103 protein-coding genes and 14 pseudogenes are annotated in these 114,755 nt (G+C 49.8%); 54 read left to right on the top strand and 63 right to left on the bottom strand.

The features are described from left to right. Nucleotides 1-413: 413 nt before the first annotated feature. The 9 genes from DFO57_RS21470 to umuC (DFO57_RS21415) form a co-directional block, all read right to left on the bottom strand. The gene (locus tag DFO57_RS21470; RefSeq protein ID WP_233255884.1) at nt 414-752 is read right to left on the bottom strand and encodes a YgiW/YdeI family stress tolerance OB fold protein; all 339 of its coding nucleotides are present in this window, start codon (nt 750-752) and stop codon (nt 414-416) included. Nucleotides 753-1,396: 644 nt separating this feature from the next. After that, nucleotides 1,397-1,852, bottom strand: coding sequence for a hypothetical protein (locus tag DFO57_RS22630; protein ID WP_146206694.1), 456 nt, complete (start codon nt 1,850-1,852; stop codon nt 1,397-1,399). Nucleotides 1,853-2,258: 406 nt separating this feature from the next. After that, nucleotides 2,259-2,819: a fimbrial protein gene (locus DFO57_RS21460; RefSeq protein ID WP_110015891.1), complete on the bottom strand. Its 561-nt coding sequence runs from the start codon at nt 2,817-2,819 to the stop codon at nt 2,259-2,261. A 48-nt stretch (nt 2,820-2,867) separates the two neighbouring features. Then, complete coding sequence (locus tag DFO57_RS21455; protein WP_233255883.1) at nt 2,868-5,387, bottom strand: fimbria/pilus outer membrane usher protein; 2,520 nt, start codon at nt 5,385-5,387, stop codon at nt 2,868-2,870. 52 nt (nt 5,388-5,439) lie between these two features. Continuing rightward, on the bottom strand, nt 5,440-6,153 hold the full coding sequence (locus DFO57_RS21450) for a fimbria/pilus periplasmic chaperone (RefSeq protein ID WP_233255882.1): 714 nt from the start codon (nt 6,151-6,153) through the stop codon (nt 5,440-5,442). A gap of 10 nt (nt 6,154-6,163) precedes the next feature. Beyond that, nucleotides 6,164-6,481 carry a hypothetical protein gene (locus DFO57_RS21445; RefSeq protein ID WP_110015885.1) on the bottom strand — a complete coding sequence of 106 codons (318 nt, stop codon included), beginning with the start codon at nt 6,479-6,481 and terminating at the stop codon, nt 6,164-6,166. A 256-nt stretch (nt 6,482-6,737) separates the two neighbouring features. Next, complete coding sequence (locus DFO57_RS21440; protein ID WP_110015883.1) at nt 6,738-7,700, bottom strand: LysR family transcriptional regulator; 963 nt, start codon at nt 7,698-7,700, stop codon at nt 6,738-6,740. A 940-nt stretch (nt 7,701-8,640) separates the two neighbouring features. After that, nucleotides 8,641-9,660 carry a plasmid replication initiator RepA gene (gene repA / locus DFO57_RS21430; protein ID WP_109718116.1) on the bottom strand — a complete coding sequence of 340 codons (1,020 nt, stop codon included), beginning with the start codon at nt 9,658-9,660 and terminating at the stop codon, nt 8,641-8,643. Nucleotides 9,661-10,704: 1,044 nt separating this feature from the next. Continuing rightward, the gene (gene umuC / locus DFO57_RS21415) at nt 10,705-11,742 is read right to left on the bottom strand and encodes a translesion error-prone DNA polymerase V subunit UmuC (protein ID WP_255421268.1); all 1,038 of its coding nucleotides are present in this window, start codon (nt 11,740-11,742) and stop codon (nt 10,705-10,707) included. A gap of 281 nt (nt 11,743-12,023) precedes the next feature. Between umuC (DFO57_RS21415) and DFO57_RS22795 the strand changes: the two are divergent. From DFO57_RS22795 to DFO57_RS21405, 3 genes and pseudogenes are all read left to right on the top strand, one after another. Further along, nucleotides 12,024-12,377: pseudogene (locus DFO57_RS22795) on the top strand (transposase); the annotation flags it as partial. Next, nucleotides 12,366-12,665, top strand: a complete 300-nt coding sequence (locus tag DFO57_RS22790) for a cupin domain-containing protein (protein WP_199226583.1) — start codon at nt 12,366-12,368, stop codon at nt 12,663-12,665. The pseudogene DFO57_RS22795 and the gene DFO57_RS22790, both read left to right, overlap by 12 nt. A gap of 11 nt (nt 12,666-12,676) precedes the next feature. After that, a pseudogene (locus tag DFO57_RS21405) lies at nt 12,677-12,862 on the top strand (TraU family protein); the annotation flags it as partial. 171 nt (nt 12,863-13,033) lie between these two features. On the opposite strand, the gene DFO57_RS21400 reads toward DFO57_RS21405, so the two are convergent. From DFO57_RS21400 to DFO57_RS21370, 7 genes are all read right to left on the bottom strand, one after another. Continuing rightward, complete coding sequence (locus tag DFO57_RS21400; protein ID WP_031374866.1) at nt 13,034-13,384, bottom strand: DUF305 domain-containing protein; 351 nt, start codon at nt 13,382-13,384, stop codon at nt 13,034-13,036. 126 nt (nt 13,385-13,510) lie between these two features. Further along, nucleotides 13,511-14,917 (bottom strand): heavy metal sensor histidine kinase, encoded by a 1,407-nt coding sequence (locus tag DFO57_RS21395; RefSeq protein WP_110015875.1) that lies wholly within the window; start codon nt 14,915-14,917, stop codon nt 13,511-13,513. After that, a complete protein-coding gene (locus tag DFO57_RS21390; RefSeq protein ID WP_031374864.1) occupies nt 14,914-15,594 on the bottom strand; it encodes a heavy metal response regulator transcription factor in 681 nt (226 codons plus the stop codon). Before DFO57_RS21390 ends, DFO57_RS21395 begins: the two co-directional genes overlap by 4 nt. A 26-nt stretch (nt 15,595-15,620) precedes the next feature. Continuing rightward, on the bottom strand, nt 15,621-16,553 hold the full coding sequence (copD, locus tag DFO57_RS21385) for a copper homeostasis membrane protein CopD (RefSeq protein ID WP_110015873.1): 933 nt from the start codon (nt 16,551-16,553) through the stop codon (nt 15,621-15,623). Between the two features lie 4 nt (nt 16,554-16,557). Then, a complete protein-coding gene (copC, locus tag DFO57_RS21380) occupies nt 16,558-16,938 on the bottom strand; it encodes a copper homeostasis periplasmic binding protein CopC (RefSeq protein ID WP_110015871.1) in 381 nt (126 codons plus the stop codon). Nucleotides 16,939-16,969: 31 nt separating this feature from the next. Continuing rightward, nucleotides 16,970-17,779, bottom strand: a complete 810-nt coding sequence (locus DFO57_RS21375; protein ID WP_143790218.1) for a copper resistance protein B — start codon at nt 17,777-17,779, stop codon at nt 16,970-16,972. Nucleotides 17,780-17,912: 133 nt separating this feature from the next. Continuing rightward, nucleotides 17,913-19,733, bottom strand: a complete 1,821-nt coding sequence (locus tag DFO57_RS21370; protein ID WP_110015867.1) for a copper resistance system multicopper oxidase — start codon at nt 19,731-19,733, stop codon at nt 17,913-17,915. A gap of 286 nt (nt 19,734-20,019) precedes the next feature. Here DFO57_RS21370 and DFO57_RS21365 point away from each other — a divergent pair, with 286 nt between their 5' ends. Both DFO57_RS21365 and DFO57_RS22700 read left to right on the top strand, forming a co-directional pair. Further along, the gene (locus DFO57_RS21365) at nt 20,020-20,250 is read left to right on the top strand and encodes a hypothetical protein (protein WP_094121210.1); all 231 of its coding nucleotides are present in this window, start codon (nt 20,020-20,022) and stop codon (nt 20,248-20,250) included. 540 nt (nt 20,251-20,790) lie between these two features. Then, entirely contained in the window at nt 20,791-20,952 is a 162-nt protein-coding gene (locus DFO57_RS22700) for a hypothetical protein (protein ID WP_158279701.1), read from the top strand. A gap of 154 nt (nt 20,953-21,106) precedes the next feature. On the opposite strand, the pseudogene DFO57_RS21355 reads toward DFO57_RS22700, so the two are convergent. After that, nucleotides 21,107-21,552, bottom strand: a pseudogene (locus DFO57_RS21355) (heavy metal translocating P-type ATPase); the annotation flags it as partial. 81 nt (nt 21,553-21,633) lie between these two features. On the opposite strand from DFO57_RS21355, the gene DFO57_RS21350 reads away from it, so the two are divergent. The 3 genes from DFO57_RS21350 (at nt 21,634) to arsC (ending at nt 23,847) form a co-directional block, all read left to right on the top strand. Next, the gene (locus DFO57_RS21350; protein ID WP_064691153.1) at nt 21,634-21,987 is read left to right on the top strand and encodes a metalloregulator ArsR/SmtB family transcription factor; all 354 of its coding nucleotides are present in this window, start codon (nt 21,634-21,636) and stop codon (nt 21,985-21,987) included. 98 nt (nt 21,988-22,085) lie between these two features. Then, nucleotides 22,086-23,369 carry an arsenic transporter gene (locus DFO57_RS21345; protein ID WP_110015863.1) on the top strand — a complete coding sequence of 428 codons (1,284 nt, stop codon included), beginning with the start codon at nt 22,086-22,088 and terminating at the stop codon, nt 23,367-23,369. 49 nt (nt 23,370-23,418) lie between these two features. After that, the gene (gene arsC / locus DFO57_RS21340; protein WP_110015861.1) at nt 23,419-23,847 is read left to right on the top strand and encodes a glutaredoxin-dependent arsenate reductase; all 429 of its coding nucleotides are present in this window, start codon (nt 23,419-23,421) and stop codon (nt 23,845-23,847) included. Between the two features lie 58 nt (nt 23,848-23,905). Here arsC and arsH read toward each other — a convergent pair whose 3' ends face one another. The 7 genes and pseudogenes from arsH to DFO57_RS21305 form a co-directional block, all read right to left on the bottom strand. Next, on the bottom strand, nt 23,906-24,628 hold the full coding sequence (gene arsH / locus DFO57_RS21335; RefSeq protein WP_064691156.1) for an arsenical resistance protein ArsH: 723 nt from the start codon (nt 24,626-24,628) through the stop codon (nt 23,906-23,908). Continuing rightward, nucleotides 24,625-24,960 (bottom strand): helix-turn-helix transcriptional regulator, encoded by a 336-nt coding sequence (locus DFO57_RS21330; protein WP_110015859.1) that lies wholly within the window; start codon nt 24,958-24,960, stop codon nt 24,625-24,627. The genes arsH and DFO57_RS21330 overlap by 4 nt, the downstream gene beginning before the upstream one ends. Nucleotides 24,961-25,117: 157 nt before the next feature. Next, a complete protein-coding gene (locus DFO57_RS21325) occupies nt 25,118-27,241 on the bottom strand; it encodes a tyrosine-type recombinase/integrase (protein WP_110015857.1) in 2,124 nt (707 codons plus the stop codon). Next, nucleotides 27,241-28,224, bottom strand: a complete 984-nt coding sequence (locus tag DFO57_RS21320) for a tyrosine-type recombinase/integrase (protein WP_110015855.1) — start codon at nt 28,222-28,224, stop codon at nt 27,241-27,243. Before DFO57_RS21320 ends, DFO57_RS21325 begins: the two co-directional genes overlap by 1 nt. A 73-nt stretch (nt 28,225-28,297) precedes the next feature. Next, nucleotides 28,298-28,525, bottom strand: a pseudogene (locus DFO57_RS21315) (DNA polymerase V subunit UmuC); the annotation flags it as partial. 2 nt (nt 28,526-28,527) lie between these two features. Next, nucleotides 28,528-28,905: a S24 family peptidase gene (locus DFO57_RS21310; protein ID WP_088900824.1), complete on the bottom strand. Its 378-nt coding sequence runs from the start codon at nt 28,903-28,905 to the stop codon at nt 28,528-28,530. 217 nt (nt 28,906-29,122) lie between these two features. Beyond that, entirely contained in the window at nt 29,123-29,632 is a 510-nt protein-coding gene (locus tag DFO57_RS21305) for a GNAT family N-acetyltransferase (RefSeq protein WP_022623069.1), read from the bottom strand. 460 nt (nt 29,633-30,092) lie between these two features. Here DFO57_RS21305 and DFO57_RS21295 point away from each other — a divergent pair, with 460 nt between their 5' ends. Further along, nucleotides 30,093-31,730, top strand: a complete 1,638-nt coding sequence (locus DFO57_RS21295; protein WP_110015851.1) for a methyl-accepting chemotaxis protein — start codon at nt 30,093-30,095, stop codon at nt 31,728-31,730. Nucleotides 31,731-32,070: 340 nt separating this feature from the next. Here DFO57_RS21295 and DFO57_RS21290 read toward each other — a convergent pair whose 3' ends face one another. Together DFO57_RS21290 and DFO57_RS21285 are read right to left on the bottom strand one after the other, a co-directional pair. Next, nucleotides 32,071-32,706: a DUF2268 domain-containing putative Zn-dependent protease gene (locus DFO57_RS21290; RefSeq protein ID WP_110015906.1), complete on the bottom strand. Its 636-nt coding sequence runs from the start codon at nt 32,704-32,706 to the stop codon at nt 32,071-32,073. 175 nt (nt 32,707-32,881) lie between these two features. Then, complete coding sequence (locus DFO57_RS21285; protein ID WP_110015849.1) at nt 32,882-33,157, bottom strand: hypothetical protein; 276 nt, start codon at nt 33,155-33,157, stop codon at nt 32,882-32,884. A gap of 600 nt (nt 33,158-33,757) precedes the next feature. Here DFO57_RS21285 and DFO57_RS21275 point away from each other — a divergent pair. Then, nucleotides 33,758-35,695 (top strand): methyl-accepting chemotaxis protein, encoded by a 1,938-nt coding sequence (locus DFO57_RS21275; protein WP_015700497.1) that lies wholly within the window; start codon nt 33,758-33,760, stop codon nt 35,693-35,695. 561 nt (nt 35,696-36,256) lie between these two features. On the opposite strand, the gene DFO57_RS21265 is transcribed toward DFO57_RS21275, so the two are convergent. The 6 genes from DFO57_RS21265 to DFO57_RS22785 form a co-directional block, all read right to left on the bottom strand. Continuing rightward, nucleotides 36,257-37,837, bottom strand: coding sequence for an IS66 family transposase (locus DFO57_RS21265; protein WP_110015847.1), 1,581 nt, complete (start codon nt 37,835-37,837; stop codon nt 36,257-36,259). 19 nt (nt 37,838-37,856) lie between these two features. Beyond that, complete coding sequence (gene tnpB / locus DFO57_RS21260; protein ID WP_063881273.1) at nt 37,857-38,204, bottom strand: IS66 family insertion sequence element accessory protein TnpB; 348 nt, start codon at nt 38,202-38,204, stop codon at nt 37,857-37,859. After that, complete coding sequence (gene tnpA / locus DFO57_RS21255; RefSeq protein ID WP_110015845.1) at nt 38,201-38,833, bottom strand: IS66-like element accessory protein TnpA; 633 nt, start codon at nt 38,831-38,833, stop codon at nt 38,201-38,203. Before tnpA ends, tnpB begins: the two co-directional genes overlap by 4 nt. A gap of 416 nt (nt 38,834-39,249) precedes the next feature. Further along, a complete protein-coding gene (locus DFO57_RS21250) occupies nt 39,250-39,588 on the bottom strand; it encodes a hypothetical protein (protein WP_110015843.1) in 339 nt (112 codons plus the stop codon). Continuing rightward, the gene (locus DFO57_RS21245; protein ID WP_233255880.1) at nt 39,585-39,824 is read right to left on the bottom strand and encodes a hypothetical protein; all 240 of its coding nucleotides are present in this window, start codon (nt 39,822-39,824) and stop codon (nt 39,585-39,587) included. Before DFO57_RS21245 ends, DFO57_RS21250 begins: the two co-directional genes overlap by 4 nt. A gap of 36 nt (nt 39,825-39,860) precedes the next feature. Next, a complete protein-coding gene (locus DFO57_RS22785; RefSeq protein ID WP_199226582.1) occupies nt 39,861-40,007 on the bottom strand; it encodes a hypothetical protein in 147 nt (48 codons plus the stop codon). Between the two features lie 344 nt (nt 40,008-40,351). Between DFO57_RS22785 and DFO57_RS21235 the strand changes: the two genes are divergently transcribed. The 3 genes from DFO57_RS21235 to DFO57_RS21225 all read left to right on the top strand — a co-directional run bounded on the left by DFO57_RS21235 (nt 40,352) and on the right by DFO57_RS21225 (nt 42,952). Then, the gene (locus DFO57_RS21235; protein WP_110015712.1) at nt 40,352-41,896 is read left to right on the top strand and encodes a methyl-accepting chemotaxis protein; all 1,545 of its coding nucleotides are present in this window, start codon (nt 40,352-40,354) and stop codon (nt 41,894-41,896) included. Next, nucleotides 41,889-42,218 carry a hypothetical protein gene (locus DFO57_RS21230; protein ID WP_110015711.1) on the top strand — a complete coding sequence of 110 codons (330 nt, stop codon included), beginning with the start codon at nt 41,889-41,891 and terminating at the stop codon, nt 42,216-42,218. The genes DFO57_RS21235 and DFO57_RS21230 overlap by 8 nt, the downstream gene beginning before the upstream one ends. A 419-nt stretch (nt 42,219-42,637) precedes the next feature. Beyond that, the gene (locus tag DFO57_RS21225) at nt 42,638-42,952 is read left to right on the top strand and encodes a hypothetical protein (protein ID WP_019105465.1); all 315 of its coding nucleotides are present in this window, start codon (nt 42,638-42,640) and stop codon (nt 42,950-42,952) included. A 269-nt stretch (nt 42,953-43,221) separates the two neighbouring features. Here the strand turns inward: DFO57_RS21225 and DFO57_RS21220 are convergent, their stop codons facing one another. Continuing rightward, a complete protein-coding gene (locus tag DFO57_RS21220; RefSeq protein WP_110015710.1) occupies nt 43,222-43,464 on the bottom strand; it encodes an XRE family transcriptional regulator in 243 nt (80 codons plus the stop codon). Between the two features lie 423 nt (nt 43,465-43,887). Between DFO57_RS21220 and umuD the strand changes: the two genes are divergently transcribed. Together umuD and umuC (DFO57_RS21210) are read left to right on the top strand one after the other, a co-directional pair. Further along, complete coding sequence (umuD, locus tag DFO57_RS21215) at nt 43,888-44,337, top strand: translesion error-prone DNA polymerase V autoproteolytic subunit (protein WP_110015709.1); 450 nt, start codon at nt 43,888-43,890, stop codon at nt 44,335-44,337. Nucleotides 44,338-44,345: 8 nt separating this feature from the next. Then, nucleotides 44,346-45,620, top strand: a complete 1,275-nt coding sequence (umuC, locus tag DFO57_RS21210; RefSeq protein WP_110015900.1) for a translesion error-prone DNA polymerase V subunit UmuC — start codon at nt 44,346-44,348, stop codon at nt 45,618-45,620. Here the strand turns inward: umuC (DFO57_RS21210) and DFO57_RS21205 are convergent. From DFO57_RS21205 to DFO57_RS21190, 4 genes are all read right to left on the bottom strand, one after another. Then, nucleotides 45,613-45,855: a hypothetical protein gene (locus DFO57_RS21205; RefSeq protein ID WP_110015708.1), complete on the bottom strand. Its 243-nt coding sequence runs from the start codon at nt 45,853-45,855 to the stop codon at nt 45,613-45,615. The genes umuC (DFO57_RS21210) and DFO57_RS21205 overlap by 8 nt on opposite strands. A gap of 135 nt (nt 45,856-45,990) precedes the next feature. Next, nucleotides 45,991-46,236: a hypothetical protein gene (locus DFO57_RS21200; RefSeq protein ID WP_217267974.1), complete on the bottom strand. Its 246-nt coding sequence runs from the start codon at nt 46,234-46,236 to the stop codon at nt 45,991-45,993. An 80-nt stretch (nt 46,237-46,316) separates the two neighbouring features. Next, entirely contained in the window at nt 46,317-46,547 is a 231-nt protein-coding gene (locus DFO57_RS21195; protein WP_110015707.1) for a plasmid partition protein ParG, read from the bottom strand. A 116-nt stretch (nt 46,548-46,663) separates the two neighbouring features. After that, nucleotides 46,664-47,284 carry a ParA family protein gene (locus DFO57_RS21190; protein ID WP_110015706.1) on the bottom strand — a complete coding sequence of 207 codons (621 nt, stop codon included), beginning with the start codon at nt 47,282-47,284 and terminating at the stop codon, nt 46,664-46,666. A gap of 445 nt (nt 47,285-47,729) precedes the next feature. Here DFO57_RS21190 and DFO57_RS21185 point away from each other — a divergent pair, with 445 nt between their 5' ends. Next, nucleotides 47,730-48,662: a hypothetical protein gene (locus tag DFO57_RS21185; RefSeq protein WP_110015705.1), complete on the top strand. Its 933-nt coding sequence runs from the start codon at nt 47,730-47,732 to the stop codon at nt 48,660-48,662. Nucleotides 48,663-49,048: 386 nt separating this feature from the next. On the opposite strand, the gene DFO57_RS21180 is transcribed toward DFO57_RS21185, so the two are convergent. The 3 genes from DFO57_RS21180 to DFO57_RS21170 are packed head-to-tail and all read right to left on the bottom strand — an operon-like array spanning nt 49,049 to nt 50,823. Next, complete coding sequence (locus DFO57_RS21180) at nt 49,049-49,822, bottom strand: site-specific integrase (RefSeq protein ID WP_233255879.1); 774 nt, start codon at nt 49,820-49,822, stop codon at nt 49,049-49,051. A gap of 45 nt (nt 49,823-49,867) precedes the next feature. Continuing rightward, a complete protein-coding gene (locus DFO57_RS21175; RefSeq protein WP_233255878.1) occupies nt 49,868-50,473 on the bottom strand; it encodes a hypothetical protein in 606 nt (201 codons plus the stop codon). Beyond that, the gene (locus DFO57_RS21170; protein WP_110015704.1) at nt 50,473-50,823 is read right to left on the bottom strand and encodes a hypothetical protein; all 351 of its coding nucleotides are present in this window, start codon (nt 50,821-50,823) and stop codon (nt 50,473-50,475) included. The genes DFO57_RS21175 and DFO57_RS21170 overlap by 1 nt, the downstream gene beginning before the upstream one ends. A 500-nt stretch (nt 50,824-51,323) precedes the next feature. On the opposite strand from DFO57_RS21170, the gene DFO57_RS21165 reads away from it, so the two are divergent. Both DFO57_RS21165 and DFO57_RS21160 read left to right on the top strand, forming a co-directional pair. Then, on the top strand, nt 51,324-52,409 hold the full coding sequence (locus DFO57_RS21165; protein WP_110015703.1) for a hypothetical protein: 1,086 nt from the start codon (nt 51,324-51,326) through the stop codon (nt 52,407-52,409). Between the two features lies 1 nt (nt 52,410). Further along, nucleotides 52,411-54,648, top strand: coding sequence for a P-loop NTPase fold protein (locus DFO57_RS21160; protein WP_110015702.1), 2,238 nt, complete (start codon nt 52,411-52,413; stop codon nt 54,646-54,648). A gap of 127 nt (nt 54,649-54,775) precedes the next feature. Here DFO57_RS21160 and DFO57_RS21155 read toward each other — a convergent pair whose 3' ends face one another. Further along, entirely contained in the window at nt 54,776-55,096 is a 321-nt protein-coding gene (locus DFO57_RS21155; protein WP_110015701.1) for an NIPSNAP family protein, read from the bottom strand. Between the two features lie 429 nt (nt 55,097-55,525). On the opposite strand from DFO57_RS21155, the gene DFO57_RS21150 reads away from it, so the two are divergent. The 9 genes from DFO57_RS21150 to DFO57_RS21110 all read left to right on the top strand — a co-directional run bounded on the left by DFO57_RS21150 (nt 55,526) and on the right by DFO57_RS21110 (nt 64,039). After that, nucleotides 55,526-56,770, top strand: coding sequence for a SidA/IucD/PvdA family monooxygenase (locus tag DFO57_RS21150; RefSeq protein WP_110015700.1), 1,245 nt, complete (start codon nt 55,526-55,528; stop codon nt 56,768-56,770). Between the two features lie 15 nt (nt 56,771-56,785). After that, nucleotides 56,786-57,172 carry a cupin domain-containing protein gene (locus DFO57_RS21145; RefSeq protein WP_110015699.1) on the top strand — a complete coding sequence of 129 codons (387 nt, stop codon included), beginning with the start codon at nt 56,786-56,788 and terminating at the stop codon, nt 57,170-57,172. After that, nucleotides 57,165-58,706 (top strand): class I tRNA ligase family protein, encoded by a 1,542-nt coding sequence (locus DFO57_RS21140; protein ID WP_110015698.1) that lies wholly within the window; start codon nt 57,165-57,167, stop codon nt 58,704-58,706. Before DFO57_RS21145 ends, DFO57_RS21140 begins: the two co-directional genes overlap by 8 nt. Further along, a complete protein-coding gene (locus DFO57_RS21135; RefSeq protein ID WP_158279700.1) occupies nt 58,696-59,748 on the top strand; it encodes an FAD-dependent oxidoreductase in 1,053 nt (350 codons plus the stop codon). Before DFO57_RS21140 ends, DFO57_RS21135 begins: the two co-directional genes overlap by 11 nt. After that, nucleotides 59,745-60,965 (top strand): MFS transporter, encoded by a 1,221-nt coding sequence (locus DFO57_RS21130; RefSeq protein WP_110015696.1) that lies wholly within the window; start codon nt 59,745-59,747, stop codon nt 60,963-60,965. The genes DFO57_RS21135 and DFO57_RS21130 overlap by 4 nt, the downstream gene beginning before the upstream one ends. Next, nucleotides 60,962-62,203: an ATP-grasp domain-containing protein gene (locus DFO57_RS21125; RefSeq protein WP_110015695.1), complete on the top strand. Its 1,242-nt coding sequence runs from the start codon at nt 60,962-60,964 to the stop codon at nt 62,201-62,203. Before DFO57_RS21130 ends, DFO57_RS21125 begins: the two co-directional genes overlap by 4 nt. Next, nucleotides 62,200-63,081: an ABC transporter substrate-binding protein gene (locus DFO57_RS21120; protein ID WP_110015694.1), complete on the top strand. Its 882-nt coding sequence runs from the start codon at nt 62,200-62,202 to the stop codon at nt 63,079-63,081. The genes DFO57_RS21125 and DFO57_RS21120 overlap by 4 nt, the downstream gene beginning before the upstream one ends. A gap of 49 nt (nt 63,082-63,130) precedes the next feature. Continuing rightward, complete coding sequence (locus tag DFO57_RS21115) at nt 63,131-63,571, top strand: GNAT family N-acetyltransferase (protein ID WP_110015693.1); 441 nt, start codon at nt 63,131-63,133, stop codon at nt 63,569-63,571. Nucleotides 63,572-63,811: 240 nt separating this feature from the next. Next, on the top strand, nt 63,812-64,039 hold the full coding sequence (locus tag DFO57_RS21110) for a DUF1737 domain-containing protein (protein ID WP_110015692.1): 228 nt from the start codon (nt 63,812-63,814) through the stop codon (nt 64,037-64,039). 532 nt (nt 64,040-64,571) lie between these two features. Here DFO57_RS21110 and DFO57_RS21105 read toward each other — a convergent pair. From DFO57_RS21105 to DFO57_RS21080, 6 genes are all read right to left on the bottom strand, one after another. Further along, the gene (locus DFO57_RS21105; protein ID WP_110015691.1) at nt 64,572-68,399 is read right to left on the bottom strand and encodes a pcar; all 3,828 of its coding nucleotides are present in this window, start codon (nt 68,397-68,399) and stop codon (nt 64,572-64,574) included. A 431-nt stretch (nt 68,400-68,830) separates the two neighbouring features. Then, on the bottom strand, nt 68,831-70,075 hold the full coding sequence (locus DFO57_RS21100; protein WP_158279699.1) for an MFS transporter: 1,245 nt from the start codon (nt 70,073-70,075) through the stop codon (nt 68,831-68,833). Next, complete coding sequence (locus tag DFO57_RS21095) at nt 70,068-70,970, bottom strand: GNAT family N-acetyltransferase (protein ID WP_110015689.1); 903 nt, start codon at nt 70,968-70,970, stop codon at nt 70,068-70,070. Before DFO57_RS21095 ends, DFO57_RS21100 begins: the two co-directional genes overlap by 8 nt. Beyond that, complete coding sequence (locus DFO57_RS21090; protein ID WP_110015688.1) at nt 70,970-71,899, bottom strand: JmjC domain-containing protein; 930 nt, start codon at nt 71,897-71,899, stop codon at nt 70,970-70,972. The genes DFO57_RS21095 and DFO57_RS21090 overlap by 1 nt, the downstream gene beginning before the upstream one ends. Next, nucleotides 71,896-73,053, bottom strand: coding sequence for a JmjC domain-containing protein (locus DFO57_RS21085; RefSeq protein ID WP_158279698.1), 1,158 nt, complete (start codon nt 73,051-73,053; stop codon nt 71,896-71,898). Before DFO57_RS21085 ends, DFO57_RS21090 begins: the two co-directional genes overlap by 4 nt. Before the next feature lie 26 nt (nt 73,054-73,079). Then, a complete protein-coding gene (locus tag DFO57_RS21080; RefSeq protein WP_110015686.1) occupies nt 73,080-74,192 on the bottom strand; it encodes an arginase family protein in 1,113 nt (370 codons plus the stop codon). Nucleotides 74,193-74,602: 410 nt separating this feature from the next. On the opposite strand from DFO57_RS21080, the gene DFO57_RS22695 reads away from it, so the two are divergent. Beyond that, nucleotides 74,603-74,776, top strand: coding sequence for a hypothetical protein (locus DFO57_RS22695; RefSeq protein WP_155683843.1), 174 nt, complete (start codon nt 74,603-74,605; stop codon nt 74,774-74,776). Between the two features lie 132 nt (nt 74,777-74,908). Here the strand turns inward: DFO57_RS22695 and DFO57_RS21075 are convergent, their stop codons facing one another. Continuing rightward, nucleotides 74,909-75,475, bottom strand: a complete 567-nt coding sequence (locus DFO57_RS21075; RefSeq protein ID WP_233255877.1) for a hypothetical protein — start codon at nt 75,473-75,475, stop codon at nt 74,909-74,911. 162 nt (nt 75,476-75,637) lie between these two features. Here DFO57_RS21075 and DFO57_RS21070 point away from each other — a divergent pair, with 162 nt between their 5' ends. The 6 genes from DFO57_RS21070 to DFO57_RS21045 all read left to right on the top strand — a co-directional run bounded on the left by DFO57_RS21070 (nt 75,638) and on the right by DFO57_RS21045 (nt 78,414). Then, complete coding sequence (locus tag DFO57_RS21070; protein ID WP_110015685.1) at nt 75,638-75,931, top strand: hypothetical protein; 294 nt, start codon at nt 75,638-75,640, stop codon at nt 75,929-75,931. Nucleotides 75,932-75,970: 39 nt separating this feature from the next. Beyond that, nucleotides 75,971-76,318: a hypothetical protein gene (locus DFO57_RS21065; RefSeq protein ID WP_110015684.1), complete on the top strand. Its 348-nt coding sequence runs from the start codon at nt 75,971-75,973 to the stop codon at nt 76,316-76,318. Between the two features lie 21 nt (nt 76,319-76,339). Beyond that, nucleotides 76,340-76,966, top strand: coding sequence for a recombinase family protein (locus DFO57_RS21060; protein WP_110015683.1), 627 nt, complete (start codon nt 76,340-76,342; stop codon nt 76,964-76,966). A gap of 40 nt (nt 76,967-77,006) precedes the next feature. Further along, nucleotides 77,007-77,534: a hypothetical protein gene (locus tag DFO57_RS21055; RefSeq protein ID WP_110015682.1), complete on the top strand. Its 528-nt coding sequence runs from the start codon at nt 77,007-77,009 to the stop codon at nt 77,532-77,534. Nucleotides 77,535-77,692: 158 nt separating this feature from the next. Beyond that, complete coding sequence (locus DFO57_RS21050; protein ID WP_039343512.1) at nt 77,693-78,181, top strand: DUF2778 domain-containing protein; 489 nt, start codon at nt 77,693-77,695, stop codon at nt 78,179-78,181. Further along, entirely contained in the window at nt 78,181-78,414 is a 234-nt protein-coding gene (locus DFO57_RS21045) for a hypothetical protein (protein WP_110015681.1), read from the top strand. The genes DFO57_RS21050 and DFO57_RS21045 overlap by 1 nt, the downstream gene beginning before the upstream one ends. 27 nt (nt 78,415-78,441) lie before the next feature. Here DFO57_RS21045 and DFO57_RS21040 read toward each other — a convergent pair whose 3' ends face one another. Together DFO57_RS21040 and DFO57_RS21035 are read right to left on the bottom strand one after the other, a co-directional pair. After that, the gene (locus DFO57_RS21040; RefSeq protein ID WP_110015680.1) at nt 78,442-79,746 is read right to left on the bottom strand and encodes a DUF1173 family protein; all 1,305 of its coding nucleotides are present in this window, start codon (nt 79,744-79,746) and stop codon (nt 78,442-78,444) included. A gap of 57 nt (nt 79,747-79,803) precedes the next feature. Further along, the gene (locus tag DFO57_RS21035; protein WP_110015679.1) at nt 79,804-80,325 is read right to left on the bottom strand and encodes a phospholipase D family protein; all 522 of its coding nucleotides are present in this window, start codon (nt 80,323-80,325) and stop codon (nt 79,804-79,806) included. Between the two features lie 160 nt (nt 80,326-80,485). Between DFO57_RS21035 and DFO57_RS21030 the strand changes: the two genes are divergently transcribed. The 3 genes from DFO57_RS21030 to DFO57_RS21020 all read left to right on the top strand — a co-directional run bounded on the left by DFO57_RS21030 (nt 80,486) and on the right by DFO57_RS21020 (nt 81,960). Next, nucleotides 80,486-81,106, top strand: coding sequence for a hypothetical protein (locus tag DFO57_RS21030; RefSeq protein ID WP_110015678.1), 621 nt, complete (start codon nt 80,486-80,488; stop codon nt 81,104-81,106). A 96-nt stretch (nt 81,107-81,202) separates the two neighbouring features. Then, the gene (locus DFO57_RS21025; protein WP_110015677.1) at nt 81,203-81,517 is read left to right on the top strand and encodes a hypothetical protein; all 315 of its coding nucleotides are present in this window, start codon (nt 81,203-81,205) and stop codon (nt 81,515-81,517) included. 239 nt (nt 81,518-81,756) lie between these two features. After that, nucleotides 81,757-81,960: an Hha/YmoA family nucleoid-associated regulatory protein gene (locus DFO57_RS21020; RefSeq protein WP_110015676.1), complete on the top strand. Its 204-nt coding sequence runs from the start codon at nt 81,757-81,759 to the stop codon at nt 81,958-81,960. 438 nt (nt 81,961-82,398) lie between these two features. On the opposite strand, the pseudogene DFO57_RS23120 reads toward DFO57_RS21020, so the two are convergent. Continuing rightward, nucleotides 82,399-82,476, bottom strand: a pseudogene (locus tag DFO57_RS23120) (hypothetical protein); the annotation flags it as partial. On the opposite strand from DFO57_RS23120, the gene DFO57_RS21015 reads away from it, so the two are divergent. The 3 genes from DFO57_RS21015 to DFO57_RS21000 all read left to right on the top strand — a co-directional run bounded on the left by DFO57_RS21015 (nt 82,451) and on the right by DFO57_RS21000 (nt 86,720). Continuing rightward, nucleotides 82,451-83,212: a RepB family plasmid replication initiator protein gene (locus DFO57_RS21015; protein ID WP_369974477.1), complete on the top strand. Its 762-nt coding sequence runs from the start codon at nt 82,451-82,453 to the stop codon at nt 83,210-83,212. The pseudogene DFO57_RS23120 and the gene DFO57_RS21015 overlap by 26 nt on opposite strands. A gap of 1,313 nt (nt 83,213-84,525) precedes the next feature. Next, nucleotides 84,526-85,734, top strand: a complete 1,209-nt coding sequence (locus DFO57_RS21005; protein ID WP_110015674.1) for an AAA family ATPase — start codon at nt 84,526-84,528, stop codon at nt 85,732-85,734. Further along, the gene (locus tag DFO57_RS21000) at nt 85,731-86,720 is read left to right on the top strand and encodes a ParB family protein (RefSeq protein WP_110015673.1); all 990 of its coding nucleotides are present in this window, start codon (nt 85,731-85,733) and stop codon (nt 86,718-86,720) included. Before DFO57_RS21005 ends, DFO57_RS21000 begins: the two co-directional genes overlap by 4 nt. A gap of 2,057 nt (nt 86,721-88,777) precedes the next feature. Here the strand turns inward: DFO57_RS21000 and DFO57_RS22960 are convergent. Together DFO57_RS22960 and DFO57_RS20985 are read right to left on the bottom strand one after the other, a co-directional pair. Beyond that, nucleotides 88,778-89,143, bottom strand: a complete 366-nt coding sequence (locus tag DFO57_RS22960) for a site-specific integrase (protein ID WP_233255876.1) — start codon at nt 89,141-89,143, stop codon at nt 88,778-88,780. Nucleotides 89,144-89,722: 579 nt separating this feature from the next. Further along, nucleotides 89,723-90,217, bottom strand: coding sequence for a hypothetical protein (locus tag DFO57_RS20985; RefSeq protein ID WP_146206693.1), 495 nt, complete (start codon nt 90,215-90,217; stop codon nt 89,723-89,725). Between the two features lie 99 nt (nt 90,218-90,316). Here DFO57_RS20985 and DFO57_RS20980 point away from each other — a divergent pair, with 99 nt between their 5' ends. Next, nucleotides 90,317-90,586 (top strand): hypothetical protein, encoded by a 270-nt coding sequence (locus tag DFO57_RS20980; RefSeq protein ID WP_110015671.1) that lies wholly within the window; start codon nt 90,317-90,319, stop codon nt 90,584-90,586. Between the two features lie 14 nt (nt 90,587-90,600). Continuing rightward, nucleotides 90,601-90,939, top strand: coding sequence for a type II toxin-antitoxin system RelE/ParE family toxin (locus DFO57_RS20975; protein WP_110015670.1), 339 nt, complete (start codon nt 90,601-90,603; stop codon nt 90,937-90,939). Between the two features lie 173 nt (nt 90,940-91,112). Here DFO57_RS20975 and DFO57_RS22690 read toward each other — a convergent pair whose 3' ends face one another. The 5 genes and pseudogenes from DFO57_RS22690 to DFO57_RS20950 form a co-directional block, all read right to left on the bottom strand. Further along, nucleotides 91,113-91,271 (bottom strand): hypothetical protein, encoded by a 159-nt coding sequence (locus DFO57_RS22690; RefSeq protein ID WP_158279697.1) that lies wholly within the window; start codon nt 91,269-91,271, stop codon nt 91,113-91,115. 126 nt (nt 91,272-91,397) lie between these two features. Then, nucleotides 91,398-92,735: pseudogene (locus tag DFO57_RS20970) on the bottom strand (ISNCY family transposase). Nucleotides 92,736-93,253: 518 nt separating this feature from the next. Continuing rightward, nucleotides 93,254-93,776 (bottom strand): annotated as a pseudogene (locus DFO57_RS22955) (integrase core domain-containing protein); the annotation flags it as partial. Nucleotides 93,777-93,984: 208 nt separating this feature from the next. Beyond that, nucleotides 93,985-94,845 (bottom strand): fimbrial protein, encoded by an 861-nt coding sequence (locus DFO57_RS20955; RefSeq protein WP_158279695.1) that lies wholly within the window; start codon nt 94,843-94,845, stop codon nt 93,985-93,987. A 125-nt stretch (nt 94,846-94,970) separates the two neighbouring features. Beyond that, on the bottom strand, nt 94,971-95,735 hold the full coding sequence (locus tag DFO57_RS20950) for a fimbria/pilus periplasmic chaperone (protein ID WP_110015666.1): 765 nt from the start codon (nt 95,733-95,735) through the stop codon (nt 94,971-94,973). A gap of 505 nt (nt 95,736-96,240) precedes the next feature. Between DFO57_RS20950 and DFO57_RS20945 the strand changes: the two genes are divergently transcribed. After that, entirely contained in the window at nt 96,241-96,780 is a 540-nt protein-coding gene (locus DFO57_RS20945) for a fimbrial protein (RefSeq protein WP_110015665.1), read from the top strand. Nucleotides 96,781-97,080: 300 nt separating this feature from the next. Then, entirely contained in the window at nt 97,081-99,579 is a 2,499-nt protein-coding gene (locus tag DFO57_RS20940) for a fimbria/pilus outer membrane usher protein (RefSeq protein ID WP_110015664.1), read from the top strand. Between the two features lie 275 nt (nt 99,580-99,854). Here the strand turns inward: DFO57_RS20940 and DFO57_RS20935 are convergent. Next, nucleotides 99,855-100,616: pseudogene (locus DFO57_RS20935) on the bottom strand (IS3 family transposase); the annotation flags it as partial. Nucleotides 100,617-100,771: 155 nt separating this feature from the next. Here DFO57_RS20935 and DFO57_RS22950 point away from each other — a divergent pair. The 5 genes and pseudogenes from DFO57_RS22950 to DFO57_RS20915 form a co-directional block, all read left to right on the top strand. Beyond that, nucleotides 100,772-101,193, top strand: a pseudogene (locus tag DFO57_RS22950) (IS110 family transposase); the annotation flags it as partial. Nucleotides 101,194-101,748: 555 nt separating this feature from the next. Beyond that, nucleotides 101,749-102,372, top strand: a complete 624-nt coding sequence (locus DFO57_RS20930; RefSeq protein WP_110015663.1) for a winged helix-turn-helix domain-containing protein — start codon at nt 101,749-101,751, stop codon at nt 102,370-102,372. A 645-nt stretch (nt 102,373-103,017) separates the two neighbouring features. Beyond that, the gene (locus DFO57_RS20925) at nt 103,018-103,497 is read left to right on the top strand and encodes a hypothetical protein (RefSeq protein WP_110015662.1); all 480 of its coding nucleotides are present in this window, start codon (nt 103,018-103,020) and stop codon (nt 103,495-103,497) included. Between the two features lie 409 nt (nt 103,498-103,906). After that, nucleotides 103,907-104,950 carry a tyrosine-type recombinase/integrase gene (locus DFO57_RS20920; protein WP_110015661.1) on the top strand — a complete coding sequence of 348 codons (1,044 nt, stop codon included), beginning with the start codon at nt 103,907-103,909 and terminating at the stop codon, nt 104,948-104,950. Nucleotides 104,951-105,302: 352 nt separating this feature from the next. Beyond that, nucleotides 105,303-105,551: pseudogene (locus DFO57_RS20915) on the top strand (transposase); the annotation flags it as partial. Between the two features lie 9 nt (nt 105,552-105,560). On the opposite strand, the pseudogene DFO57_RS20910 reads toward DFO57_RS20915, so the two are convergent. Next, a pseudogene (locus DFO57_RS20910) lies at nt 105,561-106,712 on the bottom strand (IS30 family transposase). A gap of 60 nt (nt 106,713-106,772) precedes the next feature. Here DFO57_RS20910 and DFO57_RS20905 point away from each other — a divergent pair. The 4 genes and pseudogenes from DFO57_RS20905 to DFO57_RS20880 all read left to right on the top strand — a co-directional run. Beyond that, nucleotides 106,773-107,526, top strand: a pseudogene (locus DFO57_RS20905) (IS3 family transposase); the annotation flags it as partial. Nucleotides 107,527-108,432: 906 nt separating this feature from the next. Beyond that, nucleotides 108,433-108,969, top strand: a pseudogene (locus DFO57_RS20890) (transposase); the annotation flags it as partial. 435 nt (nt 108,970-109,404) lie between these two features. Beyond that, complete coding sequence (locus DFO57_RS20885; protein ID WP_110015660.1) at nt 109,405-110,670, top strand: MASE1 domain-containing protein; 1,266 nt, start codon at nt 109,405-109,407, stop codon at nt 110,668-110,670. Between the two features lie 29 nt (nt 110,671-110,699). Further along, nucleotides 110,700-111,992, top strand: a complete 1,293-nt coding sequence (locus DFO57_RS20880) for an MFS transporter (protein WP_110015659.1) — start codon at nt 110,700-110,702, stop codon at nt 111,990-111,992. Nucleotides 111,993-112,042: 50 nt separating this feature from the next. Here the strand turns inward: DFO57_RS20880 and DFO57_RS20875 are convergent, their stop codons facing one another. Beyond that, on the bottom strand, nt 112,043-113,179 hold the full coding sequence (locus DFO57_RS20875; RefSeq protein ID WP_110015658.1) for an MFS transporter: 1,137 nt from the start codon (nt 113,177-113,179) through the stop codon (nt 112,043-112,045). Nucleotides 113,180-113,516: 337 nt separating this feature from the next. On the opposite strand from DFO57_RS20875, the pseudogene DFO57_RS20870 reads away from it, so the two are divergent. Next, nucleotides 113,517-113,835 (top strand): annotated as a pseudogene (locus DFO57_RS20870) (transposase); the annotation flags it as partial. Nucleotides 113,836-113,950: 115 nt separating this feature from the next. Here DFO57_RS20870 and DFO57_RS20865 read toward each other — a convergent pair. Together DFO57_RS20865 and DFO57_RS22945 are read right to left on the bottom strand one after the other, a co-directional pair. Then, a complete protein-coding gene (locus DFO57_RS20865) occupies nt 113,951-114,463 on the bottom strand; it encodes a disulfide bond formation protein B (RefSeq protein WP_110015657.1) in 513 nt (170 codons plus the stop codon). Between the two features lie 69 nt (nt 114,464-114,532). Then, nucleotides 114,533-114,598: a DUF5993 family protein gene (locus tag DFO57_RS22945; protein WP_233255885.1), complete on the bottom strand. Its 66-nt coding sequence runs from the start codon at nt 114,596-114,598 to the stop codon at nt 114,533-114,535. Nucleotides 114,599-114,755: the final 157 nt, after the last annotated feature.

The following is a 114,755-nucleotide window of genomic DNA, read 5'->3' as shown; positions in this document are numbered from 1 at the left end:
AAGCAATAAGAAAGGGGAGGAACATATACATGATAAATCTCCATCATTTTAATTAAACGAAGCCGTATATTTAAAAAATCCTACTTATTGAATTTGAAAATAAACTTTATTACAAGGCATAAACATTTGAAATTTGTTGTTGAATTATAATTATTCCGCATAGTAAACAGAAAGAAAGCTTCAGTTGTTAAGCGCATGGAAAATATTAATATTCGTGGATTTTATCTTGTTGGTTTTTTGGTGGGAACATCCTTTACTCTCAGTGGTGATATTAATGATTGCTTTTGTCATTATTCTGGACGTTTCATCTTAGCGGCGTCACTAAATTAATTCATTAAAATAAAATCACCCCTGTAAATTTAATTTTAAAAACTGTTATTGTACAATTTCTATTTTTTACATCAATCTAAAAGTTATTCCATTTTTTTCAGCTTCGCCCTCAATACGTACTTTTTTTCAGGAGAAACAGTCTGGCCCATCCAGTATTTATCATCAATTTCGACATAAGTACTACCACTGCTATCTCTGAACCCGTATAGTTTATGACCAACTTGTTTAATGACATGACCTACTAAGACCACCCATGCATCGTCATGTAAGGATTTAGCTTGTTCAATACTCGTCAAGGCCGGGGTCGGTCCCCTGAACCCACCATTAAAATATGTTTCTTGACCTGAATTAACGAAACCAGGTTTAGCTAAAACACCAAATGAAATGGCAGAAATTAATATTACAAAACTTGTTTTTTTCATGTTTTCTACTCTTTTTTTTTATCTTTAAGAGTGAAAAATCATATCTTAAATTATTAACATAATTAATTATTTTATTGTTTTTTTTAATAAAAATCCTAAAAAATGTAAGAATAACCAAGTTTTTGCTCTTCATCTTTCTTGACTTACCCTAAGCATATTTTGAACATTGCTAATTTAAGCACATGAACATTTGATGGCAACCATCTGTTTGAATTGATTTTTTTAAATTCTTACTTCCCTTATCTTAACATTTTGATTCACATATTCTCTTTTTTTTGCTCTTAGAGATTTTAGGAGTGTTTCTTTAACGCAATAGCTGGAATTTTGTGCGCATTTTTAATTTTTCATACCATTTATATTTAGCCTTCTATAAATTAAATAATTACTGCTCGCGCCTTGGTAGACGATCCTGCCCTTTAGTTTTAGCATAACAACTGTCTTTGAGCCCGATGACGAAGCATGTTGGTGATACAACGGATCCCATGCTTCATTATTTATTCAGCATTGCATTCAGGATGGTTAGTAGGTTAAGATTTATAGTAACCTGGAATTCATCGCGTTTGACTGCTGATTTCAGGATGTTAAAAAAAAACTTCTGCGTCGAACTGATTCTTCATTTCTGCTTTATTTCGCTTTTCCGGAACCTAAGGAATGTCAAGTTTAACATTTAATGTACCGGAATAAGTGCCCGGCTTTAGCTTCTGCTGGCCAGGATTCAATATTAGCATCATCGGTGCTGTATTTTTGGCAACCCACCTGCTATCTTTCCACTCCGCACCGTCAATACGGTAAGGAACTACATTATTGCCTTGGCCAGCTATTTCTCCCTGCGTGCCATCTGTTTTATCAGGTATGAAAGTGAGCACACCGCCAGGCTCTTCAGGCCGTGCTAACTCCATAATCTGACGTTCCTGTCCATGAAGTGTTGTCTGTACCTGAGTCTCCACCAACGCAGAGAATGAGCTACCAGCTGGCACTTTCAATGTCGAATCACCGTATGACTGCCATGTACCCGCTCGTCCTGATTCATAAAACTTAAGCTCTACTGTTCGCTCACTTTCAGTTGGGTTTGTCAATACAAAGGGTGTGCCGGTAGGCATTCTTTTGGGTACCTCAAACCCTCGATTATCTGATCCATCACTGCAGTAACAAGGTTGAGTTACACCCTGGACTGTAACTTGAACATTGGAGTCGTACATACAACACACTAAATTCGGCCCGTCCCACGGCCACCATGGTTTATCCCAATTAATTGGGCCATTTTTTATTCCCGGCGCGGTAGCCGAAATCTTCACAGGAGTGGTTGCCTGAGCGCTGGCATTGTATCCCAACGTTAGTAAATAGCAGATTACTATCATTCTGTTCATTTTCACCCCGTCATTTCTGTGGCTGACAGTTTGCACTACCATCAAGCATTTAAATTATTGACTTATTCTTCCCTTTTTAACCTGCCGGGCCGTCAATGGACCATCCTCCTTAAGGCCCGGAAGGTTAACCTGTATTCTGTTACTCGTAGGCCAGCTTCAGAGCTACGTTAGCCATGAAATTCCCTGCGGTAGGCTTTGCACCACCTGCAGGCAGAAGTTTTACGTTGAATTTAAGTGGGGAACCGTCTTTTTCTTTAAATTTAATCGGAGTTGTGGGTGTCAGCACTGCCCCGGCTGAGGTTGCGTTATCCCCGGCCAGAATCTCCGCTTTCACGTTGCTTGCAGATGACCTGTCTGTTGATTTGGCCTGATTTGCTATCAGACCCTGTCCATCGACAGCCGCGTCATCCGTCGAAACGTCAATACCGCTTACACCCGTCCCGCAGTTTTTCAGTACAATCGTCACTGGCTTAACCGCCCTCGCTGTATCATTCATGATGTCGCTGACCTTGATATTATCCAGCGTCCACGGATTGGCGGCGTCCACTTCACAGGTGTTATCCACCACGGTTGCGGTGATGTTGACCGTGGTAGAGTTCGTTGTCGTTGGTGTTGGGCCGGCTGCCCGGGCGGTAACGGACAGGCCAAGCAGCGGAAGAATGGCCAGCGGCGCGAGTGAGTAGCGGATAAAATGTTTCATTATTTATTTCCTTTAGTGGTCTGAGGGGCCTGATGCCCTGAGTTAAGCTTATCTGCAGTTAACATGCTGCTGCAGCAGCGGCAAGTTTTTCGCATCCGGCGGCAGGCTAAGGCGGACCCTGCACTGCTGGTCAGGTCCGGAGCCCCACTCTGCCTTCAGAGTGTCGTGTGATGAAAGGCCCGTGAGGTAGACCTGTCCGCCGTCGCCCACCAGTCCGCCGCCACTGCTGCTGCTCACGGTTGCTCCGAAGGGTAACGGTTTGCCGTTGTGCAGCAAGGTCAGCAGTGCGTGAGCACCGCGGTGCACACGGAAACGCGCCCGGACAATAGCGCCCTCGGTTGGCACAACGCTGGCCACCGGATTGTCGATATCGGTATGGTTATCCAGCGTGCTGACGTCAAGCGCCACGTCATTTTTTATGTACTGGCTGGCATAAGGGACGATGGCATAGCCCCGGCTGTCGGTGTGAATGCCCTGTGTGTCAGCAATATTCGCGCCGGCTGCCCCCTGCGCATCAACGAGCACGCTGGTCTCTCCCGGCAGCTGTCCGAATGTGGCGCCGCCGCTGTGCAGTATTACCCCGCCACTGGCCCCGTAGCGGACCTGCCTGTAATGTCGACTGTAACCGTAGCCGGCTGACAGACTGCCGTCAGTGCCGCTGTAATCTACACTGGCGTCGCCGCTGTCGCCGTCACGGCGTCCGTACCCCTGACTGACGGCCCATGACACCTGCTCACTGTCTGCTGTCCCGCTGACTGCAGCCTGCGTTGTCGTGTTCCCGTCACTGTCGCGGTTTGCGCTGGTGCTGACATAAACCGGGGTCGGGCCTGAACTGCCTAGCGGCACTGACAGCGCAAGGTAAAGCGAGCGGTCGGCATCCGGCTGTCCGCTGACGTGGCTGTACCCCCATGAAAAACTCCAGTTAACGCTGTGAAAGGTGCTGCTCAGTCCCACCTGCAGGCTGTCGGTGCTGGCGCCGGACTGCCAGTATGTCTGATGGCTGCCGTTCACATAGGCTGAACCGAGCGTTCCAAGCGACTGGGAAACACTGACGGTGACCTGTTGCCGTCGGCTGTTATAGAGGTTGTAATACTGGCTCCAGTCCGGACGAACGAGACGGCCGGTCGCATCGACTTCCACGTCTTCACCGTTCCATCCCGACATGTTGCGCTCTGCGGTTTCGCTGAAGGTGTGATACCCCTGAGTCGAGTACCGGTAGCCGGCCAGCTGGAAGGTGGTTCCGGTAGTCAGCAGCGAACGGGAATAAAGAAAACGAACCGACTGCCCCTGGTGGCGGGACTGGTCAGCCAGAATACTGTTGGCCTGCGTCAGGTCCGCTGACAGGGCACCCCACTCCCCCAGATTAATACCTGCTCCCAGCGCGACTGAATGGTATCGCGATGCCTGAAGCATGCCGCCGTAAACGGTGACGTTGTGGGGCAGCCCCCACTGCAGTTCTGCCTGCATAAAAGCGGGGAGTTCCGTGTCGCGACCGGCACTCCGGTAACGACCGCCTGTCAGGGCGTAACGCACATGACCCTGCCGCTGCAGGACGGGAAGGGATGAATAAGGCACTGTAAAAACCCGCAGGCTGCCGTCAGCCTCGCGGACGTCAACAGTCAGGTCGCCGGCGCTGCTCACGGTATTCAGGTCGTCTATTACAAAAGCACCCGGTGCCACGAAGGTCCGGTAAATCACGTTGCCGTTCTGAATAACGCTGACGCGGGCGTTACTGGCCGCGACCCCTCTGATTACCGGCGCATACGACCGTACGCTCTCCGGATACATGCTGTCACTGGTTGCCAGCCTCACACCCTGAAAGGAAAAGGCGTCGAAAATCGTGTCACGGGTGGTGGCGTCTCCCAGCAGCAGTTCGCTGCGCCACGGAATAATGGTTCGCTCAGCCCAGGTGTTGATATGTCGCCACTGGTTATGGCTCTGGTAGGGGTTCTCGCTGCGACTCCAGGTGCTGTTGTCCCGCAGCCGCCATGCTCCGAGGTTCAGGCCACTGGTCAGGTAAAGGTAATCGCTGTTGCTGTTTCCGTACTCACCGTCGTTACGGCTGCCACTTACCTGCCAGCCCAGAAGCGCGGCATTTATGCCCTCGTCCCAGTACGCAGGAGAGACCCAGCCCCGTGGACGGTGCACCAGGGCCGCCTGAGGAATGCTGATATTGAGACGCATGGCATCTGTGTCAAAGGTCATGAACGACCCGGGAATAATTTTCTCGAGGGGAACACACCCGCCCGCGCTTGCCTGCTGGAGGGACGGAAACGCTGCCATCTTAACGCCGGTGAGAGCCAGAACGTCACCGGTCAGGCAGGCATGCAGCCCACTGTGGTCATGCGGGTCCGGGGTGTCGGCAAGGCTGAACGCCAGCGTTCGCCGCCCGACCCGGTTACCGTCAACGTAGATATCAACGGGATAGCGGCCCGGCGCCAATGCAGCCCCCTGCTCAAAAGCCGACAGGCTCGCCACGCTGTACTCACCGGAAATCATTGATGGCTCGAAGTGCAGCGCGGCGGATGCACCGAAGGGAAGCGCTGCCATCACACAGCACGCAAGCATGCTAAGGTCCGGCCTCATTCTTCTGAGTGTAACTTTCATGTTGCAGGCCATGTCACGGATTTATGCTGAATGCCAGTGGCTCACTGACACCACCGTAATCGTTAATGCTGTGCAGAGTCAGGACCGACCCGCTGCCGTCCGGAAGCGGCAGCGTTGTGCTGCTCAGAGGAGAAACCATGACATCCCTGAGATTCTTCACGCCTGCACTCAGATGTGTCAGCGTGAGGTAGTAGGGCGTCGGATTATGCACTGTCAACAGGCTTCCTGTGCGGCTGAACGTCAGACGTCCGGGAGCCTCTCCGGGCGCGGGCTTCAGCCCTGACGGTCGGAGAAATAATTTAAGTTGCGTCACCGTTGACACGTGAATAACGGCCTTGTCCGCGTTCCTGCTATCGTCTACTGAGGGAATGACTTTAACCATCAGGTAAAACAGCGTCTCCCGGTCAGCGGGAAAGCTCCCGCCTGTGCGGATGAGGCTGAGCATGTTTTCACTTTCGGGCTTACTGAGATACAGAGGTGGGGTCACCACGAAATTTCCGCTTTTATGTCCTGTAGCATCGTCAACCCAAGACTGAATGAGGTAGTTATCCACATCTGAGGTATTCGCAATCCGCACGCTGATGCGGGTTGCGCCAGCGGGAAAGATAAAACGCGTGCCGCTGACCGTGATACCGCCTTTTGCCATACAGCTGAGCGGGATGCATGCGGTAAGCGCCAGCAGCAGTGCTCTGGCCGTTCCAAAAAAAGACTTGCATGGCTGCTTCAATTTCATCCCCTTAACCAAAAGTAAACAGAGCGCGGTAAACACCCATTTCAGTGGAAAGTTTCACCTGCCAGTGCTCAAGCGCAGAGCGCGCTGTCAGCTTCATTACGCGCAGGTCAGCAAACCACGCGCTGCCGTTATCGTGATGCTCAAGGCACTCACAAAGCCTTGCCCATATATAGAGCGTTTCGCACGCTCCGGGATGTTCATCGCATACGAGCAGCAAAAAGCGTCGCAAGTCTGCACATTCTGTAAAGCCATAGCGGCCAAGCCTCATGGCGAAATCCTCTGCGCTTATCAGGCTGACATGCCGCCCCGCAGTAACTTTCATATGCTCTCCGTTAAGACATGCTGCACTGGGAACGAGACGGCACACCTGACTGGCAAAGTCCTGCCGGCATTGTGCCGGAACAAAAAGGAAGGCCACCGCCTGTGTCATCAGGCGGCGGGCATGTTATAGAAATCAGACTGGGGGGGGAACTGCTCTGGAGTTAAAGAGGGGTTAACTTTAAGGAAAGGCTCGGAGTACAGATACAGGAACCTCTTAGGTTTTCTGAAAGGAGAGTATTTGGCTTACTCGCCCCCCACTATCTCGTGTCATGATCACTTTTAAGGTGACTCTTATCAATCTGTGGCCGCATATTCCAGCATCGCTCAATATAGTCCCGAAAGTGGGTGAAGAGAATGTTCTGACGCGGGTGCTGGCGCCATATAAGCCAAGCGGGCAAATCAGGTATACGCCACTCGGGCAAAACAGATACGAGTTGCCCCCGCGAAAGATAAGGCGCAGCCAGCCAGCCGGGCGTTGCCAGACTGATACCCTTTCCCTTAAGGGCCAGATTGAACATGGCCAGCAGATTATTGGATGACAACCCGTTTTCTGCTGAACTCTCCAGAAGATATGACTCATCTCCACAGGAAAGCATCAGCGGGCCGGCGAGTCCGTTATTATGCATCCCAAAAAGAGTATGTCTTTCCAAATCACACGGGTGTGAAATAGCAGGATTCCGCCTGATATAATCGGGGCTTGCGCAAATCAGGAGTTTTATCGGGCTGAGTTTTCTGTGAACCAGATCTTCGCTCTCTATGCGTCCGCTGCGCAAGACCACATCGTCCAGTTCCGGAGAGTCAGAGCGGAGATCGGTGCGCTCGCGGGCATCAAGAAACACCCTGACGCGGGGGTGAGCCTGCGTATAATCATTGCACCATTCACCGGCAAGGAATTCACACACGATGGCGGGCGCCGCCAGCCGGACAGCGCCTTTAATTTCTCTTTCCGGATTACGGATTTCCTCAAGCAGCGCATGAAAGGACACTGTAATGTCCCTTGCCCGCGCGAGTGTGGTTAAGCCGGTCTCCGTAAGCCTCATGCCCTGCGATGTCCGGGTAAAGAGTACTGTTTCGAGATATCGTTCAAAACGGCTGATGGATTTACTGACTGCCGCCGTACTCATGTCTAGCTGACGGGCTGTCTCCGAAAGACTGCCCGTTTCGGCAGTGCGAATAAAAATGAGCCAGTCACGCATGCCGCGGTTATTATCTCTGTCCATGGTTATCCGAATAAAAATAAGTATTAGGGTGGGATAATAGCAGTTTAAGCAGAATGCCGCCTAAGCGGCATAAAGGCGCCAGATGACGTAAAAGATGGCGCAGATGCTGAACGGCGCCGTACGCCCGGCGGAGCCGGTTACAGACCTATAAATCGTAACATTCCCTACCTTTCCCTGAAGAGCCTTGCGGGCTTTCAGCAATGAAGAAATGAGGTAACCCCTTTTAACCCCGGTGAGCGGGCTTCACGGCGCCTGCGACGTGAAGGGCGTGATTTCCGGGGCCTTGGCGTCGGCAGCCTGCTGCTGACGCTTAGGGGGGTGTTCACTGTACCCTGAAGCGATACTACTCACAGCGGCACCTAAAGCATTAGTTACAACACCCATTAATCAGCCACTGCAGTTCCGGCCCTGCGGGCCGGGCGGCGGCGGCTGGTCAGTGGGGGCGATGGGTTTTCAGGTCCGGCTCCGGTCCCTGCCTGGAGGGGCACTCAGGGTGCAGGACTGCGCCGGTGCTGTTTACAGTGAATGGATGTATGCTGTAACTAAAATGGTGCGTTCTTGGGGCCCGCGTCAGCGGGAGCTACTTCAGATTCTGAGCGGCGCGGACGCCTGCGGCCGCTGCGAGCGAAGGCCTTTTCCACTTATCCACAGAGTCGCGGGTGACAGAGATCATTCCGGGTTTATGCGGAAGACCTTAAAACAGTGTTTACGAATGTTTTGCAGATTATTCGGTATCCGTTTGCTGCTTTCTGAGGTTATCCCTTTGCGGATTTATGTGGATAAAAAGACGGTGACGGGGTTTTGCGCGTGCTGTCGGCGCATGAACGACATCGCGGCCGGCATGAAACGGGAATCATGGCGAAGACGTGGCCGGAGCCTGAAAAAAACCACGGCAAAAGCCCCGGTTAAGGGGCATGGTCGGTATGTAAGGCGTTACGCGTCAGACGTGGGTGTCGTGTGTCTCAAACAGCTGCATCTGGAAAAGCTGCCGGATGGCCAGCTTCTCAAGACGCTCATCCGTGCAGTACAGCAGCTCGCCTGCGGGCAGCGTTTTACGCAGGTGTTTCATCATCTCAAACACCTGCACGTCCCGTGGATGGCTGCTCAGCCGGTTGGCCCGCTTACGCATCGCCCCCTGCTGACGACGGTATTTCAGCGACTCGATCCTTTTACGGTCATACCAGCGACGTCGGGCGGCCTGTGGCGAGATGTCTTCATCCTCCCGCATCAGCCCTTCCGCTATCATCTGCCGGCGTTCCTCGCTCCTGCGCAGCGCCTTTTCCTGCTCCTTTACCAGTCTGGCCATGTCCGCACCCAGTATCCGGAAGCCGGCATCGGTTATCCAGACGTACTTCGGCAGCCACTGCCCGGACTCGCGGTCCCACATTTTTTCTTCCGACACCGCGAGTACGCCATACCGCACCTGTTCGCTAATCAGTCGTGACATACGGCTTACCGTGACGGCCGTCTCCGGAATGACGTTGCCGTGTTCGTCTTTCGGACTGACCTCCTGAGCCAGCCGGGACGTGCACATGCCGACAGAATGTTTTCCCTTGTCGCAGAAACTGATCAGAACCGGCCAGGTGCAGTCCAGCAGACGGGCTTTTTCCGGTTTGAAATGGTTTTTACGCCCCGCCTTCTGGCGGTTCATCATGTAGTAAGGGTGCAGCGACATCCGCATGCGCAGTTCGCTGAGGCCGGTTTCCGGATCGGTTTTCACCAGCCGGTTGTAAAGGTAGCCGATCTGGCCACCGACCGGTTTGTAGTGTGCCGGCCGGAACCACCGCGGATTTTCGCATTTAGCACGCGTAGAGTGTTCGCCCCTGACGCGACGGGTCTTACGGGGTACGACGGGAACGAGAAACGAGGACGTTTCACCGGCGTCGACGCCCTGCCAGAAACGTATCTGCTCTTCCGTGGCGAGCTGACTCCAGTGACGGGTCGGGTTGCGCTGCTTCATGACAGCGCCTCCCTGGCAGACTGAGGCCGCTTTGTTCTCTGGCCAAAGGTATGCCGCAGGACTTTACAGACCGCCTGACGTGAAAACAGGGCAGCCGGAAAAAAGACGCGGGGAAGCCCACCGTCATTACTGCCGGTGTCACGGGCGAACAGCACAGTTTTGATGTGAAGAGGTATTGCCGGCCAGTTCAGCCGGAAAACAGACTTCAGTAACGTAGCAGTAACAATGCCACACCCGGTCGGGGGGCAAATGCCGGCAGCAGAATGGTTACTGCTGTAACGTCTGGCTTCATCCGGATTCGGGCAGTTTAGCCCGATTGAAATCTGGTCATTCACCCTGTCCCGGACTTATGGCGGACAGAGGTTGTCTTATGAAATGCATGCGTTATAATCCTTCATAGGCCAGCGCCTGCTTTTAACCCCCCGATACTGTCAGCCCGCCAAAGTTGAGCAGTACCGGGGGGTTTTTGCATTCAGAATCCGGGCAAGCCGGATTCTGACCCTGGACGTTTTACGGATACGTCCCATCCGGATATTCGGTGGCCCCCGCGGCCGCGCATGTTCGGTCACGGAGGTTTATGCTCTCCTTCCCTGCAGACCGCCACAGCCCGCCGGAAAGGATCGTTACGATCGCGCCACAAGATCGTCAGAAAATCATACCCTCAGAAAAATCTCAGATCCAGCCTGAAGTTAAATTTCGTCACCTTTTTGCCTCACAACAAGGTCTCTGTCGCAGGTACATGTTATTTCAGGTTTCTCTCTGCATGGCGATGCAGGAAGTCCGGAACAGATACGGGCGGGGATGAAGGCTGAAAAAGACTAAAGTCAGGGATAAGTGAGACGATAACTGTCTGTGAACGCGGACTTACCTAAAAGAAAAAATGGTACTGGTTAATTTACGCCGGCAGTTTTACCTCTCCGGGCTGTCGGTTCTTTTTTTTCACATCTGGCAGTCCGCTTTAGTAATGAACTGACGTTCTCTCACGGGAAATATGATGACTGAACGCCTGAGGCGCCTTGGATATCTACGGTTTAGCTCTTAAATCTACTTTATTCCCGGGATATCCTTTAATCGTGTTGTATAGCGCGGCGACAGCATTTCTCGCTTCATCTGCCACGAACTGTCGCGCTCTCCCTGCCCTGCAAACCAGACCTTTCCTTTTCCTGAGCGGTTGATAACGTCCATCGCTGCCATCAAAGCGTCTGCGTTTGCACGCGGCTGCTGTACACTGAACATATCAAACTGTACCACCCCTGACTGGTAAAAATCGCTGAGCATCACACCCGCTCTGGCATACCGGAAACCATCACGCCAGATGGTGGCGAGACCGCGAAGTGCTGACGCTATGATGTCCCGCGTGTCACTGGTCGGATAGTCACAGACACACGACGCGGTGTTCGAATACTGTGGCTCACTGCCGTGCCTGGCGGTGGCGACCGACACGCTGACATGACGACAACGCGAATTCTGCTCCCTGAGCTTTTCCGCCGCGCGCGTGGCATACAGCACCACGGCCTGCTGCATGTCTTCCAGCTGCGTGATCCTCTCGCCAAAGGAACGCGAGTTTACGATCTGTTGCTTTGGCGGCGGGGCATCCTCAAGAGCGAGGCAGGGCTCACCATTCAGTTCACGCGTGGTTCGCTCGACGATAATGTCGAAATTCTTTCGTATCATGCTGATGTTGCTGTCCGCAAGCTGCAGGGCGGTGGTAATCCCCAGCTGGTTCAGGCGCAGACTGATCCGCCGGCCAATTCCCCAGATATCGCCGACGTCGGTCAGGTGAAGGAGTTTTCGTTGCCGGGTTCTGTCAGACAGGTCCACAACGCCGTTTGTCCGTGTCCACTTCTTCGCGGCGTGATTGGCCAGTTTGGCCAGCGTTTTCGTCGGCCCGAACCCCACGCCGATTATCAGCCCGGTTTCGCGCCGGATACGCTCACGCATCTGCTGTCCGAACGTCTCAGGCGGGATAAGGCTGCTAATCCCTGTGACGTCCAGAAAAGATTCATCAATGGAATACACTTCCTGTCCGGCGGCCATTTCACCCAGTATGGCCATCATGCGGGCAGACATATCGCCGTTTATGTGGAATGGAAAATCTACAGGACTATTTCGGATTTGATGGCTGCTCTGAGCGAAATATAGTCATTCGCACCCTGAGAATTACACTTTGAAGTGATTCAGGGTATGCGCTTACTGGTTACGAATATTGAGCGAGAATCATGCGATGATCGCCGCTTTTCTTTCGAGCCAGTAGGTGCTCCACGTTCGCTAACGAATACTCAGGACATGCAGATAAACTGCTGGCTATATTTCTTTCGAAGAGCGTGGAATGCATACCAATCCCCGATGAAGAGGAGTTGGTGATGACCGCGACTAATCAGTTCGCTGCACATGTTGGTCTGGACTGGGCAGATAAAAAACACGATGTCTGTGTTCAGTTTAAAAACGGTGAACGCGTATTCCATGTGATTGAACATACACCAGAAGCGCTTGATGTCTGGCTTACCGAGTTACACCAGAAAGTAAAAGGCAGAATCGCCATAGCTCTCGAGCTGAAGAAGGGCCCCGTGGTATATGCTCTTCAAAAATATCCCTTTATCACCGTTTTCCCCGTCCACGCTTTGTCCCTGGCTCGTTACCGGCAAGCCTTCTCGCCCAGCGGCGCTAAAGATGACCCGCAGGATGCAGAGCTGGCATTAGAGTTAATGCTGCGTTATCTGGTAAACCGTCAAGACAGGTTGGTTATTCATGAAAAAATGCCTCCCGGCACTTCTGAAAAGCGACATTTTCACTCCGTTTCCAGACAGTTTTTCTTTGTTCTCAATGGCATTCTTTCAATAGAGTTGGAAGGTGAAATGCGCAAAATTAAAGCCCTGCAGGGGCTAGAAATTCCACCGGGGTCAAAGCATCAAGCCAGAAACGACACTGAGTCTCCCGGAGAATTTATTGTAATTTCGCATCCGACGACACGAGGGGATCGTTCTGACCTCCTTTCTTCCTACTGACAACTCACAGACATCCGGCCACCTCGCTAATTGCCGGCTACTCATGCGATACAGCGGCCCGAGCGCTCAATCCCTACTTCCTCAGCACCCTGGATTCCCTTATGTGGCGTTCGGGCCTGCCGGAATCGCTTTATCCGGAGGCGCTTATTCCCGGACAGCGCGAGCTGGGCAGCCAGGCCAGCGCCAACATGTGGGGTATCCCTGAATATCAGTTGGTGATAATCAGGCTTTAACGTAATGGCGTCAGATATATCTGTATGATGACGCTGTAAAATTAAACCTGTTTAGCTGAGTGTATAATGGATGCAAGCTTACTGAAGGATTCTTTGGGCAGAACCCTTCAGAGCGTTTATAAAGCCGGATGACCGTTATTTTTTCAGCCACGCTTCCATGTGCTCTATTTCACTTTTCTGTGCCTTGATGACATCTTCTGCCATCTTCTTCATTTCCGGATCTTTCCCGTATTTCAGCTCCGTTTCAGCCATGGCAATCGCGCCCCTGTGATGCTCGATCATGCCTTTGGCAAACGCCCTGTCAGCGTCCTGCTCCTTCAGGGCATTCATCATGCTACTGTGCATCTTTTGCATACCTGACATGTACTCTTTTGATGCCGGAGACATGCTCATCTCATGCGTCATTTTTGAGGCCGGTTGCTGAGCCATAACCGCAGCCGGCAGGACAAACAGCAGGGAGGCAAGAATCATATGCGGTTTTTTCATAAGGTAACTCCTCATAGGTAAGATATTTACTTCAGGTTTTCCCGGGCATCCTTTCATATGTCCGGGAACATAACCTTGATACAGAGCAGTTCAAATCATGAAATTTTAGCCCGGAAAATTTTGTTATTACGGTCCCTCTGTTGCCGGCATGATGGCCGTGAACGTAATGACATTATCATTCACGGCTACCTGCAGATCGCCTTCATGGGCCAGCAAAATGGACCGCGTAATAGAAAGACCGAGTCCCGCGCCATCCGTATTATGCTGCCTGGATGCATCGCCCCGGTAAAAACGGTCAAACAGTCGGCCCAGACTTTCCGGTGCAATATCTTCTGTGTGATTGGAAATATGTACAAAGGCCCTGTCCGAGTTATGCTCTGCTGATACGGATATGGCAGAGCCCGGCAGAGAATATTTTATGGCGTTGGTGATCAGATTACTCAGCGCACGACGCAGCATCAGGCGATCGCCTCTGACGAGAGCATCACCTTTAAGCTTCAGCGTTTTATGACTTTCACCAGCAAGAGGCTCGAAGAAATCAATCAGTTCCTCGAGTTCTTCGTGCAAGGAGACGTTCTGCTTCTCCAGTATCATCAGGCCATTTTCTGACTTCGCCAGAAAAAGCATGTCGCTGCTCATTCTTGCAAGCCGGCTCAGCTCTTCCAGATTAGAGAAAAGTACCTCCCGGTAACTGGCTGCATCACGATCCCGGGACAGGGCAACCTGCGTCTGCATCATCAGGTTACTGACAGGCGTACGCAGCTCATGGGCAATGTCCGATGAAAACTCAGAAAGGCGCCTGAAGGATTTCTCCAGCCTTTCAAGCATGCTGTTGAATTCAGCCACGGTAGCCATCAGCTCGGCCGGCAGATTGTGCGCAGGAAGACGTTTACTGAGGTTGTTGATGGTGACAGCGGAGGCCAGACGGTTTAATTCATTCAGCGGCTTGAGACCCATCCTTGTGACAAACCAGCCCAGTAATACCGAAATGAACATCAGCCCGCCGTTGAACCAAATCAGCCATTTTTTGAGCTGGCTGATAAATTCATCATGAAAGCCGGTATCATAAGCGGCTGTTATCAGGACATCATGTTGTCCGCCTGCTTTCTGCGCACTGATTTTTCTGACAATAACATTATAACGCCAGCCTTCATCCTCTACTGTCTGCATCGTATCCGGATATGCGGCTTCGCTGGCAAAACGTCCGTAAGGAAGCGGAAAACCGGGCGAGGAATAGTCGGCAAGTAACCGGTTATCCGACGTTTTAATCGACAGATACAATCCGCTGTGACCTACCATGGCATCGGCAACCTTGCGTGCAAGCGAAGCACTGTCTGGCTGCCCGGAATCAGCTCCACTTTCCAGTAGTTCGGTTGCCAGCTCAAGCTTTCCTGTCAACAGTGCGGCATCCTGATGGCGAAAATAGCTGCTCAGGGCAGCAACAAGCAGGACACTGGAAAGAAGCCAGGCAGACATCATTACACCGGCAAATATCACGCTCAGCCGTGTAGTCAGGGACCAGTTACGCTTCACTCTTCACGTATCTCCAGAACATAACCGATGCCCCGCACGGTATGAATGAGCTTTGGCGTAAAGTCATCATCTACCTTGCTGCGAAGCCGCCTGACGGCAACGTCAATGACATTGGTATCGCTTTCAAAATTAATATTCCAGACCAGGGAGGAAAGCAGGTTTCTTGGCAAAACCTCCCCGGTTCGCTGTAACAACAACTCAAGCAGCACAAACTCTTTGGTAGACAGGTGAATTTTTTTCCCCGACCGGCTCACGGTCCGGCGGGAGGCGTCCATGATCAGATCTGCAATGCTGTGGTTTCCTGAAGCCTGTGTACGGTTACGCCTGAGCAGCGTGCGGATACGGGCCAGAAGCTCGGCAAAATCGAAAGGTTTTAGCAGGTAATCATCCGCGCCCAGATCGAGCCCTTTAATTTTTTCGCTGACGTTATCTCTGGCCGTCAGGAACAGGACGGGCTCTTCGTGGCGTGCCATGCGCATCTGCTGCAGGATATCCCAGCCGTCCATTGAGGGCAGCATGACGTCCAGGATTATCAGGTCATAATGCTGTCGCAGAATATGCTCCAGGCCCTGACGCCCGTCGTTCACCAGGGTCACGTCATAGCCTGCTTCCTGGAGTCCCTGCTTCAGGTAAGTACCGGTCTTCAGTTCATCCTCAACAATCAGCATGGTTGTCATGATGCGTTTTTTCCTGCAGTTAATTGTTACTCCATACCGGTTCCTGGCGACAGGGTGCCCAGCCAGGCAACAATTGCCAGTATCAGTACCGCTACGGTAAATTCTGTAATAATGCTTTTACGCATCAGTGCAATACCCGCCTTATAGTGGCCCTGAAGCAGGGCATTTTCCAGCTTTGGTGCAAGCCGGAAGCGGTTGGCGGCAGCCAGCAATAACATCAGAAAAAACAGAGCGGTCTTTATTACCAGCAGCAGGCCGTAAACGCTTCCCGGCAAAGTGCTCAGTGGCTTTTCTGTGATAAGCACGAAATTAACCACTGCCGTGATCACGATGCTTATCACAATAACCGTGCCGGCACGGGCAAATCCCGTTAATGCCCCGGACAGCTGCAGTGCATAAGCCGCTTTACTGGCTTTTTTTATACTCAGCAGAACGGTAAAAGCCGTCAGGGCTCCTACCCAGGCACCGGCTGCGGAAAGATGAACAATATCGCTCAACAAATGGACGTAATAGCTCACACCGTCATTCATGGCTGCATGCCCCCCCCACGCCAGGGTCGCCAGCGCCGTACCGCCTGCCAGCATCAAAACATAACGTGAAAGTACGGCATTCCTGAGCCGCAGACCGAGCCCGACAAAGGCGATGGTCAGGGCAACGAGCCGGACAACCCAGCTCATGCCAACAGCGGTCTCGCCGACCACCATTTCAATAATGTGCAGAGTCAGCTCACCGGGGTCGCTGACACCGCTCATAGACTGGGCAACCAGCAGCATGTTTGCCAGTGACAACACAATCCCGGCAGAAATGAGCGTGAAAAAGAACGACCAGACGCTGAACAAAGATACCGGTTTTTTTAAGACGCCTTTCAGGGCATAAAGCTCAAATAAAGGCAGGCCAAAAAGAACCATAAGATCAAGGTAAAGAAGAAACCGGATGACAATAAAAGTCTGATCGTTCATAGCATTACTTCACGCTAAAACTGTAGTTGCCGGTACGGGGATGTGTGTCAGATGACACCGCACGCCATTCCACCTTATAAGTCCCGGCGGGCAGCGGCTTTGCCGGCGTGATAATCATGGTTTTGGGATCGCTGCCGGCTGCAACTTTAGCTGCAACAGGCATTGGCGCGTGCGATGACATGCCCGGCATGGCAGTCATTATCAGACGTGCGCCAGAGAATTTGGTCACCAGATTTTCGGTGAAGTGAAGCTCTACTTTTGAAGGAGCCGCAACCTGTGCCTTGTCTGAAGGCACTGATGAAGCCAGTTCAGGATGTGCCTGGACAGCGAAAGCAGTGACAGAAGCCACAACAGCGATGAAATACTTAGCAGATGAATGTTTCATTATAATACCTGTCTTGTTTGAATTAACTGCATCAGAACCACATGCGTGCCCCGAGAAGGAAACGCACTTCGTTATCTTTTTCTCCTTCACGGGCAGCCATATCGGCGGTATTACCGTAAAGCTGGCTCCAGGAAACCCCGACGTATGGAGCAAACTCACGTTTCACCTCGTAGCGAAGGCGCAGTGAGAGTTCCGTACTGGACAGTCCCTTACCGGTTTCACGCGCTTCATCATCTTTCCCGTAAAGATTGGCTTCAAAGGAAGGCTGCAGGATCAGACGGTTGGTCAGCAGCACATCGTAATCCGCCTCCAGCCTCAGCGCAGTTCGCCCCTTCTCGCCGGCAAACGCTGTCAGCTCGGTTTCAAAATTGTAAAGGGCCATTCCCTGCAGGCCGGCGGCAAGCCAGGTCTGGGGCTTTCCGGGCCGGAAATCCTGTCGGGCCCCGGCAACCACGTCCCACCAGGGCGTAATGGCATGTCCCCACAGTGCCTGCACTTCTGCGGATTCAGCTTTACCGTCGCTGGTTTCGCCTTCGCTGCGCATCCAGAGCCGGTCAATGTCACCCCCAATCCAGCCGCTCACATCCCAGCTGAATCCGCCAGGATCGTTGTTTTTCTGCCATTCCAGCTGATCGGCAAGCAGAAAGTAATTCACGCTGCTGTCATGAACTTTATGACCGTGGACATCCGGAAATGCCGCCTTACGGTCAGCCTCGGTAACCGGCGGGATGGGCGTTCTGCTTTCTGCTGACGCAGCGGGTTGCATGGACTCCATACCATCCATCGGCTCCATCCCGCCCATAGCAGAATGCTCCATCCCTGACATATCATGCTGCTGCATGTTATGCGCTGGCGCGGCATAGACGGGTGTAAACGTCGTTCCGGCAAGTGCAGACCAAACCAGCAATCCTGCCGCAGAACGCGACACATTCTTTTTCATATCACTCCACCCTGAAACTGACATCAGCAGTACCTCATTCAATGACCCGGACTTCACGGAACATGCCCGTTTCCATATGGAAAAGAAGATGGCAGTGATAGGCCCACCGCCCGAGTGCGTCAGCCGTGACGCGATAGCTGCGGCGGGTTCCCGGAGGCATATCAATGGTATGTTTACGTACCTGGAAGTTGCCATCCTCGTCTTCAAGATCACTCCACATACCGTGAAGATGGATGGGGTGCGTCATCATGGTGTCGTTGACCAGTACGATACGAACGCGTTCACCGTAGCGGAGCGTAACCGGTTCTGAATCTGAGAATTTGATACCGTTGAAAGACCAGGCAAACTTTTCCATATGCCCCGTAAGGTGCAGTTCGATAGTACGGGAGGGTTCACGGCCGTCCGGATCCTCAAACGTACTTTTCAGGTCAGCATAAGTCAGAACTTTTCTGCCGTTATTACGCAGACCGATGCCCGGGTCATTTAATTTTGCTGACGGCATCATTGCCTGCATATCGACCAGAGGGTTATTCGTTTCGGAAGCCGGGTGTTTTTGCATGTCACTCATGCCAGCCATGCTTGCGTGATCCATACCGCTCATGGCGCTGTGATCCATTCCCGCCATGCTGTCTGTTGGAGGGGCTGGTATATCTGAACCATCCATACTCTGCATATCGCCGCCGTTCATGCCCTGCATCTGACTGTGATCCATCCCGCCCATGCTGCCATGATCCATCCCGCCCATGCCCATATCATCCATGGTCAGCCAGGGACGCGGATCGGGTTTCGGAACCGTTGCTGACAGCCCCCCCCGGACGGCAAGCGTGCCACGCGCATAGCCGCTGCGGTCCATAGACTGAGCAAAAATAGTGTAAGCATCATCAGTCGGCTCTACGATCACATCGTAGGTTTCGGCAACGGCGATACGGAACTCATCAACGGACACGGGGGTGACATACTGTCCGTCTGCAGCCACGACCGTCATTTTCAGACCGGGAATACGAACGTCAAAATAAGTCATGGCCGAGCCGTTAATGAAGCGCAGGCGTACTTTCTCACCTTTACGGAACAGACCGGTCCAGTTTTTACCGGGTCCCTGTCCGTTCATCAGGTAGGTGTATGTGAAACCACTGACGTCGGCCAGATCTGTCGGGTTCATCTTCATTTCAGCCCACATTTTCCGGTCAGCCAGCGTATTCGCGAGGCCTTTCTCCCGCGCATCACGGAAAAAGTCGGTAGCGGTGGGTTTAGCGAAGTTGTAATAATCTGACTGCTTTTTCAGTTTTGCGAGAATGTCTGAGGCTTTTTCATCAGACCAGTCGGTCAACAGCACTACCTGCTCGCTGTCCCACTGAAACGGCTCAGGTTCAGCGGCATCGATAATAATCGGACCGTATACTCCTTCCTGCTCCTGCAGACCGGAATGGCTGTGATACCAGTAAGTTCCGTTCTGCTTTATTTTAAAGGAGTAAACATACGTGTCGTCCGGTTCGATACCGTGAAAACTGAGACCCGGTACGCCATCCATATTTGCCGGCAGGATAATGCCATGCCAGTGAACAGAGGTCGGCTCTGACAGGCGGTTTTTTACCCTTAGCGTGACAGTGTCGCCTTCTTTCCAGCGCAGCAGCGGCCCCGGAAGACCCGCATTTATGGTTTTTGCATAACGGGTCTTACCGGTGATATTCAGTGGCGTTTCGCCGATAAACAGATCAAAGTCGGTCCCGGTCAGCGTGCGGGACTGCATCAGGCTTACCGCCGAGAGCGCATCAAACGTTCTCAGCCCCAGGCCGCCCACGAGACCGGCGGCGGTTATCCCTTTAATAAAATTACGTCGTGAACTTTTAAGTTCCATGACTGAGCTCCGGCAAAATTCACAGTATCCCGGGAGAAAAAATCTCTCCGCTCCGCAAGCACAAGCCGTGCTTACCGTTCAGGAAGTTTATTTTTTGTTACCGGAAAGCTATCACAGCTGAAAGACGGACATGATTACAATTGTGTAATGTTGGAACTTACTGTTTTTACATTACATTTCTGTCATTTTCGATCGGAAGCATTTTTCTCCTGTACGATAAAAATGACTGAAGCCGGAGAGCATCCGGCCCGCCATTATTTAACTTTTAATCGTAAGGACTGCCGACATGAAAAAATTAATGTTTGTTTCTCTTCTGGCCCTGTTTTCTGCCTCATCAGTATGGGCACAGCCGCATCCTGTTTCAGAGCCGGACGGTCAGGTAACTAATAACGCTGTTGCCATGATGAATGAACATGAGCGTGCCATCCTGGCGCACCAGAGTATGGATAATGCAAATTCTGCAGCACATCAGAGCATCATTGATATGCACCGCAGGATGATGCAGCAGGAAAAATAACGGGTCGTACCGGACAGAAGGTTCGCCCGGTATCTTCTGTCCGTTTCTGTCACTGCTCCGGGATGTGGTTGTGTTTTACCCTCATCATTAATACTTTTTCCGGTAAATCTTCTTTCAAGGCTTACGTGAGCCGGCCCGTCTTGCTGCGACGGGCTCTTTTTTACTGCCTTCTCGCTTTCCGCATCGTTAAACTGCCGGCCGTGCTGAGTACAGCGGTATCTTTGCGCCAATGATGATTTTGTTCCAGGCTTACCACTTATTCGCAAATAAGCCGAGTGAGAGAGGACAATATGTCAGAGCATTATCGCAACTGCATTGAAGCCTGCTACATCTGTGCCGCAACCTGTGATTACTGTGTCGCATCGTGCCTGAAGGAGCCTCAGCTCGATATGATGCGTGAATGCATAAGCCAGGACATGCAGTGCGCAAGTATCTGCAGGATGGCGGCAAAATTAATGACGCTTGACAGTGAGTTTGCTACAGAAATCTGCAGGATCTGCGCTGAAGCCTGCCAGAAATGCGGGGATGAGTGCGGCCAGCATGAGCACGAACACTGTAAAAAATGCGCAGAAGCATGCCATCATTGTGCTCAGGAGTGCAGAAATATGGCAGCATGAATTTTCTGTCATCCACGGTACGAAGCAAGGGACAGCTACTTCATACGCCGGAAAGCAAAAAATTGTCGTCGCCAGCCCTGCCTGACCTTTTGCGGGAAAAACGCAGTAGTAACAGATAATGCGCAACAAAAGACAGGGCTGCCTGAACATGCCCTGTAAGCTGTTCAGGTGGCAAGGGTTTTGGTGTACGCGAAAAGCGACATTATCTGCAGTACCCACCCGACGGGCAGCCGATCCGGCTACTGACGCAACAGGCGCAGGCCGTTTACCACTACAAGCAGACTTGCACCCACATCCGCGAACACCGCCATCCACATGGTCCCCATTCCGGCAATGGTCAGGGCCAGAAATGCTGCCTTGATGCCAACTGCCATAATGATGTTCCTGACCAGCACGCCGTATGTCTCCTGGAGAGCCGGACAAAGGCCGGAATTTTACGTAAGTCATCCTCCGTCAGAGCCCCGTCGGCAGTTTCGATGGCGGTATCTGTGCGCATTGCGCCCACGGCAAAGCCGATATCGGCGCGGGCCAGCACCGTATGTACCTTTTCCCCGAACAGCCTGGACGTTCTGACGTCCAGGCTGTGCAGCTGACTGCTCGCCTCGAGACTGCTTTCTGTTACCGTATCTGCCACTGTGAACAGCCCGTGCACCTGATGACTGTCACAGACCATGATGACCGCCTTAACATATATGCTTAATCGAATATAAAATTGACATGCGCAGTCCTGGAAACGACACTGGACTCTGTAATTCAGGAGAATGTCATGCCACCATTTATGCCCCTGCAGCTTTTCAAAAACCTGTCTGACGAAACCCGGCTCAGCCTGGTGCTGTTACTGCGCGAAAAAGGTGAACTCTGCGTCTGCGAGCTTTCATCCACGCTGAAGGAATCACAACCCAAAATTTCCCGTCACCTGGCTTTACTGAGAGAAAGTGGCCTGCTTGTCGACCGACGAGACGGCAAGTGGATCCATTACCGTTTGTCTCCGCACATGCCAGCCTGGGCAGCAGCAGTGATTGAACAGACTTATCTGTGCCAGCGGGATGACATCCTTAAGCTCAGCCAGCAGGCTGAACGCGATAACGCAACCACCAACGGCAAGCCTGTCTGCATTTAAAAAATTTTGCCATCATATATGCGATTTTTTGAATGTGTTTTGTGCGGGATAATCATCTGCCCGGATCAACGGGCAACTTTATTTAAAAAGGAGAAGGTATGTTTCTGGCGGGTGCGATTTTCGTCCTGACGCTGATACTGGTTATCTGGCAGCCGAAGGGCCTCAGTATTGGCTGGAGTGCAGTCATCGGTGCGGCTCTGGCGCTCCTGACCGGCGTAGTACAGATTGGGGATATTCCGGTGGTCTGGCAGATTGTCTGGAACGCTACGGCTACCTTTATTGCCGTCATCATCATCAGCCTGCTGCTCGACGAGTCCGGCTTTTTTGAGTGGGCGGCGCTGCACGTTTCCCGCTGGGGGGGCGGAAAAGGCCGGCTGCTGTTCACCTGTATCGTTCTGCTGGGTGCGGCGGTAGCCGCCCTGTTCGCCAATGACGGGGCGGCGCTTATTCTGACGCCTATCGTTATCGCCATGCTGCTGGCGCTGGGCTTCAGCCCCGGTGCCACGCTGGCGTTTGTGATGGCAGCAGGTTTCATCGCCGACACCTCCAGCCTGCCGCTCATCGTGTCGAACCTGGTGAACATCGTCACGGCGGACTTCTTTAAGCTGGGTTTCAGCGAGTATGCCTCGGTAATGGTGCCGGTAAATATCGCCTCGGTTGCCGCCACGCTGGTCACGCTGCACCTGTTTTTCCGCAGGGATATCCCGGCCACCTACGACCTGGCGAAACTGAAGGCGCCGCGTGAGGCCATTCGCGATGCGCGCACTTTTAGAACCGGCTGGATTGTTCTCATCCTGCTACTAGTCGGCTTCTTTGCTCTCGAACCACTCGGCGTGCCAGTAAGCCTGGTGGCAGCGGTGGCGGCGTGTGTTCTCTGGCTGGTTGCCCGCAAAGGACACGTGATTGATACCATCAAGGTGCTGAAAGGCGCGCCCTGGCAGATTGTTATCTTCTCGCTGGGCATGTATCTGGTGGTGTACGGTCTTCGTAACGCCGGCCTGACTAATTACCTTTCTGCCGCCCTGAACCGGTTTGCAGAGCACGGCGTCTGGGGCGCAACGCTCGGCACCGGTTTCCTGACGGCGGCGCTCTCTTCTGTCATGAACAACATGCCTACCGTGCTCGTTGGCGCGCTTTCGATTGACGGCAGCACCGCGCAGGGCGTGGTGAAGGAGGCGATGATTTACGCCAACATCATCGGCTGCGACCTCGGCCCGAAAATCACCCCCATCGGCAGCCTCGCTACCCTGCTGTGGCTGCACGTACTGGCGCAAAAAAACATTACTGTCAGCTGGGGCTACTACTTCCGCGTGGGTATCGTGATAACCCTGCCGGTACTTTTTGTGACGCTGGCCGCGCTGGCTCTGCGCCTGTCTGTTTAACCTTAACCCCGGTGTTGCGACTGTGCAGCGCCTTTACGGAGTACCGCTTATGACTGACATCACCATTTATCACAACCCGGCGTGCGGGACGTCCCGCAACACCCTGGCGCTTATCCGCAACAGCGGCACCGAACCCAAGGTTATTCTGTATCTGGAAACACCGCCGTCCCGCGACGAGCTGAAGAAGCTGATTGCGGACATGGGCATCAGCGTACGCGCCCTGCTGCGCAAGAATACCGAACCGTACGAGCAGCTCGGCCTGGCAGAAGACCGCTTCAGCGATAACGAACTGCTCGATGCCATGCTGGCTCATCCGATCCTTATTAATCGCCCGGTGGTGGTGACGCCGCTCGGCACGAAGCTCTGCCGTCCGTCCGAAGCGGTTCTCGACATTCTGCCAGATCCGCAGCAGGGAGCCTTTACCAAAGAGGATGGCGAAGTGGTCATTGATGAGCACGGTCATCGCGTCAGCCACTGATTATTCACCAGGCTGCGGACATAACGAGTGTGAAAAAAGCCGGCATCTGCCGGCTTTTTTATATGCTGCGCTGGTTGACCCGCTCTGAGAGCTGAGTGGCACTCTCTTTTCTTTCACTGTAGCGGTCGGTCAGGTAGTTGCTTCGCCCGCGCGTCAGCAGGGTGAACTTCATCAGTTCCTCCATGACGTCCACGATGCGGTCGTAATACGGTGAAGGTTTCATGCGACCGTCCTCATCAAACTCGGCCCAGGCTTTTGCCACAGATGACTGGTTCGGGATGGTAATCATTCGCATCCAGCGCCCGAGAATGCGCATCTGGTTTACGGCGTTGAACGACTGTGAGCCGCCGCTGACCTGCATGACTGCAAGGGTTTTCCCCTGCGATGGCCGGACCGCCCCGGACGTCAGGGGTATCCAGTCAATTTGCGTCTTCATGATGCCGGTCATGGCACCGTGACGCTCAGGAGAGCACCAGACCATCCCTTCTGACCAGAGTACCAGTTCGCGCAGCTCTGCAACCTTCGGGTGCGTTTCAGGTACATCATCCGGCAGCGGCAGGCCGGACGGATTAAATATTTTCACCTCCGCGCCCATAGCCGTCAGCAACCGGGCAGCTTCTTCCGTGGTGAGCCGGCTGTAAGAGCGTTCCCGCAACGAACCGTAGAGCATCAGGATACGGGGCGGGTGTGGCACTTCTGCAGCCTTCAGCTTCTCTTCCGTAAGGGGCGCATCCAGGAGCGTCGGATCGATATTGTTCAAGGCATCATTCACGTTATTCACAATGGAGTCTCTTTAAGGGGCATCGCGGCAGACAGGCTGCAGTCGCTGCCGCCGGCGCAGCACTCTTCAGTCAGAAAAGCCATCAGCTGCTCAAGCTGCGCATAACAGGGCCTGCAGAACAGGGTTCGGCTCTGCCGTTCCTGACTTATGAGGCCAGCAGACATCAGCGCAGAAAGATGATGGCTGAGCGTGGAGGCAGGAATCTCAAGGTGCTTCTGTAGTTCGCCAACCGGCAGGCCGTGATGACCCGCCCTGACCAGCTCCCGGTATATGCTGAGACGGGTCGGGTGGCCCAGCTCCCGAAGTGCGTTTGCTGCGGTATGTAAGTCCATGCTGGCTCCAATAACTATATTTCCAGAATAATAGAAATATAGTCAGCGTCAAACATTAATTTAATCATCTTGGCACTCTGTTGATGACTTAAAATGACTAATCTGCTTCTGAACAGGTAATACATTAACGTCCGCTTCTGGCACATAGCGGCCCGTTTTACCCTTCGGGTTTGAGGGACAACCTTTTAAGAGCCTGTTCAATTTTCTCTGCGTCCTGTTCCACGATGGCTCTCTCATCGGGTGTGAGCGGAACTTCCTCAAGGTAACGTCTGACAGAGGCTTTGCTTTCCAGTATCAGTCCGCGCGCGCTCTGTTTGAGCAGGTTAAAATCGCAACCGATGCAGGCCATCCGGTGCTGACAGCTGCTCCAGAAGGGGTTCGTGCAGTATGAGTCACCCAGATCATAGTACGTTGAGGGGCCGGTCAGACTCGCGGCTTCCGGATCGTGGTCAATCAGCACGCTGATCATATGAGCGACCCTGTCTGCTTTTACGAACGATGCTGCCAGCTGAGTCGGACGGATGCGGATATAATGCATTGTCGACTGTGCGGATGAGTGACCTGACCACTGCATCAGCTCATGTAAAGACATGCCCCCGGTAACACTGGCCAGTGCTGTAACGGCAGAAGCACGGCCTCGGTGGCTTGTAATGGGACCGCGTGAATCTTCCGCAGGCATTCCTGCTCTGGCGCAGAGAACCGGAATGACAGTGAGATTTATTATGTCCCTGCCCACCGGTTTACCCCGATTCTGAAACAGGAAACGAACTTTTTCGCCGGTGCGTTCATCCGTAAGTGCTGCCTGCTCCTGAGGACGCTCACTGAGCCAGATATCTACATATTTTTTCACTACAGCCGAGACCGGCTTAACAAAAGCTTTAGAGGTTTTGCCGGCCGGCACGCTGAGATAGCACAAAGTGCCCGCCGGGATAGCACCACCGTTTTCCTGCAGAATGTCATCCGCCTGTGGAGTAATACAGTTCATTGTCAGACGCATCAGCTCGTTCTGTCGCAGCCCTGCATGTGTCCAGATAACCGCCATAGCCTGAAGCATAGACAGGGGATAATGAATTTCGCTCAGCAGATCTTCTTTACGCAGATTCAGGCTTGCCCAGACCAGTTTCAGCCAGACCGGATCATCAATGACGCGGGGATTCACGCCCTGACGAAACAGCGGTGTGTCAGGCGAGGACAAATGACGGGCCGGACTGAATTTTAATTTCCCCCAGCCCCAGCTTTCATAATCAAGCATAAAACGGCGAACTGCATAAACAAACCGGCTGCGGGAATGCGGCATCAGGGGCTTTCCTGAGCGGTTTGAACGCCTGCCCCCTTTATTTGTGTCCAGTGACAGCTCGTCCACTTTCAGTCGGCCAACCATTGCAATAAAGCTGGCGCAGGTTTCCATTGTCCAGTCAGACGGTTCGCATATTTCCGGCTTTTCCCGGGCAAGCCACAGGCCGCAGCGGAGAATGAAACTGTACTGAGTTTCTCTGGAGCGGGGGCGGAGTACCGACGTTTCCCGCCACTTCCGGCACCATCGGGCCCAGTCAGGCGCGATACCTTCTGTTGGCTTTTCATGCCACTCTTTATAATTACGCATTCTCAGGGGGCTTTTTATAATCCCCATAGCAGCAAGTGCATAGGATATTTTTCCTGTAACTCTTGCGATCCCCCGGTCGTGACAGTTCTGCCCCCGCCACAGCAGTTCTGTCGTAAAATTTTCAAGTTGCGGATCATTATTCATCAGCATCAGAACACCCAGCATACCCGACAGATTGTGTTTCTGATTCTGCCCGACATATCCCAGTGAGATCAGAACGTCTGTCAGCCGGTTAAGTTCATGGCTGACAAAAATCCGGCCATAGATGGCACTGGCGTACAGCGAAGGTGCACCATGCACTGGCAGGCTTAACGGAGAGGGAAACGGGCCGAGATGAAAGGCAAAAGCAGCAAGCAAAGGCCTGCCGGAACTGTGTTGCTGACAGAGCGTTAACCACCTTTCCTGCGTCCACAGCCAGCAGGGCTGACCCGCCCGGTGTGTTTCTGCAAGAACTGTAAGTATGGTAATTCTGACAAGTCTGGCACTGATACTGCTGCGTGAGGCAATGTCCTGCAGAGGCAACAGCAAAAACGGCAGAGAACCTGGCTGGTCGAGCGCAGCTGACCGCCGGTAGCCTGTACTTATTGCGTCTCTTTCCTCAGGACTTAACGCATCTCTCAGCTGATAATCTGTGCGTTTAAAAGGCACATAAGTGACTCTGGCCGTTTTTTCATTCATCAGTAAGGCTCCTGAAAAATAAGTCCGGCGACTTTCCTGTCGGTTTCAGCCACGGCTGCGGCTATCCGGCCAGCCAGATCGTAACCTGACAGATGGATATAAATTTGTGTGGTGCGCAGATCCCTGTGTCCTGCATAAGTCGCCAGCTCATGCAGTTTCCAGCCGGCCCGCGCCAGATGGGTCAGACGAAGATGGCGGAAGGTATGTGTTGTAATCTGTGGAAGCCCGGTATCCAGAGCCCATCTGCGTACGGTTTTACTCCAGTTCCACACAGAAAGGGGTGTGCCATAATTACGATCAGAAAATGAACGGAACAGCGCACCCTGTGTCCAGCCAGCCTGCTTCAGCTGCCGAAAATGATTTGCCAGTACCGGCGTCACGTCCGGACCATAACAAATAATTCTTTCCCGCCTGCTTTTCGTTGTTTCCGGGCGGATACGGATCAGGCGATGCGCAGGGTCGATATCCTCAAGCGCCAGGGCTGTCACCTCTGCACGGCGGAGTGCACCAAAATAGGCAAGCGCGAGCATCAGCCGGTCACGCAGGGAGGCAGTTGAAACATGTTTAAGAAATTTCAGCCATTGCTCATCATCAGGTATTACGGGTAAGCGGGTGATACGCGGGACCAGCCCCCGCCCGGTATAAATGACGCCGGGTAAACCCGCACGGGGTAGCGGATTGAGACTGCATATATCCTGATAAAGCAGAAAGTCATACCAGAGACGGATCACAGAAAGGCGCAGCTGGAGCGTGGCGCTGGCTGCGGGAAAAGGCATGCCGGGTAACTGAGGGCTGATGTAGGCGGCCAGGTCTTCAAACCGGGCCTTTTCAGGTTCAATGCTGTTCTGGCTGCAGAATGCAAAATAATGGCTGAGGGCACTGCGGTAGGCGGAGAGTGTGGTCTGAGCCCGGCCCAGGTCGGACAGCAGTTTCAGCCAGCGCTCCGCCAGTACCAGCACATCCTCGTTTGGTGGAATCATCATTGTGTTTACCTCTGACAACAGCATTGCTGCTCAAAGTTTACCCAATCAATGTTGCATTCCACTTAACTTACTACAGCTCGTAGTTGGAACTGAATACATGCACACCGTTTTGCCTGAAAAAACGTTCGTTCTGGAACAGCGGAGCCGCCATTTTGATCCCTAAAAGTTTCGCCTCTGCCGATCGCGCAATCACGCAGCCATCGTTGTTCGAAACGACCACAACGGGTTTACCGCGCAGATCGGGCCTGAACAGGGTTTCACATGAGGCGTAAAAATTGTTGGCATCGGCCAGCGCAAACATGCCTATTCTCCTGGTGGTCCGTTGAATCCCACGCCGGCTACATCGGTGAGGGCGTATGCCACCACACCCCACACGGGAAGCGCCTGGCTCACATCAAGCAGCGTTACGGTCCCGTCCTCGTCCAGCGCCTGCAGGGCCGGAACAGGCTCGAGCAGCAGGCGCCTCAGTGTCAGCTCACCGTCAATCTCAGCAACGATAAGCTGCCGGTGTGCAGGTATCAGCGCACGGTCGACTGCAAGCACGGACCCTTTAACGATACCTGCATCGGTGCAGTTGCTTTCGCTGCGCATAAGATAAGTTGAGTAGGGAGAAAGATGTACCAGATCACCCAGATTCAGGCGAGTTTCGGTGTAGTTCTGGGCGGGACTCTGAAAGGCCATTGAAGCGCTCCGTTCTGACCAGCTTTTCAGCCTTATGAAGTGAATCTGTTAAAGCCTGCATATTTCCAGCGCAGACACATTTATTACTCCTGATATCAGTATATGTCGTAACGGGTGCAATGCCCGGTTCTGCCACAAAGCGGACTTGCTGACTGAACTGAAGGTCCGCTATGAGCGAAAAGCGGACATCATGGCCGTTGATACTATGCCATAGCTGTTAAAAATTTAACTGCATAGCTACGCGCCGTGACGGATTGAAGCCCATCTGAACTTCCTCAGCTTTCTGGCTGATCAAGTGTGGTGGGCAAGATTGATCTTCCACTATCTCAAAACCCAGCCTGGCGTAAAATTTGGCATTGAAGGCGGCCATCTTGTCTGTTGTCAGTGTGGCACCGGCCAGACCGTATTGCTGCACAGAGCAGAGGAGAGCCTGCATTAACAGTCTGCCGATACCTCGGCGCTGCCAGTGTGGATGTACATCAATTTCAGCAATGTGCAGCCAGATATTCTCAAATTCGCCAGCGATAAATCCTACGGGAGTGGAGTCAGGCGTAAAAGCCGCCAACAGCAGACCGTTACGGCTGAAATGATCAAATTCCTCCAGGCTATTTGCAACCGCCTGTCCTGTCACAGCGCCTGCTTCCCGCAGTGTTTCAAAAGCTGCTAACTCAATGGCGCGTAATGAAGAAAAATGATTAGGCTGCGCAGCACTAATAGTGATGTCCAAAACTCCGTTCTCCATTTTTTACCCTAACCGCTGTCCCGATAAATAGCATAGATATGTCAGCAACATCCGCTTCTGTCACAAATCGGACGTTCAGTCTGAAAAAAAAGTACGGCGATGAAACAGATAAATATGCCTCGTGTGCAGCATTTATGCTGCCGGAAACCCGCATAACTAAACATGCGTGCTGATTAGCTACTCCCGCTGAAGCAGATTCAGCCAGTCCCTGCCATTAATACCAGGACCCGGACTAATACTCTGACCCTTCGCCTCATCTGCATCATGGTGACCGGAGTCTCCGACAAAGAAACTGGCTGGGTGAACCTTTGCTGACCACTGCCGATAATAACAGTGCTGCAGCAAGATGCTGCGGCATTTCATAGCAGTATCCTCCCGTTAACGGGAGTGATTTTTTTCGTCAGCACCATGCATTAACGCTGACGCCTTACACCATGGAACCCGTATGAACAATATCAGAATAGGAATCAGACTCGGCGCCGCCTTTGGCTTTATGGCACTCCTTGTCATGTTTATGGTGCTCATCGGCATCGTTAAAATAAACGCCCTCGGAAACACCAACGACGAGATATCCGGCAGTCTTTACAGTAAGGCATCCTCCTCACTTATGCTGCGCTACTACACGTCCGACATGAGCCGCCTTGCGAGGAATGCGATTCTTCTCAGCGACGTCACCAAAAGAGAAAAAGCCATCAGCGATTACCGCGTTGAAAGGCACGAGGTGGACAGTCTTATCGGAGTTATTGGTAAGCAGGTTAACACACCTCAGGGAACCGGAATCTTTACCCGCCTCAAAGCCCATGGCGAACTCTTCCTGCCCTTCATTGATGAAGTGGTGGCACTTGCGCAGCAGGGCAAAAGTGATGAGGCCACCCGGCTGCTTTTTGGTCCACGCTATCAGACGCAGGGCGACTTCATGGCTTCCCTCAAGGAAATGCAGATCTTTCAGGAAGCGCGCATGAGTTCTGCCGCGGCCATTGCGCGTGAGGAGCGCACCGCTGCGCTGATGATGTTAATGACTGCCGGCGTGGTGGCTCTGCTTCTGGCCGCAGTATCCGCCTGGGCTATCACCCGGAGCATCACGCGTCCGCTCAATGTGGCCGTTGAGGCTGCCCGGCGGGTGGCCCGCGGAGACCTGAGCGGTATCGTCCGGACAGACCGGAAAGATGAGACCGGCACGCTGCTGTCGGCCATCAGTGACATGCAGGATTCACTGATTAATACCGTCAGCCTTGTAAGAAGCAATGCAGAAAGCGTGGCATCAGCCAGTACCCAGATTGCCCAGGGCAATACTGACCTCTCGCAGCGCACCGAGGAGCAGGCCAGCGCGCTTGAGCAAACGGCTGCAACCATGACACAGCTCGGCATGACGGTAAAAAACAACGCAGAGAACGCCCGTCAGGCAGGCCAGCTGGCGGTCAGCGTGCGCGACGTGGCAAATAAAGGCGGCGAGGCTACGGCAGCCATCAGTGGCACCATGAAATCCATCAGCGAAAGTTCCGGGCGCATCGCAGAAATTACCGCCGTTATTGACGGCATCGCCTTCCAGACCAACATCCTTGCGCTGAATGCCGCCGTGGAAGCGGCCCGTGCCGGTGAACACGGCCGGGGTTTTGCGGTGGTGGCAAGCGAAGTCAGGTCACTGGCGCAGCGCAGCGCCTCTGCTGCGGGTGAAATACGTCAGCTGATTGCAGCCAATGCCGATACGGTGGGACAGGGTAATGAGCGGGTGGTTCACGCGTCTGAAACCATGTCAGGTATTCTTACGGCGGTCGGGAAGCTGTCGGATACGGTGGAAGAAATAAATGCTGCCAGTGCCGAACAGGCACGCGGCATTGAGCAGGTGGGCATTGCCGTCACGGAAATGGACGCGACCACCCAGCAGAACGCCTCGCTGGTAGAAGAGTCGGCTTCCGCGGCTGCGAGCCTCAGGGAGCAGGCGGAGTTACTTCTGCAGGCGGTGTCTGTGTTCAGGCTGGGCAGCCAGTCCATACCTGCTGCTGTTCATGCGCCCGCTCCATCTGCGAGTGCGGCAGTTAAAGCCCGCGTGGAGACTGAAGACGACGGCTGGACACATTTCTGATTACAGCACCGCGCCTCATTCAGCAGATTCTGGATAAGAACGGAACCCTCTCCGGTTCGACGGAGGGGGTGCAGGAGAGCAGAACAGGTAACCAGTACCCCGCATATCAGTACATTCTGATGTTGGCAATGTCCGCTTTTGGCACAGAGCGGACTTGCTGACTGAACTGAAGGTCCGCTATGAGCGAACAACGGACATTGCTAACATTGGTGTGTACTAATCAACGGGGTGCAGATCAATGCGTGCGGGCGGGATAAGGTCCGCTATGAGCGAAAAGCGGACCAAGCGAGTTTCGCTTATGAGTTGAATAACAGCGTTAGAAAAATTAAAAGTATGTACTTCATATAAAAGCCTTTAACTCCTCAGCCTTGATGTTCGCCAGCATTGATGCTTTCAAATGTGGGGATGAAGCGAGATACCTGGATATCAGATTGAACCCTGCGGTATAACCCAGCCACCTTGGTAAATCTCCTGTTCCGAAAAACCAGGTATTATGGTCGTAATCAGTGTGATTCCAGTTTTCAAACACTAGTGGGTAGTAGGGCTTAACAATATGGGACTGGAGGCTTTCCCAGGGCTCAGCTTCACCACCCAAAAGCTCAAGAGAAAAATGCCCGGCAAGTCCTTCAGAGACCAGTACTTCTCCCAGCGTTGAGCCGTATCCCGGTCCTGCCCACCTTGCAGCATGGTGAAGTTCATGAGCAAACATACGTTCAATAGAGTGCGCAACGTTTTTGCAAAATGCAGGGTTTTCAGGATCGACGGTTATATAGATAACTCCAGATTCAGGACAAAAACCGGCATGCCCTTTTTCAGGGATAACACACTTCCCAGCCTTAACTATGACATCAACTGAAGGAGTCGGCATCAGCCTTGTGACTTTTACAAAGGTATCGTTCAGGGTAGTTCGCAGCCATTCACAGTGAACAGTGAGTTTTTCCTGAGCATTCAGAATATGGATGGTTATTTGAGGCATATCACTCTTATCCAGAAACATTAGTATTTTGCGCATATTAACAGACATATAGGGCATGTAATGTTGCTGCTCAGCAGTTGCCAACCAATGATCTCTAATGTCAGCTCCTGGCACAGAGCGGACATGCTGACTGAGCTGGAGGTCCTCTATGAGCGACAAGAGGATTTAGTCCATTTTAGGGCTGTTTTTTTCGTAATAGAAAAACTGCTACTGCCGTCAAAATGCCTATCAACGGCATCGTGCCAGCACCTGCTAAAAAGTTACGCTGATCTATCCGATTATCTGTACGAATATTAGAAAGACGCGTCAGTGCGCTTTTTTTCGAGGTAGCACTAACCTCTTCAAATTGCTTTTCATAGCCCTGATTAATTAGGTTAAGGGATTGGTTTTCTTCCGAACGTTCTAACGCAACTATCTGTTTACCTTTTTGATAGAAATGGTAGTCAGGCATCTGGTCGTCCTTACAGTGAAAATTGATGAGGTGCTTCAGCTCTCAAGTTTAGCTATCTATACAAAAACCCGTTTTCTCTAAGCAGGTCAACAAAAATATTATTCGCAATGTCCGCTTGTGGCACAAAGCGGACAGGCTGACTGAGCTGGAGGTCCGCTATGAGCGAGAAGCGGACATTGCTAATAGCGTTATGAGTGAATCAACGGGGAGCAGGTCACTCGCAGCGATCAAAGCGCCTGCCAGGTCAGATAGTTTTGCTTCACCTTACACCCCCGAGACAACGTCCTTCGGCGACATATTAATAATACATGTGCGCGAACCGCATTTAGTTCAGCCGACTCATTCAAATCTCAGTAAAAATTCTCAGATGAAAATCCAGCAATGGCTAATGCCGCTGCGAACAGAACTTCATCCCGAGAAAAAATGATTATTTAGCTTAAGTGCTTTGTTTAACGTTACTAAAAGTTTATTCCGTAAAGCAGTAAATCAACAATGCGGTATAAAGTTAATGAAGGAATAACCGATAAAAAGGTTAAGGTGCTTTGCAAATGTATCTTTTGCAATTGTCACTATAACGAACTAATTCACCAGGAATTATAAATGAATAAGATTCTAAACAATATAAGTCTTACCGCCAAATTTGCCATTCTGGGCCTGTTTTCCCTTGTTCTGTTCTCAGTTCCTACCATGCTTTTTGTTTCCGAAGGTAATAAATACATTCAGGACAAGCAAAGAGAGCTAACAGGTGTACCCGTAGAAAATAAGATTTTAGCCCTGCTGAATTTGATACAGCGCCATCGTGCAGAAACCGCCCTGGCCATTGCAACTAAAAATCCAGCAACACCGTCCCGCGTTCAGGTCAGAGATGAAATTGAAAACATCACTGACGTTATTACTAAAGATATGGCCAAGACAGAAGGCAGCGCTGCCATAATCAGCAAAATTAATGATGTGCGCACACAGTGGAGCCAGCTACAGCAGAGAATAGATTCTTCACAACTGACTCTGACAGCCAGTCTTGATGCGCATGCCCTCCTCATCCGCAACCTTTTGAACGCGAACCGTGATGTGCTGGATTTTTACGGCCTTTCTCTCGATTCAGATATCAACACGTACCGTTTAATTACGAGTAATTTTTCATCATTGCCTGAATTGACCGAAAGCCTTGGGAAAATACGTGCATTCGGCACTTCCCTTCTTGCCCGAAATGAAAGCATAAGTGAAGCAGACTCTGTCCGTATGGAGTCTTTAATCAGTAATGGTTCGTATAACCTGAATTTATTTGTTCAGGATTCTGAAAAACTATTTTTATCTGATAACACACTTAAGCAAAAGTTCAGTGCAGATGCAGATGCAGCCGTTCAGGAGGCAAACAGTGCTCTCAAAACCGCTGAGGCGATTTTTATTAACCGGAGCATGACGAATCAAAACCCGAAGGACTATGCAGCGCTCTTTACGCACGCTATTAACAAATTCAGCGACTACGCCATTGGTGGAGGTAATGAGCTGAGTGAAATACTGAATGCGCAGATTAAGGAACACCGATATGCACAATATGCACTACTGACCGTTCTTGTTTTTATCGTCCTGTTGGCAGTAATTTTCGCTCTGGTTATCATTCGCTCCGTTACCAGACCTGTCAGTGCAGCATCAAAGCTGGCGCTTGAAGTCGCAGGTGGTGACCTTACGTCAACATTTACGGTGACAGGACGTAATGAAACTGCCGGACTGCTCAAGGCATTACTGCAAATGAGTCAGCGACTTACACTTACGGTTGAAAGCATCAAAAGCAACGCTGTCACTATCGCTACCTCATCTGAAGAAATTGCTCGCGGAAATGGTGATCTTTCTGCGCGAACTGAACAACAGGCAGCCTCTCTGGCTGAGACTGCGGCCAGTATGGAGCAGTTATCGTCAATTATCGGCAATAATGCAGATAACACGCGCCATGCTGCTGAAATGGCCAACTCCGCTACCAGTGCGGCCTTAAGAGGCGGTGAGGCGATGGAGTCAGTGCTGGCTTCAATGGAAAAAATAAGCAACAGTGCGGGGCAGATTAAAGAAATCATCTCCGTTATTGACGGGATAGCGTTTCAGACGAATATTCTTGCTTTAAATGCAGCCGTTGAAGCTGCCCGGGCAGGTGAGCACGGCAAGGGCTTTGCTGTTGTTGCATCTGAAGTCAGGGCACTGGCACAGCGATCGGCTGGAGCGGCGAAGGAGATCAAAGGACTGATTGAGCAGTCAGTTGAGCATGCCGAACAGGGCATTTCGATGGCCCGGGATGCCGGTGAAAAAGTTAAGCAAAGCGTGGAAGCTATTGAGCAAACATCTCAATTAGTCAGAGAGATTTCATCTTCTTCTGAAGAACAAAGTGCGGGCATATCTCAGATAAATATTGCGGTGACACAGATGGATCAGGTTACGCAGCAGAATGCCGTACTGGTTGAAGAGTCTGCATCATCTGCTGATGAACTTGCAAGCCGGGCCGCAAGCCTGAGGGATGCTGTCAGCGTATTCCGCACAAACGCTGTATAATTGGTTCAAATACTTTGGTTGTGTGCCATTTAATGCGGCAACATTTTTACAAAACTGCGTCTGTATTTGCACTTGATAAGCCATCTTCAGGGATGGCTTATCTCATTTAAAACCATGATAAAGTTATACTTTTGCACTTAAAGGCCCGGTGGACTAATTAAACGCCTGTTGAAATATTTGGCATTACCCCCCAATTGCCCATATGAGCTACGCTCATAACATCCGTAATGCAACCTGCAACGCGTTCCTCTTTAAAGTTGTTTCTATTGCAGATGGCCTTCATAATTCCTCTCGTGCCGGACGGCGCGTTACACCTTCCCCCTGGGGCGCTGTTCTGCACTCGCGCCATCCGGCCATTCAGTCAAATCTCTTACTACGCAGTTTCATAAATCAGACTTCAAATTTGAAAATGGCGATATGCAGAAAATCATTAGATGCGGGGTTAGCTGCATAGAGGCGCTGACCTGCTCCCGGTAAACTAACATTCCATGATGCAAGCAACGTCCGCTTTTGGCACAGAGCAGCCTGTCAGATTAAATTCAGCTCTGTGCCATAACCGGGTCAGGTCAAAACAGCGGAGGTAAGATCGGCCTTCCACGGCAGCAGATCGCGCAGCCGGTTCACTGGCCAGTCCTGAATGTGGCTGAGCACGTAGCGCAGCCACGCCTCCGAATCCACGTCGTTCAGCCGGCAGGTTCCGATCAGTGAGTACAGAACAGCAGCACGTTCTCCGCCCCTGTCTGAACCGGCAAACAGCCAGTTCTTCCGGCCCAGGGCAACGCCCCGCAATGCGTTTTCCGCGATATTATTGTCCATTTCCGCCCATCCGTTACGGCAGTAAAGGTTCAGCGCGTCCCACTGCTTCAGCAGGTACGTGAATGCCTTTGCCGTGTCGGAGTGGCGCGACAGTATTGTCATCTGTTGTTGCACCCAGTCGTACAGCGACTGCATCAGCGGAATGCTTCTGGCTTTTCTGGCTGCCAGCCGCTCGTCTGCCGGACTGCCGCGTATCTCTGCTTCGATGGCATACAGCTCACCGATGCGCCGGAGCGCTTCGGTGGTGATGCCGGTCGGCGTGCGGACATGGACGTCGTGGATTTTTCGCCGGGCATGCGCCATACAGGCCGCTTCCGTGATACGGCCGTCTTCGTAAAGTGCATTATAGCCACTGTATGCATCCGCCTGCAGGATGCCGCTGTACCCGGCAAGATGCTGTTGTGGATGGATACTTTTCCGGTCCGGTGAGTATGCAAACCATGTCGCCGGCGGCAGATGCGACCCGGCGTTGCGGTCATCCCGCACGTACACCCACAGACGGGCAGTGCGCGTTTTGCCGCTGCCAGGCTCCTGTACCGGGACCGGGATATCGTCGGTGTGCACCTTACCCGGCATCAGTACGTACTGGCGCAGCAGGTCATACAGCGGCTCCAGCAGTTCGCTGACCGCGCCGGACCAGCGCCCCAGCGTGGCACGGCTCAGCTCCACGCCCTGGCGGCTGTATATCTCCGACTGTCGGTAGTGAGGCGTGTGTTCGGCGAACTTCGCCGTGACAATGCGCGCCAGCAGGCCGGGGCCGGCGTAGCTGCGCTCTATGGGTTTTGACGGCATGGGGGCCTGAACGATGTGGTCGCACCTGCGGCAGGCCAGCTTCGGCCGCTGCGTTTCGATAACCCTGAAGGCACTGCTGATGAGCTCCAGCTGTTCCGACACGTCGCAGCCCAGCGCGCTGAGCTCTCCGCCGCACGCCGGACAGGTGGTTTCTTCCGGAGTCAGCGTGCGGGTTTCACGGGGAAGCGAGGCCGGTAAAGGTTTGCGGGCGGAAGTCTGGCGCAGCGGCTGCGGGAGTGCCGGGTCATGCTGCTCACCCAGGACCTCCGCCATTTCCTCCTGCAGGGCGCTGATGCGATCCTCAGTCTCGCGCACCTGACGTGCCGTTTTCTCACGCAGCTTTTCGGAGCTTTTGCCGAACTGCATGCGCTGCAGTTTCGCAACCAGCGCCTTCAGGCGGCTGATTTCGCTGGCGTAGGCCGCCACCCGCTGTGACAGGAGGCGGTTGTATTCGGCCATCTGCTCAAGGCTTCGCTGCTGCGTGTCCAGCAGCGCCCTGAGCCGGGCGTTTTCTGCAGAGAGTGAGCGTTCCATGCATTCACATTACGCCGGTTCAGATGCGCAGGCCAGGAGGATTTATCCGCTGCGGATGCTTCCAGTTGATACCTTCCAGCAGCATCGCCAGCTGGGCCTGCGTGAGGTGCACCCTGCCGTCCCGGTTCACCGGCCAGACAAAGCGCCCCCGCTCCAGGCGCTTGGTGAACAGGCACAGGCCGTCCGCATCGGCCCAGAGGATTTTCACCATATCGCCGCGCCTGCCCCTGAAGATAAACAGATGGCCGCCAAACGGGTCTGCCCGCAGCGTGTTCTGCACCTTCGCCGCCAGCCCGTTGAAGCTGCAGCGCATGTCTGTCACGCCGGCAACCAGCCAGATGCGCGCGCCTGACGGAAAGCTAATCATACCTCACTCTCACGGAGCTCACTGACCAGCGCCCGCAGCAACTCCGGTGTCACGGGGCCGGTCAGGCTCAGGGTGCCGCCGGGCAGCGTCAGCTTACAGCTGATAACGGGGGGCGAATCCGGAACCCCACTGCTCTGCCTGACCGGAACGGGAAAAGGCTCAACCATGACGGGTATCATCCCGGCGCGCGTGGCGGGGTCCAGCAGGCCCTGACGGTGCAGGTTGCGCCAGTTAAACACCAGGTTATCGTTGACCCCGTGCTCCCGGGCCAGCTGTGCCACACAGGCGTCCGGCTGCAGGCTCAGCTCCGCCATGCGGATTTTGAACTCCAGCGGCCAGTCCGGGCGCCGCTTTTTTACGGGCAGATTCGTTTCCAGATTGAAAGCGTAAAGCTCCTCATCAAGCCGTTCCGGCGTGTAGTCTTCGGGCAGCGGCCAGTTAATACCCGTACGGCGAAAACGCTTGAACATTTTATGCGTAGCGGAAGTGCTGATGTTCAGTTGCTCAGCGATTTCACGGTAGGTCAGGGCGTCGTTAAACCGCAGGCTGAGTGCTGTAGTGATCCAGGGTCTGCTGATGTAAGGCGTGTTTCTGTCCACGGTAGTGTCCATGTTCGTGAAAGTGTCCATGGTAGGAAACACGGGCAGAAATGGAAGACGGTGTGGATGTGACGCTTACACATGATCTGTACGCTGTCGCCACGCATGAATCGGGACATAACTTTGCTCCTCACTGTCAGAGGGCACCCCTGTGGTGCCGTGACCATCACCCAGCCGGGCGACGGGCTGAGCAGACAGGGGCGGGCGCGCAGGCCGCACGCGCCGCCGGAGCGGACTGAATGTGCCGCGCACGGCGGGGAACGGGCGAGCAGACCGGCGTCAGCTTCCCTTGTCTGAACAGCAGCCCGGCTACCGTGAGGGCACGGCACGTTGCCGTCGCCGGTTTCCGGCCAGCGGACGGGAACCGGCAATAAAGCAGAGCGGAGCGACTTACTCAGGGTTTTCTGAAGGAGATGCCGCCGGTCGGGCGGCATCGGGGGGAAAGGTCAGGGCCGGTAATCTTCCCACCGGCAGTCGCTACGGTCACAGATGACGGGCGCATCCGGCGTCCCGCTTACGCCCCACTCATCGAGGAACCGCAGGCCGGTCAGGGTGTCGGCCTCCCGTTCATCAAGCAGGACGATGCTTTTGAGCCAGACGCTGCCCCGATCAAACTGCCAGTAGCAGCCCTGCGAGCAGACGGGCCGCTCCGGTGGCCACCAGTTTTCACCCATCCGCTCGCACGCTGCCTCCGCCAGCCGGAAGTTGCTTCCCCTGAGCAGCATGTGGTACTCGTGCGAGGTGCTGCCCACCTCTTCCTGCCAGCTGACAAGCCAGGTATTCATACGTCACCGCCCTGTTTCATTTCGCTGATGGCCCATTCCAGATGCCCCCGGTTGAACCCCTCGCCGGCGTCATGGTTGTCTTCGGCAGTCTCCATTGCCGACGCGATTTCCTCTCGTGTCAGCGCCGGGTCAATGCTGAGGAAGTCATCTGCCAGCCAGAAAGTGCCGCAGCACAACTCGTCATCCCCGATGGCATCGAGGCGCGCCTTAAATTCACGTACCGTCATTTCTCTCATGTTGTTATCCGGCGGGGCTTCCCCCGCCGCCTCCTGTCAGCCGCCGAAGTGCCCGGCGTTGTTGATAATCCAGTCCGGCATGATTTGCTCCTCAGTCAGTGGTTGCACGGCCTCACCTGCGCCGTGCCGCCACAACAGCCGGGCGAAAAGCGGAGCAGTCACGGGAGGACGCGCAAGACGCATGCGCCGCCGGAGCGGACTGAATGTCCCGCACACGGCGGGGAACGGTTGAGCACGACGCCCTTGACGGCGACGCGGCCCGGCTAACGTGAAGGCACGGTGCATTCCTGAAAAATGAGGGGAAAAGGCGTCAGAGGGAGGGAACAGATCCGGCGTCAGGCGAAGCCGCCACGCCGGTCAGAAGCGGAGCGCAGCGACGTCCGCAAAAAACGGTGATTAACGGCCGTTAACTGAACTGATAAGAAACATTTGCCAATAAAGACGTAGAACAAGTGATACCGCGTGCCGATAGTAACCTTTGGTTAACAAACAAAAACACAGCAGAAAACTTAAAAAAGAGAACGTTTATGAAAATTTCCACACGCCTTGTCGCAGGTTTTGGCCTGCTCATTATCCTGCTCACGCTGTGTACCGGCACGGCACTGCGGGCGCTTCATCATGCCCGTGAGGGCATGGACGACACCGTTAACATTAAAATGAAGAAATACCAGCTCGCTCAGGAGATGTTCGGGCAGATCAGAGATATCGGGATTGCGGTCAGGAACGTTACCCTGTTCAGTGACCCGGCGCTGATGAAGCCTGAAGTTGAGCGCATCAGCAAACAGAGGGCCCTGTTTATTGCCAACCGCCAGGCCCTGGCCGACATCATGAAGACCGACTCAACCCCGGCCGGACGTGAAGTCTTCAGACACATCACCGACGCGGAGGGCCCGACCTTTGCAGTCCTGGATAAATCCCTCCAGCTCGGACTGGCCAACCTTGACCAGCAGGCAACGGATTATCTTGTTAAAGAGGTACGCCCGGTTCAGGGTAAGCTCCTCGCAGCCCTGAAAGATATGACCGAGGTACAGAAGTACAACAGCGAGGCCGCAGTGGAGCAGAACAGCACCGCAACCGCGCGCGCCTCGTTCATCCTGATGCTACTGACGGGCGCCTCCGTCCTTGTGGCGGCGGGAGCCTGCTTTGTGGTCATCCGGATACTGATGCGCCAGCTGGGCGGCGAACCCGCACAGGCACAGGCGCTGGCCGCCACCATCGCAGCCGGTGACCTGACCACGCCGGTCACGCTCCGCAAAAACGACACAACCAGCCTGCTTGCCTCCCTCGGTACCATGCAGGCCAGCCTGCGCGGCCTGGTGACGCAGATTAAAGAGACCGCCGCCTCGGTCGCGCTGGCCGCCGACGAAATTGCGCAGGGCAACACCGAGCTGTCCTCCCGGACCGAAGAGCAGGCCGCCGCGCTGCAGGAAACGGCCGCCAGCATGGAGCAGCTCACCGCCACGGTGAAAAGCAACACCGCCGGTGCACAGCAGACCGCAGAGTCCGCCCGCGAGACCGCGCGGACGGTGGATGGCGACAAGGAAAAGGTGCACCACATGACCGAGACCATGCACAGCATCCAGGAAAGTGCCCTGAAGGTCCGGGACATCACGTCGGTGATTGAAGGCATCGCATTCCAGACCAACATCCTGGCGCTCAACGCCGCGGTAGAGGCAGCACGTGCCGGTGAAGAGGGCCGCGGCTTTGCCGTGGTGGCCGGCGAGGTCCGCTCGCTGGCGCAGCGCAGCGACGCCGCCGCGAAGGACATCAAGGCGCTGATTGAACAGGCCGTCGCTCAGGTAGAAAGCGGCGTGGAGGTCGCGTCGGGGACCGGACAGAGCATCCTGAAGATTGTCGGCATGGTCGGCGAACTGGCCGACTCCATGGACACGATTGCCCTGGCCTCGTCGGAGCAGATGCAGGGGATTTCGCAGGTGAGCGTGGCCGTGAGTCAGATGGACGGCGTGACGCAGAACAACGCGGCGCTGGTCGAGGAGTCATCCTCGGCTTCGCAGTCACTGTCTGAGCAGGCGCACGCGCTGAGAGGTATGGTGGAGGCATTCCGTGTCTGATGATGACCAGCCACATCCTGATGAGAAACTGATGAAGGCCGTCAGGTCGATGAAAGCGGATCTGGACGCGATTTACACACAGCTGAGGGACGGAACCTATGCTGACCCGGATACTTTCGTCAACAACTGGGCGCATCTGATAGACCGGGTCAAAAAAATGACGCCGGTACTCAGTGAGCCCGGCGTCATGGAGGCGCTGCTGCGTACGGACGTGATGGCTGCGGCAGAGCTGCTGGCCATGACGCATGCCGTAGGCATCATTGAGAACTTTATGCGGTGCCTGGAGCATCAGACCACAGAGAGAAGCCTTAAACCACGATAAAGTCTGACCTCACCTGACAATTGCATGTCACAAAGCGCGGGTTTACTGTGTGTCGCTGTGATGTGTTCGTTGTCAGAAAGATGTCCTCGCCTCCGGGCAGGCCCGTCGCCTTTGTGCTGACGGGCTTTTTTTGCCAGAATACTGCCCGTGTCCGGGATGAGTAGCCAGTAAACTGCTCATCAGCCCCCTGAAAATCGCAACAGGGCCGGTTTTTTTTCCGCACAGCCCCCCTTTTTTTACCCCGGTTAAAAGATATCCACCGGTTCATCTGGCGTGGGTACATACCCGTCCGTAAGGCCCGTCTTTATCTGTGATTTTCATCCATATCAGCGCTCCAGAAACACACAAAGTTTCTGGTTGAGCCTGTCGTTGAATGTTAAATTTCCCGAATCTAACCGGATTAAGACAGGGAACTGACGATGTTAAAGGCGCTTGTGACAGGAAAATTAAGTCTGGCAAAAACATTCTGGGGATGGGGATTCGGCGGAACCGCGCTGATTGTGGCCATCAGCAAGGCAGGTGCATATGCAGGGCATTACTGGGTGATCCCGGTGAGTCATGTTTTGCAGGCCCTGCTTTCCCTGGCGGTGCTGTCCGGCCTGACGTTCATCCTTAAGGAGAAGCACTCCTTCCTGGGTGCCTTACTCGGCGGCATCGCTTTTGCCATTTTTCTGGCGCACTTCATCCTGAGCGCAATATTTGCCGTGCGCTTTTCGTCAGTGATTTTTTTCTGATTACCGGCAGACTTTAAAATGAGATGGAATGTCTCAGCTAAAAAACCTGCACAGTGTATCTGTGCCAGATGACATTCAGGACCGGTGTCTTACCCCGGTCCTCTCAGGAGAGGGGGGGGGGCAGGTGAAGCCGGTAACGCCCTCTTACAGACTGACAAATTTTTTGAGTACCACTGCACGGTACGTTGTTTATCATGAGTGTGCTGTGAGTTTCCAGAAGCCTCATAAGAGTAGTCACTTGTCCTTCTTGCCCGGTTACCCGGGCTTTTTTAATGACCCTGACTGAGTTTCCTGAGTTCCGACATCGCCTGACGGACCATCCAGAAGCCGGGCGAGTAAAACACACGCCCCAGCTTTTCTGCCACGGCAGGAGTGACAGTCAGCACGTCCCGCAGAATAAGCCTGACCTCATGCTCCTGCAGCCTGGAACGCCGGCAGAATTTGTCCACGCTCATGTCGTATTCGGCCAGCAGGGACGCCAGTAAACGGCCAACTGATTCATTCTCATCCATAAAACCCTCCTCCGTCTGTGGCTTTCCCGGAAGATAAAACACCCGGCCGTCCTGTTCAAGGCTCAGACAGCCCGATAATTCTGCCCTTAAAACGTGAGCCGGCAACGCTCGCCGCAGAACACGGCTGAGGCGTACCGCAGCGCAGCGAGGAACGAACAGCCGTGTTGAGGAAGCGTAATTTCACTTATGTCAGCAACGACTGCTTACGCGCTCCCCTGACTGAAACTGCCCGACAAAAAATAATTAGCCTGCTCAGTAACATAGGCATCCCTTTGGCAGAGTACCATTTCGTTCCTCTTGCCATGCGTCTCTGGTTCAATAATACTGTTTTTATATACAGTATTATTTATGGAGGAAATTTACCATGTCAGACTCACTCAAAACCGCCCCGGCCTCAGGCCATTCAGTCCGGAGAGCGGCACCATGAAAGCGACATCCTCTCACGGCGGCCTGACGATATTCAGGCCTGCCGATATCCGCCCCGTCATGCGCATCCCGCTGTTTGTGGAGCGCTGTGCCGCTGGCTTCCCCTCCCCTGCCACCGATTATGTCGAGTCCGAACTGGATCTGAACGAGCTCTGCATCACCCACCGGGCCGCCACGTTTTTCGTGCGCGCCAGCGGCAGCAGCATGGAAGACCTGGGCCTGTATGACGGGGACGTGATGGTCGTCGATCGCGCGAAGGAAGCCACGCACGGTGACATCGTCATCGCAGAGATTGGCGGGGAGTTCACCGTCAAGCGCCTGCAGCTGCAGCCACAGATTGCGCTGCGCCCGATGAACCCGGCCTATCCGGTGATATACCCCGAGGAGCTGCACCTGCTGGGCGTGGTTACCTGGTTTTTCCACAATACCGAGGCGCGCCGGAGGTAACCATGCCGATGTTTGGTCTGGCTGATGTCAACAGCTTCTATGCGTCCTGTGAGGCCCTTTTCCGGCCAGATTTGCGGGGAAAACCTGTCGTCGTCCTTTCGAACAACGATGGCTGCGTCATAGCAAGAAACAAAGGAGCCAAAGCCCTGGGCATAAAAATGGGGGCGCCGTGGTTCCAGATAAAGACGCTGGATTTCCCGGAAAAAGTGCATGTCTTCAGCTCAAATTATGCGCTATATCATAGTCTTAGCCAGCGTGTGATGTCTGCTCTGGAGGATATGACGCCCAAAGTCGAGCAGTACTCCATCGATGAAATGTTCCTCGATCTGACCAGCATCGATGGCTGTGAAGACTTTGAGCACTTCGGGCACCGGCTGCGAGCCCATGTTCTGGCCAGAACCGGACTGACGATTGGCGCCGGCATCGGCCCGACCAAAACGCTGGCCAAATCAGCACAGTGGGCCTCCAAAGAGTGGCCACAGTTTAAGGGCGTGCTGGCTCTGACGCCCGGAAACCCGAAGCGGACCGAGGCTCTGCTGATGCGCCAGCCGGTCGAGGAAATCTGGGGCGTCGGGCGCCGTATAGGTAAAAAGCTGAACCTGCTCGGCATCACCAACGCGCTGGAGCTGGCGCGCACGCACCCCGCCTTCATCCGGAAGAACTTTTCGGTGGTGCTGGAAAGGACGGTGCGGGAGCTGAACGGCGAGGCGTGCATTCCCCTGGAAGAGATGCCGCCGGCAAAGCAGCAGATTGTCTGCAGCCGCAGTTTCGGTTCACGCATTACCACCAAAGTGGCCATGCAGCAGGCACTCTGCCAGTACGCAACGCGAGCCGCCGAGAAGCTCCGGGGCGAACGCCAGTACTGCAGGCACATCAGCGTGTTTGTCCGTACCTCACCGCATGCTGTAGGCGAGACGTTTTACGGCAATACGGCCGGGGAAAAACTCACCCTGCCCACCCAGGACACGCGGGACATCATCGGCGTTGCCATGCGCGCGCTGGACCGCATATGGATAGACGGCCACCGGTACATGAAGGCAGGCGTCATGCTCGATGACTTCACGCCTCACGGCGTCAGCCAGCTGAACCTGTTTGACGACAACCGGCCGCGGGCGAACAGCGCGCAGCTGATGCAGGTGCTGGACGGTATTAACCAGTCAGGCCTGGGACGGGTATGGTTTGCGGGTCAGGGAATTGATACGGAGTGGAAGATGAAGCGGGACATGCTGTCACCGGCGTGGACCACGCGCTGGAGCGATATACCGATCGCTAAAGTCATCTGATGAATACTGCAGCTACAGGAATCAGAATCACCGGGTTCAGCACAGACAATACTCCTCCCACTATTGCCAGCATCAGGAAAATAAACCGCAGTTTTCTTCGCTCGGGGGAAAGCGATAAATAGGTCAGCGCGCCTGCAACCGCAATGGTCAGGATTATAGGAAAGGCATTCATCATCGTCAGAAATGAAGGTAACGGTAATTCAGCGATTAGTTCTATTACCGATTTCACAGTCATATCATTATGCCATCCTGAACCAGCGCCCTGAGCGGTTGTCAGTGCGAACTGTCATTCGGAGTGTACCGGCGGGACCCGTATTTCAATATAACTCATCAATAAACACAATCCTGTCGCCAGTGGGAAAGATGGAATTCAGGGTTTCTGCCTGTTTTTCTTCCACGTTTCGCTGGCCAGAAAAGCAGAGCGTGTCCCGACGACCGCCCACAGCAACTGCAGAACCACAGAAACGATGACGCCGGGATGTTCCCATAACAGCAGCGGAACGATAAACAGCATACTGACAAGGAAACCCCATTCCCCTGCACTTTTTCTGTCATTGCCGGTTAGCTTTCTGAACCCAATAAATCCCACAATCAAAAAAAATAATCTTTTCACCATGGCCTCACAGATTTAAGAATCTTAGCTAACCCATTACGGCTGATGTATGGGCAATCATTTGATTTAAAGAGAGACGATTATCATTCGTTTTTTTCAAGCCAATCATCTACCAAATGATTAATAACATCAGTTAGTGAAGTTCCTTTTCTTGCACAAGCAGCTTTGAACCTCAGGTGTTTTTCTTCATCGAAGTTGACGTTCACACGTTTGACTTTTCCAGACACAACAGGTTGTGCAACTATCTGCTTGAGATCCCTGTTCTCACCGAACGTCATTTTTTTATTACTGCTATGAGCCTTTTCAAGTGCCATTTGACTCTCCACGGTATGTGTTAAGTTAAACCTGAGTACCTGAGTACCTGAGTACTTGAGTACTTATGAGCATTATACTACAACTTACTTCATTGTGTATTTACTCACTTACTCATTTACTCAATAGAACTAACTATCTCTTTAGTAAGGATTTCCACTTCACCTTTCGCTGCGCCATCATTGGATTCAAAAACACTGTCTCCATCCAGAATGGATTTTACATACACCTGACGCTGGGTGATTGCAGTGCGAAAACACTTAACCCCGGTGTCCTTAATACTTTCTTTAAGCACATTCAGCATGGTTGCCTGCTCAATCTTCCGCGTGATGAGAAAACGAGCTTCTACTTTGCGACTGTACGCCTGCGCTTCAAGAACCGTTACAACACTACCGGCAGCTGAGAAATCTAAAGGGCTTGGAGTAACAGGGATAATGACAAGGTCGCTCACCATCACTGCAGCAGAAGTGATTACGGACAACGAACCGGCCCCATCGACTATGACGTAATCATATTCAGAAAGATCTTTCCGAATGCCGTAGACATCTTTTTCAGATGCAGCAGTGAATACATCGAATGATGCTTTGTCAGATTTACTCCAGTTTGTCAGGCTCATCTGAGGGTCTGTGTCTACGACAGCAATGTTGTAGCCACTTCTTGCCATCGCCGTACTCACGTTTATAACAGCTGTCGTCTTACCAGACCCACCTTTAGGATTCAAAAAAGAAATTACCTTCATGTTGAACACCCTGTGTATAAACTCAAATGCAATTATGAGTAAATGAGTATATACCCATAAAATGAACTTAGAAAGTGGTTTAACACAAATACTCTAAAACACATATGAGTATTTACTCATCTATAACTTATTGAAAATTCGATGAGGGCATGTGCAATAAATACTCATATAAGTACTTACTCACATGAACATTTACTCACATGAGTATTACATATCATGAGTTTATTAACTCGAAAATCGGAGTGTAAAAAAGATATAATTATGAGTAAATACTCATAATATCATTTACTCATAGCCATGCAGAAGGACTGGTTTTCCATGTTTTAGCTCACTGAAATCAACGTGGTGATTCTGGACCGGTGCAAAGAGAGGATTAAGGCAGTTCTTAAGCTTCTAAAAATATTGCCGATATTCACATAACCTCACTGCAATAACTGGAGTTTGAATGCGCAATTATCTGCCAGGTACGCTTGCTTCAATGATGATGCTCCTTTTATCGGCATGCTCAGGTGTACGTGATGTTTCAGACCGGCATTATGAATATGAAAATGCACACAGCCTGGCGTGGAATATCAGCACCGCTGCAGGCATGACGTCATTCGAGGATGCAAAGTTAACTCCACCGCTCAGCACGCTATACAGCCGCAAAGATTACGATCTGTCTTATCCAGTAAAATCGGCTCAGACGTTAAATGAGTCAACCCTTTCACTGGCTCCGCTGTTACGTTTTACGCCTACGGGAATGTCTCCGGAAGACTGGTGGTTTAACCGCATACTGGCATGGATCCCCACAGAACTGGCCAAGACCCCACAACAGGCATCTACGGTTCTGGCAAATACGATTCAGGAAGCCGTACTGACCACGTTGAAGGAAACAAAACGCCCCATTGGAGAGATAAAAAACGAAGCAGGGGACAATGGCTGGCTAGACAAATATGCCCTGCAGATAACTGCTCCGCGCTTTGTCGTAGTTCACTTTGCTGATTCAGCAGCGGGTTGTGAATTCTTGGATAAAAATGTGCCTTTTATCGAACGGATAAAACTTCCCAGCTGCGCTTTCTTCGCCGAATTCCATGATCCGGAAAAAATTGTCAGTACGCCGGCATTCATTACTCCAAACGCCACGGGTAAAAGCTACCTTATCCGTCCTGACGGCCTGAACTCGAGTTTCGTGGCCGACGCCTTCGACAAACCGTCCACTCTCTCTGATGATGACAGAACACGAATGGCTTATGATTTCTTACAAAAGGTCAGTCAGCATCTTCCCTCGTGGGTAATTTTTTATATTTCACCGCACGAACGCGCGGGAATGCCTGCGATGGTCTTACAAAGTGGAAAAGTCTATTTCTTTGTAACTGAGAAACCATCAAAACCGTAGTTTTATAAAAAACTTTCTCTGACGCAGCGCCTTTGCGGTAGTTTTGCGCCTTAGGTAGCTGCTGAGCAGGGGATGCCAAATTTAATTTCAGTGCCAGCTGGGACGGCCGTTCGGTAAAACGCCCATATTACCGAATCGCCCCGCTGCGGCGCTGATAACTACATATTGTGGTTTTCTCAGCTGCTGCCGATACTACATATAGCGGGTGCGGGGGAACCGGCAAGCCAACACCAAGGCAGAACGCGCCGGTTTTCCCGCTGCGCAATTCGGTAAAACTCCGGTTAGGGCGGGTTTCCCCGAATCAGAATTCACGCCAGCGGACTTTTGTCTGGATGTCCTGAACTCATCCATAAGATATAGTTTCCCCTGACTTAAACCCTTTTAAATCATTTCTGTTTGAGCATGGCCACCGCTTCATTACCCGGCATCGAAAACTGCACCCGGTGACGCGCCGCCACGTCCAGCGCAAATACTTTCGTATAGATCTCTGTCGACTTCAGGCTCTTGTGGCCCATCAGGCTCTGCAGCGCCTTGAGCGGGATCCCCGCGTAAAGCATGTGCATCGCGTAGCTGTGCCGGAAAGTGTGCGGCGTCACCGGCACCGAAAAGGTAACGCCGTCGGCCGCAGCGGCCGCCACGGCTTCGTTGATCCAGGTCCTCACAGTACGGTCGGTAACCGTCCACAGGCGCACCTTTTCCGTCCGGCCGGTGTCAGGACTGCGCCGCTCAACCGGGATCCGCAGCGTGGCCACCATCATCTCCAGCTGGGCGATGTACTGCGGATCGGACAGCGGAACCAGCCGGTGAGGGACCACGCCGGACGGCGCGCGACCGGGGCCACGGGCCGCCTTCTCACCACGTTGTTTCAGGGTGGCCAGCTGCACAAACGGGTGGGGCGGCGTCAGGGTGAAGTCGGCCCGTGTCAGGGCCAGCGCCTCGTTGATGCGCGCGCCGGTGTTCCACATGGTGGTCAGCAGCATCTTTCGGTGCAGGTCCGGCACATAGTGCAGCAGGGCGCTGACCTCCGGCGCCAGCAGATATTTGGGTAAGTCGTCAATCAGCGCCGCCATCTGTCGCAGCGCCAGCGCAGCCGGATAATCAATGGCAACCGGGAGGTGGGCTGTGTCTTGATGAGGAATATAGGATACTGGCAAATTCACAGCTGTCTCCGGTAAGCATTAATGAGAATTTTCATAAGCGCGGCACTAAGGCTCGTAGCGTAAGTCGCTCATTACGTCTAAAAACGAGCTGTATGTTTCAGCGACATAAGAATCCATGCAGTCAAGTTCGTAACAGGCCGCTTTCATCTTCTCGCCAAACAGCCGTGTATTAATGAGGGAAATGCCGGTCAGACTTGGCTCTCCTTCCCTGGTCCGGTCATACCGGAACGCCGTTGAACCAGAATCAATGGCAATCAGTTCCTTGATGACGGCGTCCGTATTACTGTGGTTGGCGCGCGGGAAAGAAGGATCAACCTTTCTGACCAGTTTTCTGGCGTGGTCCCACAGAACGTTAAGATCGTGAACGGCCTTTGGCCCTTTAACATCCGGGTCATCTATCTGCAGCAGGCAAAGCGTGATAATTCGCTTGAGGGCCAGTTCGACATGATGCCGGTAAAGGAAAACTACAGGGTAGACAAGCACATCCTGATCCCGTCCTTTGGTATCTATATGCTCTATAAGCAGTTCAGCAGCACGCCGATATCCGGCCGCATAAGTTGCACCGTGGTCGCGAGACCACTCATTCAGACACGCGTTATTGTGCCAGTCGTCATCTCCGGCAAACAGCTCCGACACAGATTCCTTTTTCATTATCGATTAGCCTTAATTTCATCAGCCAGCGCCACAAATCCCTGGTGCTCTGTTTCGAGGTAACGGCTGTAAATACGCGCATCCCGCTCCGTCAGGTTGTCAGGGTTGCCCTCAAACCAGCGCAGCAACACCCCGATGGCGTGCTCCAGGGTGTCCAGATCATATTCATGATCGCCCGACACGCCGGCGTCGCGCAGCTCCTGGCGGAACTGGTTATATTTTTGGCTGAGAACGTCAAGCCCGAGCCGGGTGGCGGCATAAAGGTTGTTTTCACCGGGTGACGAAATGGCGTTGCGGATTTTTTCAAACGCGTAACTGAAATAGTTGCGGTCCAGCATTGATTCAAACATGACAGTTCTCCAGAGGATTATATGGGCGCTACTGATAATGAATGTTACTTAACATGCCAGATATCATCACTCGCTAATCTTTAACTTACGGAACTTTAATCTATGTTATTAAAAGTCTGGTCATATTCCCGCACTGCAATTGCCGGAAGCCTGCAGTTGCCGGATCCGACTTTTTCCCTATCGGGCAGTAACCGGAAGGGTAGCACGGCGGCGGGGCGGGCGGAAGCGGGGTTTTCAGGGAGCCTTTCGCCTGACGCATCCCCTATGTTGTGTCTTGTGCAGCTGAATGAGCCACAACATGTGGGGTGCTGCGCAGAAAACCGCCACCGGAGAGGTGAAGATCCGGTTCTGTCTTTTTTCGGATCTCGGGCACAAAAAAGAAAAAGAGGAAACTGTGAACGCGGATTTATGACATGATGTCACTTTAATTAAATGCGTGCTTTTTCCTTTGCACTGATGCATTCTTTTTATAATCCACCTACACACGGAAAAAAAGCATCATGCTCAGCCAGCTGACATTACGGTTTCCGAAAAAACTCATTGAGGGGCTCAAGTCCCGCGCGTCCGCCGAAGACACCTCGGTCAACGCCCTGACCGAACGCCTGCTCGACGGCGCGCTGAAGTCCGCCCCGCCGGACGACGCCTTTTTTGCCCTGCAGGCCGATCCGGGCGGCACGCGGGAAACGCTCTACCGGAAGGTGGTCCGCGGGGAGACCTTCGGCCGGCAGTCCCTGAAACCGGCCGAGCTGCGCTGGCTGTTTGTGCAGGCGCACGCGGCCTGCCAGACCGGTAGCGCGTTCATGAGCTGGTCCGCGATGGAGAGCCTGATGGGCATTACCTTTGACGCCCTGATTTATGCCACAGAAAACGGTATACCTGTCGATACTTACTACATCAACCGGGCCTTTGACCTTGCCGGCAAGGACTACCGGGCCGAAACGGACGCGTTCATGGCGGCCATGCCGCACGCCGTGGACGCCACCTGGGCGGAGTTCCTGCTGCGTCCGCTCTCCTCCGGCGCCCTGAACCTGAATGCCTTTCCGGATGAAGCGATCGCCCGCATCTGCACGCCGGCGCGCCTGAAGGCCGTTTTCCCGCTGGTCGTCAGGGCGCAGCGGCCTGACGGGGAAAACCTGAAGGCCTGGGCCGCGGCCACCGGGCTGGTCACGGACGACCTCATCCTGAAGGCGGAGGTGGCCGACGTCATGCTGCGCGCCGAAATTCGCGGAAACCGGCAGCCGCAGCTGCCCGGCCAGGCCTGGCAGGCTCCCCAGTTCAGCCTGTTCGTGACGGCCGGGCGGGTGTCGCTGGCGCTCGGCTGGGAGGTGTTCAGCGCGCTGGTACGCTATATGCAGGCCCGCGCCTGGCAGGGGAGCACGGACGCGTGGAGCGCGCGCGACAGCCTGGTGTCCCTGTACCTCCCGCGCGCGGAGGGAGGCAGGGCGATTCTCGGACTGGACGGCACCCACATCGCCATGACGACGCAGGAATACCTTCAGCTTGAGTCAGCGCTCATTGAAGCAGTAGCGAATGCTGAGACGATGCCGGTGCTGACCGAACTGCGTGCGCTTTACGGAGATTACTGACATGCAAAAGGAAAGAAGCAGAAACAGTGCCGGGAGGGAGTCCCCCATCAGCCTCCCTGAAGAAGACCGATACGGTTTTGTTAACGTGGCGGCTGCTCTTGCGAGCAGTATTCTCACGCTCGACAACGATGTCAGTACTGTTATAGGGATTGAGGGAAAGTGGGGAGCTGGCAAAACCAGCCTGCTTCGCCTGCTACTGAAGAGTCTGGACAAGCAGAAAGAAGCTGATACCCACATTCTGCATATTGCGCCCTGGATGACCGCGCAGGGGACCAGTCCGGCTGACTCACTGCTGTTGCCTGTTGCTGCAATTCTACGCGAAGTACAAGACAGCCGCAGACCTGCGCCGCGAGGGGTCTGGCAGCGACTGTCAAGGTTCATCCAGAGCAAACGCAATACGGGTGCAGCCCTCGATATGTTGAACTTTCTTCAGCAGACCTCAGGCAGGCTTGCGCCACTGGCTGATTTTGCTGGCAACTTTGTCAAGGGCATGGATGTGGCCGCAAAGGGGATGGAAACGCTGGCCAGACTCGATCTTTCCGGACGAAGGCAGACTGCGGCTGCTCTGCATGCAAGTCTTGATGAAGAAATCAGACGGCTTGACCTGAATTTCATAGTCGTCGTTGATGATCTTGACCGGCTTGAACCGGCACAGGCCGTTGAGGTCTTGCGACTTATACGTTCAGTGGCCGACTTTTCCCGTTTCCGCTATGTCATCTGCTATGACCGTAACGTCCTGGCGCAGGCAGTTGAGCAACATTTGCATGTCAGCGACGGCGCATTTTATCTGCAGAAAATAATTCAGTTGCCTTTCTGCCTGCCCCGTCCGGAAACTTTCGATCTTCGACGGGAGTTCAGAACGCGTGCTGCAGAACTGTACGAAGAGATAAACGGATATGACCTGAACGCCGATGCTGGATCGGAGCTAGCTGATGCAGTTGACGCTTACGGAGAAATGCTGTCGACACCACGGGAAGTGAACCAGACGCTGAATGCCCTTCGTTTTATTTATCCGGGTCTTAAGGATTACGTTTACTTTCCTGATCTGTGTTTTCTCCAGCTATTACGTGTCGTAAATCCCGGCCTGTATGGGTGGGCTGAACACTATCTGACCGAGCGCGCGGTGATTGAAACGAATGACGCCAGCATCAGCGATGGTCAGAAGAAAGTCATGAGCGATCAGCTAAAAATGCATATGAGCCGTTTTCCGGATAGCCGGGCACGCTATGGCTGGAATCTGGGCCGCTGGCTCCCCGGTATAAGCGGATACAGCAATGGTGAATATCATATTTTCCAGCAGATACAGAATTCTGAGCTTCTCAGCTCGCACCGTCGCCTCGGTAGTCTCATTTACTGGAGGTACTACTTTTCCTTTTCTGCTCCCCAGAACGTATTGCCGGAGGAAAAAATTCAGGGCATCCTTCATATGGCCGGTACAGACGTGGAGGCACTCGAGAAGTTTCTTATTGATAATGTCAGCAGTAACGGGATTTCTTCCCGCACGTGGTTTGAGCATATTATCACCCGTCTGACGCCTCGTATAACCGGTGCCGCCAGCTATGAGCAGCAAATGGGACTGATTAGCTTCTTTTTCAACAACAGTGATCGCCTTAAAGAGATGTTCATGGAGCGTCATTCATTCTTCATCATGTATGATTCCGGCGCGGATAATCTGGTGAGACAGCTCATGACTCAGGCACTGGAGAATGACCGCAGTCGCAGCCTCAGCGATATGAAACATCTGTTTGGGGGTGGCAGGGCCGTCTTATGGGCAGCAGGATTTATGCGGGATCTGCTCTGTCTGCACGGGCTTGCTGGCACACGTACAGTTAACGAAAATGAGCGGTTTCTGAACAAACCGGAGCTGGAAGATCTGCGTGACGGGTTTGTCCAGCGCCTTAACAGCGACGCTTTCAGGGCATCACTATTCTGCCACTCACGGCTTTTGGGCTACCTGAATGCCTGGCGGGAAATCGAGGGCGAAGAGACAGTCCGCCGCTGGACCCATGAAGTCAGCAGCACTGATGCTCAGTTTCTGCAGCTTCTGCTTAAACTGCGCATTGCCGTCACAAGCAGTGACAGAGGAAATTTTCTCAAGCTTGATTTATCTGCAGTCAGCAACGTATTTCTTGATGAAGAAAATATTAAAACCCGGCTTAAAAAGATCGAAGAAACCGGGTGTTATGATAATGAAATCAGAGAGATCAGGGATGCCTTAAAACTCACTTCGCACTGGTGATCCAAGGAAGCGCACTGACTACTTTGCCCTATACATTTATTGTGTTCATAAGGGCAAACATGTTTCCGCTCAGGTATTAGTGCGCCAGACAAAAAAAGCATTGTTCATCGTGTTTAAAGGCTGGTTTTCAGAAGTTAAACGGTAAATCAGATTCACTGAGCACCACGCGATGACTCTGTTCAATCATACTGACAATGGCCTCTCTGGGACCGTCACGCCAGCGTCCGTCTGCGTAAAATGCCTCAAGTGTCTCATCCATTGCGCGGGTGTCAGGAAATCTTCTTATCAGGTAATACTTATCCGGGTTGTCGAGTGAGTTTCCGTATGCCAGCACCGTCAGCCCACATTCTTCATGAAGCGGGATGCTTTCATTCTGCATAACAAAATGGAACTGCTGACCCGTTCCTTTCTTCAGGGTGTACTGAAGAATTTCACAAACGACTGGCATAAAAGACCTTCCTTCTTGAAATATGGTCTACTCTGTTATGGCGTGCTGAGTTCTCTGACTGCATGTTTTTAGCTCTGCAGTTTAACGTTTCACTTCATTACTGTGACATTTTTCTTAATATTTTGCCATAAGCCACTTACCTCTCCGGATTTACAAAAGAGATAAAATCCTCTCTGACCACACTTGCCCATATTTTAAACTCTGCAAGAAACATATCCAGTGATATATTCTACCATATTAACAGGGGTTAATTAATTCACCTTGTTTGTAAGTTAATGTAATGCTACTTTCTCGTTGCCTCACGTTATAAAATTTAAATAAAAGTAAAATAGTTAGTTTGCTAAATATGTGCCAAAGGATACCGGCAGTATATGTCAACAATTGAGTTTGTTGGCATTGCTATTCATTAATTTGAATCAGGAAGTGTTTATGCAAAATGTTGACCTGCTAATGATAGGTTCAGGTCCGTCCAATCTTGCAGTTGGCGTGGCTCTGGAAGAAAACGAAACTCATCACAATATACATTCCTCTGTGATACTGGAAAAAGACTCATCGGTATGCTGGCATCGCGGAATGCTTTTCCCCGAAGCCCAGTCGCAGGTTTCTTTTTTAAAAGACCTGGTTACTCAGCGTAATCCCACCAGTAAATTCAGCTTTCTGAACTTCCTGCATAAAACTAACCGCCTGGAAAGTTTTATCAATCTCCAGACGTTTAACCCTTACCGAAAAGAAATATCAAATTATTTGCAGTGGGTTGCGAATCAGTTGAGTAAAACAGAGGTCATTTATAACAGCAAAGTCGTGTCCGTGAGCCCCGAAATTTCAGAAGAGGGGAAAGTCCGCGCCTGGCAGGTGCAGACAGAAAACGGCCAGCAGTATCTTGCAAAACGCCTTATTTTTGGTGCGGGAAGGGATCTGAATATTCCCGCCGTTTTTGCAGACATTGAAAAAGGAAAAGTGATCCACAGTTCTCACTATCTTACCTCTCTGGACAGCCTGAACAAAACCGACATCAGAAACATCTGTGTGGTGGGCGGGGCTCAGAGCAGCGTTGAAGTTTATCAGTCCTGTATTGACGTTTTCCCGCACGCCCGGGTAACCATGATGATGCGCTCTATCGGGCTCGTTAACTATGAGGGAAGTCAGTTCACCAACACGCTGTATCAGAACGAATTTATCAATACCTACTTCAACTGTGATCCCTCAGTGCGTGAAAAGACGCTGGCGGCTATGCATACCACGAACTACTCAGGGGTTGCTCCCGCGACGCTGTCAGGCTTATACCGGTTTCATTACCTGCAGGAAATGCAGACTGAAAAACGTGCCACAATACTGACGCAGTGCGATATTTTACATGCCGTTGATGACAATAACGGCGTGCTGATTACCTGGAAAGACAATAAAACCGGCCAGACGCACTCTGAACATTTTGACCTGGTATTTCTGGGAACCGGTTTTAAAAATAAAACGCCGGAATTATTTAAGAATATTTCCCGGCAGTTTGATATTCAGAAACTGCACGTCAGCCGCAAATATCGCGCACAAATCCCCTGTGCCGAGGGCGTCTCTCTTCATCTTCAGGGAACAAATGAAGAAACGCACGGAATAGCCGATTCTTTACTGAGCGTTCTGGCTTTCCGCTCCAAAGAAATCCTGGATGACATCACCGCCTGAATAACGGAAAAAATTATGCACGCTTTTAAAGAACTCGACCGCAATAACCTGCGCTTCGAGAATAATCTGCATGCCCAGAGAACGCTCCCGTGGGAAAATTTCAATGCTCCGTTTGAAAGTTCCTGGTGCGTTATTTCTCCGGGACAAAGTTCCACACCGCATCATCATCATGAATATGAAATATTCGTCGCTGTAAAAGGCGAGGCTTTTATAATTTGTGAAGGTAAAAAAACAGAATTCAGACAGGGCGACACCGTTCATTTTAAGCCCTTCACGCAACACTGTGTTGTGAATGAAAGTCAGGAAGATTTTGAAATGTACAGCATCTGGTGGGACACCCATATGTCAGAACAATTTCTTCAGCAACACAGTACTGATAATAAGGCGGCTCAAAATGGCTAAAACACTGATTATTGCTCCTCCTCCGACGCCAAATGGTGATCTTCATGTGGGCCATATGGCGGGACCTTATCTGGCGGGAGACATTTATGCCCGATACCTTCGCCTTAACGGAAAAGCGGTTAATTACGCCACCGGTACGGATGACAGCCAAACGTATGTGGTGACCAGCGCCTTAAAACTGGGCACCACACCCGAAGAACTCTGCCGTCAGTCATCAGAGGATATCCACAGCAGCCTTAAATTATGGGGTGTTGACCTTGACGGGTATGCCCCTTTTGACGATGGCTACAAAAAAAGCGTCTATGAATTTCTGAATCCGTTATTTGAGAACGGTAAACTGCTAAAGAAAACGGTCAGACTTCCTTATTCCGCTCACCGCGGTGAATACATGGTGGAGTCGTTTGTGGCAGGTGAGTGTCCGGTCTGCCTGGCACACTCTCGGGGCGGCCTGTGTGAAGGCTGTGGCCACCCCAACAACTTCGACATGCTGGTAAGGCCCACGTCAACTCTGCCGCCTTATGAGCCGCTTGAATACCGGGAGGCCGAAATTCTGGTTTTTCCGGTAGAAGAATACAGAAGCGAACTGGAAGCCTATTATGCCGCCAGAAAAGGCCAGTGGCGCCCGCATATCCTGCAGCTGATGGATGAGCTCTTCAGCAGGGAGCTCATCGATTTCCCTGTCACCTATCCTGTCAGCTGGGGGCTGCCCTCACACTTTCCCGGCACAGAAGGGCAGGTACTCAACGCCTGGATCGAAGGAATGCCTGCATCGATGTACTGCAACGCCTGCGGCGAAGCCACTGCGGACGCGGATGCAACCTGGCGTTCTGAAACGGGCAATGCGCTGATGTATTTTCTGGGATTTGACAACTCCTATTTCTGGGGTGTCACCCACCTGGCCCTTCTCATGGCGCACGAAGGAAAATACATCCTTCCGCACACCATCGTGCCCAACGAGTTTTACGAGCTGGAAAATTCAAAATTCTCGACCAGCCGGGGCCACCTGATCTGGGCTCGCGATCTGGTCAGTGAACTCCCGCGGGATTATGCCCGTTTTTATCTCTGCCTTACGAGCCCTGAGCATAACCGGAATAATTTCAGCCGGGCGGCGCTCAAGCAGATCCTTAATGAACGACTCATCACCTCATGGAATCTGCTCGTGAGCGCGTATAAAGCACAAGACTGGAACGCGCGGATTGATGACAACGCTGAGAATGTTGATGTGATCGTCGAAACAATGTCCTCACGTCTTCATCAGTGCTGCCGTATCGAAACCTTCAGCCAGAGCCGGCTCGCAGACTGGATACTGAACCACATCACCCGCCTGCAGGAACTGATTGCCGAAAATAACGGCCTCAGCCTCTGGGCCGTTAACCGTCAGTTATCTGTGCTGCTGGACGGGATGGGGCTGGTGATGATCGATCTCAGTAAAAGCGTCGCGCCTGCCGGAACGCTTGATGCCTGTTCGGTGTTAACTCTTCCGGAACTGTCTCTCATCGGTTCTGATGCATGCAGTCAGTCTTATGCGTCGTGATATCGCCGTCGTGGGTGCGGGGATTACCGGCATCATGACGGCTCTCGCCTGCGCCCGTAAGGGCGCAGGGGTAGATCTGTATGAGGCTGAACACATCCCTAACAGAGAAAATCTTTCCTGGGCTCCCGGCCGCCTGTGGAAACACATTCACGAACATAACAGCTGCCTGGAGCCGCTTGCAGGGGCTTCACTGGTCTACTGGGAAGCGCTTATTTTGCACAGTCGCGGGGAGCTGGGCTGCCGGACAGAATCGCTGAGACTGCTGCCCCGGGAGGACTGCCTGCAGCTTGAGCGCCACTACCACGCCCTTGGCACCGGATGCCATATTCAGACGCCGCAGTCGTGTGAACAATCCAGTGTGTTCCGCTTTGCCGCAGGGAAGCAGCTGTTCACCGGCCATGACGCTGTTCTTCTGGATGCACGGAAGATTTGTCTTCTGCTGCTCGATGAGCTGGCAGAGTGCCGGAACGTGACATTACACCCTCTGACGCCGGCAGATATGGATGCCAGCGGAAACGGGGTTCTGTGCCTGAGCGGCAGTGACAGCAGAACGTACGCGACCATTGTCTCCACAACGAGTCAGCCCCTGCATGAACGGCAGCCAGCAGCGCGTGAACGTGCCCAGATTCGCTATCAGGTGCACTTTGATGTTCACGTTAATGACAGCAGAAGAGGCCTGTTGAAGCCCGTTCTGCACTTCGGTGATGACAGACGAACATGGTGTGTACCGTCTCCCGACAGAAGCGTCCTGAAACTGAGCGCCAGTGCGTTTTCCTTTCCTGATGCCCCCCGGGCAGATGTGGTCGAAGCCTGCCGCACGTATCTGTTACAGAAGCTGAACATCCGCTACACCCGCGTTGAGTCGCATGTCTCTGCCTACCATGAAATCCCGTCAGAGAAGCGCCCGTTTTCGCCTTACTGGTACACCGATCCTCAGACAGGCGTGGTCACCGTGGATTCCTGCGATGCCTCAATTTTCAAAATTGCCCCGGCCCTGTCAGACCAAATCAGTCAGCACGTTATCAATGGAGTGACCTTATGAGTAATGAAAGTATTCTTCCGGTTTCAGCGGTCGCGCTCAGGCGCGGAAGAAAAAACGAAGCGCTTATCCTGTCGGCTTCGCTGGTGTCCACACTGGGCAGTGGCATCCTCACCATCGCCAACGCCCTGATCATTTCACAGAGCATGGGAACGGCAAAGGCCGTCGGCACGCTGTTTATTCTTATTGCGCTGCCGCAGGCATTTTTCTCTGTGCTGTTCGGAAAGTTCTCGGACGTTTTTGACAGAAAAAAAATCTGCATCATCACCAACCTGATTAACGCCGTGATCGTGCTGGGCGTGCTGTCAGGCATCCGTTACTTCACCGATCCGGCCATGACCATTTTCATCTGCAGCTTCATGCTTTCGATGACCATGGCCATGTTCTTTCCGGCGAATAACGCCATCATCAAGGATTCCGTTGAGCCGGGCCGCATGGCGGCATTCAACGCCAGGCTGGAAATGGCCGTGCAGATTGGCGCGCTCGTTTCCGTTGCTGTCGGGGGATTCCTGATACAGCTCATCGGCGTTGATTTTGTTTACGTCCTCAATGCGATGACGTTCATTCTCAGCGCAGTGCTGTTTTTCCTGCTGCAGCCCTATCAGCTGGCTGCTGAGGCGGGCAAATCCGTCAGCACCGCCGCACAGCAGGCGAGTCACGATGACAGCGGCGTCAGAAAACCCTGGCTGATGTTGCTTTACGGCACGGGCAACGTCATCGTCACGGTCAGCAATATGCTTCTGGTTTTGCTCGTCACTAAACACTTTGCCGCCGGGGCTGGCGTCCTGGGCATCGTAGATGCGCTGGCAGGTGTGGGCGTGGCTGTCGCGGCCGCCGTAACGCCTTTCCTTCAGAAGCGCGTTTCTCTGCTGAAGATTGTTGCTTTCGGGTACCTGGCTAATGCCTGCTTCATCGCCCTGCAGCCCCAGTTCAGCATTACCTGGCTGATGGTTTTCTTTCCGCTGGGTGCCGTGTGTTTCGGGCTGGCGCGTATTTCATGCCGGACACTGATGTTCCATACCATTCCGTCAGAATATACCGGCCGTTTTTTTGGCTTCAGTAATGCGGTCGGCCTCACGTCGGCTGTAGTACTGACTTACGTCATCGGGGGGCTGGTCGACGGCCACAATGTGCTGCTCGGCTATGTTGCGCTGGCTGGCGCCGTCGTCACGTTATCCGTGCTTGCTTCTTCACTGGTTTTCAGAGGGAAAGGAAAATGAAATTACTTGCAATTGAAGTGGGTCAGTTTGGCAGCTATTACAATTCCCGGTATGAGCAGGTGGAAGCGTACGGTGCCGAACTGTTTGTGCTGTCCGGCGTGGCTGAAAGCGATCACTGGAAAGCGGGTCGCTTCTTTATTTCCCACAGCATGGATATTGATGACCTGGTCAGGCATGCAAAACTGCTTCACCAGGACTTCAAATTTGACGGCGTTTTCACCTTCGCAGAAAACAGCGTCATTGCGACGGCCATGATAGCCAATGCGCTGGATCTGCCGGCGATTTCTGTGGATGCGGCAGTGAAAAGCCGCAACAAGATATTCATGCGGGAAGCACATCGCGAAGCCGGTGCCCCCCATCCTGACTTCCGTATGACCCCGACGCTGGACCATGCGCTTAAGGCCGGTGACGAGCTCGGATACCCAGTCATCCTTAAACCCACGCTGGGCTCGGCCAGTCAGTTTGTTTATAAAATCAACACCGCGCAGGATCTGAAAGAAGCTTTTCCAAAAGCGCTGACCGGCATCGCCGAAATGAGTCAGTTCAGAAATGAAGGCATCACGGATGTTCTTGGGCCAAACAGCCTGCTTGTCGAATCCTATCTCAACGGCAAAGAATTTCTCATTGAGGCTTTCACCTGGGATGGCGTGACCGTTCTCGGTTCGGTCGTGGATCGCGTCACGCTGGAGGGCAACACTTTCGATGATGACGTGCATCATGCCCCTACGAGTCTGACTGATGACGAGCTGCAGCTGGTGCACAGGGCCGTTCACTCAGGTGCGGTATCCCAGGGCCTCGATCGCAGTGTCATGCATGCTGAAATCCGTTTTCACGACGGAAAGCCGTATATCGTGGAAATTGCGGCACGCCCGGGGGGCGGGGGGCTGGACTTCATGGCGCGGATTTCGTCTGACTACTGTCCGATAAAAGCGTTGATAGACGTGGCTTCAGGCTCAAAACCGGCTTACCCGGATTACCGGCCTTCCGGACGACACACGTTCGCCCTTTGCCTCATCTCGTCAGCAGGTGTGATCGAAAGCATCACGGTACCGGCAGATGTGACAGCCGATCCTTCAACGTTCATGCTGAAATTGACCGCCAGTGTGGGCGATGTGATAAAGCGCCCTCCTTCTGGCAATGATATCGTCGGCTTCCTGGGCGTAACGGGCCGCAGCCTCGCTGAAACCGAAAGCAAGGCCATGAATTATTCACAGCGGATCACCGTTATAACCCGATGAAGAGAATCGGACTGGCCATCGCATTAGGGAAAGATGCCAACAGCCATACGCGAACGTTCACTGAGGCTGTTAACTACAGCCTCAGGCATTTCCCGGAGTTCAGGAAACACCACCTGAAAATCGTGAACGATGAAAAATCACCAGAAGGAGGCGTCAGGGCAGCCACAGAACTCGCTGAATGGGGCGCAGAGGTTGTCGTCGGACATTTCTCGAGCCTTGCTGCGCTGGCAGCATTACCGGTTTACAGAGAGCATGGCATCCCGCTCATGCTCCCGGCTTCAACCGCCTGTGAGCTGAACACCGGGGAGAGCTTCAGGCCGTTCAGGTATCAGAAAAATAACGCAGAGCTGATTGAGTACAGTGTGGCGAACTGCCTGAGGGACGGTAAAGAAGGGAAAGTTTATGCAGTTCTGCAGGACAATGCCTATGCAAACCGTTTGCTGGAGCATTTCCCGTTGCTGTCTGACGTAACCGTAATCAGAAATATTCCTGCAAGAACGGCAAGGGATGACACGTACATGATTATTGGCTACAGCGATTTTGCCGCTGAAACGGTAAAACGCCTGTCGCAGGCCCAGCTGTACAGGATCGTGCTGCTGGATGATGCGGACAGCCCGGAGGCCTATGCCTCGTGCATCATAAGACCGGCGCGTTTCTCACGGGTTCGTTCAGTGTCTCATCTTCACAAACACGGAAGAAGTCAGCCCTACTGGAATGAAACCCTGCTGGCGCTGTCGCTTGCGGCATTACCGGCTTACGGGAGCAGCACAGGCACGGAGTTCAGCGCCGGGTTTATGACGTACCTGGGGTATCAGGAGTTTGACCGTCGCGGATGTTTTGGTGACTGCCTGCTTGTGGCTGAAGACATTGAATTCTGAGCAACTGGCCTTATCAGACATGCCGTTACTCATCTTTTAAGGAAACTGAATGACTGTAAAAATCCGCAATGCTGAAGACGGGGATTTTGCTTCATGGCTGATCTTGTGGAAAGGCTATCTTGCTTTTTATGAGAGTGAGCTGGATGACGAGGTGACGCTGCACACGTGGAAAAGGGCGTTATCACCTGATTCGGACTTACTGTGCCGGCTTGCCGAGATTGAGGGGGAGATAGTGGGATTTACGTTCTGCGTCATTCATCCCGGCACGTGGTCCCGTCAGCCGCTTTGCTATATGGAAGACCTGTTTGTTGCCGGTGAAAAAAGAGGCCGGGGAGCAGGCAGAGCGCTTATCAACGCGGTCTGTGAAGAAGCCCGTGTCAGGCGCTGGTCAAAAGTTTACTGGGTAACGAAAACGGATAATCCGGCCCGGGCGCTGTATGACAAAGTGGCGGTGCTGGACGATTTTGTACGCTACAGCGTCAGGGTGTGAAGTGAAATTTCACCCCCCGCCGCCCGGCGGGGGGTGATCGCCTTTTTTGTCAGCACTGAGAGTCAGGAAGAGCTGTAAGACTGGCATGATCGGGCCATCCGGCACAGGTCCGTTTCCTTCAAAAGGGAACATCTTTTCTCCCTCTGCTGTGTAAAACAAAGAGGGGGGATGAATTAGTGAATTTAAAAACAATAACGTCTGAACAATGACAAAACACTTACTTAAACAGGAAAGCTTACGATGACAGTTCCGGAAACAGAAAAAGACAGTTCACACTTACCTCCAGACGGACTTCTGCGCTACCGCCTTCTGACTGGCAAAGATGACGCTACTTTTTGCACGCGTGTATCAGAGGCGCTGTCGCAGGGTTATGAACTGCATGGTTCACCCGCCGCGACGTTCAATGGTCAGGATGTTATTGTCGCGCAAGCCATCATCTGGCCAGAGGCACAGCAGAACAAGCCCTGAATACCCGTAATCCACGACAGCTACGTCGGCTGGCAGAGCCAGGTGCCCTGCCGCCGCACCGTTTTCAGTAAATGGCAATCACACGCCGGACCTCACCAGATCAGAAAACAGCGGGCATCCCTTAATCCTGAGTGACAGTTAATGACTTCCGGAAATTTCCGCCCTCACGTTCCCGACATTTAAAAAACCACATAACAAATTGATTTTAAGATAAATATTTAAAACACTTTATACTCAAACCTAAATGCCAACTTCTGCCATTTATTGCCTTATCCGGAACCCGCTTTATGCAGAAAAGAGGCTAAGTCCGCCTCACACACCTGAATAATCATCGATTTGCATCATCTACCGACTACACCTTTTTTCGGATCTGCGTGAGGTAACAGAAGCGGCGTGTGCAGCATGCAGTGAATCAGGCGGTAAATACTCAGAAGACAGCAGAAAAGCCTTCAAGGCAGCTTTAAGTATTAAAAGGTAAAATCCTGCATAACGGCAGTATTAATCTCCGCATGCAGGATTACAGATGACAGAGCTAATTACGTCTGAATACAGGACTGTTGTGTGGAATAAACCAGATACGATCACGTTCCTCGTTCCAGCTTAGGGAACGAATGAAGCCCGCCTTCTGAAGCAGGCTGGCCACCTGCCAGAATGGATCGTTGTGCTTTAAGGAGCGGTGAGATTTATCGCTGATGAAAACCTGATAAACCGCATCGGAGAAAGATTTGAGGATGACAATGATGTCCTCATCTGAACATAATTCATCTTCCTCGAGACACCGGACAAGCAGATGGCGGCGGAGGTCATCACTTTCAAGGTGAGGGGACAGTTCCGCCACCTTTGCTGCCGGCAATGACACCGAATCGCGGAACACTACTTGATTGTAATCCCAGATCCACGAAAGGATTTTCGCCTGGAACGTATCCGCAAGGCTGTCGCCCAGGAAAAGCTCTCTGGCCAGAAATTCGTCAAACACATCATTTTCCATCATGACCGCATCGGGGAACTGGAGCAGGGAAGGGTTCTGGAAAACAAGTCCGGCCAGAAGCGGTGCCCGGATTTTCGCCTCCTCACTGTAGCGCTGCCTGATATCGTCAAAATTTTCCTGGGTGGGATTCAGAAGCTTTTGATTAATTAAACAACGAATACTGTCAAAATGCAGGTATGAAGGAACATCTGAATGAGGAAATCCGAACAGATCCAGAATTGAGATACGCCCTTCATCACTCATCGCACCGGAGTTAAACAGTATCGTGAATATGAGATTTAAATGGTCTTCAGTCAGGGGTAAACGCGGGGATACAAATTCAGTGTGGTTTCTGTCGAACCACACAGCCAGTCCGGGAGATGAAATTTCCAACTCATCTTCCATTTCAGCCATAAATAAAACATTTTCCCAGCTGATTTTTATACGATCATTTTCAAGAAGTAACTCATATATATCATAGCTGACTTCACTATTTTTTAATTTCTCTACTGTACCTTTTCGGTTTTTTATCGTTTTTACATCAGAAATTGTAAATTTCATTTTCAAGATGATTTCACAAACAAGAACAAAACTGACGTCCTTGTTATTCAGAAGTTCTGGAATTCTGTCATAATCCTCCGAGCGGAGGAAGAAATCCATGATGAACGGGTCAATGCTGGACAGTACCGTTTCGTAGAGGCCCTGAACTTTGGTATTTCTGACGGCACTGAGCGGTTTTTTCATAATCTCATCTGGATTAAGGCCGCTATTTTCTGAGAGAGTAATAATGATACTTTTAAAAGCGCTTTCTGAATAAGACCATAATTTATGCGTTGCAATACCCCTTACAATTTCCTTACCCTGTTCAGAGGTACACACATCCAGCGTCAAAACTTCGATCGCCTTGTTTTTAAGACTCTCGATAAAATCACGGCCATATTTTTCCGGTACCTGGTCCGGGAAGGAACTGCAGTCTCTCAGTATTATTTGTGCCCAGTAACGCATATCGACTACATCGGACTTCCAGGCTGGTACAGAGGAGCACAGGTGTAAAATAAGTAATTCAGACGCGATTTTTTTGTCATTCATAAAAACAACACATCTCATGAACGAACTGGCCATGTCATCCCCTTGAGTGAGATTCCTCAGATAGTTCATGCGTTGCGGTACAGTCCAGTTAGTGAATGTCTGCTCAATTAACTGTATCAGACAGTCTTCATCATCGACCTGCGCAAGGAAAACGGGTTTGAGTTTCTCGAGGCAATTTTCTAGCATATAGAGAAGAATGTCGGGGTGCCAGGCGCCTGGCTCCATCATCATCCCCAGACTCTCCAGCTTGGCCACAACATTATCGATTTTTCTCAGCGGCATGCCCGATGTCTGTCTGTACGTTCTGGATCTACTGACTTCTTTGATAAATTCATTGTCCTCATGACTCAGGCTGCCCGGTTTGAATACAGACCTGAAAAACATATAGTCCGGCGCGATATAATTGTTGCTCAGCAGAAAATAAAGAAAATCAAGGCAATCATTTCTTTTCTTGATTTTTTCAGGTGCTGACTCCTCAAATTTGCAATTTTCACTCACCCATTGAAAAAAATTTCCACTTCCTGATGTCCGCACTAAATCTGCCATATTAGCCTGGTGTAACTTATTTATCTCTCCCTGAGTGGTTTTAATTTTTTGATTAAGCCTGCTGATTTCCCCTTGGTTTTTTAGGTCTAAGGCTTTTTTCCTTTTTTCGTAACAATCAATCATCTCACTGACAGCATTCTGTTCAATTGCAAAAACATTAGTTCTCCTGTCAGCAGACCATAAATACAGAGTATCAACTGTTCGGAGCTTATTAAATAACTCTTCCTTCTCAGAAAGATCGCCCAACTCAAAAATGTCAGCCCCTCCAAAGTGGAACAGGATTTTTTTCTCTGTCTTAGGAGTTACGTATTCTGAAAGAATACTCTTTCTGATCTCCGTGGCATTTCCGGCCTCGTCACTGAGAAGACCATCAACCTCCTTTTGTATTAAATTAATCTCATCAAGCTTTAATTTTACAGGCTCTTTTTTTAAATCACCTGAAACGAATGCTCTGACAAATAAATACAGCACACTTTTTCTTTCATCAATGCCATGATAGTCTTCAGAGAAGATATTTTTGTATGCAATCATGGATAGAAGTCGCGTAATATTTTCAGAACCATTCACCAGATTCTGGTAGATCCTGAACTCATTCGCAATATTTCGCATAATACGCATATCCGGTATGAAGAGTGAAAGGTGGGAGACACACTTGCTGAAACCCACTTCATCAAGTTCATTTTCTCTGAACATACTGCTGAAATGCTCGGCAGCATTTTCGCTGTCCATGACGGGTATTACGGGTATCACAAAGTCGAAAAATTTCGTTCTTGCTTCAGCAGTTGAGAAAAGTCCGTCCCTTACGGCGTAAATAAACCGGACAGGCTTGGCATCAGGACGTGTGTTGTTGATGATCTGGTTTATTTCCCGTAGCTTGATAAAAATGGCACCATCATTGTGGCGATCCAGATCTTCAAAAATGACCACGTTGTGCCCGGTCTGCTCGAAGAAATACACAATTTCGTCGATATAGATATTAAGAAGAGACGGTGAGGAAGGTCGGGTTGATATAGCGCCTTTGAGTATGTCGATCTTATCAACACTGACCCTGCGGTCAAAGAGGCCGATACGGTGCAGTTTATTGACAGAAAGAAACAGCGCCGTAAAAAGCAGTAATCCGGCCAGAACAAGTCTTAATGCTGTCATTTCAATGAAATACGGGCCGATTATGTCAGTCAAAGAAAGTTTGTCACTGACGTACTCGGGAAAGAGGCAGAGCAGGCCTGCAAGCAAAACAGTCAGTAATATAAACAGCTCAAAAGCTACTGAAGCGACCCGGGAATAAGTGATATTAGAAATGCGTTCAATACGTGAATAGGGAAGTGCACTCTTCTTTTCTTTGTACAGCAGCTGCTGAAGGATGCTGTACTCGATGGTTTTTTCTTCCGCTGCGGCTTTTTTATCTTCGGCAGGGCTTGGTGCCCCATCCTTTTCCGCAGGCTCAGCTTTTGGCCTCGGAGCTGACTGCATCTCGAAGTCAGCCAGTGAGACGGTCATGATGCGTAAATCGTTATCAGGACACTCCTTCCATGTCCGCAGGACAGAGCTTTTACCCGCACCATAGGCACCGGTGACGGCAATGTTTCTGATATCCCCACGGGAACAGGCGAAGTTTAGTGCATCTGTATAAGTGGACGACTCCTGCGGATCGATGATGCTGGGCGTAAGCGCTTCATACTCATCAGCAGTACTTATTTCGTCTGGCTCCGGAGAGGCTGCGTGAAAAAGAACATCAGCCAGCCTTGGCTGTTTAGGCATATTGTCACCTGATTATTTTTTGTAATTCACATCAGTATATCTTCACTTTCCTGGTGAGTTCACTGTAATGAAGCACCCGAATGGTAGCAGCGGCATATATATTGAGAAGGAGCATCAGACAGGGATGCGGTACCGCCTATTTACGAATGCCGGTACGTTAAAAAAGGCGACATCAGGGTCAGCATCCCGGACTGTTGCGGGATTAAACCGAATCCGATGAACGGCCTGATGCGTTTTAAATGATTCAGGGGAAAGTTAGAGCGGAAGAGCTTTTACATACGAAAACCGCCCGTGATATTGCACACCGATAACACCAATCCCGGCAGAAAAGAGTCAGCACTCCTGTGCTCAAGGAATTCTCCCTGTCAGCCCGTTGACGGGCTCTGCACAGAGTAAAGGCCCGGTAATCCCGGTGCAGGGACTTCCCGGCTTTAATCCACCGGCGCAGCGGACTTCTCCATATCGCAGCGGCCTGCATTTTTTTTCAAGTAAAGATAAACATTAAGGGCAAGCAGAAGAAAAAGCAGGATGGTATCAGCAGATAAAACCCAGGCAATTTCACCGGACTGCAACGCTGTACCTATAGTGGTCATCCCGAAGAATGTCACCACTGAACGCGGAACGCGGAATGCGGCCATGGTCTGGCCATATTCACCTTCATGACTTGCAGCCCTGACCTGACCGGCAATAAAAATTGACCACCATACTCCCGTGAGTTCAAGACAGAGGGCAAGAGAGGGAAGAAACCACGGCTCTTTGTCGTAGTCCCAGAAAGTAAGTAAGACCGCTCCCGAAAAAATAACTAAAAAGGTGCACAGAAAAAAACGCCACCGGAAGTTAACCGTAGTTTTCCCCACCGAGCGGGGATAAAACCACGAAGCCAGGCTGTCAAGAACGCCGCTGATCGCGCCCAGAATAAAAACAGCAGCGAAAGGTGTGGTACCTAGTGAAAATGCAATCACGTCAAAATTGGTATTAAACGACGTCTCCGTAAACGCCATCACGCACATAGCCAGCGCAAGAAACCAGTTGCGTTTCAGGCACCGGAAAGCCTGACGATAGATACCGGAGAAATCTTTTTTTTCCGTATCAGGGACAGCCTCCTCCGGACCGGCGCAGCTCTTACCGCGGATCAGGGGAAGAAGAGTAAGGGCCGAAAGGAGGAAACAGCCGGCGGCCACACTGAAAAACAGGGTGGGTGAATAGCGGTCATAAAGGGCGGCAAGCACCAGTCCGGTGAGGAAAACGGCGATCCCGCTGATATATGACGCCACGGCCACACTCGTTTCATAATCCCTGTGAAGTTCAGGCAGCAGATACTGATTAACGATAATCGTCGCAAAATTTATGGTGAGAGAAAGGGATATAACCAGTACAGGTGTGACTACGAGACTGAAATGCGACTGGTTTCCGAAAGCGAAAACCAGAAAGCCACAACACGCCTGCGCAGTCATCAGCCAGAAGAACCGGTGACGGCTCCTGTCGATGAGCCGCCCGGCCAGAGGCCCCCACGCCAGGCTTGAGAGCGCAGTTGAACCTATCAGTACTGAAATAAAAAGGGGGTCGGTTTTGATTTTAACCAGATAAAAGGAAAAAAAACCCAGATAAAGGCAGAAGCCGAGTGTGGACAACAGTATGAAAAGACACAGCGTAAGCTGCCGGAAGCTCTTAATCATGCACATCTTCCCTACCCAGAAAAGCATACTCCATCACCCGTTTTCTCCCGGCACGCTCAGCGGCGCGTATTGAAGGCTGGTTACTGCTTTCAATGGTTCCCCATAGCGATGCCGGTTTGCGGGGCGTGCTGAGAAAAGAAAGTAAGGCCTGTTGTGCAGAACCCGCAACGTGCTTTCCGCGAAAGCGCGGAATAACGATCTCTTCGGTGATCCACAGTCCGGATACAAAAGCCCTGCGTCCGTTCTCACAGATGATAAAACCGGCATGCGCCCCTTCATAAACTATGATGAACAGGTTTCCATCCTTAATGGCGTCGCGAACGTCTTCTTCATCTGCGGGAAAAACCTTATCTTTAAGGAAAGGATAGCGGGAATACGTCCCTGCATAAGCAAGTTTCAGAGCCTGAAGGCACCACTCAGCTGACTGTGGGCAGGCGCTCTCAATGCTGACAGTCTGGCCGCTGATAACCGCTTCATTTCTTTCATGCATGCTTTCGCCGACATAGAAAAACTGATCGGCACAACCACGCGTATCCTCAGACACGGGCCGGAGAACGCGGACTGAACAGGCGCCCATGGGATGCCATACGTCCAGTATTGAGGCCATTGCCCGCCGGGTCAGAGGAGCAGAGCTGGCGACCAGATCAATGAACGGCTTCTTCAAATCGCCGCCTCTGTATCGTGGTCCGGTGAGGTAGTCATTACCGTCGCAGGAAACGATTTTCTGAAGAAAAAAATCCTGAGGCAGGCCGGTCTCCCTGAAAGGAAAGTTTGATGAAAAATTGCTGTCCTCACACCAGAGCAGCTGTTCATCAATATAGTCTTTCATGCCGTTTCTGAGTAACCCGGAGTCAACAGGCAGGCTGCTGAACTGCTCAACCATGTAATCAAGCATTAACTTGTTCCTTTTATTTCCACGGGGATGCCTGTTTTATAGAAAGAAAGAATGAGGTTGATGACGTCTTTTCTGTCAGCTCCGGGGCGTGCAGAGAAACTGCTGAGGCTCCGGCGTTCAAAAATGTGATGAAAGACTTCTTTCGTTAATTCAAGGACATTTTCCCTGTAAGTGAACCGGATGTAAGAATCTTCCTCATCCAATAAAACATCCTGCCCCGTATGCAGTGCCGGTTCAGCTCCCCCGAGCAGATTGCCGATACTCCGGAAAAATGTCACCGCTGAGACATCGCCAGGGTGTTCTCCTGCAGACGCGGGTTCGGGGAAAGCAGGGAAAGAGGACACCCCGTAAACGAGCCCCACCGTCAGGTGCAGCGACTGGTGCCCGTCTTCCGTTACCGGGTCATGAAGCGTCCCTTTGCGGACGAAGAGAATATCGCCTGCTTTTAGCGTGATGTCTTCGTGTTCAAACCTCCATTTTTTCTTACCCGCGAGCTGCACGATGACCACGTCATGGTCATCAGTGTGGGCACCGGCACCTGTGCTGTCAGCGGGCGACCAGTAAATATTGTAGTGTGAAAGGATCCCTTTTTTATCAGCCAGATAAGTGTACAGAGAAAAGTATTCCGGCATCCTTTTCTCGAGGTGGTTGAATACGATGGTCCGCTTACGAAGCAGCATAAGGGCCATCGTGTAAAATCCCAGTATTCCGTCAGTACACGTCTCACTGGCAGGATAGTAGACATCACCACAGCAGAGCAATTTGATGTCTTTTTCAGGATGACGGATCCCGCGAAAAAGATCGTGAAGTGAGTAATTAAATAAAGCCTCAGAGAAGGAGGCATTTCCCTCTGACAATACGTAGTCCTTTTTAAAAGGTTCAGTGTCTGTCAGCAAAGCCGTCAGCTCATTCATCGGAAAGGGAATCATACCAGCACTCCGGTGTGGATCAGTTGCGTGATAACCTTATTGAAAACACCTTCCGCGTCAGTATCACGGAATCCATAGCTGAAGCCAGGTCTGGCCATCTCATTTTTAAGATCAAACAGCTTGTCCGCCACTTCATTTCTGACTAAAAAATCTTTTCCACGGAGGTATATCCGCGTTGAGCCGCCTTCCGTTTCCCCGAAGACGATGTCACCGTGATATTGATAAGACCTGTTACCGGTCATTCGGTCGGGTGAAGTATATTTGAAATAACTGTTACTTTTAAGCCGGTTTATTAGCCGTGCCAGACCTTGATATGCAATACCATCAAGGCTGTTTTTTCCAGAGTCAGGAGGGATAACGGCTGTAATAATATCCTTAACGTCAGCTTCTTCCCTCAGAGGCAGAGTGATATACGGATCCTCGGTATTATTGACAGCCAGGAAATCTGACAAAAAAGACGTCAGTAATTGTGATCTTTTCATTTCATAAGGAGCAATACCCAGCGTGACGGAAAATTCGGGATTTTCCAGAACATGATACCAGTTCTGAGGAATAAACAGTGCATCCCCCGGGCGCAGAGTGACCTCCGTCGCCCATGAGAGGGTTTCCTTCAGATTAAAGGAGTCAGACTTCACAACCGGCGCAATGTCTTTTATGGCCGGATCCCACACCCATGCTTTTTTGATTCCGGGGCCGAGGTGGTAAAGAAACGTATGCTCCTGATCTTTGTGAATACCAAATGGTGTAAGGCTGTATCGCCCCATAAAGCTGTAAACATCAATCCCCTGGCTAGGAATACCGTATTTCTCAACCCATTCTTTATTGAAGTCCCGGTTAATCTTCTGTGCCAGGGCGTCGGACCATCCGTTAAGCCCGTTAATAACGGCACAAAAGCTGGAGGCGCCGGTTATTCGCTCAAGCCATTCACTGAGGCTCTCGTCTTCGCGAGGGGGATGATTCGACACACTGTAACCAAAGTCATCGCGAGTGCCATTATTAATAAACACACGGGCATTGAGCAGGCTTTCTGAAATACTTCTTCTTTTACGGATAATATGCTCTATATCGGCAAGCAGCGCGCCAGGATCCGTCAGAACTCCCGACTGATGGTAGAATTCATTGATATTAAATTCTGTCAGGTGACCGGTTAACATGCTTACACACATCCTTACCTCCTGATTTATCGGCTGATAATGAGAGAAATTATTTTATCCAGCAAGGGCATTTCATGGTTAAACGGATTTCCTTTTTTATCAAAACCACACGTGAATTCCATGATATCGGCACCCACGACGGAATGGCATGAATTCTTAATCAGGCTCAGAACATCGGTTATATTTTCCTCGTTCATCCCCTCATCCAGCGGCGTTGTGACGTGCGGAAAAACATCTGGATCCATCACGTCTGCATCAAAACTTATATAGACATTTTTCCCCTCGATTAACGACGCAAGCCTTATTTTATCGTCGGTGCTCATTACTGCACTGAACTGATTAATGGATGAAGATTGAAGATAATCCATTGAATATCTGATTGTTTTCTCTCTGACACCAATCTGTATCACTGACCTGATTACGTTATCAGCAATGAGTTTTGAAACAAAATTTGCATGGTAAAGAGGCGCGTTTGCCTTATCCGTGCTGGTATTGATATCGGAATGCGCATCCAGTTGTATCAGAACGAGTTCAGGGATAAACCGCGCGGTTTCCGCCACTGAAAAATAAGTCAGCGAGTGATCGCCACCGAACATCATCGCTTTATTGTTTTTCGCTCTGATTTTGGCGACAACATGCTGAATTTTCTCCCCGAAGCTGTATATATTATCAGTTGTACTATAAGCGATGTCGCCAACATCCCTCATTTCAGCGTGGTTCCGTCCTAATTTACGGTAAATGTAGGGGCCATGCGCCGGCGATCTGGGGGGATCTAATGCGAAATCTGCCGGGGCACCAAAGAAGCACCACTGATCCTGCGGGGTGTCAGGTATGGATAATGCCGCCGTTTGCATTCGCGCAGGGTTATACAAAATGCCGTCTTTTAGTAATTCATCGTCCTTCCGGGAGATTAATATATCGTTAAAGTACAAAAGTGAAGTAATTTCTTTAAGCTGCGCATTGTCCGTCGAAAGCAGGTCTTTAAAGTTTATGTCCTGTTCTGTTATTTTTCTTAAAAGCTGATACAGCTTACCACTGACCGTCACACTGACTCTTCTTTCATTAAGCGTGAGCTCAACCTTGTCACCTTCTTCGTTGATAACCGTATTTCTGTTAATAACAACATCATCTTCATGCATATTTCACCCCCGCCATGGATAAAAAATCATTACCTCTTATTCAGTTAATTTCAATATTCTTTTCCAGACGATTCATCTTTTCTAAAAAAAATAATTCATAACCTCATGATTATTTTATTAAATTACATCTGAAAAAAAACACACCCATCCCAATTCGATAGTTTAAATCTATCAATATTATTCAAGTTAAATTATTTTTATTATTAATAATAAAGAGAAAAATTTTTTTAAACTGCATTTTTTAGTATTTAACTGAAGATAAAAGAAATTTACCTTGGCAGGCTTTATTTACGCTGTTAAATAAGTTTTTTTCATAAGTTTATCAGTTGACTTTCATTCAAGCCCAATACAAGAATTCTTCTGCCAGCCGTTGCTGGCAGTTTGACCAACTTTAAATATTGGAGGTATGTATGTCCTTGAATAAATATGGTGAGTCACAAAAAGATAATCTGGATAAGATTGCGGCTGAGCTGTCAGCTTTCAGCCACGATGATGTCATTGTGGAAGTAAAAAAAGACAGTAACAATCACATCGACATCGGTGGTGGTGGATTAGGGCGTGATCGCCGCGATACTGGTCACTGATGATTAAACATGCAGCAGCCTCCGGGCTGCTGCATGTTTATCAGGCATTCCTGAAAATAAGCCAGGACTGAATTGGAAAAGCAATTATTAATCTACCATTGTAATATGCGTTCAGGTATCAATGTGAAGCATTTACATTTTGAGTGCATTTAGTTTTTTTGCGCCACCCAAAAATTTTTCAGCACATTTTTCATCTAACACGACAGGCACATAGCGAATCTTGTAAAGCTGCATTAAAAGTAGCGTTCGGTGGCGTCCGTCGCTCACGCCAAATTCACGAGTCAGTCCCTTCGGATAGATCACCGTTCCTTTTGAAATATACGTCTTGATAGTGTGCCACCGGCGGGGATCGATACAAAATGCTCCGGCTCCGAGATGTTTTAAAAACAGAAGCCCATCGACCTGCACGATCACAGGTTTTCTCTGCCTGCTGACGGGCAAGCGGGCGTTGAGTTCAGGCTGAAAAACAGGGGGCAGTTCGAACTGGAGCTCTCCGAAGGCGGGAAAACAGAGTCCAGAGTTATCTGACGGAATGTCTTCAAATGCGCTGAACTGGTATTTGGCCATGTAGGTATGCATTTTCTCCGTATCCATCCTGGAAAACCAGTTCACATCAGGTAAGAATTCTTTATCTCGTTCCCTAATCTCTCTGATTTTTTCCCCACACATCTCTTCAAGACTCATATTGACTTCTTTCACGGCTGTCTCCTTTTCATTCCTCACGCTCTGATATCACAATGTGAACAAAACCCAACCTAACCAGGCTTTCATGGCTTTCTCCTCTACTGCTCTCATAATGTTTCATTTTTTACCTTTCAACACAGAAGAAAATCTATTCAGGTTAATTAGGGTATACTCAAAATGCCCACAAAAGACCTTAATAAAAAAGTGGTTATGCATGATGGTGACAAAAACGAGAACTTTTCTGGAAGAGTGGAACGCGCTGTTCGTGTGGCCACGATCGACGACGTTAACCTGATGCTGCATGGGATTTTGCTTTTAGGAGAGCCTGAAGGGTTGAGGATCTACACGACTGAGATCAAACACGCTGAAAAAATCGCTTTTCTCAGCCCGGACGCTTACGTTGAAATCAGGATATGCGGTGACATAGCTGCCAGGGAGACGACATGCATAGAATTTCACTCCCTCAGTTAACATCGTTTGCACGTACTGAAAACATTTCCGGAGGTCGCAGTGAAACCCTTCAGCCTTTTAGTTAACCATCCACTGGATGAAACCTATCTCAGTCCTCCGGGGGAAACCTACACGGAAGGTGAATTACCCGAAGAGGAGATAGAAGTACGTAACGCGCTTACAGCCATGTATGTTCTGACAAACCGCCTGATGAAAATCGGCTTATGGAACCGTCTGTTCAGATCCCGTAAATACTCGTCAGCCGGCCATTCGGCGACAGAGGCACAGCGGCGGCTGATGGTGCTCGTGAACAGTACGCCCATACACAAAGCCGCGCTGAGGCGCATTGTGAGCGTCATGCCTGAAGACAATGGCGGCCGCGAAGCGCTCAGGGATTATTTACGTTAAAAGGGTGGGACCGCTAAACCTATGCAGATTGCACGTATTTATCTTCGCGTCAGTACGGATGAACAGGAACTAACGCGGCAGAACAGCATTATTGAGGATGCACGGGGCAGGGGTTTCTATGTCGCCGGCGTCTATAAAGAGAAAGCCTCCGGTGCCAGAGCTGACCGTCCTGAGCTCCAGCGCATGATTGCCGACCTTCAGCCCGGAGAGGTGGTTGTGGCTGAAAAGATTGACCGTATCAGCCGTCTTCCGCTTACGGAGGCCGAGCAGCTGATTGGCTCGATAAAGGCTAAGGGTGCAAAGCTGGCCATCCCCGGCATAGTGGATTTGTCCGAGCTGGCCATAAGCCAGGACGGCGTGGCCAGAATCGTGCTTGAGTCCGTCCAGGACATGCTGCTTAAGGTTACCCTGCAGACGGCGCGTGACGACTACGAAACCCGAAGGGAAAGACAGCGGCAGGGCGTTGAGCTGGCAAAGGCGTCGGGTAAGTACAAAGGGCGAAAGCCAGATAATAAAACGCATGAGCGCATTATTGCGCTTCGTGAATCCGGCATGACGATTGAACGGACCGCCACCCTGGCAGGCTGCAGCATAAGCCAGGTAAAACGCATCTGGTCGATATACAAGGCAGATAAATCCGGTCAGTAGTTAAGCATAAATCAGGTTGCATTACAGAGAGGGGACAGAAATGACCATTTTGCCAGGCAGTGTCTTTGTGGCCATGATGATTATCTGTATTTATATGATGCGGAAAATCAGGCAACAGTCTTCCAGAATAAGCCAGCTGGAGTCCGCTATTCGGGGTGAAAGTACCGGGAAAAAAATTCCTTATGAATCGTTATCACTTCTGGACAGTCTGAGGCGGCAGGCGAACCAGTGGAACAGTTCAGAAGACAATCCTGAACTTTTAACAGTACGTCCTGCCTTCATTGAACGCCTGGATGATTACCTTTCCGGCATTTTTGGCGCAGTACCTGAACTCAACAACCGTAATGCGGTAACGCCTGTGACTGAACCTCGCCCGCTTTATGCCTCACTGTATATGACTCATTCTGTGATGATCTGGTTTGAGTCACATCCCGTGAGCTTCTCCGTGGCCAGTCGTGAGCAGGCAGAACGTGTCGCAGCAGCGCTGCGGTCAAAGGGCATCGAGGCCAGGAGGACAAGCAGCGGGCAGACCGGGCCGGAGAGCGCGTGCCGCGCTCCCTGCCAGTGAGGAACGGACACTGGCGGACCATGCGGTAGATGAGGCCGTTAATAAGCCCCGCAATTCAGACAGAATTTTAGAATTTGTCTGATACCGCCTGCGCAGGGTTTACCTGACGCTGTGCATAATCTGAACATAATAAAATGAACAGAACAAAAGGAAGTGTTATGCCATCTGTAAGCTGTTATATGCTTCTCAACCGGCGAGAGTTCACTTCGCTGAACTGCCCCGGCGTGGGGAACTTTCCGGCATTCTCGGGTCAGAAAGAGGGCAGAAATAACCCGGACAAAACGAACGTGCCCGACATCGGCCCGATCGTGAGGGGACGTTACTTTATCGTGGAAAGACCGTCCGGCGGCACACTGGGGCCCCTGCGCGAGCGCTTTCTGAAGGAAGTTTACGGCACTGACCGCTCGACATGGTTTGGCCTGTATCGTGATGACGGCAAAATCGATGATTACACATTCATACAGGGTGTGAAACGGGGTAATTTCAGGCTGCACCCCATAGGCCCGCTGGGGCTGAGTGAGGGCTGTATCACACTGGTCCATCCAATCCAGTTCAGCTACCTGCGTGATATGCTCCTGAAATACGGCCCCACACTCAATATTCCCGGCAGCCAGTTGAAAGCATACGGAACGGTACAGGTATACTGATGAAGCGGATAATTTTCCTCACTTTTGTTTTTATCTTCTGTTGCGTTGCGCTTTTTAAGGCCGTCGCCATTCTCGTGCCTTTTTCAGTGTTCAGCTGGCTGGCTGGCCAGTTCAACATTTACGGTGATGAAGCTGTAACTGACTTTATGGTCATGGCCAACATTGTCATCTCTGTCGTTCTGTCGCTGCTTCTGGTGTTTACTCTTCCCAAAAAACCCAGAAAGCCTCGCTGAAAGGCATCCCCGGACGTTTTTCGAATGTCAGTGTGCCGGAAAATCCGGTATGTCTGACTTCTCTGCCGCGTTCCAGGACCACCAGTTGCCCGGACCGTATTCCCTGTCATAGTGGACGGTCTTCTCCTGCTTTCGCAGCAGGTACTCAGGCGTGTTCATCCCGAAGACCTCCATCGGCAGTGCATCCATGCCGGGAACGTCCTTCAGCACGAAGTCCGGAAACACGTCTTCCTCGCAGTCGTAGCGTAGCGGCTTAATGAAGGCACGTTTTTCCTGCCACAGCTTCTCTTCGACACTGCCCTCATAGCCCGAATCCAGCGGAATGAAGCGCGGGCTGACCGTCATCAGCGCCACGTCGATGACGCTGCTGCAGCTGAACGGCCGGTTGCGTCCTTCAGTGTGCCTGAACGTCGTTTCGGGCGGCTCCGTTTCCGCAATGACAATGACCTTCATGCCCCGTCTCCAGTCGCCCAGCTCGCGGCCAAAGCTCCTCTCCAGGCGCAGGCGCACGTCCTCCGGCAGCACCAGGTCAGGAAAACCAAAAAACAGGCCCAGCGGCAGCGTGGACTGCAGCCGGGCTTCAGCAGCCTCATTCCAGCCGGCCAGCACGGACACCACGATGAGCCGCCTTTTGCTCTTCCCGGCCGCTCGCAGGTGCTCCCGGTTGGCCACGACCTGCGGCGTGCCCTTCATGCCCATGAGCAGCAGCGACTCTTCCAGCGGTACGCGGCCGACGCGTATCCGGCCCGCCGTCTGCTGCAGGTGCCAGCTCACCCAGCCGGGTGTGCGTTTCTTTTTGTCGAAGGCGGGATGCCAGACGTTGATGCCGGACTGCTCCCACAGCAGGTGAAGCAGCCCCAGCAGGCGCATTGAGGGCCGGCGCTTACGCTTAACCGGTTCATCACCGGACACGTCTTCAGCCGGTTTTACCTCTGACGGCGCCTTTTTCTGCAGGCCGGTGGGCAGCCTGACCACGATGGTGCCGTCCGCGGCGGTGCGGACCGCGTCGCCCTGATAAATCTCCGCCTGGCGTTCGTCTGACCACACCGAATAAAACCGGCAGTCCGGTTTGTGCTCATTGCCGGTGAAGGCGTACGAGGAGAGCCAGCAGCGTTCGGTTTCCCGGGAGTAGTGGACCTTCAGGCGGCGTCTGACGGGGTCGGTCTCTGCCGGCAGGCAGCTGCAGGTCACCACCGTGGTTTTTTTGTTGTCGCGGGCGTGCTTCAGCCAGCGCTGCCAGGTCCCGGTTTCCTCCTGCTGGAAGGCTTCACTGGCGTCCCGCTCACCGCGCTGTCCCCGGAAATGCACCGCGTAGGTTTTCTTTCTGGCCATGCCCGTCCCCCCGTCCGGAATTACGTTTCGCAGCCGCACCGGAAATCACGTATTTATTTATCCTGACACGTCACCGGTGATGGATTCATTCCACAGTCTTTCGAATTCCGCGTTATATTCAGCAGCAACTGCTTTATTATCAAAAACTGCCAGCGCATTTTCCGCATTCCGCTTTTCAGACGATGAGGTGTAATTAAAAGACCCGGTTTCCGTATTCATTCCGTCGGCCACAATAAACTTGTTGTGCATGATATTGTACCGGTCGTCCGTCCGGACCGGCACACCGCTGCAGGCCAGCAGGGAAACCAGCGAATAACGGTCGTGACTGACCTTTTCATCAGCGACAAGCCGGACCGCCACGCCGCGCTGTAACTGGCTTATCAGCGCATCTGCGACAGGCCTGCTGGTGAATTCGTAGGCCGCGACGTCCAGCGTTTTTCCTGCCCCCGCGATGACATTCAGGATAAGGCGCTGCGCGCTTCCGCCCGGCGAAAAGCCCACGGCGATATTGTCTCCTGCGGACGCAAAAACGCTGAATACGGCAGACAAAATAAATAAACAGACCCGCACGCTTTGCATTATTTATTCTTTTCCTGAATGGATATCTGGATGGTATTATGCCCCCGTTCCGTCGCGGAATAAAAGTACACAGTTCAAGTAAAAATTTATTTATAACAGCAGGCATTCTCTTCCTGAGATTATTTCTGCGTCAGAACGTAAAGGGGTGGCCGTGTTATACATGACGTTATGTCTTTTCCTGATGGTGATGAGCCTGCATGAACTTTTCTGCCTCCGTAACGCCGCGGCTGAAGTCAGGGCCGGAACCGTTCTGCTGGCCTCCGCCATTATTCTGCTCCCCCTGACTCTGGTTGCACCGGTTCTGGTAGGGTTCTGGACGGCCGGAATGGAAATCACGCGACACACCCGGGATGAGCTGGCCATAACAGCTCAGTGGACTGGGGTGGCCGGGGCAGCGTTACTGAGCGGCCTCTACTTCATGCTTGCCCGGCGCGCCGGCAGGCGTTTCTGGTACACCGGCGCTTTCATTGCCTCGGCGCTGCTGGCGTTCATCTTCTCCAACAGTCTGTGGTTCGTGTCGCAGAAAAACGCCGCCATCGCGTCTCCCGTGCTGCTGGGAGAGGGTGAGGAAGACTGCGACGCGCAGGCTTTACTGGTACGTTATCACCCGGATGCCCCGTCTGACTGGCGCTGTCCCACCGGCGTGGTGCTGATGGGCGAATCCTCGCATTCTTTCCTGCCCTGGCCGGACTACCGGCAGGGAAAAAGCCGTCAGATGAGCGACAACATCAACGCCCTGATAAAGAACGCGCAGGGGAAATCAGAAAAGAAAGCAGGATGATGCATCGGAATTACCCTGCTAGGGTTACCGGGTTACAGACAGCGCCATAATCGGTTATATAGATCAGTCATCCAGACCAGTATCAGGATTCAGGAAATGAATGTCAGTGATGAAGCCCTGCTGAAATCGGGTATCAACCAGGCAGATTTGAGCAGAATAAAACACAACGTGTCGGTACACGGGGGCACTCTGGAGGAAGCGGTAGAAAGCCTTGCAAACCGCTTCCGGGCCCTGACATGGGTTATCACGTTCAGCGTGCTGGTAATGGCTGCTCTGCTGGCATTCAGCTTCCCCGTCAAAATTATTGCGGGTGGAGTGTCATTTTTCATAGTGATTGCAATAGTGCTCACCGCCCAGCCCGTAACGCTCGCCTGGAAATGCTGGCGTCACCGGAGAGCTGACAGTCGTTAATTATCATGTGACTACGTTATCAAGTTCGTGTTGCTTATCGTTTAAAACTTGTAATGCCCGTTTTCTGTCCAGTTTGAGCCTGTATTTAGGTGAAACTGGTGGGCAGAATTATCCTGTTGATCCTGATTTCTTACCGCCGTAATCTCAAATCAGCAAAACGATAAGCTGTCAGAACAGCGCCCGCCCTTAGCCCATCTAAAGCTTGCATTTAATTCGAACAATTCACTGTGGAAAAAAACATGACGAAAACGGACTGGTTAATGAAATTCCGGCGTTGCCGCTCAATGGATACGCTGGAGACCGTTTACGAACACTTGAAGTACGAAGGCGACCCAAAAGAAGAATATGCTATGACCTCAGCATACGATCACCGCAAAGCTGAACTGACAGTAGGGAAACTCTTTGACCGTGTTCCAGTTCATGTATGGAAGTTAGTGAACTGAGTGCACATTAAAGTCTTGCCAATCCTTTTCGATAACGGTAACCGCATTCGCAAATTTTTTGCGTGTGCGGTTACCGTTGAACAAGCCGATAGGCGCGTTAGTAAAGATGATCGTTTATCCACATGTGCACAGGCTCGATCCAATAAATATTCCAGTAAGATCCTTATAGCTCCAAATAGATCCCGCTATCTCTCAGGCCTTGTGGTGACTGACTTCAGGCCAGTTCCAGATGTGTGCTGGTGGGATAAACATGTGTGTTGGCGGGATGAGTATGTGTGCTGGTGGGCTGGTAATGTGTGCTGGTGGGATGTAATGTGTGTGCTGTTGGGATAAAGGTGATCTTTACTCACAATAAGATCCTGTGACTACTAAGTGAGATAATTCTATGAAAGATGAGTCATTTATTGGCGACGCACTCTACAGTGACATGATCAGCAAGGACAAACAACTCACAGTAAATTCCAATAATACCGTACAACCTGTAGCTCTTATGCGCCTTGGCGTTTTTGTTCCTAAGCCCACAAAATCTCAGGGCGAAAATAATGTAGTGGATGCATCTGAATTATTCTCACAGTTAGAGATAGCCCGGGCTGAAGGCTATGATCACATCAACATTTCTGGGCCAAGGCTCAATATGGACAGTGATTTCAAGGTCTGGATTGGAGTAATCTATGCCTTCAGCAAGTATGGTCTGGCATCAAACAAAATCGAACTGAAGTTCACTGAGTTTGCCAAAGGGTGTGGATTTTCTGCTAAAAGAATTGACGCCCGACTCCGGCTTACCATTCATGAGTCTTTGGGCAAACTTCGTAATAAATCAATCTCTTTCAAGCGCGGGAGCGATGCGAGGGGAAGTTATCAGACAGGCCTTCTGAAGACCGGTTATTTTGATGCTGAGAGAGATATTGTTCAGCTGGAAGCTGATGAAAAACTGTGGGAGTTGTTCCAGTTAGACTACAGAGTCCTTTTGCAGCACCACGCCATTAAAGCACTTCCAAAGAAGGAAGCCGCCCAGGCGATTTATACTTTTATTGAAAGTCTTCCTGCCAACCCGATTCCAGTCAGCTTCTCAAGACTGCGCGAGCGCCTTTCTCTCAGCAGTTCTGTCAGTGAACAAAACCGTACGATCAAAAAGGCGCTTGAGCAGTTACAGAATATCGGCTATCTGGAGTTTTCGCTCGTCCGTAAAGCCCGCGAAAACTTTGTTATCATTCATAAACGTAACCCCAAGCTGAAACCTTCCGACATCTGAGTGTGTGCTGTTGGGATGAGTACGTGTTCGTCACGGTAATGTCCGGCTCTGAAGCAACTTCCCTGCCGGTGAACCCGCCAGCACACATACTCAGCTTTTCTATGAATAATCGCCTATCACCACACATATTCATTTTTCTACGGTGAGTTAGTACCTTCCAGCACACATATTCGGCCATTGAGTAGGGATTTTCCCCGCCAGCGCACATTTTTGCACGTTAAACACAGAATTTTTACCCGCCAACACACACTCTAGGCCAGTTGCTTCATCGTTATCATTCATCAGGACAACTCACAGGTATATGTTGCCCGCCAGCACACATATAGTCCTGTTTCTAATGCATTTAAGATACCCGCCAGCACACATAATTGCATCTCAGAAGGTTACTTACACCCGCCAGCACACACATTTGTGTGTCAAAACCCGTCAGCACACACCGGGCACTGGATTACTTCATCAATGCCTGTCAGCGCACACACTTTCAGGTTCATCTCCGTTAAATCCGCAGCAGCGTATTTCAGCGCAGAGATCGGAACCATCCCGCCAGCACACATATCCATGGGTTTGGTTAAGAAATTATTTGTCCGGCCGTAGATTTGTTGTCCTGACTTGGTTATGTCTGGCTGTATCGATGCCCGTTGAAGAAAGGATGCTGGTCATTCTGCTTGCTTATGTACACAGAATGGTTTCCCCGTTAGGACACACAGTTGTTCATTACTTATACATCATCCCTCCGGCGCACCTGTTTCCGGAAGAGAATTCAGTATCCCGTCAGCACACATCTTTATCTCAGAGATTAAAGAAAGCAGCCAATAGGCATCAGAAGACACGTCTGGTTTTGAAGCAGATTTACGGCGGTATGGTATTTCCTGCACAAATTCATCAGACCTGAGCCGTGTGGTCACCGACAATTTTGTCTGAGACAACCATTTGGCGTTTATTACAGGTGGTGTAATGAACCTGACTTCAATCCTGTGGATCCCGGGCTGATAAGTGAGACAGCATACCGCTTACCTGAGCGTTGCAGAGAAGATATATGGGAATTTCAATCTGAAATATAAGTTAAATTATCAATAAAATCAATATCATAAATAATTATTAACTAAGGGTAGGTGTTTGTCAGTTTGCATTTTACTTATGAAAGCTGTTTTAAAATTCTGCATTACATGGATAACTTTTGAATGACAGACTAAAGAAAACTGTCAGTTAGCATATTCTCAGTTTGTACAACATTTTTATGTTTTGACGAAATAAGTTGATCTGACATTTTTCAGATGTACAATCAGTTTCAAAATTGACAACGGAACGGTTAAATGAAAAGTCATTACGGTGGCGTGGACGAGACGGCCCGCAGAGCGAGCGCGATGCTGCGCAGCATGAGCGACGATATTTCAGTCAGAAGAAATGAGTTTGGTCTTGATCAGTACTATCAGACGTTCACGCGCAATTCTGTGGCTAACCTTCCGAAACTCAGCCGCCGTGCCGTTGAGCAGGCCATTGAAGAAATGGAATCGCAGGGACATGTTTTTGGTAAAAAAGATGCCGGTAACACCCGGCATTACGCCCTGACCATCCAGGACGTTGTCGATATCTATGCTCACCGTAAAGTGCCAAAATATCGTGATGTGCACGCGGGGGATGGGCCTTTTGTTATTTTTGTTGTGAACCTGAAAGGCGGGGTATCGAAAACCGTCAGTACGGTGACTCTGGCGCACGGCCTGCGGGTTCATCAGGATCTTCTTCAGCACGATCTTCGTATTCTTGTTGTTGATCTCGATCCCCAGGCCTCGAGTACAATGTTTCTCAGCCAGGAAAACAGCATTGGTTCCATAATGGAAACTGCTGCACAGGCAATGCTTAACGATCTGGATGCTGCCCAGCTCAGAGAGGACATCATTAAACCGACCATTATCCCCGGTGTTGATGTAATTCCTGCTTCTATTGATGATGGTTTTATCGCAAGTCAGTGGAATGATCTCGTCAGGGAGCATTTGCCTGACAGGCTTCCCTCAGAAGTGTTACGCCGGACGATTATTGATCGTGTCGGTTCTGATTACGATTTTATCTTTATTGATACTGGTCCTCATCTCGATGCTTTTATGTTGAATGCACTCGCCGCGAGTGACCTGCTGCTCACGCCCACACCGCCCGCACAGGTCGATTTTCACTCTACCCTTAAGTACCTCACCCGCCTGCCTGAGATGATTGAGCAGCTTGAAGAAGAGGGCATCACGCCGCAGATAAAGGGAAATATTGGCTTTATGTCGAAAATGACCTCAAAGCGGGATCATGAAATGACACACGGCCTCGCTCGTGATGTTTTTACCTCTTACATTCTTGACGCGACATTGCCCAGGCTTGACGGGTTTGAGCGCTGCGGCGAAAGCTTCGACACCATTGTGAGTGCAGATCCCAGTTCCTATCCGGGAAGCGCCGAGGCGCTCAAGAAAGCGAAGCGTGAGGCGGAGCGTTTTACTCAGGCCGTGTTTAAAAGGATTGAATTCATCAGAGGTGTGAAATGAAAAAGGAAATGGTCAAACTGGGCCGGCAACTGGGTAATTCCAGTTTTTCAAAAATGATGAACGAGTCAGACAGTGAGCGTGTGTTTACCCTCAAGTCCGGTGCTCAGGCCCGGTTTGTCCTGACCAAGGTACTGCATGACGACATCGAAACGCAGACGTTCGTTGATGCCACGGTAAACGGCCGTGATCAGGCATTTCTGACGCGTGAATCGGTCAGTGATATTTCCCGGACCATCCGGCTCCAGCAGTTCTTTCCTGCCATCGGACGTGAGGTTAATGGTCGAACTGAGATACTGGATGGTTCACGACGTCGTGCCGCCTGCATTTACAACGGAACCGCATTTGAGGTGCTGGTGACGCGTGATGCCTTGTCTCTCTCTGATGCCAGACAACTGGCTGTGGACATTCAGACAGCAAAAGAGCATACGCTGCGTGAACTCGGAAAACGCCTCAGACTCATGTATCCGGAAGACATGAATCAGTCAGAGATAGCTGCCGCAGAAGGGCTGTCTGCCGCCAAGGTAACCCGGGCTTTTCAGGCTGCCGCTGTGCCAGATGAAATCATCGCGGTTTTCCCCTCTGTCAGCGAGCTTTCTATCAGTGACTACCGGGTCCTGCTGGAGGTGACGGAAAAAGCACGGGCAAGACAAATCACCACTGACGCCTTAGTCGGTTGCGTTCGCAGCCGGATGGAAGAAGGTGTATCTCATGATATTGCCGAGCCCGCTTATAAGAACCGGATAATCAGCTATTTTCGTGCTGAAAGCGAAGGACCCCGCAAAGCGGCGGGCAGCAAAAAAATCGTGACAGAGAAGCTGGCGGAGTTTACAGATAAAAAGCAGTTTGCCCGAAAAAAAACCGATGCTGATAAACGTCTTGTCACTTACGAATTCTCCCGTCTTTCTGCGACCTTTCAGGCTGAGCTTGATGCCGCCGTCCGGAGCGTCATTGATCGCATAATGATTAAGTCTGTGAACGACCAGTGATCAGACCTACTGTCGATGCTTCTGTGAGAAAGTATCAGGAGTTCATAATAATGTTTTACCCAGAGTGATATTTTTTTAACAAACTGATTTAATTGAATAAATTAAGATTATTTCAGCCTGAAATTCCCACCTTTTTTTATCTGTTAATGCCGACATTAAGTCGGCTTTTTGTCAGTGACCAGAGAGCCGGGAATATCATCAGGCATAAGTTCATCAGGATGTGGATACTATTCCAGCTCGCCTGAGTTGCTGAAGAAGCGGGTATTCTCGCTGATTTAAGGCATACAGGCTGGATCACCCGGTTCTGGGCGTCTCTCCCTCAGACCAGAATCCAAGCCCGCGTCTCATTCATTCCTTTATTTCTTCCGCTTTTTACAGTTGCTATTAAATCTGGCTGAGCATCGCATTACTGCAATCAGGTGTATCAAGAAAGACGATATGAATTGAACCCGGTAGATCTTCATCCCGAATGCACAGTAAAAGCCCCAGCGATGACATCAAGGAACAGAAGCGATCGGGCCTGATTCACTATCGGCTGAGTACGGATGGTCTGAGGGTTGCTGACAATAACGTTCTGACTGGATTGCAGGAGAAAGGATACCCGTGATCACTCATCTTATGCTAAGGAACTTCAGGAAATTTCACTCTCTCCAGCTGAATTTCCAGCGTGGCAAAAGCGTGCTGATTGGTACAATGAGTCGGGTAAAAGCCCGGTTCTGCTTGCGCTGGATGTTGCCTTAAGTGGAAGCTGACACCGGATAGAATCACTGATTTCCCGTCATGCTGTACTGGCGTTTCAGGCCGGTGTGCGTCGCGCCGATTTTCTGTCCGGACTCATCGCAGACGTCTTCCTCAGCGATACAGGTAATTCTAATCGAATCTTATGCAGAGAGATGAATACAGACTTAGAATGTATATTGCGCCAATGCTGGATAAATATGGTCAGGATATAATGCACATTCTGGAACAGGATACGACAAAGTTTCCGTTTGAATATTATGCTGTGAAATACATGACATTCTCTGGTCGTCCCTATGCCGGGATCTGCCGATATGCTCATCATATGCATCTGGACAGCGCCCGAATTGACAGTGACCATGCCGCGCAGGAGTATACCCGCGCGCTCTTCAGCATTAACGTTCCGTTGGCTGAAAGATACAGGCCGGAGGATACCTAGCGTCAACAGAAAACCTTTTTCATGAAGAGCATCTGTCCGGCGTTAATGACGGTCTCTAAACCTGCCAGTTCGGGATCCGATTGGGCCCGCATTCGCGTCTCGAAGCCAGTCTGGATATTACTGAAGACGGTATTTCTGTTCGCAATCGCGGCGAAGGCAGGCATGCTTCATTAAAACGGAGTTCGCCCTGCGCCGGCGTGAACAGTAAAGAGAGCCAGATGCCCTTTTGTCAGAGGAACTGGAGAATCGCCTCAGTCATGTGAACATGAAAAAGCTTGTGAACACGCTGGCACCTGAACGGCAGTTACAGCTTTTTGTGGCCACGAACAGCAGCTATATTTCGTCGCGCCCCGATCTTTGAAGAGCCATTGTGCTGGGCAACTCGCACTCGCCGTTTATCACCCGCAGCCTTCAGAGTGACCTGCCGCCGTCAACGCGAAACAAACTGTATGTCGCCGGCCCGCGCGCATGTGGCAATAGCTGGTTTGTACCGGAAAGGCTTCTCCGGTCATTCAGGCAGCAGGAATCGCCCGCCACCGATCATAACCGCATTAACAGCCGCCCGGCCTCATCGGCATCCATGGTGAACCGCACGCCGAGCTGCTGCGTCACGTCCAGCGCAAACACCCGCGTATACCCATTCGGTCGACTTCGCGTCCTTATGGCCCATCAGGGTCTGAATGACCTTCTGCGGTACCAGGTGCTAAACCAGGTGCATCGTAAACGAATCCCGGAACGTCCTGGGCGTGGCTGACCGGATCGAGAAAGTGACACCGTCATGCTTTGCGTCCTTTAGCGCGTGACTTATCCAGCTGCGGGCGGTGGCTTCCCTCCGGATATCCCAGAGCCTTGCGCCGGCGGTGAGTTACACGTTCGCAAACTATTCCCTCAGCCGCTGAACGGAGGCCGGATCGGTGAGCGGGACGGCCCACGGTGGGTTATAGCGAATATCCGCCTGCGCTTCCTGCTCAGCCTGCTGCTCTGTCGGGCACCCGCGGCGACGGGACCGGTTGCCGGCAGATTCTTCCAGCCTGCGCTGCTTGAGCGTGCGCAGCACCACAAACAGCGAGGTGAGGGGTGTACCCGTTATCGGATCGTCCAGCACAAAGTCTCCCCGGGTGAGGGGCAGGATCTCATTGAGGCGCCCGCCGGTGTTCCACATGGCATCAATGAACAGGCGTTTGCGGAGATCGGTCACCTTTGAGAGCAACACGGCCACTTCCGGTGCCAGCAGGTAGCGCGGCATGTCCGTGCCATAAGGCTATCTCCAGATTGCGTAGCGCGACCGCACTTTCGTAGTCAAAATAGCGTGCGGCGCCCAGACTGGTCAGATTGTGACCACTGGCGTCGCTGTGTGAAATCTGCGGAATTTCGCGGGGCAAAGTACCCAAACTTTTAATCTCAGTTGTCTGCGGGGGGGGGAAGTATTTTCTCGCATCTGTAAAGGGTTTTCGATGAGAATAACTCGATCCGCGCCGGATCCTCACGGGATCGGTTTTCCGGCTTTTCTCCCGTATAGGGAGAATAACCTGGTCGGCCGGAAATAAAAAGCAGGCCCTCAGCACCGTTTCGCGTGCAGTCATAGAAGCTAACCCTCTGCCGGTAAAGGATAAACTGAAAAAGGCGGGCAGGGCGGGGGCGTCCAGGCACTCTAGTATGAATACCTGGACGTGCACTTCATTATGAAAAACGTTACCGGATAGCCATCAAGGACGTGCTTGTTTCTCTGCACATGGCGGCTGATTCATGAACTGTAGATCACTTGAAATGAGATTACTTACCAAGCGAACACCCACAACTTTAAAGTGTCCTATGATATATAAACTTATTTTTCTGTAATTTCACAGCTGACATTAGGGGCCGGAATATAGGTTGTTTGTTTATCCGCGTTAATGAACCCACGCATGAAACTCAAAACAGTTCTGCCATCAGATGTATGACCGATATAAATATTTCGGGCAACCTGATAATCTGATGTACCGTTCCTTGGAAAAACCCCCCAGATGAATTTTTTTCCTTCACTGCATATGATTTTAAAATCGTTTCTATCTGAGTTTGGCACCAGCAGCCACCCATCATCACTGGCTTTGGCACCTGCAGAATAACAGACGCCTTTAATTAAAATTGCTGAAAATAATGCCTTTAAAAACATAAGGCCTCCTTTTTTAAAGTACATATATTCATCGGCAATGTGGTCAGTTTTTTTTAGCCAAAAAATGCTATCAGCACAGCACCACTCAGAGAAGAGTTCAATTATCTCAGCGGATAAATCTGTACACAATTGTTCCACACGGATTATACTCTCAGTTGCCCACTCCAAACAGTGGCACTCCGTGTCGTTCAGCCGAGCAGTTCTGTGAGGCTTTTTAAAAATTTTAAGGGCACAACTTGTCCTGCTATACGTGTATGAGGTCCCTCTATGTCACAAACCATGTCCCAGAAACTTGCCCGAGACAGTCTCGGCAATGCAGGAACGTTCGAAGGCGGCGTGTACGTTACCAAAAATGGTGTTGCTGAACTGTTCATCCAGACCGCAGCTGAAAGACAGGTTGAATTAAAAGAGCTGGAGCAGGAAAGAAACATTAACGCGCTTTTTAAGCTTGCCATGCAGGCGAAAAAAGAAATTACTGACGGCAAGGGCATGACTCCTGAAGATGTGCTGGGGAGATTACGTGCGGCCAGAAACTGAATATGAGGTGTTGAGTGTCTCAGAAGTATCAGGTCTTAATCTCGCCTCTGGCAGAGCAGTGCCTTAAAGACATTGAGTCCTATAAAAGTGGGACAGTAGGGGCACAAAAGGCGGCCACCTTCGTCGATGACCTGTTGATGGAATCTGTAGCAAAAATCATTCAGGACCCGGAAAGATACCGTTATAACGTTCACCTGGCTGACAGGGGGCTGTTGTTGCGGGAAAGACTGGATGTGGATGGTGAATACCGCGTACTTTATGATTTTGACGGCAGCGCAGTTCACATACTGCTAGTCATCAGCATGAGGCAGGATTTTGGCAAGCTACTTTACCGCTATAACATTCTGAAGTAACACACAATGCCCGGATATCCGGGCTATTTTATATGGTCAGTCATTGGTGCAGCTTAATCCTGTTTACTACTGATGAACACAGGAATCAGCACTCGCTCCGCGAGTTTTGTGCTTACTTGAATTAGTTAAACAGGGAATTTCGTTTGCCCAGTCAGCGCTCCAGCGGTCATGTGTTATTTCACACTTTGGTGGTTATAGTCGGTTTTGTTACCTTCCTTTTTTGTAAAATATCCTGCGTGAAGAATTTTAAGCCGGTTAACTTCATTCAATGTGAAAAACACCGCACCAGAAGCCGTCATAACAGGTTCCTCAGCAGGTAACCAAGCGGCCATATCCGCATCTCCCAGACGGACATCTCAGTTTAGCTGCTACACGCATTGTCTATGCACATTGATAATGTCACCCTGATTTACCATTTTTAAATGTCACCTTCTGATGAAGAGAAAAGGGTAGTTAGCTCATTTTTTCAGGCTGGATTTAAACAGTGATGGTTCAGCCAGAACCGGATTAATTGCCCTGAGCTGTGCCTGAATCTGCGCCCGTCTTTTGGGCATATGACGACTGCGTTCTCTTTTTCCTGCGGCTTCCAGTTCGTCTTGCTTTTCCTGCGCCAGCTTCAGCACCGCCCCAAGCCTTTTATTGTCAACAATACGTCCCTGACTGATGCAGTCCAGCTTATCGAACACCTGATATTCCAGCGTTCTGCTGCCGTAGCGGAATGACAGCGTGCCGTCCGGGTAGTCAAACGCCAGGATTTTTTCTCCGGCTATGCGTGAGTTTTCCTCAGTGGGTTCACCCAGATACAAAATCTTATCGTACTGAAAAGTCAGTGATTTTGAGAGCGTAAGCAGCGTCTGCCAGGCAAATATGTCATCCAGCTCCGGGCTGCTTTCTGAGACGGTGCGGTGCAGGTTTTTGGGGTATTTTGCCGGTCTGGCAAAGCGGCGGTTGAAGTCGCTGATGAACGTTTCAATCCAGGCGTTGGCGTTATCAATGCCGGTGATGTTCTCCAGCCGCATCTCCTTAACCAGCCGGTCCTGCAGCGCCAGATTGGCGCGTTCGACACGGCCTTTGGCAGAACTGGTGTTGGCGCAGATGCCCGTGATGTTGAGCTCGTTCATCGCACGCCCGAACTGCGTCTGGCCGTCACCGCCAACCGCATTTTTGTTGTTAATGCGAAACACGCTGGCCTTGTCGCTGTAGAATGCCAGCGGTTTACCGTGCTGCTCCAGATAGCCGCGGGTGGCGTCAAAATAGGTGAACGTGGACTCAGATTTTACGAAGTGGAGCTGCATCAGGCGGCTGGTTGCGTCGTCAACATAGACCAGCAGCGTGCAGGCGGGGCCGCGCTCCTCAAACCAGCGATGATCGCAGCCGTCAATCTGTATAAGTTCGCTAACGCAGGCGCGACGATATCGTGGCTGCTGGATCCTTGGCGCACGCATTTTCCGGGGGATCCAAAGTCCCGCTCGAACCATCAGCTGACGCACGGTCTCTTTGGCCAGCACAACGTCATGGAGTTCGGCCAGCTTCTAGCAGGCGAGCGTGGGACCAAAGTCGGCATAGTTATCAAGGATGATGCCCAGAGCAAGTTCATCAAGGCCCGGAAGAAGCTGGCGATTACCACGCAATCCCCGGCGGCGGTTCGCCAGAGCCAGCGGCCCGGACTCGCGATAATGCGCTAACAGACGCCGACAGTGCCGCTCCGTTATGCCAAGTCGTTGTGATGCAAGCGAGGTTGTAAGCCGGCCATCAATGACGTCCTGCAGGATCTTGAGGCGGTTAACTTCATTCATCGTAAAGCACTCCGAACCGTAAGCCGTCATCAGTTGCGTCCTCAGCCGGGAAACCCTGGAAAAAGGACGATAATGCGGACATCTCAATATAGCCAGAGGCGGACATCTGAATTTATCCGTTACATTATTAGTGCGCATAATGCTATTTATGTTAAATAATACATCCCGCCACTTACCCGGTTACGCACCGGCACCTCACCTGCGTCCCCTCTGGACCTGAAGCCCGTTAAGCACCGGGCGCGCTACGTGAAAACTGGCGCACAGAACCCCTGCGGGTTATACAGAATTCACGTAGCGTTGCCTGTCAGTATCTGACCACTGCCCACTTTCAGCTGCACGGCAGCGTCATCACACTCCGTTGTTTACGTGTCATGCGCTTTAGTCGTTCAGGCTGTTCGCGCTCGTACTCATCAGCAAGCAATCGTAAGAACGGGATGAGAATAATCATACGCAAGCAAACAGCAACTGTGACTTTCCCCCAAAAACAATGCAGTGCTTAATCAGAGATCATCGACTTTCTAGAGACTTTGGATAAATTCAGCCGGAGTCATGTCATTTAATGATGAATGCGTTCTCTCATGATTGTATTCTCTGCGCCAGTTGTCGAGTTTCTCCTGCGCATGTTCCATTGACAGTAACCAGTAAATGTTCAGACACTCATCCCGCAGACTGCCGTTAAATGATTCAATAAAAGGATTATCTATCGGTTTTCCTGGGCGCGAGAAGTCCATGGTCACTCCGTGTTCATACGCCCATTTATCCAGACTTTTTGAGATAAACTCGCTGCCGTTATCTGTGGCAGGCGCTTACCCAGCACCCGCAACCCTTCATTACAGCGACCGCATCCTCACCTTTCAGTGACTTTCCAGCATGGATCACCAGTCACTCCTAAATAAAATTATCGACTACAGTCAGCGCCCGGAAACGCTGTCCGTTAAACAGATTGTCCGACACGAAACTCCTACTCCAGCAATGATCAATATGGGTCAGAACCTGACGTTGCTGGCGATGTACTGCACTGACATACATGCGGGGGCGTTTTTAGCGCAAACGCAATCTGTTCTTCGGTTTAGCGGGTTTTTTCATAGCAATGTGTCCCTCTTTGACATGGAAGAAAGACCGGAAACTTCAGTTTAGTCTGGCACTGTTTTCAGGACGTAAGGTCAGAATGAGCAACCTTTGTAGTCGCGAACGATGAAAGCCATTTATTAAAAATGCAATTTTAAACTGATTACTAAATAAGTCATGATTAATCGAGACTCATAACAAGTACGGCCGAACTTTTAAAAGGACCAGTTTTCAATTCACCAAACTGCGATTTAACAAGCTCAAAGCGTAAAGATGCAAAGCCAATTCCACTATTTAAATGTGTTCTGGCGCTATCACCAGGCTTCAAAAGAGAACCATTATAGTATGTCTCAATCCCGATATTTTCATTGGAAGTCTTAATTGCCGAGGGAGAAAAAGATGAGTTATCAGCCGAAAGCCAAATTTTAATTGGTGTTGTTAAAGGGTTTTTGCATCTATATTGGACTGAAATACTTTTAAAAATTTTACTAGTAGCGCCGTTGGAAGATAAAAAAAGTTTACTAACTTGCCCGAAATCTACATTGATATCTCTACCACCATTAATTTTGCAAGATCCAGAAGTATATATAACACTGTTGCTTGGATAAAAATCAACTCCACCAATAAGACCCGTTCCAGCATAACCCAAAAATTGATATTCAATCCGTGCAATACTGCCTTTAGGTATAAACACATGACCAGGATCTTCTCCCATTGTAAAGTAAAACTTAACATGAACTATCTTTGTATCTGTTTGACCCGGTTTAAAAGTTATTATTCTTTTATTTTTTATAGTGGTTGGATAATCTACACCGTCAATTATGATACCTGTTTGAAATTCAGAAGGAAGGCCAGTCAACACATCTTTGAGTTCCAAATAGTCATCATAATCATAAATCAGTGTCCGCTTACATTTCAGTGTCAAATCCATAAAAATTTGTTTATTATCCGAAGTAATTGCTCTTGGTAAGTTAAGAGAAACTATTTTGTTCCATTGGTTGCTGATGCTGCTACCGTCGGGGAAAAAGCACTGAATAGCCATGGCATTTTTCGATAAGAAAATGAAGAAAAACAGAAAATAGCGAGGTAGAGAAAAAATATTTAGAAGCAAAATATTCACCATGGAAGCTAAATTTATAAGATTAGAATAAAGAACTGTCGTCAAAGTTATTTGTCAATGATCTCTACAACTCTACAAATTTCTTTTTCACAATTAAATACAATTTTTGGTTGACCACCATAGTCATTGATGTAGCTTAATACTGGTTGATCCCCAAGAACGCCAGCGCTAATCTTGAGGTCTACCGTTTCACGGGGGGGGATCATCGTAGGATAAAAACTATTAATGGTTTTTCCATTAATCGATGAAGCAGCAGCACTCAAAGTAACATAAAAAGGCGTTGGATTGCGAAATTGATAACCACTTTTTATCTTCCTCAATACCACCTCCTCTTTGAGTATGTTGGTTAGCTTCTCTGATTTAGCTATCAACTCAGCAGGGCGATAAAACAACTTAATACGAGTTTGGAGGGCAATCTGTAATGAATTGATTTTATCGCTTTTGGGAGGGATTTCTCTCAAGTTAAAATAGTACAAACTTTCTTTATCTTTTGGATTTTCATTTATGTCAGAAGTGGTTTGAAGTGCAATTTGAGAACTTTCGCCGGGCTCTAAGCGCTGCAGAGGGGGGAGGACAAGAATCGGATTGTTGATTTTTTTTCCTTTTTCATCTTCAATCCAACCTTGCGCCAAAAAAGGCAGATCTTTATTTTCATTAGTAATGGTTAAACTCATTGATTTACTATTTCCATCAAAAATTATACGTGTTCTGTCTAAAGCTATTGCAGCGAACGCATTACATTCAAAAAAAGTAATGACCAATAAGGTTAAAAAAATTAATGAGTTTTTTTTAGTGAAAATAACTAATTTCATATAATTACCCTCCGGAAAACTAAGTTAATAAATTTAAAAATAATTATCACATATTAGGAATATTATCATGAGTAATAAGATTTACTTGAATGCTTTTATGAATTTTGAAAAAATATAAAATCATATAAAAAGCACCAGTCAATTTAATTATTCATATAACCTATAACTATGATGATTTTCCATAAATTGAGTTTAATTTCAAATTTATTTTAATTAATTTTTATCCAGCTTTTATTTTTAGTGATTCAAACATGACTTCCTTGTCCGGTTTTAGCATTTAGCTAAGACGAAGATACCGGTTCGGATCCAATTTGAGCAAAAGCAACGACAATTGCTTCAAGTTAATAATGATGCCATTTTACCATAATTAAGTATTTAGTAGGATTAAAAGAAAGGCAAAGAAATAAAACTAGATGACTAGAGTTGTTGAAAGTCAGCGCATTGAAGTATCTAATTAAAGGAGGTTACACGTTTTATATAACCCAACCAAAAGCGAGGCTTTTATATGAAATTTAAATTAACTATTTTACCTATTGCGTTGTATATGATTACGAATGCAGCACATGCGGCAGACCAAGGTCAAGGTAAAGTAACTTTCACAGGCACTATCATAGACGCTCCGTGTTCTATTGCTCCAGAAAGCGCTGACCAAACGGTTTCCCTAGGGCAAATAGCCAATAAATCTCTTTTGAATGGTGGAAAATCCAAACCAACATATTTTGCTATTAAGCTTGAAAACTGCGATGTATCATCGTTGACTAATAAAACGGTAACAGCTACGTTTACCGGTCAGAAGTCAACAGCAAACCCTAATAATCTAGCATTAACTGGCAGCGCTTCGGGAGCATCTATTGTTTTGAGTACGGAAGGTGGTCAGGACATAAAGCTTGGGCAACCAACACCAGGATTAATGTTGCAAAATAGTAATGCTACGATGAATTTTGCTGCTTATTTAGTTGGCGATCCAGCATCAAAGGATGGAACATCAACAATTGTTCCTGGTGAATTTAGTTCTGTTGCCAATTTTATTCTTTCATATCAATAATCGCCAAGGCATCCAATTTTTACGATTACTTACATGAGTAAGTGATCTGAAACAACAGTGACACTTCCGGCACCGGTTGTGTCCTTTCGGGTTATATCCATATTTGACAAATTTTAAATAATGATAATCAAATAGACATTAAAATAATAATTTTTTAAATAATAAAAGCAAAATTAAATACACCTGCGATAAAAATAGCTAGGTGGGATATTCAGTATCAACCTGTGAGGAATGTTCGCTTTAGAAGAATAATCGAGTATCGAATTTACAATTCAGGATGTTATCTAACAGGTTTTTAGTATGAAGTTAACAAGTAGAATAAATTGTTACCCAACCTACCATAAAAAATTTAATAAATTACTTTTAACCTTTTTTTTATTGCCGAAATTAGTTATGGCGATTGAGTTTAATGCTGATGTTTTAGATGTAAATGATAGAAAAAATGTTGATTTGAGTAGGTTTTCGCGTTCGGGATATATTATGCCAGGGACTTATAAAATGAGTCTTAACCTTAATGGTAAAAAAAAATCACCTGAGCAAGATGTTATATTTTACAGTTCAAATGATAATCCTCAAGAAAGTCATGCTTGTATTACTCGAGGGATGCTTAAAATTTTAGGGCTAAAAAAGAATATAATAAAAAAAACAGATTTCAGTAAAGGGTACCGTTGTCTCAATATTAAATCTATTAAAGGAATGAGTGCACATGGAGATTTATCAAATTTTGAACTATATATTGTTATTCCGCAAGCTTACCTAGAATATAGTTCTGAAGGCTGGGATCCGCCATCAGTTTGGGATGACGGAGTCTCTGGAATAATGATGGATTACAATATCAACACAAATGTTGACAACCCTGTTAATGAAAATACTTCACGTTCATTATCTGGATATGGTACAAATGGATTAAATTTAGGATCTTGGCGTATAAGAACTGAATGGCAGGGTAACTATTATGATAGTTCAAAATACAGATCTTCTGAATTTAGCTGGAATAGATTCTATGCTTTTCGGCCAATACCTAATTTAGGTGCTAAAGTTGTTTTGGGTGAAAGCTATCTTGCTTCAGCCATATTTGATACTTTTAACTTTCTAGGGATTAGCATATCTTCTGATGAAAAAATGCTGCCACCAAACCTTAGAGGATATGCTCCTCGTATAACTGGTATTGCAAAGACGAATGCAAAAATAACTGTAAGCCAGCTAGGTCGTATAATATATCAAGACACTGTGCCCGCTGGACCATTTAGTATTCAAAATTTAGATTCATCATCAACTGGTACTTTGGACGTAAAAGTTGAAGAGCAGGATGGTTCAGTTCATACCTTTCAAGTTAACAGTTCGAATGTACCGTACCTTACACGCCCAGGGCAGATACGTTACAAACTTGCTTTAGGTAAGGCAGCCAACTACAGGCGTGAAATGAAAGGTCCGGATTTTTTTTCCGGTGAGTTCTCTTGGGGATTGAATAATAACTGGTCTTTATACGGCGGTTCCCTGGCTGCTAAACAAGATTATAGTTCGATAGCACTTGGTATAGGTCGTGATTTACAACTCTTGGGAGCCTTGTCTTTCGATATGACTCAATCGTATGCTGTATTACCGTCAGAAGGTATTTTAAAAGGTAAATCGTTTCGTTTAAATTATTCAAAACGTTTTGAGGACTATAATAGTCAAATAACTTTTGCCGGTTATCGCTTTGCACAACAAAATTTTATGAGTATGTCTCAATATTTAGATGCTCGATTCAATGGTTTAAATATCAGTAATAAAAAAGAGTTATATAACGTATCATTAAGCCGATACTTTCAAAGTGGTGGGTTATCATCTTTTATAAACTATAGCCATCAAACTTTTTGGAATTCACCTCCAAGAGACAACTACAACGTTTCGATTTCAAAGTATTTTGATTTTTTTGGATTAAAAAATCTAAGCTTTAATATTTCAGGTTTTCGAACAAAAACTTCTGGGCGTCGTGATGATGGGATTTTATTAAGCGTTAGCATTCCATGGAAATACAACACAACTTTTAGCTACGATAACTCATTAGATAGACAAGGAATCAGCAATTCTATTGGCTACTCAAAAAAAATAGACAATATTAATAGCTATAGTGTCAAAGTAGGTAGTAATTCTTATAACAATTTTAATGGAAATGCATTTTATACTCATGAAGGCAGTGAGGGCCTGCTTAATGCAAATGCTAGTTATCAACAGGGTGAATATAGTTCGGTTGGTATGAGTATACAAGGTGGAGTTACAGCAACAATAAAAGGTGCAGCACTACATCGAGTAAATAATCTTGGTGGGACTCGAATTATGGTTGACACTGATGGTGTCAGCGGGCTGCATGTAAGCGGCTACGGTAACCCTACAATAACTAATTTTTTCGGTAAAGCTGTTGTGGCTGATGTAGACAGTTATTATCGTAATAGAGTGAGCATAGATATAAATGAATTGCCTGATAACATTAATGTTACTAAATCAATTGTAGAAGACACCCTTACGGAAGGAGCAATAGGTTATAGAAAGTTTGGTATTATAGCTGGTGAGAAAGCCATGGTTAAAATTAGATTAAGATCTGGCACTTTCCCTCCATTTGGAGCAGTTGTAATTAATAATTCTGGGCAAAATACTGGTATCATAAGTGATAATGGTTATGCATGGCTAACCGGTATCAGGCCGGGCTTAACGATGGAAGTTAAGTGGAATGGTCAAAAGCAATGTCTACTCAATTTACCGGACCCTCTCCCAAAGTTAAATAAACCTATTAACCTTGAATGTTTTTCATTTGATTAAAAGAACCCCACACTTTTTTCAGCAAAATCATTACCACATTAAGATTTGATAAATGACTGATCCCTGAAACAAAAGTAGTACTAAATAATTTCATCCCGTTGCCATTAAGTGATCTTGACTTGCCTTTATTTTGACTTTTATAAGTAAGGGTTTTTACGTATTTACTACTTAAGATTTGTTAGTAAGTTCAAATTGTTTTTATTTAAATATTTTAACTCGCACTAATGAAGATTGAAAATTTTTATTCAGTAACTGTAAGCACACCTGTTTTAGTTCTACGCACTTTTTGAGACTTCCGGGTTTTCTGCCATCAGCGGGAATTCTTCCGGCGTCAGGTTGTTCAGGGATTTATGAGGGCGCTCGCTGTTATATTCCATCAGCCAGCGCTCTGTGATTTCACGCGCTTCATTCAGGGTTCTGAACATATAAAAATCCAGTATTTCTTTCCGGTACGTCCGGTTGAACTGTTCAATAAAGCATTCTGCGTCGGCTTACCCGGCATGATGATTTCCAGCATTACACCATGTTCTTCGGCACATTGTGCCAGCGTCAGCGATACCAGCTCGGCCCCATCATACCGGATAACCACGATTTGCCACTATCCTGTCCGGCACTCTCACGACCCGCTGCGCCGGGATATTCAGGTCAATTTCTGTAGCCAGCGCTTCACGGTTAAAATCATCCACCGCATTGAAGGTCCGCAAGCGTCTGCCACACACCAGCGCATCATGCATAAAATCGATGGGCCCGCTCTGGTTAATTGCTTCCGGCGTCGCCAGTGGAGCCGGATTTCGCACCGGCAGACGCTGCTTTCCCTTACGGTGAAAATTCAGTTTAAGCAGGCAGTAAATCCGGTGAATGCGGTTATGGTTCCACCTGTTGTCCTGACGTCGCAGCATCTGGAACAACTTCTTAAAGCCGTATCGCGGATAGCGCTCCGCCAGTTCAGTCATCGCCAGGATCACCGGCTCATCTCTACGGGTATCGGGCTGGTAATAATAGACTTTCCTGCTCATCGATAATGTCCTGCTTCGCTGCAGATATCTTTGACGGTACATCCGGCTTGAACTGACTACTGAACGGTGATGATCTGGTGCTCGATAAATCGGGCTTTATGCATGGCGATCTCCTCAGGGACATAATCAGTATGTCGGAAGATCTCTAAAAGTTAATGGTTCGTCTAAGCGGGATACTTACAAATATTCCAGCCTGTCTGATTGGGACTGAAGCGTCCACAGGGCATTTTACTGCCAGCGTTAGTTTCAGAAACTGGACCACAAAAATAGGTTCTCAGTCTTCAGTATGTGAAACCCTTTGTCTGCGAGCAAAAGAAAGACGGTAATGATGAACAGGCCATCGCAGTGGTTCTGATGCAACCGACAATGCAGATCGTGCCGCCAAAAGCCAAGAACAGCAGGATATTAAGGCTTTACACCGGACAAAGCAGCGTATTGTTAATCACTGACTGCGAAAGTCTGTCAAATAAGAGGGCTGTTACTTGACCAAGGGACTCCCATTGGCAGTATTGTCTTCTGAGCTCGCCAGACTATTCCTCTTATCCTTGAAGATGCAGAAACTGGTCTACGTTACCGTATTTGGAGAATAATTGCCGATCATCGGCATTAATCTCTGAATAATCTGACGATTGAAGAGTACCTCTGATGTCTTAAAACACGAAACTCTCAAAAAATGCGTCTAACTAAAACAGGTGTACTTTTACATGGTTGAGCAACTAAATCGAGCATTCTACTTAGAATTCAATAAATAATCGGTGACATTAAATAGATATTGTAAGTTTTCATTCTTTCTTTATTCCTTTTTTTATTTTTTTCTTTAAGAAAAGTTTAACTATCACTGCGCTAGATCAAAAACCAAATGCACTTTCTTTATCTTTTATCAAAGAAAGGGTGGTATTCTTCATTTTTAAACGTTTTATTTTTAATAATTATTGAATCGAGGCTTGTATGTGGAGGTTTTTTTCTATCAAAATCTTAATAAGATATACAAAATGTAGTTATATAAAATATAAATTACATTTTTTTAAATTGATTTTTTATTTTTAGTTAATACTATGTATTCATAAGATTGGTAAAACCTAATGGATTTTGAACCTAGCCTTGTTTATGATGATTAAATCTAAAAACAAGCAAAATTAGTAAGGTTGAGAAAATGAAAAGAATATTTACTATCGATAATAGTGTCATATTCATTGTTAGTGAAAAAAAATTGATTAGATTAAACGACGATTGTACGGCTAAACTGAGAACTCCAGCTGCACTCTGCTTGACTGCACTTTTGGAAAATCAAGGATCTTTAGTAACCCATAAAAACCTTTTTTATTTAGGATGGGAATGTTTTGGAATGTCAGCTTCACTGAATGTTTTGCACAACACTATTTTCTATCTAAGAAAACATTTATCTAAAATGGGGTTCAAAAGCAATATAATTCAAACTATACCTCGAAGAGGGTTCGTAATATCAAATAACATAGAGGTAAAAAAAGAACTTCCAGGTAAGCTAGCAGAAAATGAATTTATTTTAAATGAAAGAAAGGATGAGCCGGATATTGGTGATGATTTATCGGTTTCATCCAAAATTTTACAATCATCTAAATCAAGGGATCAATTAAACTTTACCTCGCTAACTTATATCCCCGGCGTCGATGATGATAATTACAATGACGCAAATGACAAACTAAATTTCCTTGAGTTGGAAAATTCAATTTTAAAAAAATTACTTTCTGAGGTCATTGTAAATAATGAAGAATTAAAAAATGCTCTTATGAAAAAGTAATCTCAGTTAATTGGTGAAAGTTTTTTTAACCTGAAAACCTTCAATGTAAGTGCTTTTTTTTGGATATAAATTTAAAATAGAAAATTGCCTTTAAGTTCCGCATAAAAACTTATCACTGATTAAATTTAAGTCATTAAGATAAACTGATTGCTTGAAGGGCTCCTTGTGAGATGCTAAAACCTAGTTTTTAATAATAATCCAGCCCAATACAACTGTTCATTAGGCTTATAGTTAGTAAAACCAGTACCCCAGTATTTTCCATGTATGATAAGGCGTTATACATAGGAATTAATACCATTTTCTTGGATTAAAAATATTACATTTTCTTATGGCTTTATTATGTTTATAAGATTTTTTTGCGTTTTAAAAAATTTTATGAAGTACTCTCTCATAAAAACTTATAAGAAATTCATGTTCTCGAGCTTTTAATCAGTGGTGCTATAATCGATGATATTTCTTAAGCAACAAATTTATCAACTAAAAGTGTATACCGCTACAGTGAAAAAATCGTTAACAAATATGGATTTTGTGATTTATGTTTCTATTCAAGTGAAATTATTTCAATAAAAAACCTTGCCTAGAAATTATGATTATTTTTTTAATAGATTATGGATCATAATTCAAATTCAATTTACGGATGCTGCTATGAAATATTTAGTAAGAAATAAATTAGCTTTTTATAGTATAATATACAAACTTGAGTGCGCTGCCGAACTTTTTTTGTTGGCGACTAGTGATTGGGGGATTAAAAATAAGGAAAAACACATTATCCCTGTAAAAAAACTTCCAAAATTGAATTTTGATTCATTAAAGATGGATATAATTTATTTACCTGAGAAGTTATCTTGCAGTATTTTAGACTTACTCATCACTTATGCTAAAGCTGAGGTAGCAATGGAGAAGGTTTGGGATGAGGATGACCCTTTTAATCCAGAGTTTTATTTTACTTTAAGGCATCTTACCTCAAGCGTGATTGGATTAAAATGCTTAATCGTTTCCAAGAAAATAAAAAAAAACTATGGGATAGTTATTAGATCCAGTAGTTTTGTAAATCAATCTACTTTTTCATTTTTATGGGAAATACGCCGCCACCGCAGATCTGAATATCTGAAGTTCATAAGGTAAGTATTGAATTATTTTCTATAGGGATTAATTAACCTGGCTTTACAGATTTTAAATAATTCTTTTTACGTTGGTAGCTACTTATGTTAAGCGCTGCACTTCTTGCCAAATTTATAATACTACCATATTAATAATTTGGGATTTGAGAATGGGTATTCTTTGAACCCCATCTTCAGTCTCTTTGTTAATCCTCTCCCTGCTCATCTTGTTAACTTCATATAATTGACATTATATGAAGTTAGGATCCGGCAGCGGATCCCTGTATCATGGGATCCGGTATGAAGATCAACCGCGCACGAAATCTTCAGGCCTGTGTGAACAAATTAACAGGCATCGCTACGTAAATTCTGCAGGGTTTCTCCCCTGCTTCTCTGACAGAATTTACGTAGCGCTGTCTCCTGAAAGGATAAAAATGGACGATTTCAGACCACATTTACCCGTATCTGATGCTCAGCTGCCCGGCCAAGCTGACGTGGTGGCGCAGCTCCGGGCGTTTGTTCAGGACCGAGAGGCCTTTTCTGACAATACGTGGCGGCAGCTGCTCAGCGTGATGCGGATCTGCGCCGGCTGGGCGAAGGAGTACGGCCGCACCTTTCTGCCCATGAAACCCGAATGCCTGCGTGATTATCTTATGTGGCTGCAGGCAAACGGACGGGCATCTTCGACTATAGGTACACACCTCGCTCTTATCAGCATGTTACACCGTAACGCAGGGCTGACTCCTCCCCATGCTTCACCCTTAGTTTTTCGGGCAATGAAGAAAATTAGCCGGACTGCTGTGGTTAGTGGCGAGCGCACAGGCCAGGCAATACCCTTTCGTCTGACCGATCTTCTCACGCTTGATGCCAGATGGTCGGGGTCAGATTCTCTGCAGCATCGGCGCGACCTGGCATTTTTACACGTGGGCTATTCCACACTGCTTCGGGTGAGCGAACTGGGACGTCTCCGCGTACGTGATGTTTCACATGCTTCAGACGGAAGGATTGTGCTCGATGTCGGCTGGACGAAAACCATTGTGATGACCGGGGGGCTTATCAAAGGACTGGGCGCACTTTCAACGCAACGCCTGAGAGAATGGCTGAACGCGTCGGGCCTGATTAACGAGCCTGATGCCTTTATATTCTCACCCGTTCACCGTACCAATCGAGCGAAAATCAGTACCGACAGGCCGCTTTCAACCCGTGCAATGGAAGATATTTTTGCCCGAGCCTGGCACGAGGCGGGTCCCGCTGCGGATGTTAAACCCAATAAAAACCGGTACCGGGGATGGTCGGGGCACAGTACCCGGGTAGGGGCTGCTATCGATATGGCCACAAAAAAATACAGTACTGCACAGATTATGCAGGAAGGTACCTGGAAAAAGGCCGAGACAGTGATGCGCTATATCCGTCATGTGGATGCCCATGCAGGAGCGATGATCGATCTCATGGAAGATCACTCTCAAGCTCCTTTTTAACCTGCTGACCAGAGTCTCGCGGTGACCGGTCACGTACTCAGCCAGTTTGTATAACGTATTGCTCATACCGACTAGTGTTACTGCCAGCATCCTGAAAGCACAGGAAAAAGGAGGCGGGCTTAACGCGTTTATAAGCTCCTGTAAACGCTCATCCCCTTCTGGATTGTCCGCGAAGACAGTATGTCAAAGAACTGCTGGAAAGTGCTCTCAACCAAATACAGGTGCTGAGGCTCATCTTCATTATCATCCGCAATCGAATAATCATGCTTGACATCTTCCAGATGTAGACTGAATCGCCACGGGTTTAACAGACATCTGAGAGTCATTTAAGATGACTTAAAGAGAGGTGTACATGAGCGGTAAGCGTTATCCCGAAGAGTTTAAAACTGAAGCAGTCAAACAGGTTGTTGATCGTGGTTATTCTGTTTCCAGCGTTGCAACACGTCTTGATATCACCACCCACAGCCTTTACGCCTGGATAAAAAAGTACGGTCCTGATTCTTCCATTCATAAAGAACAGTCAGATGCTCAGGCCGGGATCCGCCGTCTCCAGAAAGAGCTGAAGCGGGTTACCGACGAACGGGACATATTAAAAAAAGCCGCTGTAGATTCAATCTGTCAACGCAACACCCCTTTCAATTATCTCTTTCGGTGTTTTGAACTTCAGTGTCTTTCTCGGTCTGTTGTTTAGCTGAGCTGCAACCTGATCCAGCTCATGTTGAGTATATTGGGCAAGGCATGTCTTTTTGGGAAGGTACTGTCGAATTAGCCCATTAGTGTTCTCGTTTGTTCCCCGCTGCCAGGGACTCTGAGGATCGCAGAAGTAAACTTTAACTCCGGTTCTGCCAGTAAATTCCAGATGCCTGGCCAGCTCCATTCCTCTGTCCCATGTCAGTGATTGCCGGAGTTCAGACGGCAAGCTCAGAAATTTTTCGGTAAGAGACTGATTCACTGAGAAAAAATCTTTGCCCCTAAGTCTAAGGATGATCGTATAACGTGATTTTCGGTCTACAAGTGTGGCTATATGCGAGTTTTTTGTGCCTGATACTAAATCGCCTTCCCAGTGCCCCAGAGTGCGTCTGTTATCGATATGTCGGGAGCGTTCGTGAATTGGTGTTCCGTTCACTATGTTAATCGTACCTATTTCACCTTTGCGGGTATGGCGTCTGCCATGGCGAAGGCTATGCGACCGGCGCAGATGCTGTACATTCAGGTGGTGTAGCGCTTCGCGGCTACGAAAATAGAGCGTTTTATAAATTGTATCAGGTGATATTCGCAGTGTTTTTTGACGCGGTTTCGTTCGCCTTAACCATCCTGATATTTGCTCTGGAGACCACTTCATCTCCAGCTTTTCCAGAACAAGCTCTCACAACGGTAAATTCTGATCCAGCAAGCACGGTTTTGGTCTTTTCGCCATCCTGCTGGCCCGGTTATTAGCATCAACAGCTTTGTAATAGCGCCTGCCTCGATTACGCTGAACTTCACGTGAGATCGTCGAAGGACTACGATTCAGCGCAGTAGCTATCGCACGAATGCTCATTTTGGCTGGCAAACCGGCTCGTATTTCCTCGCGCTCTGACAGTGTCAGGTGAGCTACAGCCCGCTTGCGCTCATTAGGTTTTATGCCGCCAGTATCTCTTAACATAGTGAAGATTGTTCCTGGTTTAGAACCCAGAATATTAGCTATTTCACTGAAGCCTGTTCCGTTCTTCCACAGTTCAAAAACAGATGCTTTTTCCTTTGCTGTAAATGTCCGTCTCATTCAAAAACCCTCCGCAACCCCATGTTTCACATGACTGTTGCGTTGACCAATTGAATCTACATTAAACAGTTCTGGCTGGAATCGGGATGCGTCTGTGGTTATCGCAAGATCCATCTGGATCTGCGGGACAGCGGACAACAGTGCGGAGTCAACAGAGTCTGGCGACTGATGAAACGTGTCGGGATAAAGGCTCAGGTCGGCTACCGGAGTCCGCGGGCACGTAAAGGTGAGGTCAGTATCGTGTCACCCAACAGGCTGACAGTTCAATCCGGATGCTCCGGATGAGCGTTGGGTAACGGACATAACTTACATCAGGACCCACGAAGGCTGGCTGTATCTTGCCGTGGTTATTGTTCTGTTCTCACTCAAAATTATCGGCTGGTCCATGCAATCCCGGATGACAAAGGACATTGTCCTGAACGCACTGCTGATGGCTGTATGGCGGCGTAATCTCCAAAAACATGTGCTGGTTCATTCGGACCAGGGTAGTCAGTACACAAGCCATGAGTCGCAGTCGTTCCTGAAATCACACAGCCTGGAGGGCAGCATGAGCCGTCGCGGTAACGGCCACGATAATGCGGTTGCAGAAAGCTTTTTCCAGTTGCTGAAACGCGAACGGATAAAGAAAAAGATCTACGGAACGCGGGAAGAAGCCCGCAGTGATATTTTTGATTACATCGAAATGTTTTATAACAGTAAACGTCGGCATGGTTGGAGCGATCAGATGTCACCGACAGAATATGAAAACCAGTATTATCAACGACTCAGAAGTGTCTGGATTATCCGTGGCGATTCACGCTTTACATATCAATGAGAAGGTTTCGGGAGCGACTGGCGCTTGAATCTCAGATAAAAGATCATAACGCTATCATAGTTACAGCGCCTGGCATTGAACAGCGCAGATTAGGCGGTTACTTTCATAAGTAAAATCTTGCTGGATAGGGTTCTTTCATAAAATTATCCTGGTTTCAGAGCCTGTGACGTGCACTGATTATGAAAGCAGACGCTTTTTGTCTTGTATTTATGAAAGCGGACTACCTTTACAGGACGTATGAGTATTGCATTATGAAAGTGAACGCCTGATATGAATAGTATGAGCATGTTGATGCTTTAAGCTTCTTTGGCCACCTACTAATTAGGCGGCTCCATCATCTGCTCGATGGCAAAGATGAGAGCGGGTTCAACCTCAGCATCCCGCTAAAGCCGTGTCCTGAGCAAAAGCATAGGATCACGTTTGATCTCTTCCCGGCTGATTACGTCACCGTCACTCGCTTTCCTCAGACAAACAATGCCGGCCAGTCTGCAGGCTTCCCAGTAAGTTGATCTGATTTCGTCTTCATCAACGTGCTGCATGAGGATATCTCCTGCATTGAATCAGGTTTTATGCGCGACAGCGCATGAAGGCGCCAGCTGATGCCCGCCAAGGTGTACTGGCCACATGGCGCCGGTAGCCCGGCGAAGCCGGTTACGGTTTGATAGATTCTGCCTGTCCCCAACCCTTTCCTTGTATCTAAACATACGTGGTGATTAGCTACCACCACTGAAGCTGAGTGAGCCGGTCCCTTCCCTGAGGACGGTTTAAGTACCGATCCTGCCTGGCAGCTCATGGCCCTCAGCTTCACCTTTCACGCCAGCACTTCAGGTTGAACGGTTACCGGGAGCACGACTCCGTATGTACAAGGCGAACAGGCGTGACGGTCTATGTGAGAGGAGAGATATCATGTTTCCAGTCGGTATTGACGTCAGCAAAGACACGCTTGACCTCTGCATGCTTTATGTCGGCATTAAAGGCCGCGTTAAGACACGTAATATAAAAAATGATCGTAGTGCGGTTGTGCACATACTTCGCTGGCTCAGGCTTCAGCACTGCGGTCCGGAAGACGTCCACGTGGTGATGGAGGCCACCGGTGTCTATCACGAGCGGCTGGCCACGGCCCTGCTCGATGCGGGCTTTTATGTGTCTCTGGCCAACCCTCATCGAAGCCGGGAGTTTGCCCGTGGCATGGGGATTATGAATAAAACGGACAAAGTGGATGCGTATATGCTCGCCTGTTACGCACTGCTGAAAAAACCGCGCCGCTGGGAGCCGCCCGCAACTGATATCAGGCTTCTCAGCGCACTTCTGCGACGGCGGGATGTGCTGCTGGCTGACGTCGTGCGGGAGGAAAATCGGCTCGAAAAATATCAGTCCACCGAAACGCTTGCAGATCTCGTCATTTCATGCATCAGGATGGCGCATCTGCTCCGTGAAGAAGTGAGAAGTGCTATTTATGTTAAATAAGATGTTTGATTGCGTGATCAGCCCGTTCATCAACGCCTTTTTTATGCCTCTCTTATTCACTGAGATGAGGTGTATATGGTTACGGCGGATTCATGACGACCTGACCGAAATCGGGGATAACCTACGGTAAAACCGGGTAGGCCGCATCATGCAACTTAACAGGGTCAAAAGTTCGGCAGGGGCAGAGCAGCCAGACAGCAGGCATTACACCGCCTTCCACTTCGCATAGGATGCTTATGCTCTGTTAATCAAATATGGCTTGTAAACCAATTAAAGATACGTTTGAGAATACTAAAAGAGTTTCTGATATTGGTTATAGAAGATAATTTTTGATAAAATTCAACCCAACAACCATTCTCGCAAGCGAGCCACTCAGAGAACTTGTGTTCACTCAGGATTTATTATAGGTATATGCCAAAATTTGTCCCAGCGGTAATGTCCAACTTTATAGTAATGACGATATGGGCGGTCTTTTATTACTTGTCTGCCGTGCTGTCGCTGCGATTTGACGATCCTCAGTTGCACATATCTGTCGTATGGTTTCCTGCTGGCGTCGCCACTGCGGCGTTTTTAAATTCGCGCTGGCGACTATGGCCAGCGCTGTGTGTTTTGTTTGTTGTGCTTGATGTGATTCTGGACAAACCTTCGTTCAGCAGGCTGCCGACCGAGACGTTTTACGCCATTCTTGATCTGCCTTCTTCGCTGATAATTGCGTGGATAGTGAAACGTTTTTCCCGGCCGGGTGATGATTTAAATATTATTATGTTGTGGTTCGCCTCAACCATTATCATCAGCTTTCTGGATGCCGTGCTTTTCGGTATCGGACTCTCATTAGCAGGAAAAAACAGCTTTTCCGATCTGTTCTGGACCGGTTTTATTGCCGACATGACCGGCATTTTCCTGGCCACCACCATTATTATGGGCTTTGCTAACAGCCGCCTTACCACAGCCGTTCAGATTTCCATCAAAACACTTCTGTCAGGCTTAACGCTGCTCGCCGCGCTTGTGGCACTGTCGTTGTGGATATTCAGTGGCGGTGTTAAAGAATTTAGTATCGCTAATACGATCACCCACGATGAAAGCCTGATTTTCGCTTTCAGTTGCCTCCCGATTATTCTTGCCGCTTTTTTAACGCTCTTCTGGGGTAATCGTGGCGGATCGATAGCGTTATTAACGTTGTCAGGTTGCGTTATCTATTATGCCGATAAGGGCGTGGGGCCGTTCTTTCTCAAGGGATTATATACCGGTGAACCCCTGCTCCTTGTGCAGTGCTATTTAAGCGCCAGTGCGTTGCTGCTGGTTTTTTTACGGGTGGTGACGCGAAATATTTACCGCTTCAATTCAGAAACCGACGCACGACTCAATTTACAGGCCATTTATCAGCTAAACCTGACAGAGGGCACGCTCTGCTGGGAAAACCTTTCTGGTGAACTTGCTGCGCTTCCTCGCGAGATTCTTGAAAAGAAAGAGGCAATACTGGCGCAATTGCATCCAGAGGATAAACAGCGCCTCGCCGGACACTGGCAGGCCATTCCACGTCAGCAGACGCTTCCTGCGATTCAATTCAGATTGCAATACGGAAATGGGCAATGGCTGCACGTTACCGATAGCGGAGCACTGATGTTCGAGCGTCAGGGATCGCTGTTCATACTGGGTAACTGGTCGGTTTCCACCTGACTTTTCAGCGCATTTAGGAGAGGGATAGATTGATACAGATAGCCATGTTGCTACTGGGTACGGCATATATTAAGCGAAATGCCCGATACCTTTCGGTTGCCGCAACACTGTGGTTTATCACAGGTATATTACTTTTCATCGATGGTCTTGACCTTCACTCGTACTTCCCATTACAGATCTTTGGCTATATTCTGCTGCTGGAAAGCATGCTTACACTTTGTGTTGCGACCAGCGCTGTCGGAACAAAAAAGAGCATTCTTTTTTTCAAAGGCGGCATATTTTTATTCGTATCACTGATTATCATCGTTAATCAGGAATACAGTAATGTCCTGCTGGCTGTCATTTTTGGTTTTACTTTTTTTATCATCGGCTTCTTCACCAGCTTTTCCTCTTTTATTGTGCGCTTTCCCCGCTGGAAGCTGACGCTTATTTATGGACTGGGATTAATTTCCTTTTCGTTCTTCCTGCTCAGTCACCATGATGCGACCGTATCATTCTTTATTGGTTTTCAGATGGTTACCAGTGGGTTGAGTACCTTTGGCATCGCCAGGAAGGCGATGCGGATGAAAAGAGGTACGTCTATTTTTCAGCTGATTCAACCCGGCGACGTACTGCTGAGTAGCTCCCCTTTAATCCAGGAACAAGAACTGACCGCCCCCCATCCGGTGCCGACGTCTGCTGCAGCGCGCGCACTGATTGTGCACGTATGGACGCCTGAAGAAACCACCGAAGCCAGGCCTGTTTCGCGCCCTGTCATTAACCGTTATATCGCCGCCGTGGACGAAAATGGTGTTATCTCAACCGGCCACGCGGCACTTGAAGTGGCTGATTATCTCTACATCAGCCTTTATCCTGCCGAGGAGATTGATCGGTCTCCTTCGGAGTTTTTGCGCACACTTAAGGCCACCCGTGATAATGATGTGGCAGGGCGCTTTCTGCCAGACTACGCCACAGAATCCTCAGAATGGTGTCATTCTGTACGTCAAATCGAGTTTAAAAAATTCAGCCTGCGGAAACTGAATCACTTCTGGGAATCTTATCGCCGCAATAACACCTACAACCTGACTTATCGTAACTGCTCAAGTAGTGTTGCCTATGCTCTTGAAGCCGCCCTGGATGGTGCGCTGGCACATGAGCGAAAACTGAGCGACCTGCTGGTGCCGGAGCTATGGATCGCCGCACAGGTGCGTAAACGCGCGCAGATCATGGCCTGGACGCCTGGACTGGTAATGGATTACAGCCGGGCACTGAATGCGCTGGTGCATCCCGTTCCTCGTCCCTGGTATCACCGTCTGCCCTGGCGCCGTGCCATAGAGAAATAACCTGCCAGCCCTATCCGCAAACCGTTCAGGACAAAGGCGGTAACGGCTTATCAGGCTCGTCCGAGGCCATGAATACGCAGATCCACTGCGGCCATCAAACAGAAGAGGCCGCAAAGCACGCCGACCATCAGCGGCAAGCCATTCTGCGTTGCTGACATGGCAAGGCCACACAGCAGCGGCCCCAGTAGAGCCCCTGCGCCCCATGCTACCGAGGCGGCGGCATATACGCCTGCGAGCTCTGCTCCACTGAATGTCGCGCCTGCCCAGGTTATTGCGACGGTATAGATCCCCACGAACATCCCACCCCACACAAAGAGGATCAGATAAGCCGCAACCGGCCAGGATAATAACCATGGCCAGATGGCCGCTCCCACCGTGGACAACAGCGCCAGTATGACGATGAGTCGTCGGCGGTCAACGCTGTCAGCAATCATGCCAACCACAGGCTGTAAGAGAATGGCACCCAACATCAGAACCGAAATTAATCCAACGGCATGTTGTCGACTCCAGCCATGGGACTCGGCATAAAGCGGTAAAAAATTAAGTCCGGCCACTTCGACGGCAGCATTTAACCCCGTGGCAGCGATCATTAAAAAGGCGATACGGATGCTTTTCAGAAAGCCAATAGCGTGGCTGGTTGACGAGTGATGCTGCGCCATGCCCAGCAGCTTAACAAGCACCAACGCCAGGAGAACAATGGCCGTGCCGATAAAGAAAGGAAAATTGCTCTGGCTTGCGCTAAGGGTCAGTATTAACGGGCCACAGGCAAACCCTGTTGAGATGCCAGCGGTGTACCATGCCATTGTTCTTGCCCTTGCCTGCTCAACGGTCGCGTCATTGATCCAGGTTTCTGTGAGCACCATAATAATCTCACTGAAAATGCCCAAAGCAAGCCGGAGTCCGAACCAGTAAATAAAAGGCAAACAGGTAAAAAGCAACATGATGACGGCCACGGCGGCAAGCGAAGTCCCCAAAAGCAGCCTTGGGTGGAAGCGCTGAAAGAGACGAGGAATAAAAGGTGCGACAGCAAAAACGCCAATAGCCTGCATCGCGGCATTGAGTCCGATATAGCTTTCGCTGAAACCATTATCCTGCAATCGTGTGGCGATCAACGGTGCGCTAAGGCCGTAAGTCAGGCCAAAGATTGCCACACAAATAATGACAGAAATGAGATCTTTTTTGTTCATTATGCTCCAAGTCCCTTACAATAAGCGCTCATATTATATACCAATATTTTTAGACAAAATTGAGTATAATTAAATTAAAAAAATCCAAAAACTAGTACGGCACAGATTTCGTAGAATAAATCTAATTAAGAAATAAGCTTTCTGATTAAACGTACTATCAGGAAATACGTTCACTTTAGGGCTTTTTGTGCTTACGTCACTTTGTGCAATAGCGCGGACGCGGAGAAAGGTCATTGTCTCACCAAACTGAGCATGTAGGTGGCCACTGACCTGCTCCCCGTTGATTAATACACCGCGATGTTAGTAATGTCTTCATCAGCCACATGAGGACATCCCCATGAAGAAGCGTTTTTCCGACGAACAGATCATCAGTATTCTCCGCGAGGCTGAAGCCGGCGTTTCTGCCCGGCAACTCTGTCGCAGTATGGTTTTTTAGACGCTACTTTCTACATCTGGCGCAAGAAATTTGGCGGCATGGGAGTCCCTGAGGCAAAGCGACTTAAATCACTTGACGAGGAGAACGCCCGTCTTAGGATACTGCTCGCCGAAGTCATGCCGCATAGGGAGGCGATTCAGGTAGCGCTGGGCCGAAAGTTCTGACGACAGACCAGAAGCGGAAAGCTGTGAAAGCAATGTTTGAGGCAACGGGTCTGTCGTAACGCCGTGCCTGCAGGCTGACAGGTCTGTCCCGGTCTACTCAACCCATTTTGCATTTTAATTATTTTATTTGTGTAAAATAGACACCAAAAGATGGTGTCTATATGATATAAATTATTTCCCAATTAATTGATAATATGTTGGATTTTCAGCGCATTGTCCGCTGCCACATTCAAGAACGGTCGATATCAGATTGGCTACTATCATCACCGTAAAAAGCAGAATTGAAAATTTCCCCCATAGTGGAATGCCCAATGGTTTCCCTACATTAATATCATCTTTACTCAACATCAGTAAAATGGCGATAGCAAAAACGGCGAATAAAGATGTAATAAGAGCCCATGTATAAAAATGCAAACCCATAAAAATCGACCCATATCCAGGATCACCGGGTAGAATATGTAAAAACATTTGTCGTGCTGCTATCGAGCAAGTGAGCACACAACCAATCAAGGCAAATCCGTAATGAATATCTTTAATGCCGAAACGAACATTAAATAAGAAGCCAAATCCGATGAGCATCAGCCCGACACGTTGTAACAAACACATAGGACAAGATAAATCTTTTATCATTAACTGATAATAAAAAGCCACTAAAAGCGTAGCGCTAATACCTAACAGACCCATTAAATTTAAACTGAGTAATAAAGAATTTCTTTTTTAGCTTTTAGAGAATTAGTCACACTTAAGCTCCATTTAAAAAGATAAATCTAAAGGATCGGTTGCATGGTATTTTAACCATAAGAGATTGATTACTAACAATAAAAATCACATCACATAAGAGAACTTCTTTTTTCTGAAAATAGTACTAAGAACTGTACCGAAAGCAATAAGAAAGGGGAGGAACATATACATGATAAATCTCCATCATTTTAATTAAACGAAGCCGTATATTTAAAAAATCCTACTTATTGAATTT

Source organism: Pantoea sp. AG702 (assembly GCF_003182295.1).
Lineage (GTDB): Bacteria > Pseudomonadota > Gammaproteobacteria > Enterobacterales > Enterobacteriaceae > Pantoea > Pantoea ananatis.
This window is presented reverse-complemented; position numbering and strand designations above follow the sequence as displayed.

Excerpts from the sequence above, each read along its gene's own strand:
- DFO57_RS21000 (WP_110015673.1), top strand. The coding sequence starts at position 85,731 with ATGAAAAAGGAAATGGTCAAACTGGGCCGGCAACTGGGTAATTCCAGT.
- DFO57_RS21040 (WP_110015680.1), bottom strand. The coding sequence starts at position 79,746 with ATGGCCAGAAAGAAAACCTACGCGGTGCATTTCCGGGGACAGCGCGGT.
- DFO57_RS20925 (WP_110015662.1), top strand. The coding sequence starts at position 103,018 with ATGAAATATTTAGTAAGAAATAAATTAGCTTTTTATAGTATAATATAC.
- DFO57_RS21455 (WP_233255883.1), bottom strand. The coding sequence starts at position 5,387 with ATGCTTGCGTGCTGTGTGATGGCAGCGCTTCCCTTCGGTGCATCCGCC.
- DFO57_RS21205 (WP_110015708.1), bottom strand. The coding sequence starts at position 45,855 with ATGACTGTGAAATCGGTAATAGAACTAATCGCTGAATTACCGTTACCT.
- DFO57_RS21285 (WP_110015849.1), bottom strand. The coding sequence starts at position 33,157 with ATGCCTGACTACCATTTCTATCAAAAAGGTAAACAGATAGTTGCGTTA.
- DFO57_RS21310 (WP_088900824.1), bottom strand. The coding sequence starts at position 28,905 with ATGGCCTTTCAGAGTCCCGCCCAGAACTACACCGAAACTCGCCTGAAT.
- DFO57_RS20920 (WP_110015661.1), top strand. The coding sequence starts at position 103,907 with ATGGACGATTTCAGACCACATTTACCCGTATCTGATGCTCAGCTGCCC.
- copD (WP_110015873.1), bottom strand. The coding sequence starts at position 16,553 with ATGAACGATCAGACTTTTATTGTCATCCGGTTTCTTCTTTACCTTGAT.
- DFO57_RS21375 (WP_143790218.1), bottom strand. The coding sequence starts at position 17,779 with ATGCAGCAGCATGATATGTCAGGGATGGAGCATTCTGCTATGGGCGGG.
- DFO57_RS22785 (WP_199226582.1), bottom strand. The coding sequence starts at position 40,007 with ATGCGTCTTGCGCGTCCTCCCGTGACTGCTCCGCTTTTCGCCCGGCTG.
- DFO57_RS20930 (WP_110015663.1), top strand. The coding sequence starts at position 101,749 with ATGAAAAGAATATTTACTATCGATAATAGTGTCATATTCATTGTTAGT.
- DFO57_RS21110 (WP_110015692.1), top strand. The coding sequence starts at position 63,812 with ATGACAGTTCCGGAAACAGAAAAAGACAGTTCACACTTACCTCCAGAC.
- DFO57_RS21365 (WP_094121210.1), top strand. The coding sequence starts at position 20,020 with ATGAAAAAATTAATGTTTGTTTCTCTTCTGGCCCTGTTTTCTGCCTCA.
- DFO57_RS21265 (WP_110015847.1), bottom strand. The coding sequence starts at position 37,837 with ATGGAACGCTCACTCTCTGCAGAAAACGCCCGGCTCAGGGCGCTGCTG.
- DFO57_RS22790 (WP_199226583.1), top strand. The coding sequence starts at position 12,366 with ATGCTGCGTTATCTGGTAAACCGTCAAGACAGGTTGGTTATTCATGAA.
- DFO57_RS21165 (WP_110015703.1), top strand. The coding sequence starts at position 51,324 with ATGCTCAGCCAGCTGACATTACGGTTTCCGAAAAAACTCATTGAGGGG.
- DFO57_RS21400 (WP_031374866.1), bottom strand. The coding sequence starts at position 13,384 with ATGAAAAAACCGCATATGATTCTTGCCTCCCTGCTGTTTGTCCTGCCG.
- DFO57_RS20950 (WP_110015666.1), bottom strand. The coding sequence starts at position 95,735 with ATGAAATTAGTTATTTTCACTAAAAAAAACTCATTAATTTTTTTAACC.
- DFO57_RS21225 (WP_019105465.1), top strand. The coding sequence starts at position 42,638 with ATGTTAAAGGCGCTTGTGACAGGAAAATTAAGTCTGGCAAAAACATTC.
- DFO57_RS21140 (WP_110015698.1), top strand. The coding sequence starts at position 57,165 with ATGGCTAAAACACTGATTATTGCTCCTCCTCCGACGCCAAATGGTGAT.
- DFO57_RS21160 (WP_110015702.1), top strand. The coding sequence starts at position 52,411 with ATGCAAAAGGAAAGAAGCAGAAACAGTGCCGGGAGGGAGTCCCCCATC.
- DFO57_RS21235 (WP_110015712.1), top strand. The coding sequence starts at position 40,352 with ATGAAAATTTCCACACGCCTTGTCGCAGGTTTTGGCCTGCTCATTATC.
- arsC (WP_110015861.1), top strand. The coding sequence starts at position 23,419 with ATGACTGACATCACCATTTATCACAACCCGGCGTGCGGGACGTCCCGC.
- copC (WP_110015871.1), bottom strand. The coding sequence starts at position 16,938 with ATGAAACATTCATCTGCTAAGTATTTCATCGCTGTTGTGGCTTCTGTC.
- DFO57_RS21035 (WP_110015679.1), bottom strand. The coding sequence starts at position 80,325 with ATGCAAAGCGTGCGGGTCTGTTTATTTATTTTGTCTGCCGTATTCAGC.
- repA (WP_109718116.1), bottom strand. The coding sequence starts at position 9,660 with ATGAAGCAGCGCAACCCGACCCGTCACTGGAGTCAGCTCGCCACGGAA.
- DFO57_RS21020 (WP_110015676.1), top strand. The coding sequence starts at position 81,757 with ATGACGAAAACGGACTGGTTAATGAAATTCCGGCGTTGCCGCTCAATG.
- DFO57_RS21050 (WP_039343512.1), top strand. The coding sequence starts at position 77,693 with ATGCCATCTGTAAGCTGTTATATGCTTCTCAACCGGCGAGAGTTCACT.
- DFO57_RS21185 (WP_110015705.1), top strand. The coding sequence starts at position 47,730 with ATGCGCAATTATCTGCCAGGTACGCTTGCTTCAATGATGATGCTCCTT.
- DFO57_RS22695 (WP_155683843.1), top strand. The coding sequence starts at position 74,603 with ATGTCCTTGAATAAATATGGTGAGTCACAAAAAGATAATCTGGATAAG.
- DFO57_RS21145 (WP_110015699.1), top strand. The coding sequence starts at position 56,786 with ATGCACGCTTTTAAAGAACTCGACCGCAATAACCTGCGCTTCGAGAAT.
- DFO57_RS20940 (WP_110015664.1), top strand. The coding sequence starts at position 97,081 with ATGAAGTTAACAAGTAGAATAAATTGTTACCCAACCTACCATAAAAAA.
- DFO57_RS21390 (WP_031374864.1), bottom strand. The coding sequence starts at position 15,594 with ATGACAACCATGCTGATTGTTGAGGATGAACTGAAGACCGGTACTTAC.
- DFO57_RS22690 (WP_158279697.1), bottom strand. The coding sequence starts at position 91,271 with ATGGCCGCTTGGTTACCTGCTGAGGAACCTGTTATGACGGCTTCTGGT.
- DFO57_RS21150 (WP_110015700.1), top strand. The coding sequence starts at position 55,526 with ATGCAAAATGTTGACCTGCTAATGATAGGTTCAGGTCCGTCCAATCTT.
- DFO57_RS21095 (WP_110015689.1), bottom strand. The coding sequence starts at position 70,970 with ATGCTTGATTACATGGTTGAGCAGTTCAGCAGCCTGCCTGTTGACTCC.
- DFO57_RS21080 (WP_110015686.1), bottom strand. The coding sequence starts at position 74,192 with ATGCATGAAGATGATGTTGTTATTAACAGAAATACGGTTATCAACGAA.
- DFO57_RS21030 (WP_110015678.1), top strand. The coding sequence starts at position 80,486 with ATGACGTTATGTCTTTTCCTGATGGTGATGAGCCTGCATGAACTTTTC.
- DFO57_RS21155 (WP_110015701.1), bottom strand. The coding sequence starts at position 55,096 with ATGCCAGTCGTTTGTGAAATTCTTCAGTACACCCTGAAGAAAGGAACG.
- DFO57_RS21290 (WP_110015906.1), bottom strand. The coding sequence starts at position 32,706 with ATGCCTCAAATAACCATCCATATTCTGAATGCTCAGGAAAAACTCACT.
- DFO57_RS21460 (WP_110015891.1), bottom strand. The coding sequence starts at position 2,819 with ATGAAACATTTTATCCGCTACTCACTCGCGCCGCTGGCCATTCTTCCG.
- DFO57_RS21175 (WP_233255878.1), bottom strand. The coding sequence starts at position 50,473 with ATGAAAAAGGAATCTGTGTCGGAGCTGTTTGCCGGAGATGACGACTGG.
- DFO57_RS21320 (WP_110015855.1), bottom strand. The coding sequence starts at position 28,224 with ATGATGATTCCACCAAACGAGGATGTGCTGGTACTGGCGGAGCGCTGG.
- DFO57_RS21105 (WP_110015691.1), bottom strand. The coding sequence starts at position 68,399 with ATGCCTAAACAGCCAAGGCTGGCTGATGTTCTTTTTCACGCAGCCTCT.
- DFO57_RS20955 (WP_158279695.1), bottom strand. The coding sequence starts at position 94,845 with ATGGCTATTCAGTGCTTTTTCCCCGACGGTAGCAGCATCAGCAACCAA.
- DFO57_RS21250 (WP_110015843.1), bottom strand. The coding sequence starts at position 39,588 with ATGAATACCTGGCTTGTCAGCTGGCAGGAAGAGGTGGGCAGCACCTCG.
- DFO57_RS20945 (WP_110015665.1), top strand. The coding sequence starts at position 96,241 with ATGAAATTTAAATTAACTATTTTACCTATTGCGTTGTATATGATTACG.
- DFO57_RS20980 (WP_110015671.1), top strand. The coding sequence starts at position 90,317 with ATGTCACAAACCATGTCCCAGAAACTTGCCCGAGACAGTCTCGGCAAT.
- DFO57_RS21060 (WP_110015683.1), top strand. The coding sequence starts at position 76,340 with ATGCAGATTGCACGTATTTATCTTCGCGTCAGTACGGATGAACAGGAA.
- DFO57_RS21200 (WP_217267974.1), bottom strand. The coding sequence starts at position 46,236 with ATGGTGAAAAGATTATTTTTTTTGATTGTGGGATTTATTGGGTTCAGA.
- DFO57_RS21015 (WP_369974477.1), top strand. The coding sequence starts at position 82,451 with ATGCGCCTTGGCGTTTTTGTTCCTAAGCCCACAAAATCTCAGGGCGAA.
- DFO57_RS21275 (WP_015700497.1), top strand. The coding sequence starts at position 33,758 with ATGAATAAGATTCTAAACAATATAAGTCTTACCGCCAAATTTGCCATT.
- DFO57_RS21330 (WP_110015859.1), bottom strand. The coding sequence starts at position 24,960 with ATGGACTTACATACCGCAGCAAACGCACTTCGGGAGCTGGGCCACCCG.
- umuC (WP_110015900.1), top strand. The coding sequence starts at position 44,346 with ATGTTTGGTCTGGCTGATGTCAACAGCTTCTATGCGTCCTGTGAGGCC.
- DFO57_RS21195 (WP_110015707.1), bottom strand. The coding sequence starts at position 46,547 with ATGGCACTTGAAAAGGCTCATAGCAGTAATAAAAAAATGACGTTCGGT.
- DFO57_RS22630 (WP_146206694.1), bottom strand. The coding sequence starts at position 1,852 with ATGCCTACCGGCACACCCTTTGTATTGACAAACCCAACTGAAAGTGAG.
- DFO57_RS21045 (WP_110015681.1), top strand. The coding sequence starts at position 78,181 with ATGAAGCGGATAATTTTCCTCACTTTTGTTTTTATCTTCTGTTGCGTT.
- DFO57_RS21295 (WP_110015851.1), top strand. The coding sequence starts at position 30,093 with ATGAACAATATCAGAATAGGAATCAGACTCGGCGCCGCCTTTGGCTTT.
- DFO57_RS22960 (WP_233255876.1), bottom strand. The coding sequence starts at position 89,143 with ATGCCGCGCTACCTGCTGGCACCGGAAGTGGCCGTGTTGCTCTCAAAG.
- DFO57_RS21085 (WP_158279698.1), bottom strand. The coding sequence starts at position 73,053 with ATGTTAACCGGTCACCTGACAGAATTTAATATCAATGAATTCTACCAT.
- DFO57_RS21350 (WP_064691153.1), top strand. The coding sequence starts at position 21,634 with ATGCCACCATTTATGCCCCTGCAGCTTTTCAAAAACCTGTCTGACGAA.
- DFO57_RS21445 (WP_110015885.1), bottom strand. The coding sequence starts at position 6,481 with ATGAAAGTTACTGCGGGGCGGCATGTCAGCCTGATAAGCGCAGAGGAT.
- DFO57_RS21470 (WP_233255884.1), bottom strand. The coding sequence starts at position 752 with ATGAAAAAAACAAGTTTTGTAATATTAATTTCTGCCATTTCATTTGGT.
- DFO57_RS21190 (WP_110015706.1), bottom strand. The coding sequence starts at position 47,284 with ATGAAGGTAATTTCTTTTTTGAATCCTAAAGGTGGGTCTGGTAAGACG.
- DFO57_RS21345 (WP_110015863.1), top strand. The coding sequence starts at position 22,086 with ATGTTTCTGGCGGGTGCGATTTTCGTCCTGACGCTGATACTGGTTATC.
- DFO57_RS21220 (WP_110015710.1), bottom strand. The coding sequence starts at position 43,464 with ATGGATGAGAATGAATCAGTTGGCCGTTTACTGGCGTCCCTGCTGGCC.
- DFO57_RS21440 (WP_110015883.1), bottom strand. The coding sequence starts at position 7,700 with ATGGACAGAGATAATAACCGCGGCATGCGTGACTGGCTCATTTTTATT.
- DFO57_RS21090 (WP_110015688.1), bottom strand. The coding sequence starts at position 71,899 with ATGATTCCCTTTCCGATGAATGAGCTGACGGCTTTGCTGACAGACACT.
- DFO57_RS21130 (WP_110015696.1), top strand. The coding sequence starts at position 59,745 with ATGAGTAATGAAAGTATTCTTCCGGTTTCAGCGGTCGCGCTCAGGCGC.
- DFO57_RS21025 (WP_110015677.1), top strand. The coding sequence starts at position 81,203 with ATGAATGTCAGTGATGAAGCCCTGCTGAAATCGGGTATCAACCAGGCA.
- DFO57_RS21325 (WP_110015857.1), bottom strand. The coding sequence starts at position 27,241 with ATGAATGAAAAAACGGCCAGAGTCACTTATGTGCCTTTTAAACGCACA.
- DFO57_RS21100 (WP_158279699.1), bottom strand. The coding sequence starts at position 70,075 with ATGATTAAGAGCTTCCGGCAGCTTACGCTGTGTCTTTTCATACTGTTG.
- DFO57_RS20875 (WP_110015658.1), bottom strand. The coding sequence starts at position 113,179 with ATGAACAAAAAAGATCTCATTTCTGTCATTATTTGTGTGGCAATCTTT.
- DFO57_RS21135 (WP_158279700.1), top strand. The coding sequence starts at position 58,696 with ATGCGTCGTGATATCGCCGTCGTGGGTGCGGGGATTACCGGCATCATG.
- DFO57_RS20885 (WP_110015660.1), top strand. The coding sequence starts at position 109,405 with ATGCCAAAATTTGTCCCAGCGGTAATGTCCAACTTTATAGTAATGACG.
- DFO57_RS21055 (WP_110015682.1), top strand. The coding sequence starts at position 77,007 with ATGACCATTTTGCCAGGCAGTGTCTTTGTGGCCATGATGATTATCTGT.
- DFO57_RS21125 (WP_110015695.1), top strand. The coding sequence starts at position 60,962 with ATGAAATTACTTGCAATTGAAGTGGGTCAGTTTGGCAGCTATTACAAT.
- DFO57_RS21120 (WP_110015694.1), top strand. The coding sequence starts at position 62,200 with ATGAAGAGAATCGGACTGGCCATCGCATTAGGGAAAGATGCCAACAGC.
- DFO57_RS21170 (WP_110015704.1), bottom strand. The coding sequence starts at position 50,823 with ATGTTTGAATCAATGCTGGACCGCAACTATTTCAGTTACGCGTTTGAA.
- DFO57_RS21370 (WP_110015867.1), bottom strand. The coding sequence starts at position 19,733 with ATGGAACTTAAAAGTTCACGACGTAATTTTATTAAAGGGATAACCGCC.
- tnpB (WP_063881273.1), bottom strand. The coding sequence starts at position 38,204 with ATGATTAGCTTTCCGTCAGGCGCGCGCATCTGGCTGGTTGCCGGCGTG.
- DFO57_RS21070 (WP_110015685.1), top strand. The coding sequence starts at position 75,638 with ATGCCCACAAAAGACCTTAATAAAAAAGTGGTTATGCATGATGGTGAC.
- DFO57_RS20865 (WP_110015657.1), bottom strand. The coding sequence starts at position 114,463 with ATGGGTCTGTTAGGTATTAGCGCTACGCTTTTAGTGGCTTTTTATTAT.
- umuD (WP_110015709.1), top strand. The coding sequence starts at position 43,888 with ATGAAAGCGACATCCTCTCACGGCGGCCTGACGATATTCAGGCCTGCC.
- DFO57_RS21115 (WP_110015693.1), top strand. The coding sequence starts at position 63,131 with ATGACTGTAAAAATCCGCAATGCTGAAGACGGGGATTTTGCTTCATGG.
- DFO57_RS21245 (WP_233255880.1), bottom strand. The coding sequence starts at position 39,824 with ATGAGAGAAATGACGGTACGTGAATTTAAGGCGCGCCTCGATGCCATC.
- tnpA (WP_110015845.1), bottom strand. The coding sequence starts at position 38,833 with ATGGACACTTTCACGAACATGGACACTACCGTGGACAGAAACACGCCT.
- DFO57_RS22700 (WP_158279701.1), top strand. The coding sequence starts at position 20,791 with ATGAGCACGAACACTGTAAAAAATGCGCAGAAGCATGCCATCATTGTG.
- DFO57_RS21005 (WP_110015674.1), top strand. The coding sequence starts at position 84,526 with ATGAAAAGTCATTACGGTGGCGTGGACGAGACGGCCCGCAGAGCGAGC.